General features: G+C 64.9%; 103 protein-coding genes and 2 pseudogenes (1 of these 105 running past the window's edge). 48 read left to right on the forward strand and 57 right to left on the reverse strand.

The annotated features are described in order from the left end of the window. Nucleotides 1–68 precede the first annotated feature (68 nt). Both WD006_RS18855 and WD006_RS18860 read left to right on the forward strand, forming a co-directional pair. Nucleotides 69–1,661 (forward strand): 3'-5' exonuclease family protein, encoded by a 1,593-nt coding sequence (locus WD006_RS18855; RefSeq protein WP_029308895.1) that lies wholly within the window; start codon nt 69–71, stop codon nt 1,659–1,661. A 112-nt stretch (nt 1,662–1,773) separates the two neighbouring features. Beyond that, entirely contained in the window at nt 1,774–2,202 is a 429-nt protein-coding gene (locus tag WD006_RS18860) for a hypothetical protein (RefSeq protein WP_011518436.1), read from the forward strand. A 53-nt stretch (nt 2,203–2,255) separates the two neighbouring features. Here WD006_RS18860 and WD006_RS18865 read toward each other — a convergent pair whose 3' ends face one another. The 6 genes from WD006_RS18865 to WD006_RS18890 form a co-directional block, all read right to left on the reverse strand. After that, nucleotides 2,256–3,233, reverse strand: coding sequence for a Bug family tripartite tricarboxylate transporter substrate binding protein (locus WD006_RS18865; protein ID WP_029308894.1), 978 nt, complete (start codon nt 3,231–3,233; stop codon nt 2,256–2,258). Beyond that, nucleotides 3,230–4,546, reverse strand: coding sequence for a DUF1254 domain-containing protein (locus tag WD006_RS18870; protein WP_029308893.1), 1,317 nt, complete (start codon nt 4,544–4,546; stop codon nt 3,230–3,232). Before WD006_RS18870 ends, WD006_RS18865 begins: the two co-directional genes overlap by 4 nt. 39 nt (nt 4,547–4,585) lie before the next feature. Continuing rightward, on the reverse strand, nt 4,586–5,899 hold the full coding sequence (locus WD006_RS18875; RefSeq protein WP_029308892.1) for a DUF1254 domain-containing protein: 1,314 nt from the start codon (nt 5,897–5,899) through the stop codon (nt 4,586–4,588). A gap of 27 nt (nt 5,900–5,926) precedes the next feature. Then, a complete protein-coding gene (locus WD006_RS18880) occupies nt 5,927–6,913 on the reverse strand; it encodes a Bug family tripartite tricarboxylate transporter substrate binding protein (protein ID WP_029308891.1) in 987 nt (328 codons plus the stop codon). A gap of 42 nt (nt 6,914–6,955) precedes the next feature. Next, complete coding sequence (locus WD006_RS18885; protein WP_375199013.1) at nt 6,956–9,067, reverse strand: acetate--CoA ligase family protein; 2,112 nt, start codon at nt 9,065–9,067, stop codon at nt 6,956–6,958. A gap of 82 nt (nt 9,068–9,149) precedes the next feature. After that, on the reverse strand, nt 9,150–9,956 hold the full coding sequence (locus tag WD006_RS18890) for an IclR family transcriptional regulator (protein WP_008647034.1): 807 nt from the start codon (nt 9,954–9,956) through the stop codon (nt 9,150–9,152). Between the two features lie 164 nt (nt 9,957–10,120). On the opposite strand from WD006_RS18890, the gene WD006_RS18895 reads away from it, so the two are divergent. The 3 genes from WD006_RS18895 to WD006_RS18905 all read left to right on the forward strand — a co-directional run bounded on the left by WD006_RS18895 (nt 10,121) and on the right by WD006_RS18905 (nt 12,782). Next, nucleotides 10,121–10,798, forward strand: coding sequence for a TetR/AcrR family transcriptional regulator (locus WD006_RS18895; protein WP_029308888.1), 678 nt, complete (start codon nt 10,121–10,123; stop codon nt 10,796–10,798). 114 nt (nt 10,799–10,912) lie between these two features. After that, the gene (locus tag WD006_RS18900; protein ID WP_029308887.1) at nt 10,913–11,911 is read left to right on the forward strand and encodes a Bug family tripartite tricarboxylate transporter substrate binding protein; all 999 of its coding nucleotides are present in this window, start codon (nt 10,913–10,915) and stop codon (nt 11,909–11,911) included. Between the two features lie 196 nt (nt 11,912–12,107). Beyond that, nucleotides 12,108–12,782, forward strand: coding sequence for a histidine phosphatase family protein (locus WD006_RS18905; protein ID WP_029308886.1), 675 nt, complete (start codon nt 12,108–12,110; stop codon nt 12,780–12,782). Nucleotides 12,783–12,809: 27 nt separating this feature from the next. Here WD006_RS18905 and WD006_RS18910 read toward each other — a convergent pair whose 3' ends face one another. The 3 genes from WD006_RS18910 to WD006_RS18920 form a co-directional block, all read right to left on the reverse strand. Next, nucleotides 12,810–13,436: a LysE family translocator gene (locus WD006_RS18910; protein WP_011518426.1), complete on the reverse strand. Its 627-nt coding sequence runs from the start codon at nt 13,434–13,436 to the stop codon at nt 12,810–12,812. Between the two features lie 39 nt (nt 13,437–13,475). Continuing rightward, nucleotides 13,476–13,757: a DUF7696 family protein gene (locus WD006_RS18915; RefSeq protein WP_051723276.1), complete on the reverse strand. Its 282-nt coding sequence runs from the start codon at nt 13,755–13,757 to the stop codon at nt 13,476–13,478. 275 nt (nt 13,758–14,032) lie between these two features. Next, nucleotides 14,033–14,353 (reverse strand): hypothetical protein, encoded by a 321-nt coding sequence (locus tag WD006_RS18920; protein WP_011518423.1) that lies wholly within the window; start codon nt 14,351–14,353, stop codon nt 14,033–14,035. A gap of 282 nt (nt 14,354–14,635) precedes the next feature. Between WD006_RS18920 and WD006_RS18925 the strand changes: the two genes are divergently transcribed. Both WD006_RS18925 and WD006_RS18930 read left to right on the forward strand, forming a co-directional pair. Then, a complete protein-coding gene (locus tag WD006_RS18925; RefSeq protein ID WP_029308884.1) occupies nt 14,636–16,951 on the forward strand; it encodes a mechanosensitive ion channel family protein in 2,316 nt (771 codons plus the stop codon). A 374-nt stretch (nt 16,952–17,325) separates the two neighbouring features. Further along, complete coding sequence (locus WD006_RS18930; RefSeq protein WP_011518421.1) at nt 17,326–18,504, forward strand: helix-turn-helix transcriptional regulator; 1,179 nt, start codon at nt 17,326–17,328, stop codon at nt 18,502–18,504. Between the two features lie 21 nt (nt 18,505–18,525). On the opposite strand, the gene WD006_RS18935 is transcribed toward WD006_RS18930, so the two are convergent. The 4 genes from WD006_RS18935 to WD006_RS18950 form a co-directional block, all read right to left on the reverse strand. Further along, nucleotides 18,526–20,064 carry a SpoVR family protein gene (locus WD006_RS18935; RefSeq protein WP_011518420.1) on the reverse strand — a complete coding sequence of 513 codons (1,539 nt, stop codon included), beginning with the start codon at nt 20,062–20,064 and terminating at the stop codon, nt 18,526–18,528. Nucleotides 20,065–20,101: 37 nt separating this feature from the next. After that, nucleotides 20,102–21,373 carry a YeaH/YhbH family protein gene (locus WD006_RS18940; RefSeq protein WP_011518419.1) on the reverse strand — a complete coding sequence of 424 codons (1,272 nt, stop codon included), beginning with the start codon at nt 21,371–21,373 and terminating at the stop codon, nt 20,102–20,104. Nucleotides 21,374–21,469: 96 nt separating this feature from the next. Then, nucleotides 21,470–23,392, reverse strand: coding sequence for a PrkA family serine protein kinase (locus WD006_RS18945; RefSeq protein WP_008647020.1), 1,923 nt, complete (start codon nt 23,390–23,392; stop codon nt 21,470–21,472). Between the two features lie 869 nt (nt 23,393–24,261). After that, nucleotides 24,262–25,176 (reverse strand): SDR family NAD(P)-dependent oxidoreductase, encoded by a 915-nt coding sequence (locus tag WD006_RS18950; RefSeq protein ID WP_029308883.1) that lies wholly within the window; start codon nt 25,174–25,176, stop codon nt 24,262–24,264. 136 nt (nt 25,177–25,312) lie between these two features. Between WD006_RS18950 and WD006_RS18955 the strand changes: the two genes are divergently transcribed. Continuing rightward, entirely contained in the window at nt 25,313–26,215 is a 903-nt protein-coding gene (locus WD006_RS18955) for a LysR substrate-binding domain-containing protein (protein WP_011518416.1), read from the forward strand. A 22-nt stretch (nt 26,216–26,237) separates the two neighbouring features. Here the strand turns inward: WD006_RS18955 and WD006_RS18960 are convergent, their stop codons facing one another. Then, a complete protein-coding gene (locus WD006_RS18960; protein WP_104669932.1) occupies nt 26,238–27,263 on the reverse strand; it encodes a tripartite tricarboxylate transporter substrate-binding protein in 1,026 nt (341 codons plus the stop codon). Nucleotides 27,264–27,545: 282 nt separating this feature from the next. Between WD006_RS18960 and WD006_RS18965 the strand changes: the two genes are divergently transcribed. Genes WD006_RS18965 through WD006_RS18975 form a run of 3 tightly spaced genes read left to right on the forward strand, consistent with a single transcriptional unit; the run spans nt 27,546 to nt 30,990 of the window. After that, on the forward strand, nt 27,546–28,715 hold the full coding sequence (locus WD006_RS18965; RefSeq protein WP_011518414.1) for an acyl-CoA dehydrogenase family protein: 1,170 nt from the start codon (nt 27,546–27,548) through the stop codon (nt 28,713–28,715). An 8-nt stretch (nt 28,716–28,723) separates the two neighbouring features. After that, entirely contained in the window at nt 28,724–30,103 is a 1,380-nt protein-coding gene (locus WD006_RS18970) for an MmgE/PrpD family protein (RefSeq protein ID WP_011518413.1), read from the forward strand. 26 nt (nt 30,104–30,129) lie between these two features. Next, complete coding sequence (locus WD006_RS18975; protein ID WP_011518412.1) at nt 30,130–30,990, forward strand: FAS1-like dehydratase domain-containing protein; 861 nt, start codon at nt 30,130–30,132, stop codon at nt 30,988–30,990. Nucleotides 30,991–31,056: 66 nt separating this feature from the next. On the opposite strand, the gene WD006_RS18980 is transcribed toward WD006_RS18975, so the two are convergent. The 4 genes from WD006_RS18980 to WD006_RS18995 form a co-directional block, all read right to left on the reverse strand. Further along, the gene (locus WD006_RS18980; protein WP_029308881.1) at nt 31,057–32,598 is read right to left on the reverse strand and encodes an acetolactate synthase large subunit; all 1,542 of its coding nucleotides are present in this window, start codon (nt 32,596–32,598) and stop codon (nt 31,057–31,059) included. A 45-nt stretch (nt 32,599–32,643) separates the two neighbouring features. Continuing rightward, nucleotides 32,644–33,393, reverse strand: a complete 750-nt coding sequence (locus WD006_RS18985) for a GntR family transcriptional regulator (RefSeq protein ID WP_011518410.1) — start codon at nt 33,391–33,393, stop codon at nt 32,644–32,646. A gap of 110 nt (nt 33,394–33,503) precedes the next feature. Then, nucleotides 33,504–34,529 (reverse strand): VirK/YbjX family protein, encoded by a 1,026-nt coding sequence (locus WD006_RS18990; protein ID WP_029308880.1) that lies wholly within the window; start codon nt 34,527–34,529, stop codon nt 33,504–33,506. A gap of 301 nt (nt 34,530–34,830) precedes the next feature. Continuing rightward, complete coding sequence (locus tag WD006_RS18995; RefSeq protein ID WP_029308879.1) at nt 34,831–35,784, reverse strand: LysR family transcriptional regulator; 954 nt, start codon at nt 35,782–35,784, stop codon at nt 34,831–34,833. A 137-nt stretch (nt 35,785–35,921) separates the two neighbouring features. On the opposite strand from WD006_RS18995, the gene WD006_RS19000 reads away from it, so the two are divergent. Further along, nucleotides 35,922–36,656 carry an SDR family NAD(P)-dependent oxidoreductase gene (locus WD006_RS19000; RefSeq protein ID WP_011518407.1) on the forward strand — a complete coding sequence of 245 codons (735 nt, stop codon included), beginning with the start codon at nt 35,922–35,924 and terminating at the stop codon, nt 36,654–36,656. 93 nt (nt 36,657–36,749) lie between these two features. Continuing rightward, on the forward strand, nt 36,750–37,238 hold the full coding sequence (locus WD006_RS19005) for a RidA family protein (protein WP_227874007.1): 489 nt from the start codon (nt 36,750–36,752) through the stop codon (nt 37,236–37,238). A gap of 52 nt (nt 37,239–37,290) precedes the next feature. Here WD006_RS19005 and WD006_RS19010 read toward each other — a convergent pair whose 3' ends face one another. Continuing rightward, nucleotides 37,291–38,061 (reverse strand): substrate-binding domain-containing protein, encoded by a 771-nt coding sequence (locus WD006_RS19010; protein ID WP_029308877.1) that lies wholly within the window; start codon nt 38,059–38,061, stop codon nt 37,291–37,293. Between the two features lie 170 nt (nt 38,062–38,231). Continuing rightward, nucleotides 38,232–38,951, reverse strand: coding sequence for a GntR family transcriptional regulator (locus WD006_RS19015; RefSeq protein WP_029308876.1), 720 nt, complete (start codon nt 38,949–38,951; stop codon nt 38,232–38,234). Nucleotides 38,952–39,138: 187 nt separating this feature from the next. On the opposite strand from WD006_RS19015, the gene WD006_RS19020 reads away from it, so the two are divergent. From WD006_RS19020 to WD006_RS19035, 4 genes are all read left to right on the forward strand, one after another. After that, a complete protein-coding gene (locus WD006_RS19020; RefSeq protein WP_011518403.1) occupies nt 39,139–40,440 on the forward strand; it encodes an MFS transporter in 1,302 nt (433 codons plus the stop codon). Nucleotides 40,441–40,535: 95 nt separating this feature from the next. Continuing rightward, complete coding sequence (locus WD006_RS19025; protein WP_029308875.1) at nt 40,536–41,264, forward strand: maleate cis-trans isomerase family protein; 729 nt, start codon at nt 40,536–40,538, stop codon at nt 41,262–41,264. Next, nucleotides 41,209–42,708 carry a dihydropyrimidinase gene (hydA, locus tag WD006_RS19030; RefSeq protein WP_227874008.1) on the forward strand — a complete coding sequence of 500 codons (1,500 nt, stop codon included), beginning with the start codon at nt 41,209–41,211 and terminating at the stop codon, nt 42,706–42,708. Before WD006_RS19025 ends, hydA begins: the two co-directional genes overlap by 56 nt. A 6-nt stretch (nt 42,709–42,714) precedes the next feature. Next, nucleotides 42,715–43,452: an aspartate/glutamate racemase family protein gene (locus WD006_RS19035; protein ID WP_011518400.1), complete on the forward strand. Its 738-nt coding sequence runs from the start codon at nt 42,715–42,717 to the stop codon at nt 43,450–43,452. Between the two features lie 64 nt (nt 43,453–43,516). Here WD006_RS19035 and WD006_RS19040 read toward each other — a convergent pair whose 3' ends face one another. The 6 genes from WD006_RS19040 to WD006_RS19065 all read right to left on the reverse strand — a co-directional run bounded on the left by WD006_RS19040 (nt 43,517) and on the right by WD006_RS19065 (nt 48,370). Further along, the gene (locus WD006_RS19040) at nt 43,517–43,957 is read right to left on the reverse strand and encodes a MarR family winged helix-turn-helix transcriptional regulator (protein ID WP_029308874.1); all 441 of its coding nucleotides are present in this window, start codon (nt 43,955–43,957) and stop codon (nt 43,517–43,519) included. Nucleotides 43,958–44,181: 224 nt separating this feature from the next. Next, nucleotides 44,182–44,937 carry a DUF4410 domain-containing protein gene (locus tag WD006_RS19045; RefSeq protein WP_029308873.1) on the reverse strand — a complete coding sequence of 252 codons (756 nt, stop codon included), beginning with the start codon at nt 44,935–44,937 and terminating at the stop codon, nt 44,182–44,184. A 123-nt stretch (nt 44,938–45,060) separates the two neighbouring features. Further along, the gene (locus WD006_RS19050; RefSeq protein ID WP_029308872.1) at nt 45,061–46,374 is read right to left on the reverse strand and encodes an ATP-binding protein; all 1,314 of its coding nucleotides are present in this window, start codon (nt 46,372–46,374) and stop codon (nt 45,061–45,063) included. Beyond that, nucleotides 46,374–47,087 (reverse strand): response regulator, encoded by a 714-nt coding sequence (locus tag WD006_RS19055; RefSeq protein WP_011518396.1) that lies wholly within the window; start codon nt 47,085–47,087, stop codon nt 46,374–46,376. The genes WD006_RS19050 and WD006_RS19055 overlap by 1 nt, the downstream gene beginning before the upstream one ends. Nucleotides 47,088–47,105: 18 nt before the next feature. After that, complete coding sequence (locus tag WD006_RS19060) at nt 47,106–47,435, reverse strand: hypothetical protein (RefSeq protein ID WP_029308871.1); 330 nt, start codon at nt 47,433–47,435, stop codon at nt 47,106–47,108. Nucleotides 47,436–47,506: 71 nt separating this feature from the next. Continuing rightward, nucleotides 47,507–48,370, reverse strand: a complete 864-nt coding sequence (locus WD006_RS19065) for a hypothetical protein (RefSeq protein ID WP_029308870.1) — start codon at nt 48,368–48,370, stop codon at nt 47,507–47,509. A 251-nt stretch (nt 48,371–48,621) separates the two neighbouring features. Between WD006_RS19065 and WD006_RS19070 the strand changes: the two genes are divergently transcribed. Both WD006_RS19070 and WD006_RS19075 read left to right on the forward strand, forming a co-directional pair. Then, nucleotides 48,622–49,545: a sterol desaturase family protein gene (locus WD006_RS19070; protein WP_011518393.1), complete on the forward strand. Its 924-nt coding sequence runs from the start codon at nt 48,622–48,624 to the stop codon at nt 49,543–49,545. Between the two features lie 105 nt (nt 49,546–49,650). Continuing rightward, nucleotides 49,651–50,439 (forward strand): annotated as a pseudogene (locus WD006_RS19075) (YoaK family protein); the annotation flags it as partial. Between the two features lie 42 nt (nt 50,440–50,481). Here WD006_RS19075 and WD006_RS19080 read toward each other — a convergent pair. Both WD006_RS19080 and WD006_RS19085 read right to left on the reverse strand, forming a co-directional pair. Next, on the reverse strand, nt 50,482–53,403 hold the full coding sequence (locus WD006_RS19080) for an HD domain-containing phosphohydrolase (protein ID WP_029308868.1): 2,922 nt from the start codon (nt 53,401–53,403) through the stop codon (nt 50,482–50,484). Between the two features lie 38 nt (nt 53,404–53,441). After that, entirely contained in the window at nt 53,442–54,365 is a 924-nt protein-coding gene (locus WD006_RS19085; RefSeq protein ID WP_011518390.1) for a LysR family transcriptional regulator, read from the reverse strand. 112 nt (nt 54,366–54,477) lie between these two features. On the opposite strand from WD006_RS19085, the gene WD006_RS19090 reads away from it, so the two are divergent. The 4 genes from WD006_RS19090 to WD006_RS19105 all read left to right on the forward strand — a co-directional run bounded on the left by WD006_RS19090 (nt 54,478) and on the right by WD006_RS19105 (nt 57,797). Then, on the forward strand, nt 54,478–55,248 hold the full coding sequence (locus tag WD006_RS19090) for an SDR family oxidoreductase (protein ID WP_029308867.1): 771 nt from the start codon (nt 54,478–54,480) through the stop codon (nt 55,246–55,248). A 233-nt stretch (nt 55,249–55,481) separates the two neighbouring features. Further along, complete coding sequence (locus WD006_RS19095; protein WP_051723274.1) at nt 55,482–56,051, forward strand: MarR family winged helix-turn-helix transcriptional regulator; 570 nt, start codon at nt 55,482–55,484, stop codon at nt 56,049–56,051. Nucleotides 56,052–56,239: 188 nt separating this feature from the next. Then, nucleotides 56,240–57,226: a YeiH family protein gene (locus WD006_RS19100; RefSeq protein ID WP_029308866.1), complete on the forward strand. Its 987-nt coding sequence runs from the start codon at nt 56,240–56,242 to the stop codon at nt 57,224–57,226. Between the two features lie 139 nt (nt 57,227–57,365). Beyond that, entirely contained in the window at nt 57,366–57,797 is a 432-nt protein-coding gene (locus WD006_RS19105) for a hypothetical protein (protein ID WP_011518386.1), read from the forward strand. Between the two features lie 151 nt (nt 57,798–57,948). On the opposite strand, the gene WD006_RS19110 is transcribed toward WD006_RS19105, so the two are convergent. Continuing rightward, the gene (locus tag WD006_RS19110; RefSeq protein WP_011518385.1) at nt 57,949–58,818 is read right to left on the reverse strand and encodes a LysR family transcriptional regulator; all 870 of its coding nucleotides are present in this window, start codon (nt 58,816–58,818) and stop codon (nt 57,949–57,951) included. Nucleotides 58,819–58,991: 173 nt separating this feature from the next. Here WD006_RS19110 and WD006_RS19115 point away from each other — a divergent pair, with 173 nt between their 5' ends. After that, nucleotides 58,992–60,071, forward strand: coding sequence for an alkene reductase (locus WD006_RS19115; protein ID WP_029308865.1), 1,080 nt, complete (start codon nt 58,992–58,994; stop codon nt 60,069–60,071). A gap of 77 nt (nt 60,072–60,148) precedes the next feature. On the opposite strand, the gene WD006_RS19120 is transcribed toward WD006_RS19115, so the two are convergent. After that, nucleotides 60,149–61,570: a cytochrome P450 gene (locus tag WD006_RS19120; protein WP_011518383.1), complete on the reverse strand. Its 1,422-nt coding sequence runs from the start codon at nt 61,568–61,570 to the stop codon at nt 60,149–60,151. Nucleotides 61,571–61,656: 86 nt separating this feature from the next. On the opposite strand from WD006_RS19120, the gene WD006_RS19125 reads away from it, so the two are divergent. From WD006_RS19125 to WD006_RS19140, 4 genes are all read left to right on the forward strand, one after another. Beyond that, complete coding sequence (locus tag WD006_RS19125; protein WP_029308863.1) at nt 61,657–62,595, forward strand: AraC family transcriptional regulator; 939 nt, start codon at nt 61,657–61,659, stop codon at nt 62,593–62,595. 99 nt (nt 62,596–62,694) lie between these two features. Continuing rightward, on the forward strand, nt 62,695–63,702 hold the full coding sequence (locus WD006_RS19130) for a chromate resistance protein ChrB domain-containing protein (protein ID WP_051723272.1): 1,008 nt from the start codon (nt 62,695–62,697) through the stop codon (nt 63,700–63,702). Nucleotides 63,703–63,721: 19 nt separating this feature from the next. Next, nucleotides 63,722–64,894 (forward strand): chromate transporter, encoded by a 1,173-nt coding sequence (locus tag WD006_RS19135; RefSeq protein WP_029308861.1) that lies wholly within the window; start codon nt 63,722–63,724, stop codon nt 64,892–64,894. Nucleotides 64,895–64,907: 13 nt separating this feature from the next. Continuing rightward, on the forward strand, nt 64,908–65,366 hold the full coding sequence (locus tag WD006_RS19140) for a chromate resistance protein ChrB domain-containing protein (protein WP_011518379.1): 459 nt from the start codon (nt 64,908–64,910) through the stop codon (nt 65,364–65,366). Between the two features lie 153 nt (nt 65,367–65,519). Here WD006_RS19140 and WD006_RS19145 read toward each other — a convergent pair whose 3' ends face one another. Continuing rightward, a complete protein-coding gene (locus WD006_RS19145) occupies nt 65,520–66,416 on the reverse strand; it encodes a LysR family transcriptional regulator ArgP (RefSeq protein ID WP_011518378.1) in 897 nt (298 codons plus the stop codon). 74 nt (nt 66,417–66,490) lie between these two features. Here WD006_RS19145 and WD006_RS19150 point away from each other — a divergent pair, with 74 nt between their 5' ends. From WD006_RS19150 to WD006_RS19170, 5 genes are all read left to right on the forward strand, one after another. Further along, the gene (locus WD006_RS19150; RefSeq protein ID WP_029308860.1) at nt 66,491–67,141 is read left to right on the forward strand and encodes a LysE/ArgO family amino acid transporter; all 651 of its coding nucleotides are present in this window, start codon (nt 66,491–66,493) and stop codon (nt 67,139–67,141) included. 183 nt (nt 67,142–67,324) lie between these two features. Beyond that, nucleotides 67,325–68,989 carry a rhomboid family intramembrane serine protease gene (locus WD006_RS19155; RefSeq protein ID WP_029308859.1) on the forward strand — a complete coding sequence of 555 codons (1,665 nt, stop codon included), beginning with the start codon at nt 67,325–67,327 and terminating at the stop codon, nt 68,987–68,989. Between the two features lie 119 nt (nt 68,990–69,108). Next, the gene (selD, locus tag WD006_RS19160) at nt 69,109–70,182 is read left to right on the forward strand and encodes a selenide, water dikinase SelD (protein ID WP_029308858.1); all 1,074 of its coding nucleotides are present in this window, start codon (nt 69,109–69,111) and stop codon (nt 70,180–70,182) included. Beyond that, the gene (gene mnmH / locus WD006_RS19165; protein WP_029308857.1) at nt 70,179–71,240 is read left to right on the forward strand and encodes a tRNA 2-selenouridine(34) synthase MnmH; all 1,062 of its coding nucleotides are present in this window, start codon (nt 70,179–70,181) and stop codon (nt 71,238–71,240) included. The genes selD and mnmH overlap by 4 nt, the downstream gene beginning before the upstream one ends. Before the next feature lie 131 nt (nt 71,241–71,371). Continuing rightward, entirely contained in the window at nt 71,372–72,637 is a 1,266-nt protein-coding gene (locus WD006_RS19170) for an acyl-CoA dehydrogenase family protein (protein WP_080711455.1), read from the forward strand. A 59-nt stretch (nt 72,638–72,696) separates the two neighbouring features. On the opposite strand, the gene WD006_RS19175 is transcribed toward WD006_RS19170, so the two are convergent. From WD006_RS19175 to WD006_RS19190, 4 genes and pseudogenes are all read right to left on the reverse strand, one after another. Further along, nucleotides 72,697–73,341: a methionine ABC transporter permease gene (locus tag WD006_RS19175; protein WP_029308855.1), complete on the reverse strand. Its 645-nt coding sequence runs from the start codon at nt 73,339–73,341 to the stop codon at nt 72,697–72,699. A 37-nt stretch (nt 73,342–73,378) separates the two neighbouring features. Continuing rightward, nucleotides 73,379–74,158: pseudogene (locus WD006_RS19180) on the reverse strand (methionine ABC transporter ATP-binding protein); the annotation flags it as partial. 15 nt (nt 74,159–74,173) lie between these two features. Further along, on the reverse strand, nt 74,174–74,995 hold the full coding sequence (locus WD006_RS19185; protein ID WP_029308853.1) for a MetQ/NlpA family ABC transporter substrate-binding protein: 822 nt from the start codon (nt 74,993–74,995) through the stop codon (nt 74,174–74,176). Between the two features lie 119 nt (nt 74,996–75,114). Further along, complete coding sequence (locus WD006_RS19190) at nt 75,115–76,455, reverse strand: LLM class flavin-dependent oxidoreductase (protein WP_029308852.1); 1,341 nt, start codon at nt 76,453–76,455, stop codon at nt 75,115–75,117. Between the two features lie 213 nt (nt 76,456–76,668). Between WD006_RS19190 and WD006_RS19195 the strand changes: the two genes are divergently transcribed. From WD006_RS19195 to WD006_RS19215, 5 genes are all read left to right on the forward strand, one after another. Further along, a complete protein-coding gene (locus WD006_RS19195; protein WP_029308851.1) occupies nt 76,669–77,196 on the forward strand; it encodes a GbsR/MarR family transcriptional regulator in 528 nt (175 codons plus the stop codon). A gap of 73 nt (nt 77,197–77,269) precedes the next feature. Continuing rightward, nucleotides 77,270–78,592: an SDR family oxidoreductase gene (locus tag WD006_RS19200; RefSeq protein ID WP_080711454.1), complete on the forward strand. Its 1,323-nt coding sequence runs from the start codon at nt 77,270–77,272 to the stop codon at nt 78,590–78,592. Beyond that, complete coding sequence (locus WD006_RS19205; RefSeq protein WP_104670220.1) at nt 78,565–79,032, forward strand: DUF2269 family protein; 468 nt, start codon at nt 78,565–78,567, stop codon at nt 79,030–79,032. Before WD006_RS19200 ends, WD006_RS19205 begins: the two co-directional genes overlap by 28 nt. 48 nt (nt 79,033–79,080) lie before the next feature. Then, nucleotides 79,081–79,962, forward strand: a complete 882-nt coding sequence (locus tag WD006_RS19210; protein ID WP_029308848.1) for a thiol-disulfide oxidoreductase DCC family protein — start codon at nt 79,081–79,083, stop codon at nt 79,960–79,962. Next, nucleotides 79,959–81,410, forward strand: a complete 1,452-nt coding sequence (locus WD006_RS19215; protein WP_029308847.1) for a TIGR01777 family oxidoreductase — start codon at nt 79,959–79,961, stop codon at nt 81,408–81,410. Before WD006_RS19210 ends, WD006_RS19215 begins: the two co-directional genes overlap by 4 nt. A gap of 26 nt (nt 81,411–81,436) precedes the next feature. On the opposite strand, the gene WD006_RS19220 is transcribed toward WD006_RS19215, so the two are convergent. Continuing rightward, entirely contained in the window at nt 81,437–81,922 is a 486-nt protein-coding gene (locus WD006_RS19220; RefSeq protein ID WP_011518363.1) for a VOC family protein, read from the reverse strand. Between the two features lie 205 nt (nt 81,923–82,127). Between WD006_RS19220 and WD006_RS19225 the strand changes: the two genes are divergently transcribed. The 3 genes from WD006_RS19225 (at nt 82,128) to WD006_RS19235 (ending at nt 83,604) form a co-directional block, all read left to right on the forward strand. Continuing rightward, complete coding sequence (locus tag WD006_RS19225) at nt 82,128–82,367, forward strand: DUF2789 domain-containing protein (protein ID WP_011518362.1); 240 nt, start codon at nt 82,128–82,130, stop codon at nt 82,365–82,367. A gap of 69 nt (nt 82,368–82,436) precedes the next feature. Next, complete coding sequence (locus tag WD006_RS19230; protein WP_011518361.1) at nt 82,437–83,255, forward strand: class I SAM-dependent methyltransferase; 819 nt, start codon at nt 82,437–82,439, stop codon at nt 83,253–83,255. 118 nt (nt 83,256–83,373) lie between these two features. After that, nucleotides 83,374–83,604: a hypothetical protein gene (locus WD006_RS19235; protein ID WP_011518359.1), complete on the forward strand. Its 231-nt coding sequence runs from the start codon at nt 83,374–83,376 to the stop codon at nt 83,602–83,604. 32 nt (nt 83,605–83,636) lie between these two features. On the opposite strand, the gene WD006_RS19240 is transcribed toward WD006_RS19235, so the two are convergent. Together WD006_RS19240 and WD006_RS19245 are read right to left on the reverse strand one after the other, a co-directional pair. Then, on the reverse strand, nt 83,637–84,497 hold the full coding sequence (locus tag WD006_RS19240) for a sigma-70 family RNA polymerase sigma factor (RefSeq protein ID WP_011518358.1): 861 nt from the start codon (nt 84,495–84,497) through the stop codon (nt 83,637–83,639). Continuing rightward, nucleotides 84,497–84,967, reverse strand: a complete 471-nt coding sequence (locus tag WD006_RS19245; RefSeq protein ID WP_029308846.1) for a carboxymuconolactone decarboxylase family protein — start codon at nt 84,965–84,967, stop codon at nt 84,497–84,499. Before WD006_RS19245 ends, WD006_RS19240 begins: the two co-directional genes overlap by 1 nt. A gap of 150 nt (nt 84,968–85,117) precedes the next feature. Here WD006_RS19245 and WD006_RS19250 point away from each other — a divergent pair, with 150 nt between their 5' ends. Further along, nucleotides 85,118–85,648, forward strand: coding sequence for an AAA family ATPase (locus tag WD006_RS19250; protein WP_029308845.1), 531 nt, complete (start codon nt 85,118–85,120; stop codon nt 85,646–85,648). A gap of 20 nt (nt 85,649–85,668) precedes the next feature. Here the strand turns inward: WD006_RS19250 and WD006_RS19255 are convergent, their stop codons facing one another. The 7 genes from WD006_RS19255 to WD006_RS19285 form a co-directional block, all read right to left on the reverse strand. Next, complete coding sequence (locus WD006_RS19255; protein WP_029308844.1) at nt 85,669–87,483, reverse strand: tannase/feruloyl esterase family alpha/beta hydrolase; 1,815 nt, start codon at nt 87,481–87,483, stop codon at nt 85,669–85,671. A gap of 296 nt (nt 87,484–87,779) precedes the next feature. Next, complete coding sequence (locus tag WD006_RS19260) at nt 87,780–88,796, reverse strand: sensor domain-containing diguanylate cyclase (RefSeq protein ID WP_029308843.1); 1,017 nt, start codon at nt 88,794–88,796, stop codon at nt 87,780–87,782. Nucleotides 88,797–89,013: 217 nt separating this feature from the next. Then, a complete protein-coding gene (locus WD006_RS19265) occupies nt 89,014–92,139 on the reverse strand; it encodes an efflux RND transporter permease subunit (RefSeq protein WP_029308842.1) in 3,126 nt (1,041 codons plus the stop codon). A 13-nt stretch (nt 92,140–92,152) separates the two neighbouring features. Next, on the reverse strand, nt 92,153–93,352 hold the full coding sequence (locus WD006_RS19270; RefSeq protein ID WP_051723271.1) for an efflux RND transporter periplasmic adaptor subunit: 1,200 nt from the start codon (nt 93,350–93,352) through the stop codon (nt 92,153–92,155). 1 nt (nt 93,353) lies between these two features. Next, nucleotides 93,354–94,691, reverse strand: coding sequence for a TolC family protein (locus WD006_RS19275; RefSeq protein WP_011518352.1), 1,338 nt, complete (start codon nt 94,689–94,691; stop codon nt 93,354–93,356). Nucleotides 94,692–95,021: 330 nt separating this feature from the next. Next, complete coding sequence (locus tag WD006_RS19280; protein ID WP_029308839.1) at nt 95,022–95,852, reverse strand: HpcH/HpaI aldolase/citrate lyase family protein; 831 nt, start codon at nt 95,850–95,852, stop codon at nt 95,022–95,024. Between the two features lie 12 nt (nt 95,853–95,864). Further along, nucleotides 95,865–97,037 (reverse strand): CaiB/BaiF CoA transferase family protein, encoded by a 1,173-nt coding sequence (locus tag WD006_RS19285; protein WP_011518350.1) that lies wholly within the window; start codon nt 97,035–97,037, stop codon nt 95,865–95,867. 143 nt (nt 97,038–97,180) lie between these two features. Between WD006_RS19285 and WD006_RS19290 the strand changes: the two genes are divergently transcribed. From WD006_RS19290 to WD006_RS19300, 3 genes are all read left to right on the forward strand, one after another. Then, nucleotides 97,181–98,119, forward strand: a complete 939-nt coding sequence (locus WD006_RS19290) for a LysR substrate-binding domain-containing protein (protein WP_011518349.1) — start codon at nt 97,181–97,183, stop codon at nt 98,117–98,119. Between the two features lie 184 nt (nt 98,120–98,303). Further along, nucleotides 98,304–99,272, forward strand: a complete 969-nt coding sequence (locus WD006_RS19295; RefSeq protein ID WP_029308838.1) for a Bug family tripartite tricarboxylate transporter substrate binding protein — start codon at nt 98,304–98,306, stop codon at nt 99,270–99,272. Between the two features lie 149 nt (nt 99,273–99,421). Continuing rightward, a complete protein-coding gene (locus WD006_RS19300; protein ID WP_017511504.1) occupies nt 99,422–100,186 on the forward strand; it encodes a sulfite exporter TauE/SafE family protein in 765 nt (254 codons plus the stop codon). 123 nt (nt 100,187–100,309) lie between these two features. On the opposite strand, the gene WD006_RS19305 is transcribed toward WD006_RS19300, so the two are convergent. The 5 genes from WD006_RS19305 to WD006_RS19325 form a co-directional block, all read right to left on the reverse strand. Further along, complete coding sequence (locus tag WD006_RS19305; RefSeq protein WP_227874009.1) at nt 100,310–100,996, reverse strand: RES domain-containing protein; 687 nt, start codon at nt 100,994–100,996, stop codon at nt 100,310–100,312. A gap of 20 nt (nt 100,997–101,016) precedes the next feature. Next, complete coding sequence (locus WD006_RS19310) at nt 101,017–101,574, reverse strand: hypothetical protein (RefSeq protein ID WP_029308836.1); 558 nt, start codon at nt 101,572–101,574, stop codon at nt 101,017–101,019. A 171-nt stretch (nt 101,575–101,745) separates the two neighbouring features. Then, nucleotides 101,746–102,336 carry an HD domain-containing protein gene (locus tag WD006_RS19315; protein WP_029308835.1) on the reverse strand — a complete coding sequence of 197 codons (591 nt, stop codon included), beginning with the start codon at nt 102,334–102,336 and terminating at the stop codon, nt 101,746–101,748. Between the two features lie 80 nt (nt 102,337–102,416). Continuing rightward, on the reverse strand, nt 102,417–103,031 hold the full coding sequence (locus WD006_RS19320; protein WP_029308834.1) for a DUF938 domain-containing protein: 615 nt from the start codon (nt 103,029–103,031) through the stop codon (nt 102,417–102,419). Nucleotides 103,032–103,111: 80 nt separating this feature from the next. Beyond that, a complete protein-coding gene (locus WD006_RS19325; protein WP_029308833.1) occupies nt 103,112–105,100 on the reverse strand; it encodes a PhoX family protein in 1,989 nt (662 codons plus the stop codon). Between the two features lie 198 nt (nt 105,101–105,298). Here WD006_RS19325 and WD006_RS19330 point away from each other — a divergent pair, with 198 nt between their 5' ends. Continuing rightward, complete coding sequence (locus WD006_RS19330; protein ID WP_029308832.1) at nt 105,299–105,910, forward strand: IMPACT family protein; 612 nt, start codon at nt 105,299–105,301, stop codon at nt 105,908–105,910. Next, the gene (locus tag WD006_RS19335) at nt 105,907–106,215 is read left to right on the forward strand and encodes a 2Fe-2S iron-sulfur cluster-binding protein (RefSeq protein ID WP_011518340.1); all 309 of its coding nucleotides are present in this window, start codon (nt 105,907–105,909) and stop codon (nt 106,213–106,215) included. The genes WD006_RS19330 and WD006_RS19335 overlap by 4 nt, the downstream gene beginning before the upstream one ends. 69 nt (nt 106,216–106,284) lie before the next feature. Here the strand turns inward: WD006_RS19335 and WD006_RS19340 are convergent, their stop codons facing one another. The 7 genes from WD006_RS19340 to WD006_RS19370 form a co-directional block, all read right to left on the reverse strand. Beyond that, a complete protein-coding gene (locus WD006_RS19340) occupies nt 106,285–107,409 on the reverse strand; it encodes an extracellular catalytic domain type 1 short-chain-length polyhydroxyalkanoate depolymerase (protein ID WP_029308831.1) in 1,125 nt (374 codons plus the stop codon). 103 nt (nt 107,410–107,512) lie between these two features. Further along, nucleotides 107,513–108,268 (reverse strand): sulfite exporter TauE/SafE family protein, encoded by a 756-nt coding sequence (locus tag WD006_RS19345; RefSeq protein ID WP_029308830.1) that lies wholly within the window; start codon nt 108,266–108,268, stop codon nt 107,513–107,515. Between the two features lie 18 nt (nt 108,269–108,286). Further along, nucleotides 108,287–108,643 carry an antibiotic biosynthesis monooxygenase family protein gene (locus WD006_RS19350; protein ID WP_029308829.1) on the reverse strand — a complete coding sequence of 119 codons (357 nt, stop codon included), beginning with the start codon at nt 108,641–108,643 and terminating at the stop codon, nt 108,287–108,289. 15 nt (nt 108,644–108,658) lie between these two features. Beyond that, nucleotides 108,659–109,810, reverse strand: a complete 1,152-nt coding sequence (locus WD006_RS19355) for a cytochrome P450 (RefSeq protein ID WP_029308828.1) — start codon at nt 109,808–109,810, stop codon at nt 108,659–108,661. 119 nt (nt 109,811–109,929) lie between these two features. Further along, nucleotides 109,930–110,904: a cysteine synthase A gene (locus WD006_RS19360; protein WP_011518335.1), complete on the reverse strand. Its 975-nt coding sequence runs from the start codon at nt 110,902–110,904 to the stop codon at nt 109,930–109,932. A 123-nt stretch (nt 110,905–111,027) separates the two neighbouring features. Next, nucleotides 111,028–112,533: a class I adenylate-forming enzyme family protein gene (locus WD006_RS19365; RefSeq protein ID WP_029308827.1), complete on the reverse strand. Its 1,506-nt coding sequence runs from the start codon at nt 112,531–112,533 to the stop codon at nt 111,028–111,030. A 116-nt stretch (nt 112,534–112,649) separates the two neighbouring features. After that, a complete protein-coding gene (locus WD006_RS19370) occupies nt 112,650–114,296 on the reverse strand; it encodes an acyl-CoA dehydrogenase family protein (protein WP_029308826.1) in 1,647 nt (548 codons plus the stop codon). A 97-nt stretch (nt 114,297–114,393) separates the two neighbouring features. Here WD006_RS19370 and WD006_RS19375 point away from each other — a divergent pair, with 97 nt between their 5' ends. After that, nucleotides 114,394–114,503: the start of a TetR/AcrR family transcriptional regulator gene (locus WD006_RS19375; RefSeq protein WP_011518332.1), read on the forward strand. It continues 586 nt past the right edge of the window; the window shows 110 of its 696 coding nt (coding positions 1–110); it begins with the start codon at nt 114,394–114,396; its stop codon lies off the right edge, out of view.

Below are 114,503 nucleotides of genomic sequence, written 5' to 3' on the forward strand. Positions count from 1 at the left end.
TTAGATGACCACACCGCGGAACGCAAGAGGTTTCGTAAAAGAATTTACCTATCTATTAGAATCGCCGCATGACCCTCCAAGAACCGCCCACCTACCTTCCAGAGAAGTTGACCAGCCGCGAGCCCGGCATGCTCGATGCACAGGCGCTTGCTGCCGCGCTTGCCCGGCCTATTGTATTTGTCGATCTGGAAACAACCGGGGCGGACGCGCAGCGAGACCGCATCACCGAAATCGGTGTGGTCGAAGTCGGCCCCGACGGCATTCAGGAATGGGACACGCTGGTCGATCCCCTGACCAGCATCCCACCGTTCGTACAGGGACTGACCGGCATCACCGACGAAATGGTCCGCGGCCAGCCCACCTTTGCATTGATTGCCGAAGCCCTGGCCGAGAAGCTGCAAGGCCGCCTGTTCGTCGCCCACAATGCGCGCTTCGACTATGGGTTTCTGAAGAACGAGTTCCGCCGCGCTGGCGTGACCTTCCGTGCGGACGTACTTTGCACGCTTCGTCTGTCCCGGTCGCTCTTTCCGTCCGTCGAGCGCCATGGCCTGGATGCCCTGATCGCCCGCTTCGGCCTGACGCCGAAGGGTCGGCACCGCGCGCTAGCCGATGCCGAGCTGCTCTGGCAGTTCTGGCAGAAGATTCACGAGATCTATTCGGTCGACCTGGTCGAATCCGCCGTGACGTCGCTGGTCAAGCACGCCAGCCTGCCAGCGGGTCTGGAAGAAACTGCATTGGACGATGTACCGGATCGCCCGGGCGTCTATCTCTTCTATGGCGACGACGACGTGCCGCTCTACGTTGGCAAGAGCATCCATCTGCGCCAGCGCATTCGCGCCCACTTCGCCGGGGATCACAGCAACGCCAGGGAGATGCGGCTGTCCCGCTCCGTGCGTCGCGTCGAGTGGCACGAGACCGGAGGAGAAATCGGCGCACTGCTGAGCGAGGCGCATCTGGTCAAGACACTGCGCCCGCTGCACAACCACCTGCTGCGCCAGAACACCGAGCTGTTCTCCTGGGAAATGCTCGACGGGCTGCCTGCGCCGCGCCTGCGTTCGGATCGTCACGTCGATTTCAGTCGACACGCCGCACTATATGGTGCATTTCCGAGCCGGGCCTCCGCGCAAGCGCGCCTGCGATCGCTGGCGGATGAACACCGGCTTTGCCTGGCGACGCTGATGCTCGAAGGCACCACCCGCCGGGGCAGCCCTTGTTTCGCGCGGCAGTTGCACCGATGCGCGGGCGCCTGCACCGGGGAGGAATCCCAGACGGCCCATCGGGAACGCACCGTGGAAGCAATGGCTTCCATGGCCATCCAGCGCTGGCCGTTTGCAGGAGCAATTGCCTGGCGTGAAGCTTCCGGCGATCGTTTCCCCTGGCACATCATCGAAGACTGGTGCTACCTGGGCTCGGCCCCCACGCTTGAGGACGCCGCCCGGCAATTGGTCGCGCCGGCCCGCTTCGACATCGATACCTACCAGATCCTGGCCCCGCGGATCGAGGAGTTGAAGGCCAGCGCCGTACCCCTGTTATCTACACGCGAGTTCGTGCTGACGCCGCCGGTCCTCCCGGAGCCCAGAGCGGCCCGCGTGCCTCGCACGGCGGGAAAGCATACGGCAAACGCCTCGGAGCACAGTCAGACGCCGGGGCTCTTCAGCTAAAACAGCCGAACGGGCTGGCGAACGGTGCGGCAGCACGCATAAATGCACTGGCAGCCGGCGCCTGGCTCGCCTAGTCTCCGAGGGGAGGACTGCCGCCCCTGATGGAGTCTCCATGCCTGCACCACCCCGACGCTCCCCTGGCCGCACCGGCATGATCGCCGCTGCCGCGATCGCGCTGACCACCGCCTGCGCCAATCTGGAGGCGGGCACCATGCAACGGATCTTCGAATCCTGGAAAGGGGCGCCGGTCGAGCAAGCCAAGGCGCAGTGGGGGCCGCCACAGACCGTACAGGCCGCTCCGGACGGCACGGCCTATGTCTGGACCGATGAAATGCCCACCGCCCACCCACCGGGCAGCGGTCCACGCGACGCGCAACTCGAGCCGCCTCCCACGGTCGCGTATTGCCAGCGCAAGCTCATCGCCGGCGCGGACGGCAAGATCAGCCGTGGCGAGTGGAGCGGGAGTGCCTGTTGTGCCCAGACTCTGATAGGTCAGTGCGCAGGACTGGCAAGGAAACCCTCCGCTACCAGCAACAGTTGACCCGCCGTCGGCGCATCAGCGCACGCTCTGGGCGCCAACAGGCACCACCCGCCTCACTCGAGCACGAGTCCCCGCGTGCGCACCAGCGTGCCCCACTTCTTCACCTCGCTATCGATAAATGCGGCGAAATCGGCGCTGCTACCAGGCTCGGGTTGCAGGCCGAGCGCGAGAAGCTTTTGCCGAACCTGCGCATCACTCAATGCCTGACTGGCATCCTGATTGAGTTGTCGCACGATGGGCGCAGGCGTACCTGCCGGCGCGACGATGCCGAACCAGCCATAGCCGACCACGCCCGGCACACCTTGTTCCGCGAAGGTGGGCGCATCCTGATAGACCGGCGTGCGCTGTTCCGCCGCCACGGCGATCACGCGCAGCTTGCCCGCCTGAATAAAAGGCAGCGCCGTGGTGATGGCGGTCAGCGTTGCGTCGACGCGCCCGGCCAGCAGTTCCGTGTAGGCCGTCGCATCGCCCCGGTAGTGCACGTTCACCACCTTGAACCCGGCCTGCGATGCGAACAGTTCCGCCGTCAGGTGCGGCCCCGAGCCGATACCCGGCGACGCGAAGTTCACCCCGTCTGGCTTCTGCTTCGCCAGCTTGACGAAATCCGCCACGGTCTTCACCGAAGAGTTCGCGTTGACGATCAGGAAAAGCGGCCCCAGCACGCGAGGGCCCACGGCGACGAAATCCTTGTGGATATCGAAACGTTGTGACAAGCCTGCGCCGGTATTGATTGCGAACGGTGCGGCCGCCCACAGCAGCGTGTAGCCATCCGCCGCCGCGTGGGCCACGGATTCGCTCGCCACGCGCGTGCCGGCGCCCGGCTTGTTCTCGACCACCACCTGCTGGCCATACTTGCGGCTCAACACCTCGGCCAGAATTCGCGCCGACGTATCGTTCGACCCGCCCGGCCCGTAGGGCGACACAAAGCGCACCGCCTTGCTCGGATACGCGTTCCCGAAGGCTGGCGGCACCAGGCCAGCCAGCGCCATCGCGCCGAGCAGGCGGCGGCGTGTCAATTGCGAAGGGTTCATGCTGGCACCTCCAACAGCTGGATGGCGGGGTAGCGATAGGTTCGGTTCAGGTGCGAGGGCTGCGGCACGTACAACCGCAGCGCGACGTAGAACGGTCCGGGCGGCGCGGGCAGCCAGTTGCCCCGCAGCGCTTCGTCACGCGGTGGCGTTGCGGAAAGGTAGAGGCTCAGGCTGCCGTCCGCGCCACGGGTCAGTGATGGCGAGCGATCGCCCAGTGAGTACCGCGAGATATCGTTCGGCACCAGCATGCAATCGCCTTTGTCGTACATCGTCAGTGACCAGAATGCGCCGACATCGGGCAGGTTGTCGGCGGCGAAATCGAGCCGGTACGCGTGCCGGCCGTCGAGCGGTTCGCCGTCGCCACCACGGTCGGCCATGACATACATGGCCTCCTGCACGCCCAACGCGCCGATGTAGTTCCTGGCCACCAGTGCCCGCTGCAGGTAATTGCTACCGAAGGACTCACGCACATCCACCGACATTGCCCAACCGCCGCCCATGTCCGACGGCTGCGGCTCGGCAAGATCCGCCAGCACGCCACGCAGGGCGGCGTCGAGCAGGTCGATCTGCTGTGGCGTCGGCACGATGCCATGGCCAATGCCAACCTCTGCAAAGGCTGCGATCTCGGCGGCCTCCGCACCCAGCGGCGGGTTTTCTCCCACCACGCGATTCACCACCTCGGCAAAGCGTCGCGCGTCGCCCAGATGCTCCTCGGGTTGCATCGCAACGTCGAATGCGAACGCCGCCAGCGAGCCGTCCAGTTGCCGCAGCGCGATGGCATCCTGCAGCGCGTGCACCACGGGCAGGTCGGCTTCGCCGTCTACGAGCAGACGGCCGATCATCCATACCGCATTCGTCGGACATGCCACAGCCCGCATCCCCGCAGGTACCGTGCCGTGCCAGTCCGGCCCGTGCAACAGGAAACGACCCGCACTCGTGCCGGTCGTGCGGCTGCCGATGTAGCCAAACGGATTTGTATAGAAATCGAGCAGCCCCAGCACGTAATAGCGCCCGTTGAAATCCGGCACTTCCAGCACCACCGGGCCGCGCGACAAATCGATCCATGCATTGGTGTAGAGCGTGTCGTTGTTCGGCGTCACCACTTGTCGGTGCTGCGGGCCAAGCAACTGGCGAGGGCGAATCACGTGGTTGACCCAGCGTAGCGTCGATTCGGGCCCGTCTCCGGCGAACCTTCCAGTGTGATCGCGTCGCGGGCAGGTGGCGGCGCGCATGCGTGCCATCTCGTAAAGCGGCAGCGTGTGGATCACGGCATCGCGCGCGCGTTGCTGTGCGGTGTTCTCTTGTTGCGTCATGTCTCGTTGTCTCCTGTCGTTCTCTAATGATGTGCTTGCTCAGCCGACGCGGCGCACGGCAGGAATCGTGTACTGCCCGGCCCGGAACGCTTCGGAAGGATGGTAGAGGCGCAGGATCAGATAGAAGTGGCTCGACGGCGCGGGCAGCCAGTTGGCGTCTTCCGCCGGTCGGGCATGGCCGATGGGGATCACCAGCGTGCCGTCCGGCTCCTTGCGCAGTCCGGGCGTGCGATCGCCCACGGCGTAGCGCCCCAGTTCGTTGGCCGTGAAAAAGCGGTCCTCGCCATAGAGCGAGACGGACCAGAATGCATCGGCCGGCGGCAGCATGGCAGGCGGAAAGCGCAGTTCGTATGCCTGGTTGCCGTGGAGCCGTTCGCCATCGGCATCGAAATCGGCCATGGCGTACACCGCTTCATCGGCGCGCAAGGCACCCAGCCCCTTCATCGCCGTGCAGGCGCGCAGCAGCCAGTCATCGCCATAGGTGCCCAGTCGCAGGCTGTAGCCCCACGCCTTGTGTCCCTGGCTGCGGGTATGCGCTTCGATCAGCACCATGGCTTGCGCGTAGGCGCTGCGCAGGCCGTTGACGATCGACGGGCGCATCGAGCCGATGTCCAGATCATCCTCGAGGCGCAGCCCGACCTTGCGCAGCAAGGTGAACAGCCCCAGTTCCTGCTGCGTGGGCGGGAAATCGCGCATGGCGCGATAGAGATTCTGGAAGAAGTCGACGGCTTCGTCGTCGCTTTCCTGCCACTGGGCCACGCTCGGCGGCTGCGCCGGGCCTGCGCTCTTCACCATCTGGAAGCCCTGTTCGAACGCATAGGCACGCGCGAGGTCATCGGCGCCGGTCACGAGGACCCGCCCGATGATCCAGACGAGCGATGTCGGCGACTCCACGGTCTGTCCGCCGCTGCCGCGCTGGCCGGGGCCGACGATCTCGATATCGGCGCCCTCCTTTGGTACGTTGCGCGGCCCTAGGTTGGCGAAGTTGTTCGTGTGCGCGTCCAGCAGTTCTATCACGTAGTAGCGGTCCGCATCCGGCAATGCGGGCACGCGAATCGTTGCCGGACCATCTGCCAGGTTCAGCCAGCCGCAGAAGTACAGAAGGTCATTGGCCGGTGTGACGATGTCCCTGTCTTCGTGGGTCCATTGCCGTGCGCTGGCGGACAGCATGTTCATCGGGGCGCGGCCATAGCGCGTGGGCGCATCGACAGAAGTCTGCAGGCGGCAGGTGCGCAGCGTTTCGATCAGCGGATAGCCATAAATCACCAGTGGAAGCGCCGCGGCGGCAACCATTGCCTCCTGCGGGCTGGTGTGGACGGGCGCGGGGAACATTGGGGAAGCAGGATGGTTCATGGGATTCTCACGGTTGAACGTTCTGGATCATTCGAGCGCGGCGCCACTCGACTTCACAAGTGCTGCCCAGGTGCGGGTGTCTTCACGCATCTGGTTGGTGAACTGCGCGCGGGAAACCGGCGCGTAGCGCATGCCCAGGCTGGCGATCTGCGCCTGCAGCCCGCTGTCCTGCATGGCTTCCTGCATTGCGCGGGCGAGCTGTTCGACGATCGGCGCCGGTGTGCGGGACGGCGCGAACAACGCGAACCAGCTGTCGAGCCGGAACCCGACGCCGCTCTCGGCAAACGTCGGCACATCGGGCAATGCCACCGAGCGCTCCGATCCAGACACGGCCAGCGCCCGCACCTTACCGCTGCGGATCAGCGGCAAGGTGCCCGCCAGGTCCGACATCGCCACGGGTAGCGTCCCGCCCATGACATCGGTCAGCATCGGCGCCACGCCCTTGTACGGGATATGACGCAGATGGATGCCAGTGGAGACGTTCAGGCTTTCACCAGCCAGATGGCCACCGGAACCCTGCCCCCAGGACCCGTAGGTCAGATCGGCATTAGGTTGCTTCGCCATGGCGATCAGCGCGCGCAGGTCATGGGCAGGGAAGCTCGGATTCGCCACCAGCACGTTGCCGCCAATGGCGATACGGCCGATCGGCACGAAATCGCGCAACGGGTCGTACGGCAGCTTGGGAAAGATAGACGGCGCAATGGCGTGCGTGGCGGAGATCCCGAGCACGAGCGTGTAACCATCCGGTGCGGCACGTGCCACTTGAGCCGTGCCGATCGTGCCCGTGGCGCCCACCACGTTGTCCACCACGACCGTGGTCTTGAGCGTGTTGGACAATCTCGCCGCCAGCATCCGACCGATCACATCAGTACCGCCACCCGCGGGGAATGGCACCACGAGCCGGATTGGCCTGTCTGGATAGACTCGCGCAGCATTGACGGCGCCCGTCGTCATGCACACGCCCGCCAGCACCAGCGTCATGCCGAGCAGCGCCCTGCGAAGCTTCGATCGCATAACCTGTCTCCTGTCTTTGTTATGAGTGGTTGTTCGTGTCGATCAGCGCAGCGTGATCACCGCATCGGCTGCAACCAGCCCGTCCGCGCTCACGATGAACGGGTTGATTTCCAGTGTGTCCAGCCGCTCGCCGATGGCATCCGCGGCACGCGACACGTTCACGATGACATCGGCCACCGCATCGAGATCGAGCGGGGGATGTCCCCGATGGCCGGCGCACAACGCGGCGGCGCGACTCTGCGTCAGCATGGCCCGCGCGCGTTCGCGTGAAACGGGTGCCAGTCCGAAGGACATCTGGCGGAAGATCTCGACGGCCGTGCCGCCGATACCGGCCAGCGCAACCAGCCCGAACACCGGGTCGCGCCGCACGCCAACCATGATTTCGCCCCAGCCGCGCACCATGCGAGCAACCAGCGCGCCATCGAACCTTGCGGTGCCGGCAGCACGACGCACACGCTCGAACGCGGCGCGCACCGCGTCGGCGTCAGACAGGTTGAGCACCACCCCACCCACATCGCTCTTGTGCAAGATGTCGGGCGAGCAAAGCTTCACGACTACCGGATAACCGATCGACTCCGCCACGCGTACCGCTTCGTCGGCATCGCGAGCCAGACCGTGCGGTGCCACGGGAACGCCAGCCTGCAACAGCAGTGCCATCGCGTCGGCTTCAGACAGCGCCTTTGCGTCGGCTGGCAGTTCGGGCACGGACAGCAGCTGCGCCGGGGCGACCGGGGATTGCGCGGATTCGGTCATCGCGGCAGCCTTGGCAAGCGCGGCCACCGCCTCGATGGTGTGCGCCGGCTCGCGGAACACCAGGCAGCCGCGCGCCTCGAGCCATGCGCGCTTTTCGTCGGAGATCACGCCGGCAATCGTCAGCGGCGCGGCTTGCGGATCGCTCGCCAGATCATCAACGGTTTGCTCCAGCAAGCTCCACACCCTCGGCGCGTTCCCGCCACCGGCCAGAAACGCCGCCACACTGCCATATGCGCCGCTGCGTGCCACACCTGCCAGCGCGTCAGCAAGCACTTTTGGCTGCGCGACGACCTGTCCGGTCACGTCGATCGGATTCGAGGTGCTGGCAAACGGCACAGCCTCGCGCAGCGCCGCGGCCGCGGCATCGGGCATCGGTGGCAGGGGCAGCCCTTGCGACTCGGCGCTATCGGCCATCATGATGCCAACGCCACCAGAAACGGTCACGATCGCCACCGGCGCCACGGCGTCCGCCGCCATGCCCGTGGGCGAATGCCAGCGTGCCGGTCGCCTGCCTCGCGCCAGCGTGTAGCCAAGACGGAAGAATGCTTCCAGGGTATGCGCGCGATGCACGCCGTATTCGTCAAACACGGCCTGGTACACGGCGTCCTCGCCGGCCAGGCTGGCCGTATGCGATTGCGCGGCGCTGGCGCCGGCGGCCGTGGTACCGACCTTGGCGATTACCACCGGCTTACCTGCCGCGCGGGCCGCCGCCAGCGCCTGGCGCAGGCGCATCCCGTCGCGCGCACCCTCGATATAGGCCAGGATCACCTGCGTCTGCGGGTCATGCGCGAGCCATTCGATGACATCGGCCACCTGCAGACCCGCCTCGTTGCCCGTGGTGACCCAGTGGCTCAAACCCAAACCCGCCTCGCGCGCCAACGCGAATGCGTAGGCACCGAATGCACCGCTCTGGCTGACAAGCCCCACGCCGCCAACTGGCGGCACGCCTGTCAGCGGAATCGGCGAGAACGTGGCGAACATGCGCTCGCCGAGGTTCATCGCGCCCAAGCAGTTCGGCCCGAGGAGCTGCACCCCATGCGTCTTTGCCTGCGTGGCCAGCGCGTGCTGCAACCCGCTGCCGTGGGCGACCTCGGCAAAGCCCGAGGTAAAGACTACCGCGGCACGCGTTCCCGCGCGGCCGAGCTGCGCCATCACGTCGGGCGCGGCCGGCGCCGGGACGGCGACGATCGCCAGGTCCACGGGCTCGCCAATGGCTTCGACCGTCGGAAACGCGCGCAGGCCCTGCACGGTGTCGGCCCCGGGGTTCACCGGGAACACGCGGCCGGCGTAGCCGAGTTCGCCCAACAGGCGAATCGGCATGCCGCCGACTTTCTCTGGTTGCGTCGACGCGCCGATCACCGCGATCGAACGCGGGCGCAGCAAGGGTTGCAGATCCTGCATGTTGTCTCCGTTGATGACGCGCGCGATACGTGCCGCGACGCGTTCAGCCTGGCGGGAAGGTCCGGTCCCGCCTACCGGCGGCCTAGCGCCCCACGCCAGCCATGTTTTCTATTGATCGCACCATCTCGCGCAGCAGCGGTGCCACACGCTTCTCCATCGAGCCCCGCTTGACGCGCATCCCGGGGATGGCGCAGTTGAACAGCAGCGGCCGATTCATGTACACCACGCGCGAATACACCCCCACGCCATGTACATCCGCTCCCGCATCACCTTCGTTGAGCGTGAATCCGCGCTTCGGATAGTGGGCAATGCAGTGGCACAAGGTGTCGTAACAGGCGGCGTACTCCTCGGGCCGCTCTGCGCGCGCCGTGGTCATCAGTTTCTCGAATTCGGTCTTCGACAGCGTGCACAGGTACGCGCGCCCCATCGCGGTCGTCAGCACCGACCGCACCGCGCCAATCGCCGGCCGCGCCGGCGTGCCTTCCATGTGCGTGCACGATTCCAGGTAAGTCACGTCGAGCTGGTAGGCCACGCCCATCGACACCGCGCCTTCGACCTGATTGGCCAGCGCCTGCATCAGCGGTCGCGCCAGGTGGCGGACCTGCAGGCCAGCCATGTAGGGATAGCCCAGCGCCAGCACCTGGGCGCTGACGAAGTACTTGTCCAGCTTCGGTTCCCAGTCGAGGTAGCCGAGTTCGAACAACGTGCGGCAGATGCGCGATACCGTGGCCCGCGGCAACTGCAGCCGCTGCGCCAGTTCTCCGTTGCCCAATGGGCGAGGGTCGTCGATGAAGCAGCGAAGCAGCGCGAAACCCTTGGCCAACAGCCCGCCGAACGAAGGATCTTCGCGGCGGCGCTCGGCAATGAATTGTTCGACTGGCGTGTTCATTTGCATCTTGTCTCCTGTTGTCCAGTGTGGTCGGCGACGTCGTCGTATGTCAAAAGGCGGAATGAATTTCCAAATATTGGAAATCGTAATCCCTATCTTGACGGTGCACGTTGGCGGCACATAAGGTTCAAAACCGAATGCGAATTCGAATACGGAAATCTGCCATGCAAAGCCCCATTACGAGTGCGCCATCCACCTCTTCCCCCTTCCCAAGGGTAGACACGACGTCGATCCTGCAACCGCCGCGACAGCGCCGCGCACGCGAGACCGAGCAGGCCTTGCTTGCCGCCGGCCGCAAGCTGCTGGCCGAACGTGACTTCGCAGCGGTATCGGTCGCGCAGATCTCGGCGGCCTGCCAGGTTTCCGTCGGGGCGTTCTACGGGCGCTTTCGCGACAAGATGGCGTTCTTCGACGCGCTGCGCACGCTGGTGATGGAAGAGTCAGACGCCTCGGTGGCCCGCTACATGGCCGAACATCGCTGGGGCGAAGTACCGGCGCGGCAGATCGTCGAGAAGACCATGCGCTTCCTGGTCAATGGCTGCCACAACAATCGCGGCGTGATTCGCGCGTCGCTCAAGCATTCGTCCACGCGCCCGGAGGAATGGCTGCCGCACCAGAAGAACGGCGAGGAAATCGTCGAACGGCTGGTGGCGCTGCTTACCCCCCGGCTGCCGGGCCCGGCCGAAGCCAACGAAGTCCGCGTGCGTTTCGCCATGCAGATGGTGTTCGGCCTGCTGGTCAATGCCGTGCTCAACAATCCGGGCCCGCTCCGGCTCGACGACGAGCGCCTGTCCGGCGAGATGACGCGCATGGTCGCCTGCTATCTCGGGCTGGAAAACTGACACGCCAGCCTCCAAAGGTTTTTCCCTCGCTTCACCCAATCCACCGCCCGCAGCAGCCGCAACCATAGCGGTATGTCCCGACAGGGACCGGGCATCAAAACGAGGAGACACACCATGAAGCAAACCATTCCGCCACGACGACGATGGGTCATGCGCGCCGCATGCGCCGCTGTGGCGCTGCTGCCGCTGGCTACGTTCGCGCAAGGGGACTATCCGTCCAAGCCGATCCGGATGATCGTGCCGTATCCGGCCGGCGGATTGACTGACACAGTGGCCCGGCAACTGGCCGAAGGCCTTGGCAAGCGCCTTGGGCAGCCGGTGGTGGTCGAAAACCGGGGTGGCGCGGGCGGCATCATCGGCACGGACTTTGTCGCCAAGTCGCCGGCTGACGGCTACACACTGCTGATGACGATTCCGGGTCCGATCACGGCCAATATCGCGCTGTACAAGAAGCTCCCATACGACCCCCGTACCGAACTGCGGCCCATCTCCGACGTGGCCATGGCCCGCACGGTGCTGACCGTCAATTCGGCCGTGCCGGTGAAGACCGTGACCGAGCTGATTGCCTACGCGAAGAAGGAACCGGGCAAGCTGCGCATGGGCTCCTGGGGTCCGGGCACGCAACCGCACACGATCCAGGCGTACATGGACAAGACCTACGGGGTCGATATCCTGCACGTTCCCTATCGCGGCGAAGGGCCGATGGTGACCGACTTGCTCGCCGGACAGGTCAACCTGACGATCGGATCCGTGACCACGCTGCGCCAGTACATTGCGGTCGGCAAGCTCCGACCGCTGGCCGTGGCGGGCACCACCCGCGCGAAGGCATTGCCGGATGTGCCGACGTTCACGGAGGCCGGCTACAGCGATGCCGCCTACAAGATCGTTGGCCCGACCACGCTGCTGGCGCCGGCAAAGACACCGGATGCGATCATCGAACGGCTGGGCCGCGAGGTCAGCGCGCTGGTGAAGTCACCAGAACTGAGCGCGAAGATCGACGAATTGGGCGCAGAACCGATCGGCAACACGCCGGCTGAAGCCGAGCGCGCGTACAAGGCCTATCTGCCAGTGGTGCTCAAACTGACGGCGGATACTGGTGTGACGCTCGACTGACCTGTTCTGACCTGAACGGGTCGGGTCGGGTCGGACCTGACTGCCGGCCCCGTTCTGGCAGCGCAGCGAAATCTGGCGAAATGCAGCAAAAAGATGGCCGACATGAATTTCGGCGAGGCTTGCTAGGCTCGCCAGTCGGCCCCATCTAGAATCGCTGCAACGCAGACTCTTTCGGGCGCGTCGCCGCCCGCACTTCATGGCAACGCTATTTCTGGTCCGCCACGGACAAGCCTCGTTCGGGGCCGCCAACTACGACTGCCTGTCCGATACGGGCCGCCAGCAGTCACGCTGGCTGGGCGAGTATTTTCGCGACCGCGGTGTGCAGTTTCGCCGCGTGGTGGCTGGCACACTCGTGCGCCAGCAGGACACGGCCAGCGAGATCCTGGCCGGCATGGGCATCAGTGACTTGCCTGTGGCATCGCACCCAGGCCTGAATGAATACGACGGCGAGTCGCTGTACCGCAGCTTCACCAACGGCGCGGATCATCGCGCCCATCAGAATGGGGACTACCAGGATTACTGGCGCACGTTCCGCGCCGCATTCGCGGCCTGGACGCAGGATCAGCTGACCGGCATGCCGGAAACCTGGGGCGAGTTTGGACAGCGAATGCAGGCCGCTCTCGCCCATGCGACCGAAGGCGCCTCGCGGGAGGACGCATTGCTGGTGGTCAGCTCGGGCGGCGCCATTGGCCGCGCGGTGGCCGACCTGCTCGGCGCGCCGACGCAGACCGCGATCGAACTGAACCTGCAGTTCCGCAACACCGGCTTCTGCGAGTTGATCGTCGGACGCGGCACGCAGCGCCTGCTGAGCTTCAACAACGTGCCGCACCTGGAACTGCCGGAGCGGCGTCCCGCGATCACCTTCGCGTGAACACCGGCCCCGGACGGGGCCGATCCCTTACCGCTGAGACAGCGCCAGCCTGCCGGCGAGCGCCAGGAACACACTTCCGGCGAACCAGTTCACCGCGCGTTGCATCCGCGCGGAGCGCATCAGCACGCGGCCGAACGCGCCCGAAAACCAGGCGATCGAGCCGAATACCAGCAGCGTGGCAAGGATGAACACGAAGCCAAGCACCATGATCTGAGGGGCCACCGGGCCCCGATCCGGGCTGACGAACTGCGGCAGGAATGCCAGGAAGAAGATCACGACCTTGGGGTTGGTCAGGTTCATGATCACCCCGCGCAGGTACATGTGCTTGCCGGTCTTCACCTGCATCTGGGAAGACGACAGCTCGCCCACGGGAGCGCGGAACGCCTGCCACGCCAGATAGACGAGATACAGCGCGCCAGCGATCTTCAACACGGTGAACGCCACCGTCGATGCCGCCAGCAACGCAGCCAGGCCCACGGCCACCACCGCCGTGTGAACCAGCAGTCCCGTGCAAAGCCCCAACACCACGGTCAGGCCGGCGCGCGTGCCATGCATCGCTGACAGCAACAACACGAAAATATTGTCAGGTCCCGGCGCGAGGCTGAGCAGGACTGCGATGCCGAGAAACGGCAGCAGCGTATCGAAGGGCGGCATGAACGGCTCCGAAGGATGGAGCGGTCATGGTAACGATGTTCAGACCAGCTCTGCAATTGCCGCCGCGCGGATCGCCTCGGCCTTGGTCTTCAGGCGCAGGGCGATGTCGGCGCCGCGCTCGCTGGCCACGCGGTTGATGAACGCCATGCGAAGCGGCTCGCAGAGCGTGGCGACATGCGACGCTTCGCAGAACACCTTCCATGCCATCGGCTGGCCCGCGTACTCGTCGCGGCGGCGCAGCATGGCAGCGTCGATGGCCTCGGCAATGGCGGCATCGTGCACGATCACGGCATCGGCTTGAGCAAAGGTGTTCTGGAACATGGCGATCTCCTGTTTGACGTCGGGACGCTGTGTTTGAAGCGCGTCTGCGCTCTCCTTTCCGCAAACCACGTGCCAATCTCCGGCCCGACCGGGTAGATGCGAACCCGCGTTTCAATCGCCCCGCCTGGACGCCGCGCGAAATGGACGTTCCGGGTTTCGCCACCCTACTTCAGTCGGGCGGTCGATGCCCCTCCCGTGATCCCCGTCTGGCCGCTGTTCCAACGAAAAAGGCGTTACGGGTTACGTAACGCCTTGTTCGGAACGCGTGACACCGGTCATGCGCGGGCGCCGTCCAGGTACGGGTCGAATGACCGGGCCGGCTCTGCCGACACACCGGCCTTATCCAGCCCTGCCACCTTGCGGGCGCCATCGGTGAATGCGTCGAACTTCCCAGCGCGGGCGCCATCGGTGAACGTGTCGTGCGTGCGGAATTCGTAGCCATACTTGTCTGCCGGCACCCGGGTCCCCGCGGACTCGCCGGTGCGGAATTCATAGCCATACTTGTCGGCAGGTACCGTGCCTGCCTGGGCCGCGCCAAGGGCTGCAAGCGAAAGCACGAGGGAGGAAGCGAGCTTGAGGGCGATGGTCCGGGTCATGATTCTCTCCAAATATGTGAATTTGTTTAGCTGTTTTGAATCCTGCCGAACGCTCGCTTTCTTGTTTGTCGCGCCGTCCATGTGCAGAACTATAGAATTCGACGCCAAGACGGATGCAGCCAGTTTCCGGACAAATTGATCAAATATTTTGAATAAAAAGCGGGCGCCACGCGATGCGCCCGACACCCCACTCGCACACGTGCATCGCGTGCCGATGCGCTACAGTGACGCGCATACAGGTGCTCCTATCGCGGCAATCCCCCTGCCACATCCCAACCGTCCATGCAGCGTTCACGACTACGCGTTCCAGTTTTCACCTGGCTTGTCGGCATCCTGATGGCGATGTTCCTGGCCGGCGCCGCGCAGAGCGCCGGACTGTCGCTCGCCGCGATGACCCAAAAGGCCAACGCCCAACCCGCTTCGGCACCCCCCGCCAGCGCGCCTCTGGCGCAATCGCTCGATCAGGTCATCAATACCTTGCAGAACGACGGCGAACGACAGGCTTTGGTGAAGCAACTGCAGGCGGTGCGTACTGGCCTCGACGCATCGGCGGCGGGCGCGGCAGGGGCGGCATCGGCCGCTGGCGCCAGCGCACCCTCCCCGGGCCTGATTGGCGCCGTTGCGCAGGCCATCCAGGAAATGGACAACGCGCCGCACAAAAATAGCGGCGCAATGCATTACTGGAAGTGGCGGATGGAGTTCGCCCGCGAAGAACTGCACGATGCCCTGACGATCAAGAACACCCGCAAGGCCATCGTCTCCTGGACCGAATTCGGCACCGTGTTTGCCGGGTGGGCCATTACCGGCTGGCTGTTGCGGGAACTGGCTCGGCGATTGCGCCAGAATCGGTTGCGGCGGCCCAGAGACCACCAACTCCCGAAAATACCTTCGTGGATCGATGTCAGCCTGTACTTCGTGCGTGGCATTGGACCGTGGATCGTCGCATTCGGCCTGACGGTACTGCTCGCCTATCAAGTGTTCGGTCGCACGCCGGCCAGTGTGGGCGCCGTTCTGGTGGCCTACGCGATCTTGGCCGGCGCCGTGATGTCGGCGGTCTGCCAGGTCATCTTCACGCTGTTCCAGTCCGCGCATCGCGCACACGCCGTGCGTGACCTGATTACCCATTCCCCGATCCTGCTGTTCATCACCGGCTCACTGGCCGCGCTGGGAGAGGTCAACAGCGATCCGCGCGTGATCGCCGCGCTTGGCCTCAACCTGACGGCGTTGATCAGCACGCTGTCCAATATCCTCGCGGCGATCCTGATTGGCGTGTTTGCCGTGCGATTCCGCCGCGCCATCGGCCAGTTGATCTCGTTCCGACCGTTTGCGATTCGGCAGGAATATCCCGCGATGATGGATCTGCTGCGCCTGGCGGGTGATGCGTGGTATCTGCCCGTGCTCGCCGTAGTCGTGGCATCGGTCATCGGCACGATCATGGCCACCGGCCATGCCGACGAGTTCCTGCGGCGCGCGGTCATCACGGTGGCATTGTTCGTGACCGCCACGCTGTTGACGCTCGTGGTGGGCCGATCGCCCAAGGCAACGGTGCGCGCCCCGCGCCTGCGCGATCGGCGGCGCTCCGCGTACGTGCAGCGCTTTGGCCGCTTTGGCGCGGCGCTGATCCGCGTGGTGATCTGGATCACATTCCTGGAACTCAACGCGCGTATCTGGCAGACCTCGCTGATACGAATTGCCCAATCGACCGCCGCCGGCCGTCACATCACCGAGTCGCTGCTCGGCGTGGTCGGCGTGGTGCTGCTGGCATGGCTGGCCTGGCTGCTGATCGACACGGCCATCACCCAGACGCTTTCCCCCACGCACGGCCGCGCCGCGCAGCCCAGCCTGCGTGCCAAGACCATCCTGCCCCTCGTGCGCAATGCGTCATTCGTGAGCGTGCTCGTGGTAGCGATGATCGCGGTGCTGGCCAACCTTGGCGTCAACGTCACGCCGCTGCTCGCCGGCGCAGGTGTGGTCGGGCTGGCCATCGGCTTCGGTGCGCAAACGCTGGTGCAGGATTTGATCACCGGTTTGTTCATCGTCGTCGAAGATACGATCGCCATCGGCGATTCGATCGAGTTGCCGGACCATGTTGGCGTAGTCGAGGCCATGACGATCCGGACCGTGCGACTGCGCGACGGCAAGGGCGCCGTGCACACGCTGCCATACAGCCAGATCAAGGCGGTCAAGAACCTGTCGCGCGGCTATGCCTTCGCCGTCTTCAACATCTCGATTGCCTATCAGAGCGACTTCGAGCGAGCATTGGAGCTGGTGCGCGAAACCGGCGCCGAGGTGGCGCGCGATCATCGCTACAGCCGCAACCTGCTGTCCGGTCTGGACATCCTGGGGCTCGACCGTTTCGATCCCACCGGTCAGGTCGTGCTGGCCCAGTTCAAGACACGGCCACTCACGCAGTACGAAATCACGCGGGCCTTCAACATCCGGCTCAAGCGCAACTTCGACGCCAATGGCATTCGACTGGCCGTACCGTTCGTGACGGTGCAGGTGGATGGCAGCGGCACTGAAGAAGAGATCGCGACAGCCGCCGCGGCTGGAGCAGGCGCCGATCTCGTCACCCGAAAAGCTGGCAAGCCGGCCTGACGACGCTGCCATTGTGAGCATAGGGGCGCGCCCGCATAGGGGTGTCTCATTTATGCAATGGCGCTCCAATACATTGGACCGGAAAATTTTGAAATACAGTGGTCACGGCATTACTATCTCGCGAGCTTCCATGATGCCTGCGTGAAGACTCGTGCACCTTGTGCAGACACCCTGAAACGCAGGCGCAGCGCGGGACTCCCCCCTCCCAAGGCGGGATGTTCCAGCCTCGCGGTTTTGCACGATCATGGTGAAATGGCAGTACGGCGATATGCATCAGGGTCATCGCCGGAAGTTGCATACAAAGACATAAAAGGACCGCGCCTCGACGCAGCGGACTTGAGGAAACAGGCGTTTGCCACCGGGGGAAAATCAATATGGGCGAACACCCGTCTACCGACGACGTATTCCATCGTCTGGTCGATTGCATCTATGAGTCCGCCATGGACGTGGCGGCCATGCCTGCCGCCCTGGATCTCTTTTCCCGCTACACCGGCACCGGCAGCCCAAGCTACCTGATATGGGACAAGCTCGCGGCGCGCGCGCGCCTCGGCGTGACCCCGCACGGCTGCTTCACGAGCGCAGGCAGCATGCCTGACAACATGCGTGCCCTGCCCCCGCACCTGACAACCACAGGCGCGACACGGGCATGTGCCACGATGTCCGTCGATGGCGCCACCGCCATGCTGGCCGAGCCAGAAGCAGCGGCAGCCACCTCCATTTATGACTGCAGCGGCCTCGCGCAAGGCATCCGACTGTTCGACACCAGCGACGTGTGCGTGCTGATGAGCGCCACTCCGGCATCGTGCGACGCATTCGCGCATTGCCAGCAACGCGTGGCCCAGGTCATGCCCCACTGGGCGCGGGCAGCCCGCATGCAGCACCGCAACTTCGAACTGAGTGGCCTGGCATCGCTGGGCCTGGCCAGCCTCGACACACTCGACTTCGGCGTCATGGTTCTGCAAGCCGACATGCGGGTGCGCTACGCCAATAGCTGGGCCGAAGCACTGGTCCAGGCCGACACCAATCTCGCCCTCGACAACGGCGTGCTGCGCGCCCGCGCGGAATCGATGCAATCAGTGCTGGCGGGGCTGCTTGAGTCCGCGGTGCATGGCGGGCGCAATGGCACCGTCGCTGGCTCGTGGATGCACATCACCTCGGGCGGGCAACCGGTGCCCATCATCGTCATGCCGCTGGTATCGCGCCAACCGGTGGAAGGCCCATGGCAACTGCCGATGGCGATGATGCTGCTGGGCAACTCTGAGTCCCGATCCGTGCTCGACGCGGGCGTGCTGACCTCGTTGTTCGGTCTGTCGCGCAAGGAAAGCATCATCGCCATTCGCCTGGCCGCGGGCGAAACGCTTACGGAGATCGCCGAACGCGAGTTCCTTTCGCCGCACACCGTGCGGGTGCATATTCGGGATACGCTGCGCAAGACCGGCACGCATCGCCAGTCGGAACTGGTGCGATTGCTGCACCTGCTGCCGGGTGTGGATCTGGAACGCGCAGGGGTGTCCTCGACGGCCCGGCCCCGCGATACGCGCCGGAGGCACTAAGCCTCCGGGCGCTTTCGTCTTTCAGGCAGCGCGACGCTGGGGTTGATGGCGGCGTTCAGGCTTGCACTCGTACTTGAGTTCACGCCGCCCATCCTCGTAGGCCACTTCGAGCCTCACCGTGAAGCCCCATAGCCGCGTCACGTGTCGCACCACCTCGTCGAAATTCTGCGCCAGCGGCCTGCGGTCGTTCTGCAGGTGACGCAGCGTGAGCGAGCGGTCTCCACCGATATCCACATTCGTCACCTGGATGTTCGGCTCCATGTTCGACAGATCGTACTGATTGGCCAGCAGATGGCGAATCTCGCGATAGCCTTCGTCGTCATGGATGGCCGTCACGCGCAACTTCCCTTCGCGGTCGTCATCAAGCACCGAGAACAGCTTGAGTTCGCGGATCACGCGCGGCGACAGGAACTGCAGCAGGAAGCTCTCGTCCTTGAAGTTACGCATGGCGAAGTCAAGCGTCTGGCGCCAGTCGCTGCCCGCGATCTCGGGCGCCCAGCGCCGGTCTTCCTCGGTCGGGTTCTCGCACATCCGACGAATATCCTGGAACATCAGGAAACCGAGGGTGTACGGGTTCAGGCCGCTGTAATACTGGCTGTGGTACGGCGGCTGATAGATGACGTTGGTATGCGCCTGCAACAGCTCGAGCATGAACGCGTCATTGACGAGCTTTTCCTCATAGAGCTGATGGATGATGGTGTAGTGCCAGAACGTGGCCCAGCCTTCGTTCATGACCTTGGTCTGGCGCTGAGGATAGAAATACTGCGCGATCTTGCGCACGATGCGCACAATTTCACGCTGCCACGGCTGCAGCTTTGGCGCGTTCTTCTCGATGAAGTAAAGCAGGTTCTCCTGCGGCTCCGGCGGGAAGATCGCTTCCAGCTCGAGTGCCTCTTCTTCCTGCCGCAGCGCGTGCGGCCTATGCTTGGGCAGCGTGCGCCACAAGTCATTGACCTGCATCTGCAGATAGCTCTCGCGTTCGGCCTGACGGGCCTGCTCCTCGGTGATCGACAGCTTTTTGGGCCGCTTGTAGCGGTCCACGCCGTAGTTCTGCAGCGCGTGGCAGGAATCCAGCAGCAACTCCACTTCCTGCTCGCCATAACGCTGCTCGCATTCCGCCACGTAGTTCTTGGCGAACAGCAGGTAGTCAATGATGGCGTCCGCGTTGGTCCAGGTGCGGAACAGGTAGTTGCCCTTGAAGAACGAATTATGGCCATAGCAGGCGTGCGCGATGGTCAGCGCCTGCATCGGCATCGTGTTCTCCTCCATCAAGTACGCGATGCATGGATTGGAGTTGATCACGATTTCGTAGGCCAGCCCCATGTACCCGCGCTGATATCCGCGTTCCGAGGCCAGGAAGTGCTTGCCGTACGACCAATGGTTGTAGCCGACCGGCAGACCCGACGATGCATAGGCATCCAGCATCTGCTCGGCGGTGATGATTTCGATCTGGTTCGGGTAAGTGTCGAGGCCGAAATCTCCGGCAATGCGGGCGATCTCGCGGTCGTAGCGCTGGATGAGCTCGAAAGTCCACTCCGAGCCCGTCGATAGATAGGCCATAGGCTTCCCCAGTATTCCCGGCGACGTTACCGGGCAGCTACCTGCCGGGCCACGCGGCCCGCTTCTGAAAGAGGTCGTGCAACACGGGATAGATCTCGTCAGCACCGATGATGCGCTGCATCGCGAAGTGCTCGAACTCGCCCTTCACCGTGAGGTACTCCTCCCAGAGATTCTGCGGTTCTTCCGAAGCCACCTCCACGTAGGCGTAATACTGCACAAGCGGCAGGATCGACTCGCGCAACAGGCGCCCGCAAAGCTCCGAATCGCCGGCCCAGTTGTCACCATCGGACGCCTGGGCGCAGTAGATGTTCCATTGGCTCGGCGGATACCGATCGTGAATCACCTCGACCATCAGCTTGAGCGCGCTCGAGACCACGGTACCACCGGACTCGCGCGAATGGAAGAAGTCCTCCTCGTCGACTTCCTTGGCCACCGTGTGATGGCGGATGAACACCACGTCGATGCGCTCGTAGTTCCGCTTCAGGAACAGGTAGAGCAGCATGAAGAAGCGCTTGGCCAGATCCTTGCGGCTTTCATCCATCGAGCCCGACACGTCCATCAGACAGAACATCACCGCCTGCGCCTGCGGACGCTTCTTGAGCACGCGATTGTTGTAGCGCAGATCCAGCTTCTCGATGAACGGCACCCGATCCACCTGGGCGCGCAGATGGCGCATCCTCTCCATCAGCGCCTCCGCCTTCTCGGAGTACGGATCCTTCTCGACTTCGTCGTTGTATTCGAGCTCGAGCTCGCGCAGGCGCTTGAGATAGGGGCTCGACAAGGCAATGCGCCGCCCGAGCGAACTGCGCATCGTGCGCAGGATCGAGAGATTCGATGGCGTGCCGTCGATCGAGAAGCCAGCGCGCACCTTGCGCACTTCGGCGATCTTGGCGAGGTGACGCTTGGCCAGGTCTGGCAGCGCCATGTCCTCGAAGAAGAAGTTCAGGAAATCCTCGCGCGACAGCGTGAAGACGAAGTCGTCCTCGCCCTCGCCACTATCGCTGGCGCGAGACCCGCCGCCGCCGCCACCCTGTTGCTGGCGGTCGAAGCTGTCGCCCCTGACGAACTTCTTGTTGCCCGGGTGAATCCACTCGCGCCGGCCACCCTGGCCGTGATGAAAAATCGGCTCGGAGATGTCCTTGACCGGAATGGACACCTGCCCGCTCTGCTCGATGTCCATGATCTTCCGACCGGACACCGCCTTCGCCACCGCTTGCCTGATCTGCTCGCGGTAGCGTTTGATGAAGCGTTGCTGATTGACGGCGCTCTTGTTGCCGCCGTTCTCCCGCCGATCGATGACCGTAGCCATAAGCCGCTCGCCCGTCTTGTTGAGACGCCAAACCAGAGCGTCAGGATCGGGAGCCGCCCAGGTGTCTCGGCGGCTCCGGGGACCGCGTCCGGTGGACTACGACGACTTCCTGACGCGCAGATACCACTCCACCAAAAGTCGAACCTGCTTGGGTGTGTATCCTTTCTCGACCATGCGGTTGATGAAGTTTTCGTGCTTGTCCTGATCTTCCCGCGACGATTTCGCATTGAACGAGATCACCGGCAGCAGATCCTCTGTCGTGGAGAACATGCGCTTTTCGATCACCATCCGCAGCTTTTCGTAGCTGGTCCAGACTGGGTTCTTGCCACCATTGTTGGCACGCGCCCGCAGCACGAAGTTGACGATCTCGTTACGGAAGTCCTTCGGGTTCGAGATACCCGCCGGTTTTTCCACCTTCTCAAGTTCGTCGTTCAGCGCGTTGCGGTCCAGGATCTCGCCGGTATTGGGGTCGCGATACTCCTGGTCCTGTATCCACAGATCGGCGAACACCACGTAGCGATCGAAGATGTTCTGCCCGTACTCGGAATACGACTCCAGGTAAGCGGTCTGGATCTCCTTGCCGATGAACTCCACGTACGGCGTGGTCAGATACTCCTTGATATACGACATCAACTTGGCTTCCTGCTCCGGCGGGAACTGCTCGCGCTCGATCTGCTGTTCGAGCACATAGAGCAGATGCACCGGATTGGCAGCCACTTCGGTGTTGTCGAAGTTGAACACCTTGGAAAGCACCTTGAACGCGAAACGCGTGGATAACCCGTTCATGCCTTCGTCGATGCCGGCATAGTCGCGATACTCCTGGTACGACTTGGCCTTTGGATCCACGTCCTTCAAGCTTTCGCCATCGTAGACGCGCATCTTCGAGAAGATGTTCGAATTCTCCGGCTCCTTGATCCGCGTGAGCACCGCGAACTGCGCCATCATCTTCAGCGTGTTCGGCGAGCACGGCGCGGCCGAGAGTGAACTGCTGCGCAGCAGCTTGTCGTAGATCTTTACCTCGTCGGAGACACGCAGGCAGTATGGCACCTTGACGATATAGATCCGGTCCAGGAAGGCCTCGTTGTTCTTGTCGGCCTTGAAGGTGGTCCATTCCGCTTCGTTCGAGTGCGCGAGGATGACGCCATCGAACGGAATCGCGCCGAAGCCCTCGGTACCCTTGTAGTTGCCTTCCTGCGTGGCGGTCAGCAACGGGTGCAGCACCTTGATCGGCGCCTTGAACATTTCCACGAACTCGAGCAGACCGCGGTTGGCCAGGCAAAGGCCACCGGAATACGAGTAGGCATCCGGGTCATCCTGCGGAAAATCCTCGAGCTTGCGGATATCGACCTTGCCCACCAGCGACGAGATGTCCTGGTTGTTTTCATCGCCCGGCTCGGTCTTGGAAATCGCGATCTGCGCCAGCACCGACGGGCGCAGCTTCACCACCCGGAACTTGGTGATGTCGCCATTGAATTCGTTTAGTCGTTTGACGGCCCACGGCGACGGAATGGTATTCAGGTAGCGGACCGGAATGCCATAGTCTTCCTCCATGATCTTGCCGTCCTCATCGGCCGAAAACAGCCCGAGTGGCGATTCATGGATCGGTGAGCCCTTGAGCGCGTAGATGGGGATCTCTTCCATCAGCGCCTTGAGTTTCTCGGCGAGAGACGACTTGCCGCCTCCGGGTGGCCCGAGCAGATACAGGATCTGCTTGCGCTCTTCCAGCCCCTGCGCTGCGTGCTTGAAGAACGAGACGATCTGTTCGATCGTGTCCTCCATGCCATAGAAGTCGCGGAACGCCGGGTAGACCCGTATGACCTTGTTGAAGAAAAGCCGGGACAGGCGCGGATCGTGGTGGGTGTCCACCAGCTCGGGCTGTCCGATTGCGGAGAGCATTCGCTCGGCAGCGGTCGCGTAGGCAGTAGGATCCTTCTTGCAGATCTCCAGGTACTCCTGGATGCTGTATTCCTCTTCCTTGCGTGCTTCGAAGCGTGTGGCGTAGTGGCCAAAAATGTCCATACCTCACTCCCGTCTGAGAAACACTCCGAGGCGAAGGCAGTGCTGCTCCCCCCGAAAGACTTCGCGGCAATCTTGCCTTCCACCACCCCGGCATGGCGGAGCTGCCATGTTGCGAAATCTTTACTTCATCATAGTCAAATAACGGCGAACGTGGACCGTGAGTTGACGATAGATATCGTCTGTCCGGTGATGGCGTTGCACGTCATCGTCATGCTCACTATTACCGGACACCTCGTCGTCCTATTCCGCAGCGACGGGCCATTGACCATGCTTGTGACACACCTTACACCTTTCCCGCACTATGTGCACGACGCGGTGTGTAACTCGCCCACCCAATATCGTTACGACAAATACCGTTGCGCAACGCGTTCGGCATCGACACAACAACGCCTTCACACGCCTTCGCGCAACGCGCCCATCGCGCGCGTCAGACACATCGCGAGCAATGATTGCGCGCACAGCAAGATCATGTCCACGCGGCCAGCAGGGTCACGATCATCGCCGCCTCACAACGCGTTGACGACTATCGCTGCGACATACCGTCGCGTCTTTCGTTCAACGTTTTCCGCATTAGCACTTTCGAATGACGAGTGCTAACCGGCGCCGGCAAGAGTCGTGTCGACATATCGACGTATCGCGCGTATGCACCTGTTCAGTGTTTTCGCTATCACCAGCAGCAATCGTCACGCACTTCCCAAGTGCGCGCGCCCTGACGCCGGTACTAACGATAAAGGAGTGAGCAGAATGCGTGCCACATCGGGCACGCATGTATGGACGCGTCGCGCTGCAATGCAGCATCAACGGAAAACGGAAGGCGGGCCGGCCTCTGGATCAGCCTGAATTCGATCCAGGCCGGCCTCGGGACTCGGTCAGATCGGGTCCCAGTTGATGACGTCGGGCGAGCGGTCGAGCTTGAAGAAGCTGCCACGCATTGCGGGCATGGCGATCTCCGCGACGGTTTCCGGCGTCCAGCCTTCGCCGATATGGACCGAGCGCACCGGGCGCGACTGGCTCATCAGCATGATCTCGTTGGCACGCACCGCGAAGATCTGGGCATTCACGTCCTTGGCCGCGTCGCTGGCCAGGAACACGGCCACCGGAGCGATCTTGCCGGCTTCCATCTTCTGCAGACGGGCCACGCGCTCCTTCTCCGCAGGCGTCTCGGCCGGGATCGAGCTGGTCATGCGGCTCCAGGCGAACGGCGCGATGCAGTTCGAGCGCACATTGAAACGGGCCATGTCCAGCGCGATCGATTTGGACAGCGCGGCGATGCCCAGCTTGGCCGCGGAGTAGTTAGCCTGACCCAGGTTGCCGATCAGCCCCGACGTCGACGTCATGTTGACGTAGGCGCCGCTCTCCTGATCCTTGAAATAGTTGGCTGCCGCACGGCTGACGAAGAAGGTGCCGTGCAGGTGCACGTCGATCACCGAGCGCCATTCTTCCTCGTTCATCTTGAAGAACATGCGATCGCGCAGGTTGCCGGCGTTGTTGACCACGGCGTCGATGCGACCGAAGGTGTCGAGCGCGCATTGCACGATGGCGTTGCCGCCAGCCCAGGTCGAAACGGAATCGGTATTGGCCACGGCCTGGCCGCCGGCCGCGCGGATTTCCTCGACCACGCGCTGCGCGGGGCCGGCATCGCCGCCTTCGCCGCTCATCGACACGCCCAGGTCATTGACCACCACACGAGCGCCAGCCGCCGCCATGCCCAGGGCAATGCCTCGTCCGATACCGCCACCGGCGCCCGTTACCACCACTACCTTGCCTTCCATCATTCCGCTCATCGTATCCTCCATTGGCTTGCTGTCTGCACGGACAGGGAAGCCTGCCCGTTTTATTGCAGAGCTGGATACGATAAATTGGCGGCCGAAACTTTGGAATTCATGAATCACAAAAGTGGGCTTCGTGCCCGCCGAAGCCATGCACTACGACCTGACCGACCTGCGGCTGTTTCTGAACGTGGGAGAAACAGAGAACATCACACGCGCGGCCGAGCGCAGCTTTCTCTCGCTGCCCGCGGCCAGCGCCCGCATCAAGCAGCTTGAAGAGGCGTTCCAGACCCAGTTGCTGATCCGCCAGGTGAAAGGCGTGCGCCTCACTCCGGCTGGCGACGCCCTGCTGCGCCACGCGCGCGAGGTGTTCCGGGAGCTCGAATGCCTGCACTCGGACCTGCGCCCCTATGCCAAGGGCGTCAAGGGCCGCGTGCGCCTCCTGGCCAACACCACGGCCACCAACTCGTTCCTGGCCCACGCGCTGTCGCGCTTCCTGTCGGAGAACCCGGACGTCGACATCGAGCTGGAGGAACACCTTTCGGCCGACATCGTCTCGGCCATCGGCACGGGGGCGGCGGACCTTGGCATCGTGGCGGGAGAAGTCGCCACCGCCGACCTGGACACAATGCAGCTTTGCAGCGACGAACTGATCGTGATCGCCCCTGTCAACCATCCGCTGCCCGCCTTCAAGACACTGCGGTTCGCCGAACTGCTCGATAGTTGCCGCTTTGTGGGGCTGAATCAGTCGTCGGCGATCCAGTCCTTCCTGGACCGCATCGCCAGCGGTATGGGCAAACGGATCAGCCTGCGCATCCAGGTGGGCAGCTTCGACGCGGTGTGCCGCATGGTGGAAGCCGGCGCCGGCATCGCCATCGTGCCGAACAGTTGCGCGCGGCGCTACGCCAGCCGCAAGGTACTGCGTTTCATCCGGCTGGAAGACGACTGGGCGCGACGCGAGTTGCAACTCGTGCGCCGGCCGGGACGGGAACTGCCCCAGTTCGCGGAAACGCTGATTCAGTATCTGGTGGATGCGGCCCGGGAGCCGGTGTAGGTGTTTCCCCCCTCAATCCGCCTTAGTCCGCCTTCACGCCAGCCGCCTTGATAATCGGCGACCACTTGTCGATCTCCGAGGCCAGCCACGTGCGCAGCCCTTCCGGCGTCTGCTTGTCCTCGGGCACGATCACCGCGCCCAGATCCTGCATACGCGCCGCAACGGCCGGGTCCTTCAGCGCCGCGCGCAACGCGCCGTTGAGCTTGTTGATCACGGCAGGCGGCGTGCCCTTGGGCGCGTAGATCCCGTGCCAGACCTTGACTTCGAAGCCCTTCAGGCCGCCTTCGCGCAGCGTCGGCGCGTTCGGTAGCGCGGGAATGCGCTCAGCCGTGGTCACGCCGTACAGCTTGACCTTATCAGCCTTGATATGGGTAAGCGTCTGCGTGGTCTGGTCGCACAGCACATCCACCTGACCACCCAGCAGCGCAGTCATCGCCGGCGCGGTGCCCTGGTATGGGATCGTCTGCACATCCACGCCGATCGCCTTCTGGAACAGCATCCCGCACAACTGCGACACCGCGCCCAGCCCCGCGTTGGCCAGGTTCACCTTGTTCTGGTTCTTCTGGATGTAGGTCACCAGCTCGGGCAGGTTGTTGGGCGGCAGATCGTGGCGTCCCAGCAGCGTCATCGGCACATCCGCCACCTGGCCCACGAAGCTGAAGTCGGTCAGCGGCTTGTACGGCAGCTTCGAGTAGAGCGCCGGCGCGGTGGCCATGCCGTTATGGTGAATCAGGATCGTGTAGCCGTCCGGCGCGGCCTTGGCCACGTACGCAGCGGACACCGTGCCGCCGGCACCCAGACGGTTCTCCACCACCACGCTCTGGCCCAGCGTCTTGGACATCGCCGCCGCCACCGAGCGCGCCACGACGTCCGTCGGGCCACCCGCCGCGAATGGCACGACCATCACGATGGGCTTGGAGGGGTAGGCATCATTCGCTCGGCCCTGGCCGGGAACAGCCACCGCCACGGCTGCTAGCGCGAGTGCCGCCCACGTCATGCCTCGCCACTTGCTGGTACCGATGGCTGGCAACTGCGGGAATGTGGTCATACGCTGTCTCCTGAATGCGCGCGTCATACGCGTCTGGTTTCTGGGATTCGAGTAGCGCGCAGCGTGAATCCACTGACCCGGCGGCACAATTCGGCTTTGCCGAAGGGGGGGCGAGGGCATGAAAAAGTCGCGGGATAACCCGCATCCACGCCAGTCCGCGCCCCCCGTCACACCCCTGGGACATCCCTAAGCCGGAACCGAAGTCGCGCTTCCGCAAATGCGAATGTCACTGCTCCGACCGGTCGGGAATAATGCGCCTACTCGATACTGACGGACATTGCCATGCATGCTGCACAGGACCAAGACCTGATTTACCCGGAAATCCGCGAGGCCGTACGTGACCTCTGCAAGCAATTCGATTCGGCCTATTGGCAACGCATCGAGGAACACAGCGCATTTCCGGAGGAGTTCGTCCAGGCGCTGACCCACGCCGGCTGGCTGTCCGCGCTGATTCCCGAGGCATACGGTGGCTCCGGCCTGCCGCTGACCGCAGCCTCCGTGATCATGGAAGAGATCAACCGCAACGGCGGCAACTCGGGGGCGTGCCACGGTCAGATGTACGTGATGGGCTGCCTGCTGCGCCACGGCTCAGAGGCGCAGAAGCAGCGCTGGCTGCCCGGCATCGCTTCGGGCGAGTTGCGCATGCAGTCGATGGCCGTGACCGAACCGACCACCGGTACCGATACCACCAAGCTCAAGACCACGGCAGTGCGGCGCGGCGACAAGTACGTGATCAACGGCCAGAAGGTCTGGATCTCGCGCGTCCAGCATTCCGACCTGATGCTGCTGCTGGCACGCACCACGCCGCTGGACCAGGTGAAGAAGAAGTCCGAAGGTCTGTCGGTGTTCGTCGTCGACTTGCGCGAAGCGATTGGCAACGGCCTGACGGTCCAGCCGATCCGCAACATGGTCAACCACGAAACCAATGAGCTGTTCTTCGATAACCTCGAAATCCCGGCCGAAAACCTGATTGGCGAGGAAGGCAAGGGACTCAAGTACATCCTCGACGGCCTGAATGCCGAACGTATCCTGATTGCCGCCGAGTGCATCGGCGATGGCTACTGGTTCGTCGAACGCGCCAGCAGCTACGCCCGCGAGCGGATCGTGTTCGATCGCCCGATCGGCCAGAACCAGGGCGTGCAGTTCCCGATCGCGCGTTCGTTCGTCAATGTGGAAGCCGCCAGTCTGATGCGTTACAAGGCCGCCCAGCTGTTCGACGCAGGCAAGCCCTGCGGCAAGGAAGCCAACATGGCGAAGCTGCTGGCCGCCGATGCTTCATGGGAAGCGGCCAACGTCTGCCTGCAGACGCACGGTGGATTCGGCTTTGCCGCCGAGTACGACATCGAACGCAAGTTCCGTGAAACGCGCCTGTACCAGGTGGCGCCGATCTCGACCAACCTGATCCTGTCGTTCGTCGCCGAACACGTTCTCGAACTGCCCCGCTCGTTCTGATACCTGCCATGTCCGACATCGATACCCGCTATCCGACCCGCCAGCTCTGCGAGTTTCTCGCGCGGTTCACGCTCGCCGATGTGCCGTCGCCCGTCGTCGAGCGCACCAAGGATCTGTTCCTCGACTGGATCGCATCAGCCATCGCCGGCAAGGACGCGCCCGCCGTGCGGCGCATCCAGGAGTTCGCCGCCGCGATGGGCCCGGCCACAGGCCAGGCCGAGGTCTTCGTCGACCGCCGTCGCACATCGCCCTATTTCGCTGCGCTGATCAACGGCGCCTCGTCACACGTGGTCGAGCAGGATGACGTCCACAACGGCTCGGTGCTTCACCCCGCCGCAGTCGTGTTCCCGGCCGTTGTTGCCGCCGCGCAGGCGGAAGGCAAAACTGGCGCGGAAGTGCTGCTAGCCTCGATCGCCGGCTACGAAGCAGGCATCCGCATCGGCGAGTTCATGGGCCGCTCGCACTACCGCGTGTTCCACACCACCGGCACCGTCGGCACGCTGGCCGCTGCTGCGGCAGTCGCCAAGCTGTACGGACTCGATGCCGAAGGTATCAACCAGGCACTGGGTTCCGCCGGCACGCAGGCCGCCGGCCTGTGGGAATTCCTGCGCGACGCCGCGGATTCGAAGCAACTGCACACGGCCAAGGCCGCCGCCGATGGCCTGCAGTCTGCCTGGCTGGCACGCGCGGGTTTCACCGGCGCGCGCCAGATCCTGGAAGGCGCGCAGGGCATGGCAGCGGGGATGTCCAGCGACGCCAATCCGGCGGCGCTGACCGATGGCCTCGGCACGCGCTGGGCCACGGCGGAAACCTCGTTCAAGTTCTTCGCGTCGTGCCGCCACACGCATCCGGCCGCGGACGCGCTGAAGGCGCTGATGCTGCGCGAAGGACTGCAAGCCGACCAGATCGCCGCCGTCACGGCGCACGTCCATCAGGGCGCAATCGACGTGCTTGGCCCGGTGGTCAACCCGGCAACGATCCATCAGGCCAAGTTCTCGATGGGCACGGTGCTCGGCCTGGTCGCCGTGCACGCCCATGCGGGCCTGGGCGAGTTCGAGCAGCATTCGTTGAAGGATGCGCAGGTCTCGGCGTTCCGCGACAAAGTTACGATGGAGCTCGACGAGGAGATCAACGCGGCCTATCCGCGCCAGTGGATCGGCCGCGTGACGGTGCGCACCACCGACGGCCGTACGCTCCAGGCGCGTGTCGACGTGCCCAAGGGTGACCCCGACAACACGCTGTCGCGTCCCGAACTCGAGGCAAAGGCCATCCAGCTTGGCGCGTTCCGCCACGGCGCGACCGAAGCCGAGATGCGCGCGATCATCGCGCGCGTCTGGCAGCTCGACCGCGAAGCCAACGTCAACGACTGGCTGCCCGCCGCCCGCTGATTACCACGAGAGCCTGCGAGATCGACATGACCACCCCTACCCTCGAACAACTGCGCGAGTGGATCGGCCGCACCGAATCCCGCACCGAAACGCTCGCCGCGGAACCGGTGCAAGGGCTGGCGGCCACCTTCGACCTGGATGGTGACGCGCTCGTCAGCCAGCCGCTGCCACCGCTGTGGCACTGGCTCTATTTCCTGCCGCGCGCGCCGCAGCACGAAATCGGCGTGGACGGACATCCCGCGCTTGGCGGCTTCCTCCCGCCGGTACCGTTGCCGCGCCGCATGTGGGCCGGTAGCGAAGTGACGTTCAAACGCGGCCTGCGCGTGGGCGAAACCGTGACGAAGACATCGACCATCACCGATGTCCAGCACAAGTCTGGCCGCACCGGCGAACTCTGGTTCGTGACCGTCGATCACGAGCTCAGCGTCAACGGCGAAACCGCGCTGAACGAGCGTCATGACATCGTCTATCGCGCCATGCCCGAGCGCGGCCAGCCGCAACCGCCGCGTCCGCGACTGGCGCACACCGCGCAGTTCGGCCGGTCACTCAAGGCCGATCCGGTGCTGCTGTTCCGCTATTCGGCGCTCACGTTCAACGGCCACCGCATTCACTACGATCTCGACTACGTGCGCGACGTGGAGGGCTACCCGGGCCTGATCGTGCATGGACCGATGCAGGCGATGCTGATGCTTGAACTGCTGCGGCACGAGCGCCCCGACGCGCGCGTGAAGCGCTTCGGCTTCCGCGGGCTTGCGCCGCTGTTCCATCTGGATACGGTCACCGTCGGTGGCATGGACGATGCGGAGACCCCCGGGAAGGTGATTCTGTGGACCGGCGACGATGCCGGCGGCCAGGCAATGGCGGGCTGGGCGGAAGTGGAAGGTTGACGGAAGGTTCGCTCCCCTCTCCCGCCAAGCGGGAGAGGGGCGCCGTCAATCTGCGAGGAATTCCCCTCAGATCACCAGCTCGATCAGGAACGGGCCCTTGCGCTGGTTGGCCATGCGGAACAGGTCGGCGAACGTCTCCATGTTCTCCGCACGCGCAGCTTCCACGCCCATACCGTTGGCCATCTTGACCCAGTCCAGATCCGGGTTGCCGAGGTCGAGCATATCCAGCGCGGTCTTGCCGGGATTGGCACCCACACCCGCCAGCTCGCCCAGCAGGATCGCGTACTTGCGATTGGCCAGCAGCACGATGGTCACATCAAGCTTTTCACGCGCCATGGTCCACAGCGACTGCAGCGTGTACATGCCCGATCCATCGGCCTGCAACGCCACCACGCGGCGGTCCGGTGCCGCGATTGCAGCGCCCGTGGCAAGCGGCAGGCCAGCGCCAATCGCGCCGCCGGTCAGTTGCAGCCAGTCGTGTGGCGCGGCATGGACCGTGCCGGGATAGAACGCGCGGCCGAAGCTCACACTCTCTTCCACCACTACGGCCTGATCGGGCAACAGCGCGGTCAGCGTCTGCGCCACCGCCTCGGATGTCACCGCACCCTTTGCCGGCTCCGCCGTGATGTGGGCCGAGGCCGGCAGCGGAGCATTACGCGCACCCAATTCGTCCGACAGGCGGGCCAATGCCTCGCCCAGATCTTCTTCGGGCCGGGCCAGCACGTGGATGACGGCATCCTCGGGGTACGGACGCGGCGACTTGCCCGGATAGGCGAAGAACGTCACCGGTGCGGCCGCGCCGACCAGGATCACATTGCGGATACCCGCCAGCTTCTGGCGTGCCACGTCACCGGAGTACGGAATACGGTCGACGGCCAGATGGCCGCGTCCACGCGTCACGCGCGAATTCGACATCGGCGTGATCAGCCGCGCATCGGTGGCGGCGGCAATCCGGTGCGCATCGGCCAGGGCGCCAGCGCGCAAGGCGTTGCCCGCCAGCACGATCAGCGTGGGCTGGCCGCTGCGCAGCACGCGCGCGGCGTTCTGCACGGCATCGGGCGACACCTTCGGCACGGCCAGCGCCGGCAGCGGCGCGGCCACCTTGCCACCCGCATCCCAGCAAACATCCGATGGCAAGATCAGGCTTGCCACGCCACCCGGCGCGGAAGTCGCGGCCTGCACCGCCGCGGCGGCATCGGCACCAACCGACGCCGCATGGGTAGCGGTACGCGTCCAGACCGAAACGGGGCGCGCCCAACCTTCGGTATCCGCGGTCAGCGGCGCGTCGAGCGGACGATGATAGGTGGCCTGATCACCGATGATGTTGATGATCGGTGTCTGCGCGCGGCGCGCGTTGTGCAGGTTGGCCAGGCCGTTGGCCAGTCCCGGGCCGCAGTGGAGCAGCGTGGCGGCCGGCTTGTCGGCCATGCGCGCGTAGCCATCGGCCGCGCCAGTGACCACGCCTTCGAACAAGCCCAGCACGCATTTCATGCCGGGAATCCGGTCCAGCGCCGCCACGAAATGCATTTCGCTGGTGCCGGGGTTGGCAAAGCAGGTATCGACGCCGCAAGCCAGCAGCGTCTTCACCAGGCTTTCCGCGCCGTTCATCGTGTCTTGAGTCTCCATTGCAGGTTCCGTATTTGGTGGGTGTTGTCAGGAATGGGGGGCGAGCAGATCGAAATCCAGGCAGACATACTCGGTCGGGAACTCGATCCGTGCGTAATAGACGATCACGTCGTCGACGCAGGCAAAACGCCGCAGTTCAGCCACGGGGGCGCCCACGGCCAGTTCGAGCGCGCTGGCGGATTCGGCACCGGCCGGAACGATCGATAGCCGCTGCCGCGCGGCATTGACCTTGAGGCCGGGAAATCGGTCGAGCACCGGCACCGACGCGCCGTGGCGGAAAGCCTCGGGGTCGCGCGCGAAGACATCGGCTGCGATATAGACCTCGCCCACGGCAAACGGTCTTCCATCGGTGCGATGAGCGCGGTGCAGGAAATGGTAGGCATCGGCGCGACGGCCGTCGCAGGGCATGCCCAGGTCATCAGGCAGCGGCACATCGGCGGTGGATTCGACGATGGCCTCCGTGGACAGCTTGTCGCCGACGGCCACGGCCTGGTTCCAGTTGATCGGCAACGCCATTCGCCGGCATTCACGGCCGCCCGCCTTGACGAACGTCCCCCGGCCGCGCGAGCGCTCGACCAGCCCTTCCTCGTCCAGACGGGAAAGGGCGTTGTGCATGGTCATGCGCGCCACGCCGTACTGACGGCAGAGCGCTTCGAGGGAAGGAATCTGTTCACCCGGCCGCCACGCGCCGCTTTCGATCTGTCGTCGAAAGATCGTGGCCAGCTGTAGATAGACGGGTTCGCGGCTGCGAGAGAGGAGGTCGTTGGCGTCCGGCATACGAAACGCGCCGGCATTCAGCCGGCGCGCCAAGTCAATATCGGACTCTATTAAAAGTCTAGCTAGCTAGACTACTAGGGTTTACCACGACCACGCTTTTCAATACGCGATCAGGCAGCGACGGCTGCGGCAACAGGAAGTTGGGGATCGTTGCCGGCGGGGACCGCGTCGGCACGGAGCCAGTCCGCCACCGTCGCGCGCACCGCTTCGGCAAATGCCTGCTTGCGGCGCCAGGCCGACCGCTTCTTGGAAGGAATCTCCGCAATATCGCGTTGTGGCTGGCAGATCGGCACATCGACGTTGCCATCCGCAAGCGACGCGCCGTGGTACTCCGCCCAGAAGCCTTCGTAGTCAGCCAGGATTTCACGCGGCGTGTTGCGCTGCCTGCTAACGTGATTGGCGCGGGACACCCCCACCACACGCCGGGCGCCAACGTGTGCGGCGAACGCCAGCAACGCCTCCATCACGACATCCTTGGGCCGCAGGCCTTCGCTGGCCTTGGTGGCAAGGCGAATCCATTCACGGCTCTGCTCGCCCATCGGCCCCTGCAGGCCGCCGACATAGATTTCCGGGCCGTGGTCGCCACGCCTGAGATAGAAGCTCAGCTGCGTCAGGCAAACCCCGGTCTCGATATCGGTCCAGTAGAAAGCCAGCTCGCCTTCCTTGGGATTCGGGCCGGAATCGGCCAGGCGAAGCTCGTAGCGCCCATCCTCGGACATCCACCGGAGTCCGCCGGACAGATAGATTCGATCGCAGACGCAAACGGGCAGTGCGGATTCGGCCAGCACGTAGTGGTCCACCACCAACCTCGCCCGGTCACCAAAGCCCAGACCCAGCGCGCCAAGCGGCCGGAATGGCTTCTCCAGCATCAACGGCCGCGCCACCACCACCCGCTGCAGCAGCGGCGAGGAAGCTGCGGCGCGCAGCCACGACCGCGCCGAACCGGCCCGCACGGCCGACAGCGCAATCAGCTTGGCACGCCGCGTCAACCACTTGCGGCTGCCCGCCGGATAACAGAAAGCGGATATCGACGCTACGGAAGCGAGATATCGCAGGTAGTACGCCGGATAAAGGTCAACAAGCCCCCCCGCACGGGCGTGGACGAGCCCCTGCAAGTACGACACTGGTTCATGCACGACTGACTGCTCCCCTTGTATGGCACACACCGCCCTGGCTCGGGCTTGGCGCGCGCGGATTCAACCCTGGCCCCATGCGATACGCGCGCTGAGGCTTGCGAGCCGGCCCGTCTCATTAAAATGTGATGTGGGGAACGCAGGCCTGATCTCGTAATATTTCGTAACGCCTTGAAATATTATCGGTTGACGCCGTTACAAGATAGAGACGATTTCCCTAAGAAAGGAGGGTGACAAGGTTCGGCCGACGCCTTTTTTCACGGCCACTTGCGCAACAGCCGCCGCCCGGCCATTCGCTCATTCGCTAGCCCCGGGCAGGCTCCCCCGCCCCCCGCGCGCTTGCCAGGGCCGCGGCCTGCTCCATCAGAAAATCCACGAACACCCGGACCCTCGACGGCAGCAGGCGCCCGTGCGGGTACATCAGACTGACTGGCCGTGACCGGCCAGCAAATGGCTGCAGGACCTCGACCAGCGTGCCGTCGGCCAAGTCCCGTTCGACGATAAATCGGTAGGTTTGGAACAGACCGGCACCAGACCTGGCCAGGGTGACGCCGGCAAGCACGTCCTCGGCGCACAGATAATGGCTTTCCGTGGCCAGCACCTCCCGTTCACGGCCGCCATCCATAAACAGCCACGCGATCGGCCGGCCACTGCTGGGCAGATCGAACTGAATGCACTCGTGCTGCTGCAAATCCTCCAGGGCCTGCGGCCGTCCGGCCCGCTTCAGATACCCAGGGCTTGCCACCACCACCAGTTCCGCATCCTCCAGATGGCGCGAGACCATCGTCGAATCCGGCTGCGCGCGGAACCGGATCGCCACATCGAAGTTCTCCTCGTGGAAATCGATATTGCGGTTGCCGATCTGGACCTCGAACCTGAGGAGAGGAAACCGCTCGCGCAAGGCGGGCAGCAAGGGCAGCAGCCGGTAGTGCCCGTAGGTCGTCGGCGCGCTGATACGCAGGGTGCCCGAAGGCTGGACCTGCTCGCCCGTGACCTTGCGCTCGGCCTCGATCAACTGGTTGAGCGCGCCACGGCATTGCTCGAAGTAGCTCCTGCCGCCCTCGGTCAGCCGGATGCTGCGCGTGGACCGCACAAAGAGGCGCACGCCCAGGCGCTTCTCCAGCCGTGAGATCGAGCGGCTTACGGCCGCCGGCGTGACCCCGGCGGTGTTGGCAGCGGCGGTGAAGCTACCGGCTTCGGCCGCGAGGCAAAACAGCTCGATGCTGCCGAGCAGGACGTCGTCGAAGTGCCTGTGCATATTTATTACTCCATGTAACAGGACAAGTGTACATAACCCCGTTTTTTGCTTTTTGATGCCGGAATAGAGTGTGTTCAACCGGAGGCGGCACTGCAAACGCTACGCCGGCCCCGTCACCCATCTCTCTGGAGAACATCATGAGCAACACGCATCCCACCGTCATCATCACTGGCGCCACCAGCGGCATCGGCCTGGGTCTGGCCAAGGCCTTTCTGAAGGAGGGGTACAACGTGGTCGGCACCGGCCGCTCGCAGGAACGCCTGCAAGCCACGGCCGCGCAGTTGGACGCCGGCGAACGCTTCGTTGGCGTGGCTGGCGACGTCGCGCTCCCGGACACCGCGCGCGAAGTCTTCGCGCAGGCCATTGCGCGCTTCGGTCATGTCGACGTGCTGGTCAACAACGCCGGCATCTTCTCCGCCAAGCCTTTCGTGCAGTTCACGCCCGAGGAAATCGAGCTACAGATCGCGACAAACCTGAAGGGCACGCTGTATCCCTCCCAGGAAGCCGCGCGGCATATGAGCGAGCGCCGGCAAGGCAAGATCATCAACATCACCGCATCGATCGCGCTGCAGCCGCACGCCGGCGTGCCGGCTCTGCTGGCCGTGGCACTCAAGGGCGGCCTCAATCAGGCCACCCGAGCCCTGGCGCTGGAACTGGCGCCGTTCGGCGTCACCGTGAATGCAGTCGCGCCCGGCGTGACGGACACCCCGATGCACGCAGCGGAAACTCACGACGCCCTGGGTCGCCTGCATCCACTGGGCCGCATTGCCCGCATCGACGAGATCAACGCCGCCGTGCTCTACCTCGCCAAGGCGGACTTCGTATCCGGCACCGTGCTGGCAGTAGACGGCGGCTACAGCGCCGGCCGCTGAATGGTCTTGTGCCGCCGTCGCCGCGCCCCTTGCGAGCCACGGCGGCCCCTGCCCCAACCGTCACCGTCCCGTGATCATCACCGGAGCCACCTCGTGATCCATGCCAACTCGTTCGATACCTTCGTGCTGCAACGGCTCGCGGCGCGCGGCCTGATGCTGCCCGATCCGCCCCGGCCCTTGGGCAACTACACCGCCGTCAGCCAGGCAGGCGACCTGCTCTTTGTTTCCGGACAATTGCCGCTGGCCAACGGCAAGGTCGTCTGGCAGGGGCAGGTCGGCAGGGACCTGACCCTGGAAGAAGGCCAGCGCGCCGCCGTGCTGGCCGCGCTCAACGTACTGGCCCAGATCCACGCGTACCTGGGTGGCTTCGACCGACTGGATCACATCGTGCGGGTGGAAGGCCATATCGCCAGCGCGGAAGGATGGCTGCAGCAGCCGGCGGTCATCGATGGCGCCTCCGATCTGCTCGTGGATGTGCTGGGCGCAAGGGCTGGCCATGCGCGGACCATCTCCTCGCATTTCCAGCAGCCCGGCAATGCGGCGGTCATCCTCGTGGTGATCGCCCAGATCGGCGCCCAATGAAAAAGGGCCGGCAAACGCCGGCCCCGGGGTAGTACTGCAGTCTCCGAAAAACCTAGTGGGGGACGGAATCGAGGCCCGTCTCCTTCACAACCGTCTGGGCGGCCGGCGCAGCCATGTAGTCGAGCAACGCCTTTGCCAGCGCGGGGTGTGCAGCGTTGACAGGAATCCCGCCGGCGAAACGCGTGATCGACTGCACGTCCTCGGGGATGCGTCCGGCGAAACTCACACCAGGCACCGGCAACAGCTCGCTCACCTGCTGGAAACCGATCTCGTACTCGCCATTGGCGACGACCGAGGCCACCGGGGTCTTCTCGATCTTCTTCGCCTTGGCGCCCAGTACCTCCGGCTCACCAAGCCGCTTGAACAGTTCACGCTGAACGTAAACGCCGCTGGCGCTATCGGAATAGGCAATCGACTTCGCCTGCATCAGCGCGCGACGCAGCGCGTCCACGGTACGGATATCGGGCACCACCTCGCCCTGCCGCACCACCATGCCGATGCGCGAATCAGCCAGTTCGACGCGCGACTTCGGATCGACTACACCCTTCTTGATCAGATCGTCTAGCGCGTAGCCGACCATGATCACCACGTCGGCCTGCTCGCCGCGCGCCAGCCGGTTCGGAATGGCTTCCGGTGATTGCCCCATCGACGGCCCAAGCGTCGTCTCCAGCGTGTTGCCGCTCTCCCCGGCGAATTGCGGACCCAGGATCTTGTAGGCGGCCGTGAATCCGCCCGATGTCATCACGCGAATGTCCTCGGCCTGGGCGGTCGAGGCGAATAGCGTCGCAACCGCGGCGCACGCGCCGACCCATGTCCTGATCATGTTTTATGTCTCCATTGTCGTCGCGGTAGGGGAAAGTCGCGCTGGCGTGGACTATAGGTATCGTCAGGCGGCGCAGCCAGCCACAATTAGTGAAGCCGTCTTCAGTATTCCTGAAGAGCGATGCTGATCCATCGGAAAAACGGCAGGACGCTCAGTTTGGAGAGAAATCATCAGCGCCTGTCAGCGCCTGTCAGCGCCGCGGGCTCGGCCAGCGTCTGCTCGACCACGCGCAACACCTCCTTCGCCGTGTTCTCCGAATGCCGTCGCAGCACGTCGGCCAGGCGCGGACGCCCCGGCTCGCGCAGCGCCGCGATGATCTCCTCGTGCTCGGTATGCGATTCCTGCCAGCGCAGCATGTCCGCGTTGGCCGCGCCACGGGCGCGGTGGACCTTGCTCATCAGCATTGCATAGATGCCGGCCAGCACGGCGTTGCCGGCACCGTCGATGATGAGCTGGTGGATTTCCTGGTTGATGCGGAAGTAGTCAGTGCGGCGTCCGGCGTCGTGCGCGTCGATCATGGCCTGATGGCGACGTTCGATCTTGGTCACGGCTGCATCGCTGAGCCGCCGCGCCGCCAGTTCCCCGGCATGTGCCTCCAGCCCGTGCAACGTCTCGAATGTGGCGCGCAGTTCGTCGAGATCGAGCGGCGCCACGCGATAGCCGATGTACTGGCGATGCAGGACCAGCCCCTCGGCCACCAGCACCTTCAGCGCTTCGCGCAACGGCGTCTTCGACACATCGAAGGCCTCGCAGAAGGCCTTCTCGTCGATCCGCACGCCCGGCGGCAGCTCGCCTTCCTGAATCATCGTGCGCAACCGCGCCGCGATCTCGGCGGACATGCCCAGCGTGCGGAGCCGGGCGGTTTTGGGAAGCGCTTGTGTCACAGACATCACCAGGTTGGGGAATTTGCACCATCAGGAGGCTACCACACACCTAATATGTTCATTCGTCATTTATATAAATCAATGACTTACAGATGTTGTAATTACAGATTACGTATCCTATACTGCGTCCAGTTGCGCGACACGCTAAACCAAACGCCTCACCGAAGGCATCAAGGACAAGGAGACACCCGTCATGCAATCCACAAGCCCCGCCGCGGCCTCGCTCGCGGTTCCCCGCAGCAGCGTGCGATGGAAGATCTTCCTGATGATGCTGCTCCTCGTGGCGATCAACTACATCGACCGCGCATCGCTCTCGGTGGCCATGCCCCTGATCGCGAAGGAATTCGACCTGAGTCCCGCCATGCAGGGGCTGATCCTGAGTTCGTTCTTCTGGACCTATGCCGTCATGCAGGTGCCGGGCGGCATGCTGGCCGACAAGTACAAGCCGCGCATCGTGATCGCTACGGCTACCGTGTTCTGGGGTGCATTCCAGGCGCTGGCGGCGGTCTGCACCAATGCCACCTCGCTGCTGCTGACGCGGCTGGGGCTCGGCGCTGCGGAAGCGCCGATCTACCCGGCCGGCGGCAAGCTCAATGCCATCTGGATGACGAAGAACGAACGTGGCCGTGGCGCCACGCTGCTCGACGGCGGCGCGCCGCTGGGCGCGGCACTTGGCTCGCTCATCATTGCCGGGCTGATCAGCGAACTGGGCTCGTGGCGCCTGTCGTTCGTGGTGGCCGGCGTTGGCACGGTGCTGGCCGGCTTCGTGGCATGGTGGTACATCCGCAACTCGCCGCGCGAACACCTGGGCGTGAATGAACAGGAAGCCCGTCATATCGAGGACGCGCTTGCCCTGGAGCACAGCGAGGAGCCGACCAACCTGAGCGGCCGTTCACTGGACTTCTTCAAGTACCGCTCGGTATGGTGCATGGCCATCAGCTGGATGTGCTTCAACGCCGTGTTCTACGGCTTGCTAACCTGGATGCCCACCTACCTGAGCAAGGCCCGCGGCTTCGACCTGAAGCAGATGGGCGGCGCGAGCTTCATCATCTTCTTCGCCGGATTCGTCGGCGAGTTGATCGGCGGCTGGATCGCCGACAAGTGGAAGGAAGCCGGCGGACGACCGAACGTGGTGATGCGCACACTGTTCGGCATCGCCGCGGTGGTGGCTACGGTGTCGATCTTCTCGGTCGCCTACGTCACCGACCCCGTAGCGGTCGTGGTACTGCTGTCCTCCACCCTGTTCTTCCTGCGCTGGTGCGGCCTGTTCTGGTCCGTGCCGTCGATGCTGGGCACCCGCAACAAGGTGGGCTTCCTCGGCGGCGTGATGAACCTGGGCGGCAACATCGCCGGCATCAGCGTGCCGATCATCGTCGGCCTGATCGTCCAGGCCACTGGCTCGTACTTCCTGGCGCTGATGTTCTTTGCCGCCTGCGGCATCGGCCTGCTGCTGGCGTCGACCAACATCGACTACGAAAAGAAGATTCCGGTCTGACGGTACCGCCGCAGCGCTGGAACCCCGCATTCCCACACACACAGAGGCGCCGCCCTGCGGACGGCGCCCGTTTGAACTCCTGAGTAATACCCATCATGACCAGACAGATTCGCCTCGGCATGCTCACGCCGTCCTCCAACACCGCGCTCGAACCCATCACCAGCGCGATGGTCAGCGGCCTGCCCAAAGTCAGCGCGCATTTCTCGCGCTTCACCGTGACCGAGATTTCGCTGCGCGATCAGGCGCTCGGCCAGTTCGATCTGGAGAAGATCCTTGCTGCCGCTCGCCTGCTGGCCGATGCCCGTGTGGACGTCATCGCGTGGAACGGCACGTCGTCGGGCTGGCTCGGCTTTGACAAGGATGAAGCGCTGTGCCGCCAGATCACCGAGGCCACGGGCATCCCCGCCACCACATCCGTACTGGCCCTGAACGAAATCCTGGAAAAGACCGGCGCACGCCGCTTCGGCCTGGCCACGCCGTACCTGCACGATGTGCAGGAGCGCATCGTCGCCAACTACCAGCGCAGCGGTTTCGACTGCTCCGCGGAGCGCCACCTGGGATTGCATGTGAACTACAGCTTCGCCGAAGTGGACGAGGACACCGTCCGCAAGATGGTGCGCGAGCTGGCCGCCGAAAAGCCTCAGGCCATCACCACGTTCTGCACCAACCTGCATGCCGCGCATCTGGTGGAAGCGCTCGAGGCCGAGACCGGCATCCCGGTCTACGACACGATCGCCACCGTGGTGTGGAAGTCGCTGCGTCTGGCCGGTGTCGATACCCGCGCGCTGCAGGGTTGGGGCCGCCTGTTCCGCGAAGTCGAATGACCGGCAATCCATCGGAGTGACGACCATGCCCGCAGACAACAATCTCGACCTGGTAATCCGCAACGCCGACGTGGTCACCGCCTCCGACCGCTTCCGTTGCGACATTGGCGTGCGCGGCGGCCGCATCGTGGCACTTGGCCACGACCTGCCGCCGGCTGCCAGCGAAATCGACGCCACCGGCCTGCTGGCCTTGCCCGGCGGCGTGGACGGCCACTGCCATCTGGACCAGCCGATGCCCGACGGCATGCGCATGGCCGATGACTTCTTCACCGGCACGCGCGCGGCTGCGTGCGGCGGCACGACCACCGTGATCCCGTTCGCCGCGCAGGAGAAAGGCGCGTCGCTCAAGGCAGCCGTGGACGACTATCACCGCCGCGCCGATGGCCGCGCCGTGATCGACTACGCGTTCCACCTGATCGTGGCGGACCCCACCCCCGCCGTGCTGCAGGACGAACTGCCGTCACTGATTCGCCAGGGCTATAGCTCCTTCAAGGTCTACATGACCTATGACGACCTCAAGCTGTCGGACCGCGAAATGCTGTCCGTGCTCGACGTGGCGCGGCAGAACAATGCGCTGGTCATGGTGCACGCCGAGAATGCCGACTGCATCTCGTGGCTGACCGACAAGCTCGTGGGGCAAGGCCGCATCGCGCCGCGCTTCCACGCGCTGGCGCGCCCCGATGCCGTCGAACGCGAGGCCACGCATCGCGCCATCACGTTCGCGGAACTGGTGGACGTGCCGATCCTGATCGTGCACGTCTCCGGCAAGGAAGCCATCGAGCAAATCCGCTGGGCGCAGGGTCGTGGCATGAAGATACTGGCGGAGACCTGCCCGCAGTACCTGTACCTGACCGCCGAGGACATGGGCATGGGCGGCGACGACGGCTACGAAGGCGCGAAGTGCGTTTGCAGCCCGCCGCCACGCGACCCGGAGAACCAGGCCGCCGTCTGGCGTGCGCTGACCAATGGCGTATTCAGCGTATTCTCGTCGGACCATGCGCCGTTCAACTACGACGATCCGGAAGGCAAGAAGCTGGGCGGCACGGCGCAGCCGTTCGACCACATCCCCAATGGCGTGCCGGGCATCGAAACCCGCCTGCCGCTGCTGTTCGACGGCGTGGCGCGCGGCAAGCTCTCGCTGCACCAGTTCGTGGAACTCACGTCGTACCGCCCCGCCAAGATCTACGGACTCTACCCGCGCAAGGGCACGATTGCTGTCGGCGCCGATGCGGACATCGTGCTCTGGGACCCCACGCGCAAGGTGCGCATCGCCAACGCCAACCTGCACCACGCGGTGGACTACACGCCGTATGAAGGTATCGAGGTCACCGGCTGGCCGATGACCACCTTCTCGCGCGGCGAACTGATCGTGCGCAATGGCGAGTACCTGGAGCCTGCGGCCGGCCGTGGCAAGTTCCTCGAAGCTGGACAACCCGAGATCTGATTCGCCATGAACCTGCTCATCGTCAATCCGAATATCAGTGAGTCGGTCACCGACCTGATTCACGCCGAGGCCCAGCGCACTGTGTCGCCGGACACCCGCATCACGATGGCAACCGCCCCGTTCGGCGTGGCCTATATCGAAACGCGCTTCGAAGCACTGGTGGGTGGCTATGCCACCGCCTGCGCCGCCGCCGAGCACGCGGGCCAGTTCGACGGCCTGATCGTCGCCGCGTTTGGCGACCCCGGCCTGGCCGGTCTGAAGGAGTTGTTCGACGTACCCGTGGTAGGCATGACGGAAGCCGCGCTGGCCAGCGCCTGCCTGTTGGGGCAGCGTTTCTCCATCATCGCGATTTCACACCGCATTCAGGCGTGGTATCGCGAATGCGTGGCGGCCAATGGCTTGGGCGACCGGCTGGCCAGCATCCGCTCATTGCAGGAACCGCTGCGCGATATTGGCAGCGTGCAGGAAGACCACTCGGCACGTCTGGAAGAACTCGCGCTGCAAGCTGTGCGCGAGGACGGCGCCGACGTGATCATCGTGGCCGGCGCGCCGCTGGCCGGACTGGCCCGCTCGCTCAAGGGCCGTATTCCGGTACCGGTGGTGGACGGCGTCAGCAGCGCCGTGCGGCATTGCGAATCGCTGGTGGCGCTGCAAGCCGGCAGCGCGCGAGAGGGCAGCTTTGCGCGCCCACCGCGCAAGCCCAACGCGGGGCTGCCGCCTGCGTTGTCGCGCCTGCTCGATTAAGCCGCCGCTCGCGGGAAGGGGGAAGCGGCATCCGCCGCGCACCCCAGCGATTCGCGGGTCCGGCCTAGTCGGAATCGGTGAATTTGCGCAGCAGCCGCAGGAACTCGCAGAATTCCTCCGTGGAGAAATCGCGCAGCCGATGGTTGAGCACTTCGGGCGCGATCTCGGGAATGCGGGTCGCCACTTCCCTGCCCTTGTCCGTCAGGAGCAGATGAATCACCCGCCGGTCCTCGATGCTACGCTGGCGCTGTAGCAATCCGCGGCTCTCGAGCTTGTCGAGCATCCGCGTCATCAGGCCGGTATCGATCCCAAGCACCTTGCTGATCTCGAACGGCGTGGTGGCCACGCCGCGCGTCAGCGACAGCAGGATGCCCATCTGCTGGCCCGTGATGTCGAGTGGCCGCAGTGCGGCATCCATCTCCATCAACAGGATGTTGCGTGCCCGGTTGAGATGGAATCCGATGCTTTGCGTGAGGTGGAAGTTTTCGGAGGAGTAGTGTTTCACGGCTTCGCGGCACCCTGACCCGTTCGTGAAACGCCAATGTATCTGATGCGCCAGGTCGAGAAAAGCCTTTTGGCGGGTACCGGCCTCATCCATTGCGTGAAAGCAGAAATCGGGCAGAGCTGGCGGGATTGCCCTGGCAGCCCTGTCTCCCCCTGTCTCCCCTCCTGCTTCCCAAGAGTCACCGCACTATCCGGCGAGCCTGCGCCCGGCAGGCCCACCGACGCTCAAACCGTCTTCGACAGCTTCTCCACCACGCCCGCCACTTGCTTCGCGACAGCATCGCCCACGCGCCTGGCTTCCGCCGAGATGCTGTCACGCTTCATCTCCGTCACCCCATGCACGCCCGCACCAGCCGCAGCGGCGGTCGTCAGCGCGCCAGCGGCGGCTCCGATCCCTGCGGTCTCCGCGATTCCCGGCATATGCCCACTGTTGGCGCTGGTCTGGAACAGTTCGACCGGGACCGGCGTGCCGTGCGCGGGTTGATAGAACACCTGCACCGACGTCGACACATCGCTCTTGCCCGCGCCAAGGCCAATCAGCATCCGGCGGCGGGACTTGCCTTCGTCGATCTTGTCAAAGCGGCCCTCGACAATCAGCGCGTTGACATCGGTCGGCACCGGGCCGTCGATGCGCTCGGCATGCAAACCCTTGGCCCGCAGATCGCCCACGATTTCGTCGGCTACCGCATTGCGTGCATCGACCGCGGTCTGGTCCTCCGAGAGCGCGCCGGCATCGCCAGTCGCCATGGCCTTGACACGGTGCATCACGTTGTCATCAACACGCACCTGGCTCGCGCTCACGTCGAAGCCGCGCACGTAGATCACGTCGGCCGACACGTGGGCCAGCGTGGCCGGCACGGATGCGTCGGAAATCATCGTGGTCGCGGAAGCGCAACCGGCCATCAGCATCGACGTGGCCGCGAAGGCGGCGAGGGTCAGGCGGCTGGCGTTACGCTGAATGGATTGAAATACGGTCTGCATGTCGAAGTCCTGCTAGTGGGTCTGCTAATGGATCTATTTGGGGGCGGCGTGGTTTCGGCGCCAGCAGACCCAGTATCGGATGCGGCCATGCAACAGGCCAGGCAAGAACTATTTCATTCAATGTCATACGGGCAACGACACCACCACTTCCAGTCCACCGCCCTCGCGCGGACGGAACGCGAGTGATCCGCCGTGCAGTCGCGCGATCCGCTCGACGATGGCCAGCCCGAGCCCCGTGCCGCCCGAGTGCCCGCGCGCATTGTCGCCGCGGCTGAACGGGGCGCGCAGCTGTTCGAGCTCGGCCACGCTGATACCGATGCCACGATCGCAAACGGCAACATGCGCGGCGCCGCCTTCCTTCCATGTGCGCACCATCAGTCCCGTACGACCATAGTTAATGGCGTTCTGCATCAGGTTCATCAACAGGCGCAACATGCTCGTCGGGCGATACGAAACCGGCGGCAGATCGCCGAGATCGAGTTCGAATTCATGGCCGAGCCCGGCGAAGTCGGACGCAAGCTGGCGCACCAGCGCATTGAGGTCACCCGGCTGCGGGGCCTCGCGTTCGCCACTGCCCGCGTAGTCCATGAACTGCTGGAGGATCGTGTCGATGCGATCGAGGTAGCCTTCCACCGAGCCCACGAACGCATCGTCCGTCCCGCGCGGCAACGCCATCGCCATCGCCAGACGCAACTTGGTCAGCGGCGTGCGGATATCGTGCGAAATACCGGCCAGCATCAGCGCGCGCGTCTTCTCGGTCTGCTGCAGGGCTTCAGTCATGCGATTGAACGCACTGCTGACCTGCGATATCTCGGTCGGCCCATCGGTGGGCAGCGGCGCGGGCGTCTCTCCGGCGCTGACGTGCAACGCCGCGCGCGCCAGGTCCTGCAACGGCCGATTGATATGGCGCTGGATCAGGTATCCGGTCAGCGCTGCCAGCAGCCCGAGCGCCGCGGAAAGCGCAATGGCAGCCGTGATGCCGCTGGCCTGCGCATCGGCGGTCATCGGCAAGGCCACCCACGTTGGCACCCCGGCTGCGCGAATGCGGATCCAGAGCCGCTCGTTGTCGCCCGCATCCTGCCACTGCACCGGCATATCGGGTGGCAGGGCCTTGTGCAGCTCGTCCATGAACACGTCGCGCTGCCAGGTGCGGAACGGATGCAGCGCCCGCGCTTCCATCACATCGTCCACTGCCGGCGCGTCCGTCTGACCACCCAGGCGCGCCACGGCCACTCTGGCTTCTTCGGCCGGCATGGCCGCCATCACGCCATCGAGCATTGACACGTAGTGCGCGAACACCGTCGCGGCGCGCTCCACGCGCGGGCGTTGCGCGAAGTGCAGCAGCACCATCAGCGAACACACCTGCGTGAACGCCACCAGCGCCACCAGCAGCGCGATGTTGCGAGCCAGCAGCGAGCGCGGCAGTCCGATTCGCATCACGCCTCCACGCCGGCCACCAGCATGTATCCCACCCCCCAAACCGTCTTGATGAAGCGTGGTTTGGACGGATCTTCCTCGACGATCTGGCGCAGCCTCAGAATCTGCACGTCGATACTGCGATCGAGCGCGTCATGATCGCGGCCGCGCGCGCGGGCCAGCAGGTTCTCACGGCTGACCGGCCGGTTTGGCGAAGCGCCCAGCGCCTGGAGCAGCAGCATCTGGGCAGAGTGCACTTCCACCGGCACGCCCGCGCGCGTCAGCGTCTGCTTGCCGACATCGAAGCGGAACTCGCCAAAGCTCAGCGTCTGGGAAGCCACGGTGGGATCGCCGGCGGCGATCTTCTGGCGGCGCAGCAACGCACGGATGCGGGCCACCAGTTCGTCGGGCAGGAACGGCTTGGCCAGATAGTCGTCCGCGCCGGTATCGAGCCCGATCACGCGATCGGCCGGATCGCCCTTGGCGGTCAGCATCAGGATGGGCAGCGTCTGGCCCTCGGCACGAAGCCTGCGGCAGACCGAGAGGCCATCCTCTGGCTCCATCATCAGATCGAGCACGAGCAGGTCGTACGGTTCGCGCTGCAGGTAGCGATTGAGTTGCTTGCCGTCCGCCACCGCACGCACGTGAAAGCCATGCCCGGTCAGGAAGCGCTGCAGCATATTGCGCAGCTCCGCCTCGTCATCGAGCACGATTATCCGGTTCACCTGCTCCATGCCGCGTCTCCCATGCGTTCAGCGAGCCGACATCCGTTGGGCCATGAAAATCTCGATCTGCCGCAGCGTCACATAGCCGCTGCGCTGCGTGTCGATCTCGTCGAAATGCTTCGCCACCATCGGCATACCGGCAGCCGCCTGGGCGCGGGTCAGTTTGCCGTCATGCGTGGTGTTCGCGTTCGCGAAGCGGGCCTGCAATTGCTGTGCCGCCGCTTCGGCATGCTCGATACGGTCGCCGCCCGCGGCACCGCCCATCGCCCCCATCGCCCCCATTGCCATCAACCGGCTCTGTGCATGCGCGCCTGCCGAAACAATACACAAGATAAGTACTGCCATCATCTTCTTCACGATCTACTCCGTGGATGCAAAAGTTGGGAAATCAATCTGGACTGGCGCGCACCGGTGCGCACCGGTGCAAGTCAGGCCCAGTGCGCGGGCACGTAGACGCGGCCGACCCAATGCGCCGGCACCCAGACAGCCACACGCGGCGGCGCCACATAGACCGGCGGCGGTGCCTTGGCCGTGACCACGACGGCCGGAAGCGGCGGCGCGACATAAACGGGCCCGGCCAGCGGCGGGGGAGGCGGCGCCACCGGCACCGTTGCCACGACTGCCACCGGAGGCGGCGGCACATACGCCACTGGCGCGGCACCGACCACGACCGTGCCCCCGGTCGACACCGCGCTGCCATGCACGACCGTCGCGCCACCGCCGGTGGTCACCACGCCGGACGACACGCGCGTGGCGCTGCCGGCGTGGGTGACGGTGCCGCCATAGCTGCCACTTACCGCTCCGGAGCGATCGCAGGTGCCGCCTGCGCAGGCCGTCGATGCCGCGTGGTTGTACGTGTTGCCGTTGCCGGCCGTCACGGTGCCGGACGAGCTGTATTGGCCCGGCGCCTCGCGGGTGACGCTGCCGCTGGTGGTAGCGCTACGGCCGTTGGCGCCAGTCATGTCACCGCTGTGCGAGCAGGTACCGCTCGCGCAACTAGTGCTGCCATCGTGCTGCACCGAACGGCCGTTCGGTCCCACCGCCGTGCCGGCGTTCGAGAACTGGCCGGGCGCGGTGCGGGTAACCGTTCCGGTGTTGGTGGCCAGGCCACCGTAGGGGCCAACCACGCCGCCGGCGTGCGAGCAGCTTCCACCGCCGCACGATCCGAAGTGAGCGCCGTTGTAGGTGCCGCGTGGCGTATAGGTCGTGCCGTGGCCGGTCCAGGCGGATGCGGACGTGCTGGCCAGCAGGAGCAGTACGCCGGTGGCGGCGATCCGGGTGCGTGAAATCATCTTGAAGTCCTTTCGATTCGGTGCGCTGCAACACGACCTGGCGTGTCGACGGGCCGAACTATAGGACGACGATCCACGGGCGTCGCCCCGGAAATCATGTCGGGAAATGTCAAGGCCAGCCGCGTGACATTGGGCGAAATAATTCCCTAGTGGATTCCCGGATCGCCCGCCGCTAGAGTTGCCTCACCGACGCGGCACAACCGCGCCCCGCACCGAATCCACCGAATACACAGATTTCACCGAGGTTCACCATGGTCATCACTGGCAAGTTTGCGATGTACGTCACCGCGTTCGTCGTCACCGTCTCGCTGATCGAGGCATTCGTCCTGTGGCGCAAGCGTCGCGACGGCGTCAAACCGTTCTCGTGGAACGAGGTCTGGCTGTCCTTGGCCGACCTGGCCGGACGCAAGCTGTCGGTGCTGCTGCCGCTCTCGCTGGCCGCGCCGGTTTTCTCGTTCGCCTGGGATCACCGCCTGTTCACGATCACGCTGAACAGCGCGCTGGCTGTCTTCCTGCTCTTCGTCGGCCAGGAGTTCTGCTACTACTGGTACCACCGTGCCGCGCACCGCATCCGCTTCTTCTGGGCCACGCACGCCGTGCATCACTCCCCCAACCAGCTCACGCTCACGTCCGCGTACCGGCTGGGCTGGACCGGCAAGCTCACCGGCAGCGCCGTGTTCTTCGCGCCGCTGGTCCTGCTCGGCGTGCGCCCCGAAGTGGTGCTGGCCACGCTTTCGCTCAACCTGCTCTACCAGTTCTGGCTGCATAACGACTGGATGCCCAAGCTCGGCTGGTTTGAGTACGTGTTCAACACGCCGTCGGCCCACCGCGTCCATCACGCGTCGAACATCGACTACCTCGACGCCAACTACGGTGGCGTGCTGATCATCTTCGACCGCCTGTTCGGCACCTATGTGGAAGAGCGCGCCGATGAGCCATGCCGCTACGGACTGGTCCATCCGACCACCACGCAGAACCCGATCGTCAACCAGTTCGAGCACTGGGTCAGCCTGGGTCGGGACATGGCCTCCGCCTCGAAGCTCTGGCACGCCGCCGCGTACCTGATCATGCCGCCGGGCTGGGCGCCCAATGGCAAGGGCACCACCACCGAGATCCTGCGCCGCCAGCAAGAGGAACTGCGGCAGGCCGGATGGCAGCGGCCGGGCGTTGTCTAGATGCTGAAAACGCCGGGCCAGAGCGCCAAACCCCTCGGAGGGCTCACGGCCCGGTGGGCAGTGATCGTATGATTAGTGTTTTCGCCATACCCTGCCTCTACGACCATGCCGATCGGGTTCCTGCGCAGTCTGACCGCCCGTCACCGTAACCCGGTCTCCAATCGCCGCCTGGCGCGCGTGTTGTGTTTCGTGGCAGGCGCGGCCAACGCGGGCGGCTTTCTTGCGGTGCAGCAATACACATCCCACATGTCCGGCGTCGTCTCCGCCATCGCGGACGACCTGGTGCTGCAGCGATACGGGCTGGTGGTACACGGCATCGGCGCACTGGCGTCGTTCCTGGCCGGGGCGGGCACCACGGCGATCCTGGTCAACTGGGCGAGAAGAGCCCGCCTGCGCAGCGAATACGCGATTCCGTTACTGGTCGAAGCCACCCTGCTGCTCTGCTTCGGGCTGCTGGGCAGCCATCTCAACGATATGGACTGGCTGTTCGTGCCGGCCACCGTGATGCTGCTGTGCTTCATGATGGGCCTGCAGAACGCCCTGATCACCAAACTCTCCAACGCCGAGATCCGTACCACGCACGTGACAGGCATGGTGACCGACATCGGCATCGAACTGGGCAAGCTGTTCTACTGGAACGCCGCGGTGCGCCCCAATAGCCGGCCGGTCATGGCCGACCGCCACAAGCTGCGTCTGCTCACGGTGCTGGTCGGCATGTTCCTGGTGGGTGGCATCGTCGGCGCGCAGGCGTTCAGCACGCTCGGCTATGCCGCCACGCTGCCGCTGGCCGCACTGCTGCTCATCGTGGCCATCATCCCGGTTGCCGACGATCTGCTGACACGATTGCTGCTGCGCGTCCACCGCGCCGATTCCGCGCGCCGCGCGCGGCGCTGGGGCGCGCGGGGCAGGTAACGCCATGGGCTGGCGGTGCCCCGTTCAGGCGGCATCGACGTAGTCTTCGGTATCCACCTCGTCGATCTGCGCGGGGTCCAGATAGCGCTGCGCGTACTCGCGATAGACGCCGGACGTCAGAAACAGGTCAAACAACTCGCCGTCGATGTGCTGCTGCGCTTTGAGCCGGGCCATGATGCCGATCGACTCCGAGAGCGTCTTGGCCTTCTTGTAGGGCCGATCCGCGGCGGTCAGCGCCTCGAAGATATCGGCAATCGCCATCATCCTGGCCAGCGGGCTCATCTGATTGCGCGTCAGCCCGCGCGGATAGCCGGTACCGTCCATCTTTTCGTGATGCCCGCCGGCAATCTCCGGCACATTGCGTAGATGCTTCGGGAACGGCAGGCGTGACAGCATGATCTGCGTCTGCACGATGTGGTCTTCCACCTTGTAGCGTTCTTCCTCGCTCAGCGTGCCGCGCCCGATCGTCAGATTGTGTATTTCGCCGTGGTCGTAGAGATAGCGCGGCACATTGCGCTTGAAGCCCCACGGATTGTCCGGCGGCATGACATCGCGCGCCCCGCGCTCGATGCGATGATCGTCGCGATCGGCCAGCAGTCGCTCTTGCGTTGGCAATGCGTGGGCGGGCGAACGGCACTTGCGCGCGAACTCCTCGTGCGAGACGCCGAGCCGATCGTCTAGCGTCCGCGTCCAGGTGCGGGCGGCGATCTGCCGCAGTCGGTCCTTGTCTTCCTGCGACATGGACTCGCCGCCCTGATTGCATGCGGCAACGAAAGCAAAGTCGTTGTCGAGCCGCACGATCTCTGCATCGCGCCGCGCCTGCGCGATCGGCAACGGCTCGCCCGCGGCAATGGATTGCAGGCACTGAATCTCGGCATCGCGTTTGAGTACCTCGAAGCGCATGCGCACTTCGTGAATCCGGTCGTACAGTGTTTCCAGCTTGGTCGCCTTGTCGATCACGAATTCTGGCGTCGTCACCTTGCCGCAGTCATGCAGCCACGCGGCCACGTGCAGTTCCTCCCACTGCTGTTCGCTGAGCTGGAAGGACTGATAGGGGCCCTGGGTGACCTCGCACGCCGCCCGCGCCAGCATCTTGGTCAGTTCCGGCACGCGCGCGCAGTGACCACCCGTATGCGGGCTCTTGGCGTCGATCGCATCCGCCAGCAGCCGAATGAATGCATCGAACAGGTCGCGCTGGGCAGCGCTCAGTTCACGGACTTCCAGCGCGCCAGCGGACAGGCCGGCGATCGTATCGACGAAGGCAAGTTGCGCGGTCTGAAGCGGGGTGTCGCGCATCACCAGCACGACGCCCGGGCATTCGTGTCGATGATTGATCAGCGGAATCGCGGCCACGAAACAAGGCATGACCGATGCCAGCGGGCCAAGCTTTGCCTGAGCAGCCTCGGCAGCCGTCACATAGCCCGTGCGAGACACACCGTCACGCACCGCCGCCCCGATCAACGACAGTGCCTCCGGCAATGGCGTGGCCCCGATCTCCTGAACGATGTCACGCCCCTGCGCATCGAACGCGGCGGCGGGACGAGTGGTGTCGCCATCGATCAGGTACAGCACGCCCGCCTGCCCCGCTGCGGCGTCCTGCATCTTGTGCAACAGCAGGGGCAGCAACTTCTCGAGCTGTGATTCGGCGGTGACGGCCCGCATGATGATGAGCAACTGCTGGATGGTGTTGCGCATCTTGTCCATCGTTTCGCCCAGCCGATGGACCTCGCGCACCGGCGACCAGAAACGGAACGGCTGGTCGAAATCGAAGCGGCGGATGGCCTCGGCCTCATCGGTCAACTGACACAGCGGGCGGGCCACCGCGCGCGCGACCAGCCACATCAGCGGCAAGGACAGCAGGACGACCAGTGCGGTGGCAAATATTCCGACGCTCGCCTGCCGGGTCGCGTCCCTCAGCAATTCATCCTGCGGCGTGGCCATCACCAGGTAAAGCGTGCCGACGCCGCCGCTCATACGGCCGATACTGGTGTACCAGCCCTTGCCGCCCAGCGTCGTCAGTTCGTTGCGGACGGCGGCCTCGCTGCCGCTCCCCACCTGTGCCGCAAGGCTGGACAGCACCGGCAGTCCGTAATCTTCCGGCTTGCCCAGCAGGCCCGTGCGCATGGCGTCTGGCGCCGACATCCATTCCGGGGGACTCCGGTCGATGGCGACCAGTTGTCCCTGCGCATTCAGGACGGCCAGTACCGATCCGGGTGTGGTTCTGTCTCGCGCGAGCGCCTGCCCCAGCGTGTCGAGCCGGAAGTCGCCACCGGCAACGGCACTACCGGCGCGCGTTGGCACGGCAATCGTCTCCCCGGCCTGGTAGTCGGAAAAGAACATGTACGGTTCGGTCCGAACCAGCTTGCCCGCCGCGATGGCCTCCATATACCAGGGACGTTTCCTTGGGTCGTATCGCTTCACGAAATCTGGCGTCGGGCGCCTGGCAAGCTCGTTCAGGTCCGTGTCGAGGAAAATCAATTGGCCAAATGCTGCCCCTGCGTCATGGTCGATGCTCTGGATCACGTAGGCCGAGCCTGCGGGTGCCTGGTATGGCCCGCGCTCGGCGTCATCGCGCACGCGGCGTACGTAGAAGAAACTGCCATCGGCATAACCCAGGAACAGGGACTGCAGAACCGGCGATGTGCCGAGCGCATCGCGGACCAGCGCAACACGTGCCATGCGCTGCGCGAGGGTGGTGGCGTCGCCCAGTGAGCTGTGGCTGACGAGGGTGACCGCGGCCTGGGTAGGCAGCACCATGTCCTCGACTTTCTCCAGCATCTCGCGACTGATGCGCTCGTTGGCGTCGGCCATCGCATGTTCCAGCGCCGACTTCGTCATCAGGTAGTTGACGCCGCAAGCCACCGCGCCAACCAGCAGCACCAGAACGGCGAACGGCGCCCAGATGTAAGCGTGGAGCGGAAAACCTCTTCGTGTTGCCGGTGGCATACAGCCCTCCGAGGGTGAGGTGCTACACGTGGTTTCGCTCAGCGCCCGTCGAATCGGTGCGCGAGCGCATTCTTCTGGAACGATTCCGCAATGAAGTCGATGAATACGCGCGTTTTCGGCGGCAGTAGCTTGCGGTTCGGATAGTAGAGCACGATCGGCCCATTGTCGGCATACCACCCTGGCAGGAGGCGCACCAGCGCACCGCTCTCGAGCCAGGGCGCGGCATGTGGCATCGGCAGCAGCGCAATGCCGAGGCCGCTCATGGCGGCATGGGCCATGGCCTCGGGGTCGTCGAGAATCACGCGCGTGCGCATCTCCGCCAGCGCCTGCTCGCCTATCTGATTGCGCAGATTCCAATGCCGCAGACGTCCCGTCGAAGCCGACCGGCGCACGATGCCGTCGAAGCCGGCCAGATCCGACGGGTGGCGGGGCATCGCCCGGTCTTTCATATACGCCGGCGACGCTGCCACCACCACGTAGGTCCGCGCCAGTTCCCGCGCCACCACCCCTTCTGTCAGTTCGATACCGCCGCCGATGGCCGCATCGAAACCACCGGCGATCAGATCGACGGTGCGGTTCTCGAAATGCCAGTCCGGCACGATGCCCGGATAACGCGCCAGGAATTCGCCAAGCAACGGCACCAGGTACTCGCGGCCGAACGCCACGCCCATGCTCACGCGCAGCACCCCGGCGGGCTTGCCGTCCTCCTGCGCGGCGCTGGCAAACGCGTCGCGCAGCGTTGAGAACGGATCGGATACCTGCTGCAGGAACTGCTCGCCGCCCATCGTCAGCGTCAGCCGGCGCGTGCTGCGCTGAAACAGCCGAAGCCCGAGATGGTTCTCCAGCCGCGCCACGTTCTTGCTGATTGCGGCCGGCGTCAGCCCGAGGCGACGCGCGGCAGCCGAAAAGCTGCCGGTTTCGGCACTCTGGATAAATGACTCGAGCAGGTTCAGCGCTTCCATGCGTCGAAGCTTATATCAACGGTTGAAAAAGTTGATACGGAATCATGACTACCGGTTGCAGATCGCCAAAACCATACTGCTTTCACCGTCCCAACCACACAGGAACACGATCATGAACTCCACCCCCACCCTCACCTCTACCTCTGCCACCCTCTCGGACAAGGTAGCTTTCGTCACCGGCGGATCACGCGGCATCGGCGCTGCGATAGTGCGCCGCCTGGCGCGCGAAGGCGCCGCCGTGGCCTTCACCTACCAGAGCTCCGGCGCGGTTGCGCAAGCGCTGGCTGAATCGATCCAGGCCGCAGGCGGCCGTGCCCGTGCCTATCACGCCGACGCGGCCGATGCCGCGGCCGTCACACGTGCGATCGACGCGGCCGCCGCTGACTTCGGCAAGATCGACATCCTCGTGAACAACGCCGGCGTGCTATTCCTCGGTCCGGTCGACACGTTCCCGCTGGAAGACTTCGACAAGACGCTGGCCGTGAATGTACGCGCGGTATTTGTCGCCGCGAAGGCAGCGCTGGCGCACATGGGCCAGGGCGGCCGCATCATCAACATCGGCAGCACCAATGCGGACCGGATGCCGTTCCCGGGCGGCGCCGCCTACGCGATGAGCAAGTCCGCCCTGAAAGGGCTTGTGCAAGGCATGGCACGCGACCTGGGACCGAAGGGCATCACGGTCAATAACGTGCAGCCTGGCCCGGTCAACACCGACATGAACCCCGAGGACAGCGAATTCGCCGCATCGCTGCACGGCCTGATGGCGCTGCAACGTCATGCCCACCCCGACGAGATCGCCAGCATGGTGGCGTATCTGGCCGGCCCTGAGGCTGGATTCGTGACGGGTGCCAGCCTCAACGTGGATGGCGGATTCGCGGCTTGATTCCGCACGGAAACGCCGCGTCTTGATGCGCGGCGGCCGGATGACACAACTTGCGCGCGCCGGTGACGCGCCCCGATGTCGGGCGCGTGGCCGGCGCGCGTAACGTTTGTGAGGCGGGCGTCCAACGCGCAAACCCGCGAAGTTGCCGGCAACCCTGCATGTGAGACAATCGCGATCGGCTTCCAGCCGCGCTTTGCGGCGATTTTCCAGCACGTCTCCACAGCTCCCCCTTCATGTCCAGCACAACCCGTTCCGCCTCCGTCGACACCGGAACTACCGACCCGTGGTCGAACCTCGACGAAGCCGGCACCGATCTCAACGTCAACGACTTCCTGACGACGATGCTGAGCCAGCTCGTCACGGCGCTGCGCAGCAACGTGACGGAGCCGTACGCGTCCCGCTTCGAGCTGACCGTGCCGGAGTGGCGCATTCTGGCGCTGCTGGCGCACGGCGAGACGATGTCATTCGCGGAACTGGTCAGGCAGTCCACCTCTGACAAGGCGCTGGTCAGCCGGACGCTGCGGCTGCTGGAGGATCGTGGGCTGGTGACGCTGGAGTCAGAAGGCGGAACGCGCCGGCGCCTGACATGCCGGATTACGCCCGAAGGAGCCGCGCTCCATGCGCAGGTCATTCCGTTGGCGCGTCGCGGGCAGGCATCGGTCATCCGGATGCTGAGTCCAGAGGAAAGGCGCGGGCTTTACTCAGGGTTGCGCAAGCTGCATGGGCTCTGCACCACCCCGAACAAGCCGCAGGAAGATCGCGGCCACGCCAGACAGGCCCGAGCCGATAGAACGAGCCGATAAAACCAAACCGCCGCCGCGAGCACATCGTCGCGGCGGTTTGCTTTTGTGGGGGATCTCGGTTGCCGCGGCAGGCCCGATAGCCGTCCTTATCGACATTTTCGATAGATACAACCCGAAAATACCGTTGGCGCCCATATGCGCTGAGGAAATATCGTTATGCAAAATTCATCTAAGAAGGTGTTCGCAGCATGGCGTCCCGACTCCTCTCCGCAAGGTCCACACTCCCCGGGCTACTCCTCGTTCTCGCCCTGACCGTGCCCGCCACGCTGCTTGGCAAGGCTGTGCCGCTGCTGGGAGGTGCCGTATTCGGCATGTTGCTTGGCCTGCTCTGCCGAGCCTTCCTCAAGCCATCCGAGTCGTGCAAGCCCGGCATCCAGTTCGCTTCCAAGCAGCTACTGCAGTATTCGATCGTCGGCCTGGGGTTCAGCCTGCCACTGCATGAGGTCGTCCATACCGGATTGACGTCCCTGCCTATCTCGCTCGTCACACTGACGGTTGCCTTCACCGTGGCCCTCGTGGCCGGGCACCTGCTGCGCATCCCTGAGAAGCTCAAGGTCCTGATCGGTGCCGGCACGGCCATTTGCGGCGGCTCGGCAATCGCCGCGATCACGCCCGTGCTGCAACCGGACGATCACGACATGACCTATGCGTTGTCCACGATCTTCATGTTCAACGTCGTGGCCGTGGTGATCTTCCCGATCCTGGGCAAGATGCTCGGCATGTCCGATGCGGGCTTCGGCCTGTGGGCCGGCACGGCGATCAACGACACCTCGTCGGTGGTGGCAGCCGGCTATGCCTGGAGTTCGGCCGCCGGCGAGTACGCGACGATCGTCAAGCTGACACGCGCGATGATGATCGTGCCCGTCACGCTGGTCATCGCCATGCTCTTCCAGCGCAGCCAGCCCGGCGGCTCGATGCGTCGCGTGATCCCCTGGTTCATCGTGCTCTTCGTGCTGGCTTCGGCAATCAACGAATTCCTCCCGGCTGGCGTGACGCACGTCATCCAGCAACTGGCCCCGTTCCTCGTCATCGGCGCACTGACCGGCGTTGGCCTGAGCACCGACTTCGACCGCCTGAAGCGCGCTGGCGCCCGCCCGCTGCTGCTGGGCCTGATCGTGTGGGTCAGCGTGGCGCTGAGCAGCCTGGTCATGCAGCACATGACCGGGATGCTGTGAGCCCAAGGCCACAGCGGCCGGCGTCGTTGTAATCCGCCGATACACCCGCAATACGCTGAAACGGGAAAGAACTAACAGATTGCGTGCTCATGTGGGGAAATGCTCCCCACAATCATCAACCGGAGCCGAGACACGCAACATGAATCATCCCGCCCCCAACAAGCCGCGCCACACCTTCCGCCGCCAGCCGCGTATTGCCACCTGGCTGGCAGCTGCCGCCGTGCTGGCCCTGCCAGGCGTCGCCTTCAGCCAGCAGACGGCCTCGCCCCCGGATGGCGGTGATAACGACGCGGCCATGCGCAATATCCAGAGTAACTTCGCGCGCATGACGCCGGCGCCACGCACGATCGACACCATCAATCAGGAATTGAAGCAGACCGCGACAAAATCCCATGGCGGCGGTGGTGGAGGCTTAGGTCAGCGCGGTGGCGGCAGGCATGGGCGGCAGGCGCAGCAGCAGGACAAATCTGACTCGGGGAACGGAAACACGTCAGGCACGGCGGGTACGCCGGGTGGTGGCACGGCGCCCTCTGAGTCGACCGGTTTGTCCAGCGGGCCGTCGGCCCAGTAACAGTCTCGCTCCCCGGAACGCCACCCGGTCAACTGGCTTGCGTCAGGCGCGCCTTCGTCGGCGTGGGCACAAGACGTGGGATAAGACGTGGCATTAGAAGCTCTCTCGATTGTTGGCTTTTCAAATCGTTGAGCGCGCGGCTACGCGCCTGTTACTCGAATCGTTCACGCAGGAATTCTATGAATCGCTGCGTCTTGGCCGGAAGCAGGCGCGTCTCGGTCATGGCGTAGACCGGTACCGGCGTTCCCTGCCATTCGGGCATCAGCCGGCGTAGCTGTCCCGTGGCGAGATCATCCGCCACGATCGCTTCGGCCATCAGCACGATGCCCATGTCGAGCGCGGCCAAGCGGCGCGCCATCCCGACGCTGTTCAACGTAAAGCGGCTGCCCACCGGGATCGTGGTGGTGTCTTCGCCGCGATGCAGTGTCCACGCACCGCCCCGCTGTATGCCCAGACATTCGTGATGATTCAGATCGGCGGGAGCGCGCGGTTCTCCCGCGCGTTTGATATATCCGGGCGAGGCATAGAGATAGGTCCGGAACGACGCCAGCTGACGCGCGATCAGTTGCGAGACTTCGGGCTCCCCCGCGCGGATGGCGACATCGAACGGCTCGCTCACCAGATCCACACGCCGGGGCGTGAGATCGAAGTCGAAGCTCAGTCCCGGGTAGCGGCCAGCAAACTCGGCAATCAGTGGCGCCAGATAGGTCACCGCGAAATCAACTGGAAATGACGCGCGGAGCACGCCCACTGGCTCCGCCAGCATGGTACCGAGCTGTTCGTGAGCCAGCCTGGCATCGCCCACGATGCGCTTGCATCGCTCGAAGTAGATCCGGCCGGCCTCGGTCAGCTCGATCTTGCGCGTCGTGCGGTGCAGCAGGCGCAACCCGATCGCCTTTTCCAGAGCGCTGATCCGCCGGGACAGCGTCGAACTCGGCATATCCAGAACATCCGCAGCACTGCGAAACCCCTTCGCCTTGACGACCTCCACGAACAAGGCCATGTCATTCAGTAGTTCCACGCCGATTGCTCCATCAGTGGATCAATGCATTGCAAATTAGCAGATTTATCTCGAACAGGAAGCCACCGATGATGGCGCCATGGAAGCCTGATCCGCGCGATGGCGCGCGTCAGCGCCTGACCGGCATCACGAACTGATGCCGGCAACCTGCACTTTCGAAAGAGGTCATGCACATGAGCGCACTGTTCACCCCGGTCCGCGTCGGCCGATACACCCTGAAGAATCATCTGGTCATGGCGCCGATGACCCGTAGCCGCGCCAGCCTTGATGGCACGCCGGGCGAACTGGCAGCCGAGTACTACGCGCAGCGCGCGAGAGTCGGCCTGATCGTGACCGAAGGGACCCAGCCTTCGGACGACGGGCAGGGGTACCTCGCCACGCCCGGTATCTACACCGAAGCCCATGTCGATGGATGGAAGAACGTCACCGCCGCAGTGCACGAGCGAGGCGGTCGGATCTTCATCCAGCTCATGCACGCGGGACGCATGTCCCACCCGGACAACACGCCGCATCACCGGCAAGGTGTGGCGCCGTCGGCCATTGCCCCCGGTGTGCCGATGTTCACGCTGAAGGGTATGCAGGACATTCCGGCACCGCGCGCGCTGACCACTGCCGAGGTACGCCAGACCGTGGACGACTTCCGCTTCGCCGCCCGGCAAGCGATCGCCGCAGGCGCGGACGGCGTCGAGATCCACGGGGCCAATGGTTATCTGGTCCAGCAGTTCTTCGCGCCCAACGCCAATACCCGCACCGACAAATACGGCGGCTCGATCGACAACCGCGCCCGCTTCGCCATCGAGGTGGCCACCGCAATCGCCGGGGAAATCGGCGCGGACCGGACGGCCATCAGACTATCGCCAGGCACGCCGCTGTGGGGCATCGACGAAGGCGCCGAAGGTCCGGCGCTCTATCGCCACCTGGTAACGGAACTGGACAAGCTCGGCCTGGCGTACCTGCACGTCAGCCTCCAGGGCAACGAGCCACAGCTGGCCGACATCCGCGAACGCTGGCGCAGCACGCTGATCCTGAACCGGCCGGGCCGCACCCGTGAAGCTGTGGGTGCCGACGTGGCATCCGGGCTTGCCGATCTGGAAGCCTATGGACAAATGGTGCTGGCCAACCCGGACTTCGTCACCCGCCTGAAGCTCGGCGCGCCGATGAACGATGCCATTCCCAATGCGTTCTTTGGTGGCGACGGGCGTGGGTATATCGACTACCCGGCCCTGGCCCTGACCGATACCGTGACGTCCTGAGGCGCTGGCACTTGCCGCCGCGCCGTCGCTGAGACTGGCGAGGCGGCAATCCCGGCCAATTCGCTATCAACTCGCCCTCAAATCGGCGTCACGGCAAGCCAAAGCGGCTGATCCGGCCGTAACGTCACGTTCAACAGCGGCCGCGGATGTGCCGCGCCTTCCGGCACCGACAGCTTGTACCGCTGCAGCAGCATCGCCGCGATGACCGTCATCTCAGCCGTTGCCAGATGCTGCCCCAGACAAACCCGCGGGCCGGTGCCAAATGGCATGTAGGCGCCGCGCGGGGCCTGCGGCGAACCTGTCGAGAAGCGATCGGGCTGAAAGCGCTCCGGCTCCGGGAACAAGCGCGGATCGTGGTGCATCAACTGCAAGGGCAGCATGAACAGCGTGCGCGCCGGTAGCCGCCACGGGCCCAAGGTGATGGGGCGGACCGCGCGACGGCTGATGAGCACCGGGGCCACCGGGTAGAGGCGCATCGACTCCGTGATCGTCTGCACCACCTGACGCAGCGCCTGGCGACTATCCGCCGTCGGCGCCTGGCCGCGCAGTACATGCGTGACCTCGGCGCGTGCGGCGTCCTGCGCGGACGGATTCGATGCCATGCACCAGGCCCACCAAGTCAGCGTCGCCGCGGTGGTCTCGTGTCCGGCCAAAAACGTCGTCATGCATTCGTCGCGCACCGCCTGTAGCGGCCATGCCGTCGCGTCATCCCGATGCAGGCACAGCAGGCGCGAAAGCAGGTCGTCCGGCCAGGTATCCGTGCGCATCCGCAGACGCGCCTGCAGATGTCGCTCGATCAGGTCCCGCAACGTGTGGAGTGCCCGCCGTCTTGCGCGCTTCCATGGCACCCAGTCGGGCAGGCTCGCCGGCCAGTAGAAATCGGCGTTGGCCGCCTCGCTGATCGCGCGCACGGCGCATTCGGCAACGCGCGCGTCCTCACCGATCTCATCCGAGAACATCATCCGGACGATCACATCCATGGTCAGCGACGTCAGCGCGCTTTCCACGGGCCAGTCCGCCACTCGCGTGGGCCATGTGGCGAGCCCCTTGTCGACGATCTCCACGATGCCCGGAACGAAACCATGCACGGCCTTCGGCATGAAGCCCGGCTGCAACGCCTGCCGCTTGCGCGACCATGCGTCACCCTCTGCGGTCAGCACGCTATGCCCATGCACGCGGGAGAACACGCGCGTGCCACGTTCCCAGCGGATCAACGAGTCGTGATGGGTCACCAGAAGTTCGCGGACGAGCTGCGGGTCGGTGACGACGACCGCATGTTCCGGCCACATCCGCAGATGCACGACGTCGCCGTACGTCTGCTGCCATTCGCCGAGCGTGCCGAGCAGATCGCGCGACATTCTCCGCAGCAGGTGCCAGCCAGTCAGGCCGGCCGCAGGCCCGGGCGGCCAGGTACCGTATGGATGCGGCAGTGGCGAGCCGGCAGGCGGCGGCGACTTGGCCGTCTGGAACGGGCATTGGGCTTGGGATTCGGTGGTCATGTGCAGATTCCACACGCTCCCACGCGGACTGTCTTGAATCGAAACGACATCGACAGTCACGCCGCGCCTGCCTATACTCGCCGCTCATGTCCTCCGGGCCCCTTTCGACGCCGATCCAATGCCCAGACCCGGCCGCGCGTGCACCACTTGCATCGCACGGCGGGCGGACCCCTCATGCGCGGCTCTATCCGGCCCCGCCATCTCTGCATGGCGCCATTGCGGCAATCGTGTGCCGGGACACGCGCGGCTTTCCGCTGACCGACGCACAGCGCCTGACCCACGTTCCCGCATCGCCGCTCGTTTGCCTGTCCTGGTTTCCCGATCCGGGCACCGGCCTGGTGGAACGGTCATCAAACGGCCCCCTGTGGCGCCCCTTCGGGGCCACGGTTACCGTTTCCGGCAGCCAGTCGTCACCACTCACGAGCTGGGCGCCGACCACCGGACGCGGTGGCATGGTGTGCTTTACCGCGGATGTGGCCAAGGCATTGTTCGATCTGGATCTGACGGCAATTCACGACCGTTTTCGATGCGCGCGCGAAGTGCTTGGCGATGGCTGGCGGCCACTCATCGAATCCCTGAGCGATGCCGAGAGCGACGCGGAAACACTGGCGGCGCTCGAGCAACGTCTCGCTCCGCGATGGCATGCGCTTCGGCATCGGTCGTCCCCACTCGCGTCTCTGCGCCAGACCGGGCGGCGCTGGGTGGAGAGCCTGGCCTGGCAGGCCCGCGAATGGCAGCGGACAAGCAGCCCGCGTCAGGTGGAACGTCGCATCAAGGCCTATAGCGGCCGGTCCTTGCGCGAGTGGCAAGCGATCGTCCGAACCGAGGGCGCATTCTTCACGGCCCGCGATCGTTACGAAGCCGGCCAACCCTTCGACTGGCCCGGGCTGGCGCTGGAGGAAGGCTTCGCGGACCAGGCCCATCTGGTCCGCACGACGAAACGCATTACCGGCTTTTCTCCAACCGAGTTCACGCAGCGCTTCGTCGAGGATGAGTCGTTCTGGCTGTACCGGTTGTGGGTCTGAACGGACCGCACATAAAAAGTACGCGTAGCGACACTCGAACCGGGCTGCTGGCGACGCTCACCCGCCTGCTGTAGAGGTCTCTACAGCATTGCAACGGTCATGACAGCTACCTATGCTGCCTTCATGACACCCACTCTCAATGCACCCAACTCCGCACCCAACGCCTGGCTTCTGCTGATAGTCAGCCTTCCCACGTCCAGCGCGACGGCACGCATGCGCATCTGGCGCGCCGTCAGGACGCTGGGGTGCGCCGCATTGCGCGACGGCGCCTATCTGTTGCCGGCACACGCCGAGCAGGCCATGCAGTTGCGCATCCTCGCCGACGACGCCTTGCAGGAAGAAGGCCAGGCCTGGCTGCTTCGCGTTCTGGCTGGCGATGCGGCTGAAGACAGCGCCTACCGGGCGCTGTTCGATCGCACGCCCGACTACACCCGCTGGCTCGCCGAGTTGTCCGAGGCGCGCAAGACGTTGCCCGATCTCGTCGCTGCGGAACGGAGTCGCCTGCAGCGTCGTCACGCCCGCGCATACGACACCATCCGCAAGATCGACTTCTTTCCGAATGAAGCCACCGTTCGCGCGGACGCGCAATGGCGCGACTTTGCCGCGGCGATCGAAGCCACGCAATCTCCCGGCGAACCTCACGCCGCAGCCGGCGGCATTCCACGCCGAGATCCGTCCCAGTATCAAGGCCGGCTGTGGGCGACGCGCCGGAATCTGTGGGTCGATCGCGTCGCCAGTGCCTGGCTGATCCGGCGCTTCATCGATCCGCACGCGGGGTTCCTCTGGCTCGCCAATCCGGCTGACTGCCCGGTCGATGCACTGGGGTTCGACTTCGACGGCGCTACCTTTACCCACGTCGGCACGCGCGTGTCGTTCGAAGTGCTGCTGGCCAGCTTCGGGCTCGACGACAACCCCGGACTGGTCCGGCTCGGCGCAATGGTCCATGCGCTGGACGTGGGTGGATCGACCGTCCCCGAGGCCAGCGGCTTCGAAGCCATCCTGGCTGGCGCGCGCAAGAGACTGGCCGATGACGATGCGCTGTTGACGGAGGTCGGCACGGTGCTCGATTCCCTCTATGCCCATTTCTCCGGCAACCGGAAACCATAAGACTCCCCAGGTGCCCCAGATGAACGCTCCCCACGACCACCCCGCCTATACGCTGCGGCAACTGGTGATGTATTTCGTGCGGCTCGGCACGCTTGGATTTGGCGGCCCCGTCGCACTGGCCGGCCATATGCGGCGCGATCTCGTGGAGGCCCGCCAGTGGATCACGGACGGTGACTACAAAGAGGGGCTGGCGCTCGCGCAACTGGCGCCAGGACCCTTGGCGGCGCAGCTGGCGATCTACCTCGGCTACGTGCACTACCGTATCCTGGGTGCCACACTGGTCGGCATCGCCTTCGTGCTGCCGTCGTTCCTGATGGTGGTAGCACTCGGCTGGGCCTACGTCCGCTTTGGCGGGCTGACGTGGATGCAATCCGTGTTCTACGGCGTGGGCGCTGCTGTCATCGGCATCATCGCGATCAGCGCATACAAGCTCACAACCCGAAGCGTCGGCAAGGACAAGCTGCTCTGGGCCATCTACCTGTTGCTGTGCGCCGTGACGGTGATCACCGAGTCGGAGGTCGCGTGGTTGTTCCTCGCGTCGGGCGTGCTCGTCTGGCTCTGGCGCGCGCCGCCAAAGTGGCTGGGCCATGGCCGGGCCAATGCGATCGCCGCGATCCCGGCGCCTGCCGCCAGCGCCCTGCTGGGCACGATCGACTGGCCGCTGTTGTCGCAGATTGGCCTGTTTTTCGCCAAGGCCGGCGCGTTCGTATTCGGCTCGGGGCTCGCCATCGTCCCGTTCCTCTATGGCGGTGTGGTCACCGAGTACCACTGGCTCAACGAGAAGCAATTCGTCGATGCGGTGGCCGTGGCCATGATCACGCCGGGCCCGGTCGTCATCACCGTCGGCTTCATCGGCTATCTGGTGGCGGGCCTGCCCGGCGCCTGCGTGGCGGCGGCAGGCACCTTTCTACCGTGCTACCTCTTCACCATCCTGCCTGCGCCTTACTTCAAGAAGTACGGCAAGCTGCCTGCGATCCTCGCATTTGTGGACGGCGTCACGGCCGCCGCCGTGGGCGCGATATCCGGCGCGGTCATCGTATTGGCCAGGCGCTCGATCGTCGATGTACCGACGGTGCTGCTGGCAGTGGTCACCGTCGCGCTGCTCCTCAGGTTCAGGAAGCTGCCGGAACCGGCCATCGTGGCGGGTGCGGCGGCCCTTGGCCTGTTGATCTACCCGTTGCTGCATCACTGACAAGGAGACCGCCATGCAATGGATCACGCGCGAACACCCCAAGATCGACCGGATCGCTTGTCCCTGGCTGATTGCCCGCTTTATCGACGAGACGCCGGAGTTTCTCTACGTGCCACCCGACGATGTCACGCGCATCGCCAATGAATCGGGTGCCATCCCGTACGACGTTCCCGGCGTGGAACTCACACACGTCGGCGAGCGCTGCAGCTTCGATGCGTTCCTGGACAAGTACCACCTAGGCGGCGACGCGGCCTTGCAGCAACTGGCCGGCATCGTACGTGGCGCGGACACGTCGCGGCTGGACCTCACACCGCAATCCAGCGGGCTCTACGCCATCTCGCTGGGACTGTCGCGCATGTTCAATGACGACCTCGAGATGCTTGAACACGGCATGGTGATGTACGACGCGCTCTACGCCTGGTGCGGCCACTGCCAGACAGAGACGCACAATTGGCCGCCGAAGATGGGTTGAAGGACACGACCGACGGAGGCCGCCAGATCTCTTTCCACGGACAAGCACCCGCTTGCTTCACCACGTCGATATCCCCGGCTTCCATGTCTTGTCGAAGCATGGCTGCCGCAGGCCATACGGGAACCCGCCGCCCCCAGCCAACACCAGCCAAGATCAGGGCGCCAGTAGCGCAACCCGCGCGGCAGCCAGCACCTCGCGGCTCAGCCCGTCGAGCAAGCCTGACGCCGCGCGTGCGTATTGCCAGTGAAGGGGGACATCGAGCGGCGCCCCTGGCACCAGTTCGACCAGCGTGCCATTCGCCAGATACGGCGCGACGAGCGCCTGTGGATGCAAGCCCCAGCCCATGCCAGCCAAGGCCGCCGTCACGAACGCCTGCGACGACGGCAACGTATGCCGGGGCAGTTCCACATGCCGATGGCACAAGCGCCGCGCCCACCGCACCTGCAGCTCATCCTTGGTGTTGAACACGAGGCTCGGCGCCTCGGCCAGAGTGCCTGCGCCAACGCCATCGACAAAGTAGCGTTGCATGAACGCCGGACTGGCCGCCGCCAGATAGCGCATCGCGCCAAGCGGGCGGCTGTTGCATCCTGCCGCGGGCCGGCCGGTGCCCGTCACGGCAGCCAGCACTGCGCCGCTGCGTAGCCACTCGGTGGTGTGGTCCTGATCGTCCACGGCCACTTCCATCAATACGGGATGCGCCGCGGCGAACGTGGCAATGGCGGGCGCGGCCCAGGTGGCCAGGCTATCGGCATTCACCGCCACCGGTAACGCCACCCGTGTCACACCCTCGGGCGCCAGCGCCGGCAGCGCCCCCTGAAGTTCCTGCTCAAGCAAACGCACCCGGTCCACGTGCTGGCACAACCGCCGTCCGGTCTCGGTCGCCCGGCAAGGCTGGGCACGCACCACCAGCGCGCAGCCCACGCGCTCTTCCAGCAAGCGGATGCGCTGCGAAATCGCCGACGGCGTCACGTTGAGCGCGCGAGCCGCACGCTCGAAGCTGCCCTCGCGAATCACAGCAGCCAGTGCGGAAAGCGCGGCGTAGTCCAGCATCGGTTTAGCTCAACTTAATTAGATGAAGGAAAGATAGTTTGTCTTCATCCAGAAAGACAGGCAAGCTCCCTCGGATGATCACCGCCCTCCCCGCCCCATCTCCCGCTTTTTCCGTTTCGCTGCAAGGCATGGCCTTGAGCTTCGGACTGATCGTCGCCATCGGCGCGCAGAATGCCTTCGTCCTGCGCCAAGGGTTGCGACGCGAGCACGTGGGCAGCGTGGTGCTGTTCTGCGCAGTGGCAGACGCCTTGTTGATCACGGCGGGCGTCATGGGCATGGCCCAGGCCCTTGGCGAAAGCCCCGGCCTTGCCCGCGCGTTAGCGGCAGTCGGCGCCATCTTCCTGGCGATATATGGGTGGCGGGCTCTGCGGCGCGCCCGGGAATCGCACCAGCTAAGCACCCGCACCAGCGGCGAAGGCCTCGGCCGAAGCGCCGCGCTGGCTCAGGCGGCAGCCTTCACGCTGCTCAACCCGCACGTCTATCTGGATACGGTGCTGCTGGTTGGCAGCATCGGCGCCCAGCAACCGGCGGCACTACGCGGCTGGTTCGTGGCGGGCGCAAGCTCCGCCAGCGTGCTCTGGTTCGGACTGCTGGGATTCGGCGCCCGCTGGCTGGCGCCGTGGTTCGCCCGCCCCAAAGCCTGGCAGGCGCTGGATGCCCTGATTGGGATAACGATGTTGGCGTTGTCGTTGATGCTGGTGTGGCGAGTGGTTGGCAGTTTCTGACTTTGCAGTCAATGTAAGGCTGGCTGTCCAACAGGGGGCTACCCCACACAACGCAACCCCGCCAACGGGGGAGCTTGCGCCGCACAGGCAGTGCCTCTATCGTCGCGTCACGCGCGCCGTGGCTCCGTCACCGGAAATGCCGCTCGAGATGACGCGAAACTTGAATCCGTTTCGGGAAGAACGATGGAGCAATCGCAACGCTGGCGGCAAAGGGCCACCCCTGCCCGCCCGATAGGCGCCTTCTACGTGCGCCAGTTTGGCGCCGCGCTGTTCATGCGGCTGATCTTGTGGGCGATCTTTGGTGGCCTGGCTGCGCTGCTGCTGGTCAGCATGCGCGGCAACGCCGGCTCCGTTTTGATGAGCCTAGTGCTGCTAGGCATCCTGATCCTCTTTGAATGGGGATGGGGACGCCATGCGCCGCTCGGCAAACCATTGCTGACCATCGATGCCAGCGGCATCGGTTCCACGGCATTCCCGCGCAAACGCCGCCATCTGCGCTGGCGAGACATCGCTGGTGCGGCGATACGCGACGTGCGGGGCGCCGGCGAGACCCTTGTCATCGAAACGGTCGAAACGAAGCCCGGCGGCCGTCGGAAGGCGCGTCGCGCCTATCAGGTGCGACTGGCCATGCTGCGCAAGCCGGATCAGCAACTCGTTCAGGCACTGGTGGCGCACCACATGCGCGTGGCTGGCATCACGCCGTCCGCCGACGTTGTTGCCGAGCGGGCCTTCGTGGCGCAAATGCAGGCGCTGCCCCGCACCTGGGGCCTGTACAGCGTGATCGCCGTGAACGTGCTCATCTGGCTCATCATGCTTTCGCGCGGCGCCGCGCTGGATGGCGCCGCGCCAAAGATGCTCATTGACTGGGGCGGCAATCTTGGCGCGCTGACGCAGGACGGTCAGTGGTGGCGGCTGCTGACGGCCACCTTCCTTCACGGCAGTCTCAAGCATCTGGCCGCCAATATGGTGGTGCTCTACCTGCTCGGCAAGCACGTAGAGCGATTCTTCGGCACGCGCAGCTTCCTGCTGATCTACGTTGGCGCCGGCCTGCTCGGCAGCGCATTGAGCCTCTATTTCGCGGCGCAGACCTCGGTGTCCGTCGGCGCCTCGGGGGCGGTGTTCGGCATCGGCGGCGCGTTGCTTGTCGCGGCACTGCTGCACCGCGGCGAACTGCCGCAGAGCATTCGCAAGCAACTCGTCAGCGATGCCGTGATCATGATCGGCTACTCGCTCGCACAGGGCTTCCTGTCGACGCGTGTGGATAACGCCGCGCATGTGGGTGGCTTGATTGGCGGCGCGCTGCTGGCGTTGTGCCTGCCGGTCCGGCTGTCGCCGGAGACTTACCGCAAGAAGCTGCGCCGTGGCACGTTGATGGCCACCGTGACGGCCATCGTCGCGGTGGTCGGTGTGGCCGCGTTTGCGCCGCCCGCACCGCTGACCCTGCGCGCCCAGCTGGCCGGTTCCCGACAGTTCGAAGTGGCCGCCGATCGCTTCATGACCGCGCTTCGGGCGACGCAAGCCGATATCGAGGCCATGAAGGCCGGCAAAATGCCCGAGCGCGAGGTCGACGCGCGTACCCGAACCATCCACGCGCCCGCCTTCGAGCAAGCGCTGTCCGGTCTGGTGCGCGTCACGCTGCCGCCCGGCGATTCGCGCACGCCCTTGCTGCAGGACATGACCCTGCTGGCAGATGCCATGCACGAGTACCTGCGCATGGATTCCGTCTGGGACGCCAGCGCCAACAGACACGTCCCAGCCGATGCCGCGCGTGGCGACGCATTGAATGCCGATATCGAGCGGCTGACGCAACGGATCAACGCGCGCCTGGCGGAGAAGCGCAAGAAATAGGCATTCACTAGGCAGTCGTTGGGCAGTCATTGGGTAGTCATCGCACGACGCCGGGCGGGCCGGACTCGTACTGTAAAGTACGGCCTATCTCCGATCCGCCTGGGCCCACGCCACTCCCTATGAACACCAACACCCCTCAAGTGGAGGCCACGCCTCCGCTGCGTCTCACCAGTTTTTCCCACGGGGGCGGTTGCGGCTGCAAGATCGCGCCCGGCGTCCTGTCCCAGATCCTGCGCTCGAGCGCCGCGTTGCCGGTCCCCAAGGAACTGCTGGTCGGGATCGAAACGTCCGACGATGCCGCGGTCTATCAGCTCAACGAAACGCAGGCGCTGATCGCCACCACCGATTTTTTCATGCCGATCGTCGACGATCCGTTCGACTTCGGGCGCATTGCCGCCACCAACGCCATCAGCGACATCTATGCGATGGGCGGACGTCCGATCATGGCGCTCGCCCTGGTCGCGATGCCGGTCAACCAGTTGCCGCTCGAAGTGATCGGCCGGGTGATAGAAGGCGGTCAGAGCGTCTGCCAGGCGGCTGGCATCCCCATTGCCGGTGGCCATACGATCGACTCGGTCGAGCCCATCTATGGCCTGGTGGTGATGGGGCTGGCGCATCCGAAGAAGATCCGACGCAACCGCGACGCACGCGCCGGTGACGTGCTGGTGCTCGGCAAGCCGCTCGGCGTAGGCGTGATGTCCGCCGCGCTGAAGAAGGAAAAGCTCGATGATGCCGGATACGCACGGCTGATCGACACCACCACAAAGTTGAATACGCCCGGCATCGCCCTGGCCGAACTCGACGATGTCCATGCGATCACCGATGTCACCGGCTTCGGCATCGCGGGCCATACGCTGGAGCTTGCGCGCGGCGCCGGCTTGCGCGCGGTACTGGAATGGCCTCGCATTCCCTTGCTGCCGAATGTGATGTCACTGGCGGAACAGGGCTTCATCACCGGTGCATCGCGCCGCAACTGGGAAGGCTATGGCAGCGAAGTCGAACTCGCCGCCGGCCTGCCCGAGCTTGCCCAACCGCTGGTCACCGACCCTCAGACAAGTGGTGGCCTGCTGGTCAGTTGCGCGCCAGACGCCGTGGACAAGGTACTGGCCGTCTTCCGCGAGCAGGGCTTCACGGAAGCCACCGTGGTGGGCCGCATGGAAGCCGGCGAACCCGGGCTGACGGTCACCCCATGAAACCAGTCGTAAGAGTCGAAGACCGCCACGCGTTCGACACGATCATCGACGCCCGCTCACCGGCGGAGTTCGAGATCGACCATATTCCCGGCGCCATCAACTGCCCGGTTCTCGATAACGAGGAGCGCCGCATCGTCGGCACGCTGTACAAGCAGGTCGGCGCATTCGAGGCGCGACGTGTCGGCGGTGCCATGGTGGCAGCCAACCTCGCCCGCCATTTGCGCGAGCAGTTCGCCGATCGCCCGTCTGGCTGGCGGCCGCTGGTGTATTGCTGGCGCGGCGGGCTGCGCAGCGGCTCGATGACGACGTGGATGCGCATGGTGGGCTGGGATGCCCAGCAGCTTGCCGGCGGCTACAAGGCCTGGCGCCGCCACGTCATCGACGTGCTCGACACGCAGGCCGCGCGCGCGCCGCTGGTCGTGATCTGCGGCGCCACAGGCAGTGGCAAGACACGCGTGCTCCATGCGCTGGCTGCGCAAGGCGAACAGGTGCTCGATCTCGAAGGGCTGGCCCGGCACAAGGGATCGCTGCTCGGCGCATTGCCCGATGTCGCCCAGCCTTCGCAGACCGCATTCGAGACCGCGCTGGCGGATGTGATCGAGCGCGTCGATCTGGCCCGGCCGCTTTATGTGGAAGGTGAAGGCGCGCGCATTGGCAAGCTCAATCTGCCAGTACCGCTGGTGGCCCACATGCGCGACAGCGCCTGCGTGGAGATCGACGCATCGCCAGAAACACGACTCGCGTTCCTGCTGCATGACTATGCATATCTTGGCGATCGGCCAGCCTGGCTTGCCGATCAGCTTGGGCGGCTGAAGGAACTGCACGGCAAGACCACCATCGCCGCGTGGCAGGAGATGGCGACCACAGGAAACCTGCGCCAACTGTTCGGCGAACTGGCGACCGAGCACTACGACCCTTCCTACGCGCGCTCGCAACGCAAGCACTTCCACAAATGGGACGCACGGCGCGTGGTGCACGCGGACAGCCTCTCCGCGCAGGGCATCGAGTCGTTGGCCACGTCGATTGTGCAAACGGTCGCGGAGCAGCAACCCGCCTGAGTCCGGTCGCTACGCGTCTCATACGGACGGGTAGCGTCGACATGCGGAATTCGCGCTTAGTGACGCGGGCGGGATTGGTTACTCTGAACGGCCCAGAGCAACCCTCGCCGATAGGCGCAGAAGCCCGTACCGTGACTACAGAAGCTGCACTTCAAATCGTCGCACCTGCAGGTGCGACAAAATCGACCGCCCCGCATCCCGCGCCGCCCGGCAATGCACTACCGCCGGCCGCGGATGTCGCCATCCTGCGTCAGCGCGCGCAAGCGCTACTGCCCCGGATTGCCGAAGGCGCGGCAAGCCGCGAGCTCCAGCGCGATCTGCCCTACGCTTTCGCGCGGGAGGTCGCCAACGCCGGCCTGCTGACGTTCCGCATTCCCAAGGTCTACGGCGGGCCGGGTGGTACGTTGCGCGATGCCATCCGCTTCGTGATCGAACTCGCGACCGTGGACTCCAATCTCGCACAGGCGCTGCGTCCCAACTTCGGCCTGGTGGAAGGTCTGCTGGCCGCGCACGACAACGAAGCCGATCGCAAGCGCTGGTTCGGCCGTTTGCTGGCCGGGCATATCATCGGCAACGGCGGCGTGGAGCGCGGCGGCAAGCAGGGCGCCATTCAGGCCACCATCGTGCGCCATGGCGACCACTACCTCGTCAATGGCACCAAGTACTACAGCACCGGTGGGCTCTATGCGGACTGGGTCAGCTCGATCGCGCTGGACGAAGCCGGCAAGGAAACGCACTTCACCGTGCCGCGCGAACGCGCGGGCATGGAACTGGTGGACGACTTCGATACGATCGGTCAGCGGCTGACAGCCAGCGGTACCACGCGCTTCACAAACATGCGCGTGGAGACGGACGAGGTACGCGGCAGCTTTCTGCCGCGTGATCGCCGCAACCCGGTTTCGCCGGTATTCCAGCTATTCCTTGCCGCCACCGAGGCGGGCATCGCACGCAATGCGCTCAACGATGCGGTCTGGTTCGCGCGCAACAAGGCCCGTCCGATCAAGCACAGTTCGGCCGAGCGCTCGGTGGATGATCCCTACGTGCAGGAGACCATTGGCCAGATCTCTGCCGAGGCCTTTGCCGCCGAAGCCGCGACGCTACGTGCCGCCGATACCATCGACGCTGCCTGGGCCGACAACCTGAGCAATGCATCGCTGACGCAGGCATCGATCGACGTTGCCCAGGCGCAGGTCTTCACCGTTGCAGCCGCGCTCAAGGCTTCGGAGCTGGCCCTTGATGTTGGCGGGGCTTCCTCGTGCGACCGCCAGTACAACCTGGACCGTCACTGGCGCAACGCCAGGACCGTGGCGAATCACAATCCCCGCCAATGGAAGGCAGCGGCGGTGGGCGCCTGGCTGCTCAAGGATGAGCCGCCGCCCACGACCGGCCTGTTCTGATCTTTTCCGATCGCGAATGGAAGCCCCCACGTTTTCACGTGGGGGCTTCGCGTTACCTGCTACCTGCGATGGTCGAACTGACGTGCCAGCCGCTCTCCGCTGAACTGCACCAGCGTGACCAGCGCCACCAGGATCACGATCACATTGAACATCACCGCTGTTTCATACCGTTCGTAGCCATAGCGGATAGCAAGGTCGCCCAGCCCGCCCGCACCGACTGCGCCCGCCATCGCGGATGCGCCGATCATCGCGATCACGGTCACAGTGGCGCCGCCGATCAATGCAGGAAGCGCCTCGGGCAGCAACACGTGGCGCACGATATGCCAGCGGCGGCACCCCATGGCCCGCGCGGCCTCGACCAGCCCGGAATCAGTCTCATTGAGCGCCACTTGTGAAACGCGGGCGAAGAACGGAATCAGGTGGGCGCTCAATGGCACCACGGCGGCCCAGATGCCCATCGTGGTACCGACGATCATCCGCGTGACCGGAAGCATCGCCACCAGCAGGATGATGAACGGCACGGACCGGAACATGTTCACCAGCACCGACAGCGTGCGATGCACGCGTGGTCGTGGCGCCAGACCCGCGGGAGCGGTGATCGTCAGAACGAGCGCCAGCGCGAGGCCGGTGACGAACACCACCGCGCAAGCGCTGGTCGTCATGATCAGGGTCTCGCCCAGCGCCTTCAGGTACTTCTCAGCCATTGGCAACACGATCGACAATCTCCGGAGAATGAGCCTGCGCTTGCAGGCGTTTGCGCAGCGGACGCAGCAGCGCGATAGTGGCGTCGGCCTTCGGTTCGTTGAAGACGCGCCAGACCGGGCCATGCTCCATCGCATGGCCGTGATCGAGTACCAGCACGCGATCGCACGCTTCGTCGATCACCGCCATATCGTGCGTGATCAGCACAATGGTCAGCGCAAATTGCCGGTTGATGTCACGCAGCAGCGCCAGGATCTGTTCCGTGGTTTCGGGGTCCAGCGCCGACGTGGCCTCGTCGCACAGCAGGATTTCCGGCCGGTGCACCAGCGCGCGGGCAATGCCAACGCGTTGCTTCTGTCCACCGGATAGCATCGCCGGGTAGGCATTCGCCTTGTCCGCCAGCCCTACCAGCGCCAGCAGCTCGTTGACGCGCGACGCTGTCTCCGCTCGTCCCACTCCCGCCACACGCAGCGGCAACGCGACATTCTCGAAGACGGTCTTGGCCGACATCAGATTGAAATGCTGGAAGATCATGCCGATGCGCCGGCGCAATGCGACCAGTCCTTTCTCGTCTAGCGTGCCGATATCGACGCCGTCGACGCGAACATGTCCCTCGTCAGGGCGCTCGAGCATATTTATCGTGCGCAGCAGCGTCGACTTGCCCGCGCCGCTGCGCCCAATGATGCCAAAGCGCTCGCCACGCCCGATCGAGAATGACACGTCGGCCAGCGCGGGCGTCGCCGCGCCGGAATAGGTCTTGCCAACCTGCTCGAACACGATATGGGAATCGCGCGCGTGCAACTGGGATACGGTGTGCATTGCTAGTCTTCCTCGTCAGAATGCCGGGATGATCGATCCCTGATACTTGGTCAGGATGAACTTGCGCACGGCGTCGGACTGATATGACTTCACGAGCGTTGCGACCCACGGCGCGTTCCTGTCCTTCTCGCGCACCGCGATCACATTGACGTAGGGATTGTTCTCCCGCTTTTCGACGGCAATGCCGTCGCGCGAGGAGATCAGCCCGGCCTGGTACGCGAACGTGTTGATGATGGCTGCGGCATCGAGATCGGGCAGCGCGCGCGGCAGCACCACCGACGCGCTTTCAACGAGATCGAGCTTGCGCGGGTTGGCTGTGATATCCGCCAGCGATGCCGTGCCCGTGGACGGATCGAAGCCGTCCTTGAGCTTGATGAGACCGTGATCGCGCAGGATGACCAGCGCGCGGGTCTGATTGCTCGGGTCGTTCGGAATGCCGATGCGCGCGCCGTTCGGCAGCGCTTCCAGCGACTTGACCTTGCGCGAGTAGAAGGCGATCGGCGAGATCAGCGTGGTGCCGACGTTGACGATCTTGTAGCCGCGCTGCCGGATCTGGTCACGCAGGAACGGGATGTGCTGGAACGAGTTGGCATCGAGGTCACCATTGTTCAGCGCCTCGTTCGGGCTGGCGGTGCCCGTGATGATCACGGGCTCCACCTTCAGGCCATTCTTCGCGGCCTCGCGCGTGACAACTTCCCAGATTTCTTCATCGACTCCGCCGCGCACGCCCACCTTGAGGGGCTTGCCCGTCGTCTGGGCGTGGACGGAGCCGATGGAAAATGCGGACAGCGCGATGGCCAGGGCTGCCAGGGAAGCAAGTGCGGAGCGTCGTTTCATGGAGCAAGGTGCGGAAGTATTGGGAAGCACCAGTCTATGAAGGCCGCTGCCGCGGGTCCAAGAAGGAATACGAGGTAGCAAATGCAAAGTACGGCGACGATGTACCGTGGGCGGTGCCGCTACGCCGCGGCCTGCTCGCGCGTGCGTCCAGCGGGTCGTGCCAGTCCCATGTGGTCGCGCAGGGTGCGTCCCGTGTATTCCGTGCGGAACAGCCCGCGCCGTTGAAGAATCGGCACCACACCGTCGACGAAATCCTCGACGCCACCGGGCAGCACGTCGGGCATCAGGTTGAACCCGTCGGCGGCCCCATGACGGAACCAGTGCTCGATATCGTCAGCGATCTGCTCCGGCGTGCCGACGATGACGCGATGACCACCACCACCCGCCAGTTCGCGTATCAGCGCACGCACGGTCAATCCCTCGCGCTGGGCCAGCGCGAGGGTGGCGCGGAAGAATGTGTGATTGCCGTTTGCAGGCAATTGCAGATCGTCCGGCAATGGCGCATCGAGCGATAGACGATCCACCGCAATGCCCAGCGTGCCCGCCAGCCGGTTCAGGCTGTAGTCCCACGGGATCAGGTCGATCAGATCATCGCGCCGGCGGCGTGCCTGGGCCTCGGTAGCGCCAATGATCGTGGTCAGCCCCGGCAGGATCTTGACCGCGCCGGGCCCGCGCCCCAGTGCCTCGGCACGCTGATTGATGTCTCGACGATAGGCCAGCGATTCCTCGAAGGACTGCGAGGCGGAGAACACCGCCTCGGCATGGCGCGCGGCCAGTTCGCGCCCGTCCGACGATCCACCGGCCTGGAACAGCACCGGATACCCTTGCGGCGTGCGCGGCAGGTTCAGCGGCCCATGGACGCTGAAGTACTGGCCGTGGTGCGCAATGGGCTGCAGCTTGTCCGTATCGACGAAGCGCCCCGTCGCCCGGTCACCAACGAAAGCGTCGTCCTCCCAGCTATCCCAGAGCGCCTTGACGACGTTCGTGAACTCGTCGGCGCGACCATAGCGCTGCGCATGATCCGGCGGCGCGGCGCGTCCAAAGTTGCGGGCGGAACCGGCATCGGCAGTGGTCACCACATTCCAGCCCGCGCGCCCGCCGCTGACATGGTCGAGCGTGGCAAAGCGGCGGGCGATGTTGTAGGGCTCGTTGTAGCTCGTGGATGCGGTCGCCACCAGCCCGATATGCGTGGTGGCCGCCGCAACGCAAGCCAACAGCACGGTCGGCTCCAGCGCGGTGATTGGGCGAAAGTTGATCTGGTCTGCGATCGACGCGTTATCAGCCAGGAAGATCGCGTCGAACTTGCCGGCCTCGGCCACCTGGGCAAGACGGATGTAGTGCTGGACATCGACGAATGCACGCGGATCGCTTTCCGGCAGGCGCCACGCGGACGGCACAAAGCCGGCGTGCAGCGCGTTGAGATTCAGGTGGAGTTGGCGGGGTGCCTCGGGAGTGGTCATGGTAGCGGTCTGCTGGCGGGCATTTCGGCGCCTCGCGCCAGCCCGGTGGGTGGATACCTTGGCGTGACAGCATAGGGATGCGTGCGGGAGGAAGGAACGAACGAAAGCCAATATCGTTATGCCCCCGGCCCGGAACATCCCCGCGGCACCTTCCCACCTCATCCCCGCTATTTCTCTCTTGACAGAAATAACTGAATGAATAGAATGCAACGCATGGAACTGAAACCGATCGCCGAACGCTTCGTGCTGCACTGGGGGGAAATGGGCTCGCGCTGGGGCGTCAATCGCACCGTCGCGCAGGTTCACGCCCTGCTCTATCTGGCCGCGCGCCCCATGGACGCCGAGGAAATCACGGATACCCTGGGCGTGGCCCGCTCCAACGTGAGCAACAGCCTCAAGGAGCTGCAGTCCTGGCACCTCGTCAAGGTGGTGCATATCAAGGGCGAGCGTCGCGACTTCTTCGAGACGTCGACCGACATCTGGGAACTGTTCAAGCTCATCGTGGCCGGCCGCCGGCAGCGTGAGATCGATCCGACGGCCGTTGCGCTGCGGGAATGCCTCGACAACGCGGCAATCGGTGAAGAAGACGCCGGAACGCGCGAGCGTATCGAGGAAACCCTGAAGTTCATCGAAACCATGAGCACGCTGGCCGATGAAATGCTGCGGCTGAAGCCGGAGACGCTGATGAAGACACTGGGCTTGACGGCGAAAATCAGCAACGCGGTACGCAAACGTAGCTAAGGCTCCCACGGGAAACGGGCATCGACCCGTTTCTTTTTTACCCGATTATTTCTGTCTTTACTGAAATAACTGTATGAACAGCGAAGAGAAGGGAACGGCGGGGATGACGGATCACAGGCGGCTCAGGGTCCTGGTATGCGGCGCATCGGGCCTGATCGGCGCCGTGCTGTGCAAGCGTCTGGAAGCGCAAGGGCATGAGGTGATTCGCGGTGTGCGCAGGCCGACGTCGGCTCGTGACGTCGCCATGGATTTCGGGACCGATACCACCATCGAGCAATGGCTTCCGCGCGTGCAAGGCATGCACGTCGTCATCAATGCCGTCGGCATCATCGTCGAAACCGGCACGAATCGCTTCGAAGCCGTCCATCACCTGGCGCCGGCGGCGTTGTTCCGCGCCTGCGCGAAGGCCGGAGTGGGCCGCGTCATCCAGATCTCGGCGCTTGGCGCCGATCGCGGCGACACGCCCTACTTTCGCAGCAAGCGCGCGGCAGACGACGTGCTGCGTGCTTTGCCCGTGCAGTGGCAGGTCCTCTATCCATCGCTCGTGTATGCCCAGGACGGCGACTCCGCTGCGATGTTTCGTACCCTGGCGAGTCTTCCGGTGATACCGGTACCCGAACTTGGCGATGCCAGGTTTCAACCGGTTCATATCGACGATCTCGTGGATACCGTCGTCACTGTCATCGCTCCGGCTATTCCCCCGGGCCAGTGCGTTGAGGTCGTCGGCGCAAGCCGCATGTCATATCGGGCGATGCTGGACACCTATCGTCAGGGAATGCAGCTGCCAGCGCCGATGTGGGCGACCATTCCCGCTCCGTGCATGACGATGGCCGCGTATGTGGCGTGTTGCGTGCCGAGATCGAAGCTGACCCCCGACACGTGGCGAATGCTCCGGCGCGGTTGTCATGGCGATGCCGCGCCGCTGACGCGCCTGCTCGGGCATCGGCCACGCGCCATTGGCACTTTCATCGCACCCGGTGAAGCCGAATGCCTGCGCCATCGCGCCGTTGGCGCATGGCGTATGCCGATGCTGCGGATCGTGATGGCCCTTGTCTGGCTGGCCACGGCACTGGTCACGCTGTTCGCCTACCCGCTTGCCGACAGCCTGGCACTGCTCGGCGCAGTCGGATTGCATGGCACGCCCGCCATCGTGACGCTATACGCCGCGGTCTTCGTAGATGCGGCGATGGCCGTCGGATGCCTGCGCTATCCGTCACGCCGGCTATGGGCGCTTCAGGCTGCGCTTGTCGCCGGCTACTCGCTGATCATCGCTGTCGCGTTGCCGCAGTTCCTCTGGCACCCGTTCGGGCCGGTGCTCAAGAACCTGCCGATTCTCGCCATTCTCTTCATCCTCTACGCGGAGCAGGAATCATGGAATACCTCGCCATCAAGGTGATTCACATCATCTCGTCCGTCGTGCTGGTCGGCACCGGTTTTGGGACGGCCTTCTACCTGTTCTTCGCCAACCGCTCGGGCTCGACCGAAGCCATCGCCGTGGTCTCGCGTCTCGTGGTGCGGGCGGACTGGTGGTTCACCACGCCTGCGGTCATCGTCCAGCCCTTGTCCGGCGCCTACATGCTCCATCTGGCCGGGTATCCGCTGAGCTCGCTATGGATCGTGGCATCCGCCGCGCTCTATCTGTTCGCGGGCGCCTGCTGGCTTCCGGTGGTGTGGTACCAGATCCGCATGTCCCGGACGGCAATGGCCGCGCACGAACGTGGCACGCCACTGCCGGCGTCCTATTGGCGCGATGCGCGCCGCTGGGAATACCTCGGCTATCCGGCATTCGCCGCGATGGTGGCCGTGTTCGCGCTGATGGTGTTCAAGCCGATGTGAGCGGTTGGTATGAGCGGATGCGTTGAACGACAAATGGAGGGCGACCAGATGAACGCGCTGGTTCTTTACTTCGATGGCAAATGCCCGTTCTGCACCGCCGAGATGCGGCGCCTGAGCGAATGGGACACACAACACCGGCTGGCTTTCGTCGACATCGCGCAAGAGGGTTTCGATTGCGCGCCGCTGAACGTGGATCTCGCCGCACTGAACCGCGAGCTGCATGGCCGCACGTCCGATGGCCGCCTGCTCGTCGGCATCGACTGCATGATCGCGGCCTACACGCTGGCGGGGCATGGCTGGCTGGTGTTGCCGTTGCGGGTACCTGGGCTGCGTCGTGTACTGGCGAGCCTGTACCGCGCCTTCGCGGGCAATCGCTACACGCTTTCACGCTGGCTGGGCTACGGCACCGCAACGGCCTGTGACGGCGATGCCTGTGGCACTGGCAATCCGTTCCTCAGCGGCAAGGGACCAACCGATGCGGCTGAGGACCGTCCCTCTCGGCGAGATACCCGCCAATTGGCGGTTCGCTGGATGTACGCGGCTGCCATCGCGCATCTGCTTGTCGGCGCCGCCATGCCGTGGGCGGCAGACGCAACGCTCTTTGATACTTACCACCGCATCGTCGAGCAATCGTTCTGGTCGGGCGCGGCGCCCGCGCAGGCCAGAGCGCAGCAGGTCTGGTGGATCGCGCTGTTTGGCGCCACCCTGCAATGCTCGGCGATATGGATGCTGGCGCTGGTGCATCTGGGCAACAGAACGCGACACCGGATGGCATGGGGGTGGTTGCTGGTCGGCCTGCTGGTCTGGGCGCCGCAAGACTTGTTGATCTCGCTGCAGGCGCACGTCTGGCCGCATGTAGTGGTCGACGCGGTGGCGCTGTTCGCGATGATTCCACCATTGCTCTATCTGTGGCGAAAGGACGCAGCATGAACAACACCTTGCCGGTCCTGGACTGGACCATCAATCTCCTGATCGTGCAGGCGCTGATGGGCGCCTTCGACACGCTCTACCACCACGAGCTGACACAAGGCCTGCCACACAGCCCCCGCGCGCGGCGAGAGCTGTCCATCCACGCCATACGCGCCGTGCTGTACGGCGTGCTGTTTGCGTCGATGGCTAATCTCAAGTTCTTTGGCATCTGGACATTCGCCATCGCCGGCCTCGTGGTGGTGGAAATATGGCTGACGCTCTGGGATTTCGTCGTGGAGGATCGAAGCCGCAAGCTCCCGGCCACCGAGCGAGTGCTTCACACGCTGCTGGCCATCAATGGCGGCGCGCTGTTTGGCTTGTACGCGGTTCAGCTTGTCGAGTGGTTCCAGGCACCCACGGGACTGGCAATCGCCAGCTTCGGCTGGCGCGGCTGGCTGTTAAGCCTCGCCGCCGCAGGGGTGACGGTGTCTGGCATTCGCGATGGACTCGCCGCGAGACGCATGAGTCGTCGCGGCGCAGCCATCAATCCCTTCGCCGGGCAATCACACCTGAGCGTTCTGGTGACGGGCGGCACCGGATTCATCGGTGAGGCGCTCGTCACCCAACTGCTCGATGCCGGCCATACCGTCACGCTGCTGGCACGCGACCCATTGCGCGCTGCATATCAGTTCGCTGGCCGCGCCCGCAGCGTGACGTCCCTCGATCAATTGCACGCACAGGAACGGTTCGACGCGGTAATCAATCTGGCCGGCGCCCCAGTACTGGGGCCGCGCTGGAGCCAGCGGCGGCGGGCGCAGTTGCTGGCCAGCCGCGTCGGTGTCACGCAAGCGCTGACACGCTGGGCCAGTCATGCCACGCACAAGCCTGCCATCTGGATCCAGGCATCCGCCATCGGCTTCTACGGCGCACGCGATGCCGATCAACTGCTGGACGAGCACAGCGCGCCCGGGGGCGGCTTTATGTCCGAGCTATGCCAGCGATGGGAAGAATCCGCCGAGCCACTGCGTGACTACGGCCTCCGCATGGTCGTGCTACGGCTCGGCGTGGTTTTCGGACCCGGTGGCGCCCTCCCACCCATGATGCTGCCTCACTACTTCGGCCTGGGTGGGCGACTGGGAGACGGCAGGCAGGTGATGAGCTGGATTCATCGCGAGGATCTGCTGCGTATCCTCGCGCGGGCGTTGTCGGACCCGGGCATGAGCGGCGTCTACAACGCGACGGCGCCGGGCTGCCTGACACAAGCAGAGTTCGCTCATACCGTCGGCAAGGTGCTTCGCCGGCCTGTGTGGTTCCATCTGCCCGCGGCGCCACTCCGGTGGGCAGCGGGCGAGATGAGTGAATTGCTACTTGCAGGTCAGCGGGTGATCCCGGCACGGCTGCAACGGGAGGGCTTCGCGTTTCGCTTTCCTGCCGCCGAATCGGCACTGCGCGATCTGACCGGGGATTGAGCTTCGCTCCGGCATTAGCTCCGGAATTAGCTTCGGCCCGCCCGTGCCGCCTCGATCGCGGCGATGTCGATCTTGCCCATGGTCATCATGGCATCGAACGCCCGTTTGGCCGCCGCGCGATCGGGGTCCGTGATTGCAGCCAGGAGCGCGCGCGGCGTGATCTGCCAGCACAATCCCCACCGGTCCTTGCACCAGCCACACGCGCTTTCCTGGCCGCCGTGGCTGACGATTGCATTCCAAAGTCGGTCGGTCTCAGCCTGATCGTCAGTGGCGATCTGAAACGAGAACGCCTCGCTGTGCTTGAAATGCGGGCCGCCATTGAGACCAACACAGGGAATGCCCGCCACGGTGAACTCCACCGTCAGGACATCGCCCTGCTTGCCATCGGGATAGTCGCCAGGTGCGCGGAAGACGGCACCGACGGCGCTGTCGGGGAAGGTCTTGGCATAGAAAGTCGCGGCGTCGAGCGCATCGCCGTCGTACCACAGACAGATCGTGTTCTTGCTGGCCATCTCGTACCTCCTGAAGCGTCAGGCACCAGCGTCCACAAGCCCGGTGCCGTTCTCGGGAAACGCCAATGTCTCACAGTATGAGGGCCGACGCAGGTATTGATGCCACCACCGCGCGCGAAAGCAGAAGTCAGCCAGTTCGCTGCATTGGCTGCTATCTTGTAGGAAGTGCCTTGCACAGATCCAACTGATCAACCGGAGATTCCCCATGGATGCCCCGTTTCACCAGTTCTCCGAACTCTTCGCCCAGCTCGGATTGCCATCGGACGAGAGCGATATCCGCGCATTCATTGCGAAGCATTCGCCGCTTCCGCAGAACGTCGAACTTTGGGACGCTGCGTTCTGGACTCCCGCCCAGGCATCGCTGCTGCGCGACGAGATCGCCGAGGATGCGGACTGGGCGGAAGCGGTGGACCAGTTGAACCTGGCGCTACGCGCCCCGGCTTAGTTCGCTTCAGAAAGCTGGATCGACCATCCCCCGGCACGCAACACCGGGGGCAGGGACAAGAGGCGAGCCATGACATCGCATGGAACAGACACGGTCTTCGCAGGCTCCGTTCCGGAGTTGTACGACACGCTGATGGTCCCGTTGATCTTCGAACCATACGCGGCGGACCTCGCCGCGCGTGCCGCAGCACTCGCGCCAACACACGTGCTCGAGGTTGCTGCGGGAACTGGCGCGCTGACACGGCGGCTGGCGAGTGACCTGCCCGACGGCACGTCGATCGTGGCCACCGACCTCAATCGACCGATGCTGGATCGCGCCGCCGCCATCGGCACCTCGCGGCCGCTGACGTGGCGGCAGGCCGACGCCATGCAGCTACCCTTCCCCGACGCAAGTTTCGATCTGGTGATCTGCCAGTTCGGGGCGATGTTCTTTCCCGAGAAGCACAAGGCTTTCGCCGAAGCGCGCCGTGTGCTGAAGCCCGGGGGCGTGCTGCTTTTCAACGTGTGGGATCGCATCGAGGAAAACGCGTTCGCGCATACGGTAACGCAAACGCTGACCGGCATGTTTCCGCACAAGCCGCCTGTGTTTCTCGCACGCACGCCTCATGGTTATCACGACCCGGCGGTCGTGGCGGCCGATCTGAGGCTCGGAGGCTTTTCCGAAGCCTCCACATGCGCAACCGTCGCCGCCGAAAGCCGTGCCGTGGACGCCAACACGCCTGCCATCGCCTTCTGCCAGGGAACGCCGCTACGCGGCGAACTGGAGGCATTCGGCCCCGATGCGCTGGTGAATGCCACGCTCGCCTGTGCGAAGGCGCTGACGAGGGAGTTCGGCCCCGGTCCGGTTAGCGGGAAGATTCAGGCGCACGTGTTCAGCGCCAGGGCTTGATCGGCGCGCAATTCAGCCCCCCTGCCACGCCGCCCCACCCATCGACCCACCCGGCAACACGCTCGATCCGACGCACTGCGCTTGATATGCTGACACGGACATTCAGCATTTCAGGCACATGACCGTGGTCGCTCGCATCGTCATCAGTGGTCCGCTCAATGGCGGCTGGTTCGTCACGCCCCTGCACCACGACGGGACGGCCGGCGAAACGCGGCGGTTCGCCGCGCCGGAGGAAGCACGCGCGTTCGCTGCCGCGACGTACCCCGGCAAACCCATCAGGCAAGCGAACTTGCATCCACCACCGATGCCCAAGGGTTCACGCGTTCGCTTTCCCGTGTTTCCGAAGTGAACAGCCGATAACAGACGGTACTGCGCGGGCCGTTAATGCAGATGCCGCAGCTTGTCCGGGTTGCGCACCACATAAATTGCCGCGATCTTGCCGCCCTCGATCTCTAGCGCCGTCGTCTGCAGTTCGCCGTCGGATTCGCGCGTGACGATGCCCGGCAACCCGTTGATGAAAGCCGCGCGGACAAAGGTCGAGCCATTCTTCTGGAAGTATTTCGACAGTTGTTCATGCACACGCATTACCTCGTCGAAGCCGAACACCGGATGGCCAATCGCCGGGCGCTGGCCGCCGCCGTCCGCATGCAGGCTCACATCGGCCGCCAGCATCGTGCTGAGCGTGCCCATGTCTCCGCTGCGTGAGGCGTCGAAGAATGCCTTTGCGAGTGCCAGGCCCCGCTCCTTCTCGACCTGAAAACGCGGGCGCGATTCCCTCACATTGGCACGCGCCCGCGCCGCAAGCTGCCGGCACGCGGCCGGCTCGCGCTGGATCGTCGCCGCCACCTCATCGAACGCGAGGCCGAACACGTCGTGCAGCAGGAACGCCGCGCGCTCGAGAGGCGACAGGCGTTCGAGCGCCAGCATCAGCGGCAGCGTGACGTCGTCCTGCTCCTCTTCCTCGATGACCGGGTCGGGAAGCCAGGGACCGATGTAGGTTTCGCGCTGGTGACGCGCCGATTTCAGCTCGTCGAGGCACATCCGCATCACCATGCGCCGCAGGAACGCCTCGGGCACACGCACCTCGGCGCGCTCGGCGTTCATCCAACGGATGAACGCTTCCTGCACCACGTCCTCCGCATCCGCGACCGAACCGAGCATCCGGTACGCGACGCGGATCAGCTTGGGCCGCAGCGGCTCGAAGCTCGCCGCGGCTTCCGAAAGGCCGGCGTCCGCCACCATCACGCGGCTGCCTTGGCCGCGGCCTTGGCAGCCGCCGGATCGACCCAGAGACCGAATCCGACCGCGAGCCGGTTCCAGCCGTTGATCACGTTGATCATGAGCGTAAGCTTCACCTGCTCCTCCTCGGTAAAGTGTTCCCTGAGCGTCGCGCTGGCACGGTCGAGCGCGTGCCCTTCGGACAACCGGGTCATGGCTTCGGTCCAGCCCAGTGCCGCGCGCTCGCGATCGGTGTAGCAAGGCGCTTCTCGCCAGGCGGACAGCAGATAGAGGCGCTGTTCCGTCTCCCCGCGTTCGCGTGCCTGGGTCGTGTGCATGTTAATGCAGTTTGCGCATCCGTTGATCTGCGACGCGCGGACTTCAACCAGCGACACCAGGCTCGGCTCGAGACTCCCGGCTATGGCAATGGATGTGCCCATCCAGGACTTCATCTGAACGGGAGCGGCGGCGAACGGGTCAAGTCTTGCAGTCATGGTTTCATCTCCTTGTGTGGGTGACGATGACATGACGAACGAGCCCCCCTTGCTTGTGACATCGAAGCGAAAAATATTTGCGAGCGAGGCCGGAAAGTGCGCCTTGCTACAATCGAACGCCCACCTCCCCCCCCCCACAATACGACCGGCATGAAGATCCTGATTACCGGCGCAGCAGGCTCCGGCACGTCGACGCTGGCCAACGCCATCGCCGAAGCGACCCAGACGCACGCCCTCGAAACGGATGACTACTTCTGGCGCCCCACCAACCCGCCGTATCAGGTGAAATTCGAGCCCGAGGAACGTTGTGCCCGGCTGCTGAAGGATCTGCGCGCGCGCCCCGAAACCGTTGTGGCGGGGGCGGTGATGGAGTGGGGTGAAGCGCTGGAGCACGCCTTCGACCTGGTGGTCTTTCTGTACGTACCGACGCCGATCCGCCTGGCCCGGCTCAAGCTGCGCGAGGAGCACCGCTTCGGCAAGGCCGATCCGGAGTTTCTCGAGTGGGCCGCCCAATACGATGCAGGCACCGCCGAAGGCCGTAGCCTGGAGAAGCATCGGCAGTGGCTGCAGAATCTGCGTTGTCCGGTACTGTATCTGGAGGGGGATGGGACCGTCGAAGCCAGGCTGCAGAGCGTGCTGGCGGCCCGGAATGCGATCATCGAGGGCGCCGGACCCAAATAGGTCCGGCGCCCTCCGCACGCTCAAGGCGCCGCCACCCCCTGAACCTTCGCCGTATAAGGCGTATAGAAGCTCGATCCCGCCCACGCCGCCGTCGCGACGTTGTACAGCGGACCGCCGCTGACGTAGTTCGCGCCGTCATGCCAGTCGCCGGAACCCTTGTACATGGCCACTGCCGGGTACGGATAGACCGGGCGCGATGCCGTGACATTGCTGGACGTGTCGGTCTGGTACGTCATGACACTGCTGGGCCCCGTGCCCTGCTCCACCCAGGCCGTGATCCGCGATACCAGGTCGATGTTCGGATTGCCCTCCCCACCGCCGCAATGGCCCACGCCAGGCACCAGGTACAGCCGCGCGAATGCATCCACGGCCGACGTACCCATCGTGTTCTGCATGGCTTCGTAGTATGCGATCGTGAACAGCGGCGAGATGTGCTGGTCCGCCCAGCCATGCCACAGGATCAGCTTGCCGCCCGCATTCTGGAATGCCGACAGATCAGGATTGGTGGCATCGTTGAGTGGATGATTGGCGGCCAGGTAGTCGGTATAGAAGTTGCCATCGTGATAGCCGAACGTATTGATGTTCGGCATGGTCGGCGAGCCCGTGAAGATCAGGTTATAGGCGCCCGTCACGATCATGTTGCTGAACAGGCTGGTTACCGGCGCCGGCGCATCGGTCGAGTTCGAGTTCGGCACTTCCACGCCGATCCAGTTTGCCTCGGACCCAAGTTGCGGCGAGCCCGCAAGCATCCGCTTGCCGGTGGTGGTGTCCGTCGGACCGCTGTAGATCCGGCTTGCCGTGGTGACTTCGGCTGCTGTCAGGCAATTGCTGGTGTCCGTCGCGCCAGCCGCGCACTGGATCGAAACCGGATTGAAGTTGCACGCACGCGGATCCGCGAGCAGGCCGTCTGGCGCGCCGCTGGTTCCACCACAGGCGGCGACCACGGCCTTGTGCAGTACCTTTGCCTTGTCCGCATACAGCACGACGTTGCCGGTGTTATCGCCGGTCGTGCTGTTCGACACCACGCTCCAGCCGTGATACAGCGAGTTCTGCGTCTGGAAATGGGCTGCCGGGGCGCCAGCGACGATCCCGTTGTAGTCGTTGGGATAACGCTGCGCGGCCATCAGCGCTTCGCGTCCACCATCCGAGCAACCCACGAAGTACGAGTACTTCTGCGCCTGCCCATAGTAGGACTTGATCAGCTTCTTCGCCGCAAGCGTCGTGATGTGCTGGCCGCGATAAGCAAAGTCAGCCTGCTTCTGCGTATCCGATGACCACGTCGCATCCGAACCGGTATGCCCCATATCGGTCGCCGCCGTGACGAACCCGCCCTGCTGCACCAGCGGGCAGTTGTAGCTGAAGCTGAACGAGCTTTGCTTGGTTGGATCGCTCACGTTGCCGCACAAGCCGCCGCATCCGAGTTCGGCGAACCGTTGCGTCCAGGTACTGACCGGAAGCGCCACTGCGAATGTGTTCGACGGCGCCAGCGTTCCCTTCACCGTGCAAAGCTGCACGGTGGCACCGTTGATGGTTGTGGTGGTGATCGTCGCCGAAGCGATCTTGCTGCCGGCGCCGCCAATGTCCGTGATGTCGACCGAGGCCAATTGCGAGCAGTCGATGACCGGCGCGACAACCTGCAACGTGGTGGCCGTGGTGGTGGAGCCGGTGCTCGTCGAGGTGGACCCCGATGACGTGCCGGTGGTGGCACTGGAACTGCCATCGCCACCACAACCGGCGAGACTGACAGCCGCCACGCAGATGGTGAACGACGTGAGGAATGAAATAGCGCCCGAATAGGCGTGCGCGAACAGCCCGGAACGATGCCGAGAGCTCATGGATATCTCCTGGAACGGTCTTCTCTAGTGGATTGGAATGGAAGAGCCTTTGCGCCTCCTCGACGTCAGAGGGGGAGCAGGTTCGCTGGCAGGCGCAGCGTGCTTCATCGCTCCATACACGCGGCGATGTTGTGGGGCGCAACTACATGCCAACGGCACGAAGCTTGCGCCGACGACGCGCGCGCGGGGTTCCAAACTGGCTGGCAGCCCGTTGCTGTCTGCTTATTGGTTGCTCCGGGCGTTGCGCCCGAAGCATCGGGCCGGACGCGTGTCAGCGCCGGTCATTGCTGAAGCGGTCACCCACCGTTTGGGCCAGATTGCTTGCGTTGCCGCTTCTCGCGATACATGGCGGCGTCCGCCAGTTCCAGCGCCTGTTCGACGGAGACGGGCCTGACGGCCACGACACCTGCGCTCACACCAGCGTAATCGATCGTGACGTCGGCAAGCGTGTAGACACCGCGAGTCGCCGCCAACGCACGCTTCTGCAATTGGTCGGCCAGGCTATGCGCCTGCGTTGCAGACGCCGGACAGGGCGCCACCAGCGCAAACTCGTCGCCACCCACGCGGGCCAGCATGTCGGTGTCTCGCACAATGCCGGATAGGCGCTTTGAACATTCGCTCAGGAACTGGTCTCCGACCACATGTCCGTATGAGTCGTTGATGCGTTTGAAGTCATCGAGATCGATGATGCCGACGACGACGTGGGATTCGTCCCTGGTTGCGCGCGCCAGCAGTCTGCCAAGCTCTCCGTGGAGCGCCCGTCTGTTGGGCAGGCCCGTCAGGGCGTCGGTCAACGCGAAGTTCGCGAGGTACTCGTTCGACCGCCTCAGTTCCTCAAGCAATCGTTCTCGCTCGATATGGTGTCCAATCAGCTTCGAGAAGATGTTCAAGGCGCTGAACGCCTGCGGCCCCGGCGGTTGGCTGCGCTTGCTCGCCCCGCACAACGTACCAATGATCTCCCCATCGCTCGCGCGAATGGGGGCACTGGCGTATGTCTCGATGCCGAGCGCCGTCGCGGCCTGTGAATCTCCCCAGATCTCGCTCGCGTTCGACGTGTAGCGGCGGCCTTCCTCCAGGCAACGCTTGCAGAGGGTGTCGGACCATGGAACGGACAGCCCCTCGGGAATCACAAGTTCGCCTGCGTTCCTGACAAAGTCAACGGACTGCAAACCCGCCTCTTCATCGATCGACGTCAGGTACAGGGACTCAAGGCCGGTGATCAGTTCCAGCATCTCCAGCAGCGGTCTCGTGAGTTGCTCCAGATTCTCCGCCGTGGCAACGGACTCCGAAAGCCGCTCAAGGATCAACTCCATGGGTTTTGTCTCCTCTTCCATGCTGTGTTTTCGCTCTAGAACATACCGCAACAGGCGCCTGCCGGCCAACTCGGCTGAGTGAGAAATCATATCGCTTTGCTGAACGATTTCCTCGTTGCCATCGACAGGCGGAAACCAAATCGTCCTTCCACCGAGTCCAGCAATGGTTCATAAAAAAACCGGGGCCAGAGCCCCGGTTTCTTCTACGTACCGACTGTCAGCTTGCCACATGCTCAGGCAACCGGCCGTCATCCCTACCGCTTGTGTCCGGCTCGTCCGGCCATGAGCGGCCAACCATCCATTCGTAGAGCGTGGGCAGCACGATCAGCGTCAGCAGCGTGGCCGTAATCAGGCCACCGATGATCACGATCGCCAGCGGCCGCTGCGTTTCCGACCCGATGGCGCGCGAGATCGCCATCGGGAACAGGCCCAGCATAGCCAGCATCGCGGTCATCAGCACGGTGCGCAGACGATCCATCGAGCCGGTCAGCACGGCCTGGCGCACCGGCATGCCTTCCTCGCGCAACTGGTTGAAGTAGGTCACCATCACCACGCCGTTCAGCACGGCCTGCCCGAACAGCGCGATGAAGCCGATTGCCGCCGAGACCGACAGCGGAATGCCGGTCAGGAACAGCGCAAACACACCACCGATCAGCGCGAACGGAATGTTCGAGATGATCAGCGCCGCGCTCTTGAACGACTGGAACGCGTTGAACAGCAGCAGGAAGATCAGCAGCACCGACAGCGGCACCACGATCGACAGGCGCGCCATCGCGCGTTCCTGGTTCTCGAACTCGCCCGACCAACTGATCTTGACGTCCTCGGCATTGACGTTCTTCTTCACCAGCTCCTGCATGTCCTTCACCACGCTACCCATGTCGCGGTCGTGGATGAAGATACCGATCGACGTGGTGCGCTGGCCGTTCTCGCGGCTGATGTTCATCGCGCCCGACGCGGCCCGGAACGTCACCAGCTGCGACAGCGGCACCTGCGCGCCATCGGCGGTCTGCATGAAGATGTTCGGCAGGTTCGGTAGTTCGCGCTCGCCCGGCTTCAGGCGTACTACCACGCTGAAGTGCTTCTCGCCTTCCCACAACTCCGTCGCGGCCTTGCCGCCGAGCGCGCTTTCCATCAGGTCCTGCACGTCGGCCACGTTGATGCCGTAGCGGGCAGCCTGGGCGCGATCGAAATCAAGCACGTACTGCGGCAGCTCGCCGTCACGGTCGATGAACGCGCGCATCACGCCGCGTACCGACTGCACGTTGGCCAGGATCTGATCCGCCACCTTCTTGTTGTGCTCGAGGCTGTCGCTCTGCACCTTGATCACGATCTGGCCCTTGATCTGCGAGATGCTTTCCAAGATGTTGTCGCGCACCGGCTGCGAGAAGTTAGGCTCGATGCCCGGCATCTTGCGCAGGTTGTGGTTGATTTCCTCGATGATCTTGCGCTTGTCGAAGCCAGCGCGCCATGCCTTGTCGCTCTTCAGGTCGACCAGGATTTCCACGGTGTTGATCAACTTCGGATCGGTGCCGTCGTCGGGACGGCCCACCTTGGAGATCGTCGTGTTGACCTCGGGCGTGGTGCGAATCACGTTGCGCAGCAGACGCGCCTGATCGCGTGCCTCGTCCAGCGACACCGAGGCCGGCAAGTCGAAGCTGACCCACATCGAGCCTTCGTCGAGTTCGGGCAGGAATTCGCTGCCCAGGAACTTGCCCACGCCGACGGTGGCCACCAGCAGGCCCACGGCGATGGCCACGACCTTCTTCTTGTTCTCGAGCGCCCACGCCAGCATCGGCTCATAGAGGCGCTTGCACTGGCGCACCACGAAGTTGTCCTCGTGCGCGATGTTCTTCTTGAGCAGCAGGTGGCACAGCAGCGGCACCACGGTCAGCGAGACAATCAGCGAGCCGACCAGCGCGCCCGTCACGGTGTACGCCATCGGCGCGAAGATCTTTCCTTCGTGGCGCTGCAGCGTGAAGATCGGGATGTGCGCGGCGATGATGATGATCATCGAGAACACGGTCGGACGCCCCACCTCTGTGGTGGCCTGAAGGATCGCGTGCATCCGCGCCTTGTTGTCCTTGATCTGCTGTTCCTTGAGTTCGCCCAGCCGCTTGAAGATGTTCTCGACGACGATCACCGCGCCGTCGACGATGATGCCGAAGTCCATCGCCCCCAGCGACAGCAGGTTGGCCGGAATGCCCACCCAGGTCAGGCCGATGAACGTCGACAGCAACGCCAGCGGGATCACCAGCGCCACGATCGCCGCCGCGCGCACGTTGGCCAGGAACAGGTACAGCACGGCCATCACCAGCAGCGCGCCCTCCACCAGGTTGCCAAACACCGTGTGCAGCGTCTTGTCGATCAACGTCGAGCGGTCGTAGTACGGCACCAGCTTCACGCCCTTCGGCAGAATCTGGTCGTCGAGCAGTTCGATCTTCTTCTTCAGCGCCTCGAGCACGATCGACGGGTTCTCGCCCTTGCGCATCACCACGATGCCCGAGACGATGTCGTCCTCGTCGTCCTGGCCCATCAGGCCCTGCGGCGGCGCGGCGCCTATCTTGACCTCGGCGATGTCCTTGACCAGGATCGGCGTGCCGTTGTTCTCGGCCACCACCACGTTGGCGATGTCGGCCGAGCTACGGAAGCTGCCCAGCGAACGCAGCAGGTACTGCTGGCGTCCATGCGCCACCGAGCCACCGCCGGCGTTCGAGTTGCCGCGCTGAAGCGCCGTGAACAGTTGCGACAGCGAGATCTTGCTGTCGCGCATGCGGCCCAGATTCGGGTTTACCTCGTACTGCTTGATCGAGCCGCCGATCGTAACCACGTCGGCCACGCCCGGCACCTGACGCAGATTCTTCTCCACCACCCAGTCCTGCAGCGTGCGCAGTTCCTGCGGCGTGTAGCCCTTGCCGCTCAGGCGGAAGCGATAGATCTCACCGATGGCGGTGGAAAGCGGCGCCAGTTCCGGCTGCACGCCGTCGGGCAGGTCAACGCTGCGCAGCCGTTCGATGATCTGCTGGCGCGCGACGATGTCGGTGGCCTTGTCGTTGAAGGTCACCATCATGAACGACAGGCCGAACTGCGTATGCGAGAACACACGCACCGAATTCGGCGTGCCCGCCAGCGCGGTTTCGATCGGAATCGTGACCTGGCGCTCCACTTCCTCGGCGGCCCGGCCCGGGTACAGCGTGATCACGTTGACCTGGATGTCCGAGACGTCCGGGAACGCTTCGATCGGCAGGTTTTTGAAAGCGGCCAGGCCGCCCGCAACGAAGATGATCAGGCCAAGCCAGACGAACAGCTTCTGGTGCAGCGCGAAATTGACGATACGTGAAATCATGTGGCTGCCGTCCTTAATGCTTGGCAGCCGCGCGCGCGGCATTCACCGCGGTGGCGTCGCGCAGGATGTCCTGCAGATAGAGATTGCCGTCGGTGATCACCACGTCGCCCTCTTTCAGGCCTTCCACCACCTCGGTCGTGCCCGGAATCGTCACGCCGAGCTTGACCTCGCGGCGCTCGAACCTGTTGGGCGTAGTGCGCACGAACACATAGTTCTTGTTGTCGGCCAGGAACACGGCCTTCGACGGCACCGAGATCCCCTGGAACGACGCGGCCTGCATCTTCGCCGTAACGAACATCTCGGCCTTCAGGCGGCGGTCGGCGTTCGGCACGGACAGACGCACCTTGACGCTGCGCGACGACGGATCAACGTAATCCGCGATCTTGACCACGGTGCCCGTGAACGTCTCGCCGGGGTAAGCGGCGCTGGCAAGCTGCACGGTCACGCCGGGCCTGAAGTGGCCAAGGTCCGCCTCGGCGGCATCGAGCTGTGCCCACAGCGTCGTGGGATCGGTGATCAGGTACAGCGGCGCGGTGGGCGGCTGGTCGGGACGCAGTTCCATCCCCGGATTGATATTGCGCTCGACCACCAGGCCGTCGATCGGGCTGCGCAGCGCAAAACGCTGGTTCACACCGTCGCTGCCGGAAGCGCCGTACATGCGCAGCGCTGCCTGCGTGCGCTGCTGGTCAGCCGCGGCGCGCGCGTTGTCCGCCTGCGCCTGCTCCAGATCCTTCTGGGCGATGACCCCGGCCTCATACAGCTCGCGCTGGCGCGCCAGCGCCTTCGACGCCACGGCGCTATCCGCGGACGCCTTGCGTGCATCAGCCTGTGCCGAGCCAAAATCGGGCGACGTCAGCATCGCCAGCGGCTGGCCTGCCTTCACGGTGGCGCCGGGCTGCACCAGAATCTCCATCACGCGGCCGGCGAACGGCGAAGCCACGCGCACCGTCTTGTCCTCGTTCCAGACCAGACGGCCGGGCATGCTCAGCATCCGATCGCCGCCGCTCTTGACCGGCTGGCCGACGACGCCGGGCAGCGACCTGACGCTCGCCGGATACTCGATGACCTGACCAGCCACCTTCGGCTCGTCGTCGTTCTCGGGCGCTTCCTTCTTGCCGCAGGCGCCCAGCGTAAGGACGCACAGTGACAGCACGGCCGCCAGACGCGCGGCGCCGGCACGGGTGAAGCGGGAATCGCGGGAGATGAGCGGCATATCAGGGATGCGATGCATCGGTTCGAACCTGGGGAAGCTTGTTGATATCGGAAGTGGTGGCCTGCAGGGCGGCGCGGTAGGCGGCCATGGCCTTGGCGAAGTTGCCCTGCACGTCGACGGCGTCCAGGCGCGTCTGACGCAGCGCGCGGCGCGCGTCGAGCAGGTCGAGCACGCCGGTGGCACCCTTCGTATAGGCGAATTCGGCGCTCTGCGCGACGGTCTCCGCCGCCGGCAGCACGGCGGTCTGCATCTGTTGCAGCGACGCGCGCGCCGATTCGAGCTGGCTGCGCAGCCGTTCGATGTCGTTCTGCGCGGCCAGCAGGATACGATTGCGGTCGTCGAGCGCCGCGTAGTAGTCCACCTCGGCGCGGCGCGCTTCACCGCCGAAGCTGTGGCGCACGAACAGCGGAATCGAGATGAACACGCCGTAGCTGTTGCCGCTGCCGGTGGTATTGGCCTCGGAAACCGGATAGTGCTCGTACTGGGCGCCGACGGTCACGTCGGGCACACGGCCGGCACGCGCCAGGTCACGCGCGGAGGCCGCGGCGGCCAGCCGGGCTTCGGCAGCCGTCACATCCGGGCGGCGCTGCAGCACTTCGGGATCGACTGACGGCACCGGGGCATCGAGCGCAGGCCAGTCCGGCACGAGCCGGTTGTCCAACAGCGTGCCCGGAAGACCGATCGTGGCGGCCAGTGCTGCCTTGCTGGTGGCATAGTCCGACTGGGCGGAGCGCAGGTCACTCTGGGCCCGCAGCGTTTCGAGCTGGAGCTTGGTCACATCGGCGCGTGCCACGTCGCCAGCCTTGAGCCGGGCCTCGTTCGCTTGCTGAGTCTTGCCATAGAGACCGACGGTTTCTGTCAGCACCTCTACCCGGCTCTGGCTGGCTACCGCGTCATACCACGCCTGCTCCACGGCGCCGACCTGCTGGGCCACCACGGCCTGCGTCTGCTCGCCGGCGGCGGCGCTGGCCTTGCGGGCCGCGTCGGTGCGAAGGTTGCCCTTGTTCGCGGTCTCGATCACCTGGTCAACGCGTACCGTCGAGTCCACGGTCTTGCTGCGCCAGTTGCCGGCGCCCACGCCAAGATGCGGGTTGATATTGGCCACACCCAGGCTCAGGACCGGGTTCGGGCGTTGGGAGGCAATCTGGATGTCGGCCTGGCTGGCTTCCTCGCCGCGACGGGCCGAGATGATGTCGCGGTTGCAGCGCAGCGCGTCAAGGCGTGCCTGCGCCAGGGTCAGCGCGGCCTTTGCCGGAGGCGGCATGCAGGGGCCATCTGGAGGCATGGGTCCGCTGGCGGCTTGCCCGGCCGAGGCGGCAATGGAGCCCACGGAGGCCATGGCCAGCAACGTCGCCACGGCGACTCGGGAAACATAAGAATGCACGGTCAGTCTGGCTCGTTTCGACTTGATCGGAAGTTAACGATCATGTCCGCCAAACGGTGCACCGGGAAGACAGCTTTATTGTCTTAGGCCCAGGACATTCATCTTCGTATTCTCCCGCAAAGCGTGCATGATCTCGCGCGCCTATTCAGCCTGAACTTCATTACAAATACCTTTCACACCGATGGCGAACCGGCAGGTTTTGCAGTAATCCCACGCTCAGGGAAAACACGCATTGGCGCTCCATTGGCGCCCCATCAGCGCCAATTCGGAGGGCCGGAAGCGTCGTCAGGCGGCACCCGCCGCGACGATACGTTGTGCGCGTTCAAGCACTGGGCGATCAACCATCTTCCCGTCGACGGCAATCGCGGCACCCTGCGCGGCGGCGGCCTGCTCGACCACGCGACGCGCCCAGGCCAGTTCGTCGGCCGATGGCGCCAGGGCGGCATGGACACCCCCCACCTGATTCGGATGAATCAGCAATTTGGCCCCAAACCCGAAACGCCGTGCCCGCGCGGTGTCGGCGGCCAGCGCGTCGGCATCGCCGATGGCCGTGCAGACACCGTCGACCGGCGCCGGCAGTCCGGCCGCCCGGGAATGCATGACCAGTTCGCTACGGAAATGGTGGAGCGGCGCGTCGTCGTCACCCACGTCGAGATCGAACATCAGGTCGATGCTGCCGAACAGCAGTCGCGATACGCCTGGCGCGCGCGCCACATGGGCCAGATCGGCAAACCCGGCCGCGCTCTCCAGCAAGGCGCAGCACGGCGTCTCGGGCAGTTCGGCACGCAGCGCGGCCAGCGCCGCCTTGTCGGCCTTGGGCAGCACGATCTCGCGAACGCCGCCCGCGCGGCAAAAGCCCACGTCTTCGGCAAAGTACGAGTTGTCAGCGCCATTGATGCGGAGCAGCAATGCTACGCCGGCGGCATCCGCCTGGGCCTGCAAGTCGCGCCAGGGCTCGGCCAGGCCCGCGCGCGCAGCCGCCTTGGCATCGGGCGCCACCGCATCCTCAAGATCGACGATCACGGCGTCGGCGCCAGCCGCGATCGCCTTGCCAATACGCTCCGGACGCGATGCCGGAACGAACAGATAACTGCGCGGCACTCGGGTGGTTGTCATCGCCCGCCTCCGTCAGACCACGCCGTCGGCATGAAGCCGGGCGATCTGTTCGGCAGTGCAACCGGCCTCGGCAAGGATGGCGTCCGTGTGCTCGCCCACCGCCGGAACCGGGTCCATGCGCGCGTCGGTCATGCCGGGCGGCAGCAGGGCCGGGATCTGCCCCGCCGGGGTATCGACGGTGCGCCAGCGCTTGCGGGCCGCCAGTTGCGGGTGCGCCCAGACGTCGGCCATCGTGTTGACGTTGGCGTTGGCGATCTTTGCTTCCTCCAGCCGCTCCACCACCTGCGCGGCGGTCAGCCGCCCGAACGCCTCGACAATGCGGGCACGCAGTTGCGCGCGATTGGCGCTTCGCAGGCTGTTGGTGGCAAACGCAGCGTGGGTGGCCAGATCCGGCTCATGGAGCACCACCTTGCAGAACGCCGCCCATTCGCGTTCGTTCTGCAAACCAAGCATCACGGTCTTGCCGTCGCCGGTCGGGAACGGTCCGTACGGGTAGATCGTGGCATGCGACGCCCCGGCGCGCGGCGGCGGTTCGGCGCCATCGAACGCGTAGTACATCGGGAAATTCATCCATTCGACCATCGATTCGAGCATCGACACGTCGATATGCTTGCCACGGCCGGTCTGGCCCCGCTCGATCAGGGCGGCCAACACGTTGCTGTATGCGTACATGCCGGCGGCAATGTCCGCCACCGAGGCGCCGGCCTTCACGCCCTCTTCCGGCGTGCCGGTGACCGACACGAAGCCTGATTCACTCTGCACCAGCAGGTCATAGGCTTTCTTGTCGCGATAGGGACCATCGCCGCCGTAGCCGGAGATATCGCAGACGATCAGGCGCGGAAAGCGCTTCGACAACGTCTCGTAGTCCAGCCCGAGGCGGGTCGACGCGCCCGGCGCCAGGTTCTGGATCAACACATCGGTCTTGGCCAGCAGGGAATCCAGCACCGGGGCCGCGGCAGGCGCCTTGACGTCGAGCGTCAGGCTTTCCTTCGAACGGTTGGTCCAGACGAAGTGGGACGACAGCCCGCGCACGCGGCCGTCATAGGCACGCGCGAAATCGCCCGGGCCAGGCCGCTCGATCTTGATGACGCGCGCGCCGAGATCGGCCAGTTGACGGGTACAGAACGGCGCGGCGATGGCCTGCTCGAGCGAAACGACGGTGATGCCTTCAAGGGGTCGGGACATGACAGTGTCTTGGGTAGGTAGCGCAATGCCGCCAATCTACCCGCCCGCCTTCGACCTGTGAAATAGGGATTGCAGAAGGCTCCATAAGTAGAATCAATAGCCTGCACCCCCGGTGCGTCCCCCATGCACCCTCTGGAGAACCCATGGACATCCGTGCCATGCGCTATTTTGTGGCCATCGTCGACCAAGGCAGCCTGACCCGCGCCGCCGAGGTCGTCTGCGTGGCGCAGCCCGCGCTGTCGCAGCAGCTTGCCACGCTGGAAGACGAATTCGGCGTGCCATTGGTGCACCGCAGCGCGAAAGGCGTGCGGCCCACCGAAGCCGGAAAGACGCTTTATCGTCACGTGCGCAACATCCTTCGACAGGTGGAAATCGCGGGCGCCGACGTGCGCGTGGCCGGAGCCGAGGTTTCGGGCACCGTGGCCATCGGCCTGCCCACCACGGCGGCAGCGGCCTTCGGCATGGCGCTGATACGCACCGTGCGCCAGCGCTACCCGCAGGTCCGGCTGCAGCTCTTTGAAAGCATGAGCGGATATATCTCCGAACTGCTGAACCAGAACCGGCTCGACTTCGCCATCCTGTTTCGCGACACGCCATCACGCGCGGTGGAGCCAGAGCCGCTGGCCAGCGAACCGCTCTACCTGATCGGCACGCCACCCGTGACCGCGCCGCGCCCGGGCAAACGGGGCAGCGCCACGGCGGATACGGTCCCGCTCAAGGCGCTCGACGGCATCCCGCTGGTACTGCCAAGCGGCTCGCAGGGGTTGCGCGAGGTGGTCGAGCGCACGTTTGCCAAGGCCGGCATGAATCTGAATGTGGTGGCCGATCTCGACTCCCTGCCTTTCCTGCTGGCGTCCGCCCGGGAAGGATTGGCCTGCACGATACTGCCAGCGTCGTCGCTTGGCGATGGCGATGCGACCGTGCCTCGGCGGCTGATCGTTCCGGAACTCCGACGCACGCTGTCACTGTGCTGGCCGCGCGCGCTGCCGCGCTCGAATGCGGCCGAGGCGGTGGCCGATGTGTTGCGAGAGATAGTCGGAGAACGGATTGCGCTGGGCGGGTCGCTGGCGCCAGCGGGTTGATCGGAGCGGCGACTCCCGGTGTCGGTGTCTGGATGGCCGGCCCGCCGCGCCCGGTCCGATAAGAAAACCTTATGCCCATAGTCACCGATTGAATTTCTCCTTAGCGGGTGGCTCCGCTAGAGTGGGCGCCACATCAGCGGGCCTCCAAGTGCATGGGCCCGCCAGAAGCCACCGAGGAGACATCATGCTTCGTACAATCCGCGCCATCGCCGGTATCGCCATGGCCCTGTCCGTTGTCGGCCACGCTCAAGCCGACACCTATCCGTCCAAGCCGATCCAGATGATCGTGCCGCAGGCGCCGGGCGGCACCAACGACATCGTCGCCCGACTGGTGGCGGCCGACCTGTCGCAACGCCTTGGCCAGCAGGTAGTGGTGGAAAACCGCCCGGGCGCTGGCGGCAACATCGGCACCCAGACGGCGGCCCGCTCCGCGCCAGATGGCTACACGCTGCTGATGACCATCAGCAGCACACAGGCCATCAACCCGTCGCTCTACCGCTCGATTCCGTTCGACCCAATCAAGGACTTCGAGCCGATCGCCCCGGTAGCTACCGTGCCGAACGTGCTGGTGGTCAACCCCGCCTTCCCGGCCAAGTCGATGTCCGAACTGATCGCGATGGCCAAGGCCAAGCCCGACTACTACCGCTTTGCCTCTGCCGGCAACGGCACGCTGAACCATCTGCTGGGTGAGATGCTGAACAGCATGGCGGCCATCAAGCTCGAGCACGTGCCGTACAAGGGCGTCGCCCCGGCGCTCAATGATGTGCTCGGCAACCAGGTGCCGATGGCCTTTGCCAGCCTGCCCTCCGTGCTGGCGCATATCAAGGCCGGCAAGGTCCGCGCCCTGGGCGTGAGCTCGGCCAAGCGCTCGCCGTTCGCCCCGGACATCCCCGCCATCAGCGAGACCGTGCCCGGCTATAGCGGCGACCTCTGGGTCGGCCTGTTCGCAGTGCGCGGCACGCCGAAGGATGTCACCCAGAAGCTTGCCGCCACGATGCAGACCGCGCTGGGCGACAAGACGCTCCGCGACAAGCTTGCTGCCCAGGGCGCCGAAGTGCTGACGGGCACGCCGCAACAGTTCTCCACCATGCTGCGCGGCGACATCGACAAGTGGGCGAAGATCGTCAAGCAGTCTGGCGCGCAGATCGACTGACCGCTTCAGTCGGGAGTCGGCACCTGCGGGTGCCGGACTTCCGCCCGATCCGCCCGACGCACCACAGCAATGTATTACCCATGTCCGCGTATGATCGCGGACTTGCCTTTTCTGAAGGCCGTTTCTCGCAACCCCGCCCCCGATTCACCATGCCCGACCATTCGCTGCTGTCCGCCCTGCTCATCTTTGGACTCGGGGGACTCCTCGGCGGCGTGGGCGGCCTGTTTGGCATCGGCGGCGGCCTGATCGCGATCCCGGCCCTTGGCCTGCTCTATGGCATGGACCAGCAGCTCGCACAGGGCACCTCGCTGGTGATGATCGCGCCGAACGTGCTGATCGGATTCTGGCAATACCGCAAGCGCGCCGATATCGAGCTGAAGACAGCTATCGTGCTTGGCTTGTCCGCGGTGCTTGCCACTTACGCTTCGGCAAAGTTCGCCACGTCGATCGACGCGGCACTGCTACGCCGCATCTTCGCCGTTTTCATGATTGGCCTGGCGCTGTACTTCCTGTGGCGACTCCTGCCGGGCCGCGCCACCACACAACCGCAGGCACGCCTGTCTCCCTCGTGGATTCCCGCCGTGGGCGTGGTCGGCGGCGCGTTCTCCGGATTCTTCAGCGTCGGCGGTGGCGTGGTAGCCGCCCCCGCGCTTGTGGGGCTGTTCGGAATGCGCCAGGCCGCCGCGCAGGGCCTGGCACTGGCACTGGTCACCCCTGGCGCGGTTGTCGCGCTGTTCACCTATGCCAACGCCGGCCACGTTGACTGGTACAGCGGCATCCCGCTCTCGCTGGGCGGCATGCTGACGATCTCGTGGGGCGTGGCCCTTGCCCACCGTATGCCAGAACGCAAACTGCGCGCGGCGTTCGCGCTGTGCTTGATTGCGACGGCGGTGGTGATGCTAGTGCGGGGGTGAGTCGCACTGGTGCAGCCTAGCGCGCCTTAGAGGCGCCATCAAAATGATTCTGGCGTCGTTGCGCGGCCTTGCCATACTACTTGTACTGTCTGCGGCCGCGCGTCTAGCCAGCACCGCTTCGCTTCATTTTGATAGCGCCTCAGTCAGTCGACACGGATCGTCGAGAAGCTCACCGTATATGGGCAAGTCGCCGAAACGTGCCGCATCGATCGTTACCGATTCTCTCCACCTGCCAAGATGACGGGAATGAACTGCGGGTGCGGCATGGTTGCGAAGGCGCCTTGATGGATAGCGAATGCCAATCGCACCTGTCCGATTGAAAAGCGCTTCGAGAACATGGTGCATCTCCAGACCGAAATGCCTGCACCATTGGTAGTCTGAGTCTGACAACCGATCATAGATCCCGAGTCTGGCGGCTGTCGTCCCACCAATCTCGAGGAAATTCAGATCCGACTTCAGCCGCATGGTAACCAGGAGGCCGTCACTGGCAGCCTCGTTGAGTCTGAACGCGCCCGGATATCTCTCGACCTTCTCGCAAAATCGGCCCTCCCATATCGCGGTGTAGGCATCTTCCGCGACATACAGCCAATGGAAAGGAAAGCGGCCTGCTGCCTGCCTGCAACTGACCGGCGGCCCCCATCGGTGGGTATGCGTCACGAAGTCAGGCAGCGCCGTCGCCGCGTTCCAGGCGGCTCTGGTCAGCAACGTCCCACGGCTCAGCGTGCAAACGCTCGAGGCCATCGCATCCATGACCAACCCACGCGGCGGCATCTGTGCCGCGACGTCTGCCGGCATATCGGTAGCGCCCAAGGACAACTCCAGATCGCACCTCACGGGCCGGCTCGCAGCAACCGGGAAGGGAGCAGCTCTAGTGCCGCCATGACCGTTGCCTGCCGTTCGGCATCGGACCGTCGCAAATGATGCACCTGCCCGATCGACACCGACCCTCGGGTACAAAGCAGCCTTCCGCATAGCACTTCAGCCGGAGTGAGATCATTCAACTCTTCGTAGGCGATCATCCAGAAAAAGGGATCTTCACCTGACGGCTCGTTGCGGAGCGCCATGATGATCGGCATGATCAGGCTCGGCGCGGGCGGCACGAACTGCCAGGCCGGAAGTATTGTGGGCATTCCGGCGGGATCGTAGCCCTCGGCGTAGAAGTGGCCCGCCTCGATGGCGCGATGCAGTTCGCAAGGCGTCAGGTTCACGAGGCCCTGCGCCGAAACCTCCGCAACCGTCAGATGACCAATCGGCAGCCGGCTGGACCCGAGCACAGCACACGGGGAATCCAAAAATGGCAGATGGCCGGGACGGCTGCCTTGGCGCAACCCGCTGGGTGTATAGGCTGTTGGCAGCGGCTGCAAGCCTGCCATGGGATCGAGATACATGCTGAACCTCCGGTGCAGTGACGTGACGAGGACAGCTTATGGAATGGCTCGACACGGCTCAATCACTGCAACGGCGAAAGCGCAATCCGACACGAATTCACAGCATTGTGTGGCTACCGCCCCTCACCCTGCGTAGGTACACCTGGCACCCGCGGTGTACACCCACCCACGTCACCCTTCCCGAGGCTTCTGAAAATGCTCGCGGACAAGCCTCGACGCTTCTTCCCAAAGCGCTGGCGAGCCGCGCTCGATCGGCGGGCCGTAACGTGCCATGGCCTGTTCTTCCGTGACGTCGCACTCCACCCAGCTACCACCTCCGGTCGCTGCGTTGTGGAGTAACGGCTGCAGACGGTCCAGCGATTTCGCAAACCGTGCGTCGTCGCTTTCTCCCGCTTCGAACTCGGACCACAGGCTCCGGAACTCCGCTGCCTGCGCGGCCGGCAGCAGCGAGAAGATCCGTTCTGCCGCCTGTTCCTCCAGCGCCGCCTGACCGGCTCTTGCCGCCGGGTCGTGAAACGGCACATCGCCTGCGTCGATTTCCACGATGTCGTGGATAAGCAGCATCTTCACCACGCGCAGGGCGTCGACAGGTGCCGCCGCATGTTCCGACAGGACGAGGGCATACATGGCCAGGTGCCACGAATGCTCCGCGCTGTTCTCACGGCGTGACTGATTGATAAGCGGCGTCATCCGGACGACGCTCTTCAACAGGTCGATTTCCCGGAGGAAGGAAAGCTGGCGTTCCAGGTTGGACAGGTTCACGTTGAATGCAGATGGACAGTGTTTCGCGGTGAAGTTTAGCAGCCCGCCCCGGCCGCGCGGGGCAGTGCGCCGGCCGTCGCTCACGCCTGCTTGCGAAACACCAGGCTGAAGTTGTTGGCCGGCATCTGAATCGGGGCATCGCACGTCAGGCCGTGCGCCGTGCCGAGTGCGATCACGGCTTCCATGTCGCGCACGCCCCAGTCCGGATCGGCCGAGTGCAACTGACGGTCGAACGCCTCGTTGCTTGGTGCCGTATGCGCGCCTTCGCGGCGGTAGGGGCCATAGAGGTACAGCACGCCGCCCGGTGCCAGTCGTCTGCCCGCGCCCTCGAACAGCGCCTCGGCCGCGGCCCAGGGCGCGATGTGGATCATGTTGATGCAGACGATGGCGTCCACGGCATCGATGCCCCACGGCTCCTGGCGGACGTCAATGGCAAGGGGTGGGAGAACGTTCTGGACCTGCGTATGTTCGGTCCAGGCGGCAATCGACTCGCGGTGCGTCGCATCCAGATCGCTCGGCTGCCACGTCAAACCCGGAAGCGCCGCCGCAAAATGCACGGCGTGCTGCCCGGTGCCGCTGGCGATTTCCAGTACCGTGCCCGATCGCGGCAGTACGTTGCGCAGCACGGCCAGGATCGGCTCGCGGTTGCGGTCGGTGGCGGGCGCCATGCGGCGCGCGGTCGGATCAGCGGTCATGGGGTTCCTCGTGGGGCTGCCACCCGGTCGGATGCCGGGCGCGCAGCCCACAGGGTAGCAGGACCGGGCGGAACGCGGCGTCAGGCCCGCTTGCCGAGGCGGATCGCTGCCGGCGTGGCCGTCAGGTAGCCCACCGCCGCGCCAAACCGGTCCTTGTAGTTGGCGCGGATCAGCGGGTCGAGCTGTGCCTTGACCTTGTCATGCAGCCCCGCTTCCCAGTCGCCAGGATGCTGGAAGTTGCTCATGATGTACGTCCAGCCATTGATCTCGTCCACCGCGTGCAGTCCGGTCGATTCCGCGCCGGCCGGGCACGACAGCAAGCGCGACAGCTGCTTCGTGTCGACGTTGTACGCCCACAGGAAGTTGTTGACGTGCGTGTTGCTGTCTTCGCCAACGAACAGCGTGCGCAGCGACTCCGAGAACTTGAGGTTGTCCGGCGTGGCCACCTTGTCGGGGTTGGCGAAGTTGCCGAGCGCATCCTGCGCCTTCCTGGGTCCGCCGCCGAAGTCTTCGGACACCAGTGCCGGCACCGGTGCCATGTCGACGGGCACCCATTCGCTGTCGATGCGCGCGCCGGCATGGTCAGTCTGGGCGCCACGCAGGTTCAGTTCGTACACAGCGCCCGAGTAGGGACCTTCCACGCGGATATCGCCCGCATTCGCCGCGTTGCCGGCCAACATGCTCGATTCGATACGCGAGATCGCCGAGTACGCCTTGCGGTCCGCGATATTGACCGTGGTGCCTTCCATCTTGGTGAAGCCCAGGCTGCCACCCACGAGCGCCGCGTAACGATGAGTCTCCAGGAACGCCGCCGCCTTCTCCTGGCCCGGCGCGACCTTCACCCAGTTCGGCTTGCCATCGATCAGGATGCGCGTGTAAGCGCTATCAGCCGGGTCCTTGGTCTTGACGTCCATGATGTCGGAGACCTTGATGCCACTGTCCACCAGCTTGCGGATCTCCTCGCTCGTCGCGCTGCCCAGCGCGATCCACGACAGCGTGGCCGCGCCCGGCCCCGTGCCGGAAGTCTGGTGCCACTTGGCCACATAGAGCTTGCCCGACGACAGATCGCGCGGACGATCGGCGATGAACATGAACAGGCCGCCATTGGTGGCGTCGTCGCCCATCAGTACGGTGCGTTCGTCCGGCATCACCTGCACGAGTTCGTGCGAGATGCGGCCCAGGCAGTAATGCTTGCGGATCGAACCCGTGCCGTCGGCGTGCACGGTGACTTCGGGGAGATGGCCGTAGTGGTAGGGGTTGGCGCGGTCTGCGTCGCCATACAGGTTCTGGCTGAAGCCACGCAGACGCTTGTCGGTGGCGGCCTTGACCGCGTCCGGCTCGTACTCCTCGCTCGACAGGTGCGTGTTCCACGGCGACAGGCTCGCGCCGCAGGTGATCCACAGACCGTTCACCGCCGACGTATCCACGTTGTGATAGCGCACCGGGGTGAGCTTGCCGGTCTTCGGGTCCTGGTCGAGCGTGATGACGGCGATCGGCGACGGCAGCATGCCGTACATGTCACCGTTGGCCTGGTCGCGCGTGGTGTATTCGAACTGCACCACGGCGAACACCGTATTGCCCTTCACGCCGGGCACGCGCGCACCGCGCACGGTCAGCAGCGAGCTGCCGTCCGGGCAATCCGAGAAGAACTGGCGCGTCTTGCCGGGCACCGAGGTGTCCATGATCGCGCGGTTATGGATATCGTAGTAACCGCCCGCCAGCACCTTGCCGCCCTTGCCATCGGGCAGCATGTCGCCGGTGACGAAGAAGGGCTGGTATGCCAGCGCATATTCCTGCGTGCTGTCATCGCTGTAAGACACCTTGATCGACGAGCCAACCGTCGTCGTGGCCATCGTCGCCGGATTGTCGAGCGACGGCGCGGCCATGCCCGTGAACGTTGCCGAGGTAAAGGCCGCGCCAGCTTTGCGCCGGGGCGCGGCGGCGAACGCGGCCTCCATCGCGGTCATCCCACCCGCAAGACTCGCGGCGGCCGCGCCGATCGGGAGCATCGGGGCTCCACCAAGGATTTTCAGGGCACGGCGGCGGGCAGCGAGGGGTTGGTCGGACATGATGGTTCTATGTGGGTGGATAGGTATGCGAATCGGGCGCCGGGGCAATGTGGACGGAACGCCCCGTGGCGGATGATAAGCACCCAGCATGACAGTTTTTTGACGGTCAGCAAGCTGTCACGCGACCCGGTTTCCGTGGCCGCCGGTCGGCCTGCGCTACACTCGCCTCCTGCCCAGCGACCACTGCATTTCCCCGTCTTGCCTACCTACACGCTTGCCGCCCCAGTTCACGCCGACATCGAGATCCGCAAGAGCCGCTTTATCGCACTGGCCGTGCCGGTGGCTGACCGTGATGCGGCGATGGCCGTGATTCAGGATCTGCGGGCGCAGCATCCCACCGCCACCCATGTGTGCTGGGCGCTGCTGGCGGGCGGACAATCTGGCATGTCAGACGATGGCGAGCCTTCTGGCACGGCAGGCCGGCCGATCCTCGAAGTTCTTCGCCATCACGACCTCGATGGCGTGCTGGCGGCCGTGGTGCGGTACTACGGCGGCGTCAAGCTGGGCGCGGGCGGCCTCGTGCGGGCCTATACCGACGCCATCGCCGGCGCGCTCAAGGACGCCGAGCGTATCGAACGCATTGCGTACACCACGTTTGCCATCGAGGTCGACTATGCCGACGAATCGCGCGTGCGACGCTGGCTGGAGTTGTCGGCCGCCGAAGGCTGCACGCTGGTCGACACCCGATATGACGCGTTGGCGACGCTGCTGATCCGCCTGCCCGCCACGCTGCGCGATGGCGCGATTGCCACGCTGCGCGACGCCACGCACGGCCGAGCCCGATTCCCGGATACCGAAGAGCAGGCATGACTGGCGACGGGAACACATTCGACGACACCGAATACACGGCGTGCGTCCTGCCCGCAAATACACGGTTTGCCGCGCCGGCTTCGCTGAGTCTGCTCGAGGCGGCGCTGCTCGAAGGCGTGTCGCTGCCCAGTTCGTGTCGCAATGGCACTTGCCGCGCCTGCATCAGCAAACTCCACGCGGGCAGCGTGCGTTACCGCGTGGAATGGCCAGGCCTGAGCCTCGACGAAAAGGAGGATGGCTACATCCTGCCCTGCGTGGCGTGTCCGACCAGCGACGTCGTGTTCGAACCCGTTGGCGCGGCCTGATCGCGCCATCATCTACGGGCCAAGCCCTGCCCACGCTCTATCTGCACTCGATCCGCGCGCTACCCACACTCAATCGTGACGACCGTTCACCGAAAAGAACCGTAGCGCGATCTTGAGTGCATCGGGGCCGGCGGGGTCGGCGAACGCCTGCCCCGGCGCGCCACCGCTCCAGGCGTGACGCAGACCCTCCACCTTCACCAGCCGCAGGTACGGGCGCGCCCCGCTCTGCCAGTCGAGCACGTCCATCTCCCTGCGCGTGCCGCGGCGCACGCGCTTTGGCGGCAACGGGGCAGGTGCATGCACGCCATGTGGGACGAGGTCGAGCCACATGGCAGCCGTAGCCGTGGCGTTGTCGTAGGACACTACCGCATCCTCGTCGCCATGCATCAGCAGCAGCGGCGGAGGCCGACGTCCGGCCAGCAGCAACCGCGCCGCATCGATGTCAGGCGCCCGCTCCCCGCGCATCGCGCGTGACGCCTGCGACGCGTTGCTGGCACTGAGCGGCGCGGCACCGGAATGCGAACCCACGGCGGCAAAGCGATCGGGATAGCGCAGACCCAGCATCAGCGCCATGGCGCCGCCAGCAGACAAACCGAACGCGCAAACCCGGTCGGCCAGAACCGCGTAGCGCCGGCACGCATGATCGACCATCGACATCAGCAGCGCCGCCTCCGATGCCCCGCGCTCAGCGGGCCGGAACCAGTTCCAGCAGCGCTGGGCGTTGCCTTGCAGCGATTGCTCCGGCATCAGCACCACCCAGCGCGCGTCGCGCGCCACGGTGGCCACGCGGGCGCAGGCCGCAAAGCTGGCGGCATCCTGGCCGCAGCCGTGCAGCAACACCAGCAGCGGCGCCGGCCGCGCCGCGCTGACACCGGGCGGCACAAACACGCGATAGCGGCGCTGCGCCATGCTGCCGATACCGAGGCTGAAGCCCCACAGCCCCTCCTCCCAGATACCGCCGCCCTTGCTGACCGGGGTTGGGGCCGGAGTCACTACCCCTGTGAAGGCCTGACGCGCGGCCTTGCCAACGGCACGCCCCATGGCCTTGCTGACCGCCTGGCCCTGCTGCCTGGCCACGCGCAGCACCGGATTCGTCACTGCCTGCGCCACGGTGCGCTGCAGCCGGCGCGCGCTCCGCGCCGCCTGCTTGCCCAACGTTGCCAACAGCCTGGTACCGCCCGCGCGCCGCTTCATACCGCATCGCCCTTTCGTGTCCGGTGCGGCAAGGCCATGCTAGCGCCGCGATCTGGGGGCTAGTATGGCAGGCGAATATGTCAGGAATCCTCGGCGGATGGGGTCAGAATGCCCCGCGTAGCGCCAGATCGACGCCAAGCAACAACAGACCGCAGAAAAACAGGCGACGGAAGCGCTCCGCGCTAATCCGGTGGCGCAGCCACTGCCCGAAGAACATGCCGCCGAGCGCGGGAGCCAGCGCCAGCGCCGAGGCCCCCAGTACCGGCGTGTGCAACAGCGCGCCGTCCAGCGCCAGGCTGACAGCCAGCGCAATGGTAGACACGGTGAACGACAGCCCCAGCGCCTGGACCATGCTTTCCTTGTCCAGCCCAAGCCCCTGCAGGTAAGGCACGGCCGGAATCACGAATACACCCGTCACCGCCGTGATGGCGCCGGTCACCAGTCCGATCAGCGGCGCCAGCCAGCCTTCCGCGCGCGGCGGAACGTGCAGCCTCACGGCGGCCAGCCCGACGATCGCGTAGAGCACCAGCGCCACGCCCAATGCGTTGGTGGCATGCCCGAGAACCCGGGCCGGCACCAGCGCCGCGCAGATCCACGTGCCCGCGCAGATCGCCACGAGCATCGGCCAGAGGCGCTGCAGTAACAGGCCGAATCGCGGTCCGCTGAATAACTGGACCACATTGGTCACCATCGAAGGCGCCACCAGTAGCGCGGCGGCCTGGGCAGGCGGCATGACCAGCCCCAGCAGGCCCACCGCCACTGTCGGCAAGCCCAGCCCGACCACCCCCTTCACGAAGCCGGCCAACAGGAATGTCAGGCCGATGAATGCAATCTCCTGCCCGATATCGAACGACGTCATTCGCATTGGCTCCGGGGATCAGGGTTGCGCTGCGTCGTGCACCGCGCGGCTGTCGGCCGGCGCTTCGTCGCGTTCGTTCATGCCGTAGTCGCGTATCACCTGCGCCACGCGCAACCGATAGTTGGCAAACACGCCGCCGCGCCCGGCCGCCTGTGCCTTGCGGTGGTCGAGCGTGTTGCGCCAGGCGATCACGGCTGCCTCGTCCCGGAAGAACGACAGCGAGAGCAGCTTGCCCGGTGTGGTCAGGCTCTGGAACCGCTCCACCGAGATGAATCCATCAATGGTTTCCAGCGTCGATTTCAGATGCGCGGCGATGTCGAGGTAGGCGTCCTGGCGCCCTGGCGCGGGCTCGACTTCAAAGATGATGGCGATCATGGTTGGGGGCTCCATTTAGTTGTTGGATGAAAAGCTGGGAATGCGCGCATTGACGGATGGCCGGTAGCGCACGCCGGCAGCAAGCCGGTCCGGGTGTATGTCGCGCGCGAGCAGCGCATCGACCGTGCACGTGGCCAGCACGCGAGCCAGCGCATCGCCTGGGCAACCGTGCCGCCCCGCACCAAAGGTCCACGCGCGCTCCTCCGCGGCGGAGGAAGGATCATGCGCCGCCGCGGCCAGCAATACCAGCACCGCATCGCCCTCCTTGACCTGCTGGCCGCACAACATCGCATCCGCTGCCATGAAACGGCGCGTGTTCTGCACGGGTGGATCGATCCTTGCCACCCGATCTACGCTCGCTGCGATATCGGCCCCTTGCCAGTCAGATCTGCCGAGATAAACGAGCGTGTTGCCGATCAGCCCGGCAGTCGCTTCGCACGACTGGATCATCAGGCCGATCGCGTTTGCCGTCAGCGTGGCCGGATCCATCTTGCTGTCACCCCCCGCCTGCGCCAGCGCGGCCAGCACGCCGATGTCTGCCGTTTCGCGAGCTTCGGCGGTTTGCGCCAGGCGCGTCAGCCATTGCGCGGCAGCAACGCCAGCCTCGACATCCGCCGGGGATGCCAGCGGTGACATGGCCGCGGCAAAGGTGGCAACAAAGCCGGCCACCCGCGTCGAGACGTGACCGTCCGTGTCGCGCTCAAGCGGAAGGCCCAGCAGATCGGCGATGGCGAGCACCGGCAACGTGAACATCCAGCGATTGGCTTCGTGTGCGTCGTCGTGGTCCACGCGGGGCAATGCCGCTGCCAGCGCGCGGGCCCGACTGCGTGCATCGGACAGATCCAGCGCCGCCATCTGCCGCGCCACGATTGCCTTCAGCGGGGCATGGGCCACGCCGTCATTCATACGGATCAGCCGCCCGAACAGGTCACCTGCGGCAGATCCGGCGAGCGACGGCGGAACGGGCTGTGCGGCTGGCCGCACGCGGCCATCGGCATGGTCCAGCACTTCCGCGACGGCCGCCGCGCTGGCGGCGACCCACAGCTTCAGTGCTGGATCGAAGTAGAACGGGCGAGTGCTCGCGAGGTCACGATAGTAAGGATAAGGATCGGCGTGCGTGACGGCTGCAATCGGATCGGCGGGGGCAAGGGAAGCGTTGGGGGGCATGACCTGCTCGCATCTGGTAGATGCCACCCAGTATGGTTCGCCATCGCACTGGATGTTTCACGACAACGCGAAATGTCGATTGCACCACTAAGGCACCACCGAGGCACCACCAAGCGCGGCTAGCCAGCCACCAGCCCCTTTTGCGCCAGCCATTCGGCGTTGAACAGCCGCGCCGAATACAAGCTGCCACGATCGCACAGTAGCGTCACGATGGTGTGACCCGGCCCCAGATCCTGCGCGATCTGCACCGCGGCCGCCACATTGATGCCCGTCGACCCACCCACGTACAGCCCTTCCTCGCGCAGCAGCCGGTAGACCATCGTCACGCAACGCTGGTCATCGATGCGCACCGCATCGTCGATTGGTGTGTCCGCGAGATTCGCAGTGATGCGGCTTGACCCGATCCCCTCGGTAATCGAATTACCTTCGGCCCGGATCTGCCCGGTCTTCACGAAGCTGTACAGACCACTGCCATGTGGATCGGCCAGCACCGTTCGCACCGCCGGGTTCTGCGCCTTGAGAAAGCGGGCAACGCCCGCGAGCGTCCCGCCTGTGCCAGTGGCGCAGACGAAAGCATCGATCTTGCCGTCGGTATCTCGCCAGATCTCCGGCCCCGTGGTCTCGTAGTGGGCCTGCCGGTTGACCGTGTTGTCGAACTGGTTCGCCCAGATCGCGTTGTCGAGTTCCTGCGCCAGGCGCCCTGCCACCTTCTGATAGTTATTGGGGTCGGCGTAGGGTACCGCCGGCACGGTGCGTACTTCGGCACCGAGCACGCGCAGCAAGTCCATCTTCTCTTTCGACTGGGTCTCCGGAATCACGATCACGCAGCGATAGCCACGCGCGGCGCAGATATGCGCCAGGCCGATGCCGGTGTTGCCGGCCGTGCCTTCCACCACGGTGCCGCCAGGCTTCAGCGTGCCGCGCCGCTCGGCGTCAGCAATGATGTACAAGGCGGCGCGGTCCTTGACCGAGCCACCCGGGTTCAGGAACTCGGCCTTGCCGAGGATCTCGCAGCCCGTTTCCGCGCTGAGCTTGCCGAGCCTGATCAACGGCGTGTTGCCGACTGCGCCGATAAAACCGTTCCGCGTTGCCATCGCACCTCCCGCATGCCCGAACTGTGCCGCTCATTCCTACAGCTACAGCTTAGTCCGGGCATACGGATGGCGCGGATTGCGGGCCGGAAGCATCGTCCGGCGCACAATCGTCGGCCAGCGCCGCTACGTGAAGTCCGCGCGCAGCACGTGCTTCATCAGCTTGCCCGTGGGGGTACGTGGCAGTGTGTCGCGAATCAGGAACTCGCGCGGCACCTTGTAGCGCGCCAGCCGCTCGGCGGCGAAGGCCTTGATGCCCTCCGGGTCCGGCTGCGTGCCGGGCCTGGGCACCAGCACAGCTACCACGGTCTCGCCCCACTGGTCGTGTGGCCGGCCGATCACCGCAACGTCCTGGACATCGGGGTGCGCCCCCAGTACGTCCTCGACTTCCTTCGAGTAGACGTTCTCGCCACCGGTAATGATCATGTCCTTGGTGCGATCCACCACGAACAGGAAGCCGTCGGCGTCCAGGCGGGCCAGATCGCCGCTGCGATACCAACCGTCGCGCATGACTTCACGCGTGGCGGCTTCGTTATCGAGGTAGCCCAGCATATTGGAGTCGGCCTTGATCCAGATTTCGCCAATCTCGCCGGGGCCAGCATCGGCACCGCCCGTGCGCACCACACGCATGTCCAGACCCGGCGTGGCCACGCGGCCAATCGAGCCAGCCTTGGCGACCTGTTCCTCCGGGTACAGCACGGTGCCGGACGGTCCGGTCTCGGTCATGCCGAAGACCTGATAGAAGCGATCGCTGCGATAAAGCTGCGCAAGCTGGCGGGCGGTGTCCGCGCCGATCGGGCCGCCACCATAGATCCATGCGCGGACCGACCCCAGATCGAACGCGGTGACGTCGATCTTCATCTGCAGCGGCAGCAGGTACGACACTGGCGCGCCGAAGTACAGCGTGGCGCGCTCGTCCTGCGCGGTCTGCAGGAAATGCAGCGGGTGGTACTCGCGCAGCAGGATGACGGTGCCGCCGACGTACAGCGTGCCAAGCATCCAGTTGTTAAGCGGCGACGAGTGCCAGAGCGGCATCGCCATCAACGTGCGCTCGTCGCGCTGCATCGACAACGCCAGCGCGGCGGTCATTCCTGCCATGCACACGGCCCGATGGGTCAGCACGCAGCCCTTGGGCCGGCCCGTGGTGCCGGACGTGTAGAGAATCTGGGCGATGGCGTCGTCGGCCGGCGGCAGCGCATTGTAGGTGCCGGCCGCCGGCAATTGCGCGTCGAACGAATCGAACCCGGCCGCATCGGTGCTGGTGGCCAACAGCTTCACTGGCGTCTGCAGGCGAGAGACCACGGAAGCCAGGCTGCCGTCGAACACACACACCTTCACGCCTGCATGTTCGAGGATGTAGTCGACCTCCGGTGTCTGCAGTTTGTGGTTGACCGGCACCGCCACCGCGCCAAGCCGCCACGCCCCGAACATCGCCGCCACCATACCCGGCGTGTTGAAGCACAGCACGGCCACGCGGTCGCCCGCGCCAACGCCGTGGTCGGCAAGCACGATGGCCGCGCCGCGCGACAACGCATCGAATTCCGCATAGGTGATCGACTGTCCGGCATACCGCAGGAACGGCTTGTCCGGATGCTTGCGTACGTTGCTATCCAGCAAGGCAACGATGTTCATTGGGGCGTCTCCACTTTCTCTTTTGTATGTTCTGCCGGCCTTGTGCTGGCCTTGTGCTGGCCTTGCGCTGGCCTTGTGCTGGCCTTGTGCTGGCCTTGCGCTGGCCTTGCGGCGTCTTACTGCGTCCAGGCGCGATCCAGGATCGCGGCGTGCGCTACGCCATCCGGCAGCATGCCGAACACGCGGCCCCATTGCGCGTCGAACCGGCTGGCGATGAACGCATCGGCCACCGCCGCCGGCGCATGTTCGCCGAGCAGACGGGCCTGCACCAGCAGCACCAGAAGCTGCGCATGGCGGCGCGCAAGCCATTCCGTCGCCTCTCCCTGGGTCCGCAGCCCCGCGACCAGCATCGTGGCCGCATCGCTCAGACGCGCGTCCTGGCGGCAGAATGGCGCCAGGTCTTCCAGCAACGCCTGCATGGCCTGCGGTTCCCGGCTGATGGCACGCATCATGTCCAGCGCCATCACATTGCCCGATCCTTCCCAGATCGAAATCACCGGTGTTTCGCGATACAGGCGGCCCATCGGGCCTTCATCCATATAGCCGTTGCCGCCAAAGACCTCCATGGCCTCGCCAGACAGTTCCACGCTGCGCTTGGCCAGCCAGAACTTGGCCGCCGGCGTGACGATGCGCTTGTAGGCACGCTGCAGCGGATCCTCATCGGCCAGCGCGAAGGCCTCGGTCAGCCGCATCATCATCAGCGTGGCCGCTTCAGACTCGAGCGCCATGTCGGCCAGCACGTTGCGCATCAGCGGCTGGTCGATCAGCGTCTTGCCGAACGCGCTACGGTGGCGGGTATGGTGCAACGCCTGGACCAGGCACTGGCGAATCAGGCCGGTACTGCCCATCACGCAGTTCAGGCGCGTGAAAGTGGCCATTTCGATGATGGTCGGAATACCACGGCCTTCCTCGCCGATCATGCGCCCCCAGGCACCTCGGAATTCCACCTCGCTGCTGGAGTTGGAACGATTGCCCACCTTGTCCTTCAGCCGCTGGATCTGCACTGCGTTCTTGGTGCCATCGGGCCGGTAGCGCGGCACGTAGAAGCAGGCCGGGCCGCTTTCCGTGCGGGCCACCACGAGGTGCGCGTCGCACATCGGCGCCGAGAAGAACCACTTGTGGCCTGTGATCAGATACTCGCCGCCGCGCCCCTCGCCACGCAGCGGTTCAGCGCGCGTGGTGTTGGCCCGCACGTCGGAGCCACCCTGCTTCTCCGTCATGCCCATGCCGACCAGGATCGAATCCTTCTGTTCCAGCGGGATGTCCCGCGCATCGTACGTACGCGAATAGAGCTTCGGCGCGAGCGCTGCGAACAATTCGGGTTCGCGTTGCAATACTGGAATGCACGCAAAAGTCATCGAGTTCGGGCACTGCGAGCCCGCCTCGATCTGCCCGTGCATCGAGAATCCGGCCGCATAGGCAGCCCATGCGCCGGGACGCGGATCGGCGAACGGCTGTGCCACGAGGTTCTGCTCGCGCGCCATGCGCATGACGCCGTGCCAGCTCGGGTGAAACTCCACACGGTCGATACGGCGGCCCTGGCGGTCGAACGTATGCAACTCGGGCTTGAAGTGGTTGGCCTCCTCGGCCATGCGGATCGTCTCGGCGCTGCCAAGCCGCGCGCCGTAGGCGGTCAGCTCGGCTTCGTGGGCGCCCGCCCCCGCGCGGCGCACCGCCTCCTGCAAGGGAAGATCGGTGGTGTAGACGTTATAATCCTGCAGTTCCGTCACCACGTTGGTGACCTCGTGCGTGCTCCATTCCATGGGCATGTCTCCGTTGCGCCGGCTCGTCAGTCAAGCCGGTCTTGTCGACAACCAGTATAAGAATCCGTCCACCGCAAGGTGTTCGGGTTTCTCAGACATGAAAGCAGCGCGCCCCAAAGCTCCCACCGCCCCAAATCCGCCGAGCCCGTCCGGCGCCCGACGCCGCAAGCCAGCGCAATCGCGAGCCCGCGCCACGGCCGACGCCAT

The sequence above is a fragment of the Cupriavidus sp. Met-2 genome (assembly GCF_049843575.1).
Lineage (GTDB): Bacteria > Pseudomonadota > Gammaproteobacteria > Burkholderiales > Burkholderiaceae > Cupriavidus > Cupriavidus metallidurans.

Excerpts from the sequence above, each read along its gene's own strand:
- WD006_RS19265 (WP_029308842.1), bottom strand. The coding sequence starts at position 92,139 with ATGATTTCACGTATCGTCAATTTCGCGCTGCACCAGAAGCTGTTCGTC.
- WD006_RS19240 (WP_011518358.1), bottom strand. The coding sequence starts at position 84,497 with ATGGTGGCGGACGCCGGCCTTTCGGAAGCCGCGGCGAGCTTCGAGCCG.
- WD006_RS18950 (WP_029308883.1), bottom strand. The coding sequence starts at position 25,176 with ATGAGCGGAATGATGGAAGGCAAGGTAGTGGTGGTAACGGGCGCCGGT.
- WD006_RS19175 (WP_029308855.1), bottom strand. The coding sequence starts at position 73,341 with ATGGCTGAGAAGTACCTGAAGGCGCTGGGCGAGACCCTGATCATGACG.
- WD006_RS19210 (WP_029308848.1), top strand. The coding sequence starts at position 79,081 with ATGAACGCGCTGGTTCTTTACTTCGATGGCAAATGCCCGTTCTGCACC.
- WD006_RS18960 (WP_104669932.1), bottom strand. The coding sequence starts at position 27,263 with ATGACCACATTCCCGCAGTTGCCAGCCATCGGTACCAGCAAGTGGCGA.
- mnmH (WP_029308857.1), top strand. The coding sequence starts at position 70,179 with ATGAAACCAGTCGTAAGAGTCGAAGACCGCCACGCGTTCGACACGATC.
- WD006_RS19185 (WP_029308853.1), bottom strand. The coding sequence starts at position 74,995 with ATGAAACGACGCTCCGCACTTGCTTCCCTGGCAGCCCTGGCCATCGCG.
- WD006_RS18915 (WP_051723276.1), bottom strand. The coding sequence starts at position 13,757 with ATGTTCCAGAACACCTTTGCTCAAGCCGATGCCGTGATCGTGCACGAT.
- WD006_RS18890 (WP_008647034.1), bottom strand. The coding sequence starts at position 9,956 with ATGAACACGCCAGTCGAACAATTCATTGCCGAGCGCCGCCGCGAAGAT.
- WD006_RS19140 (WP_011518379.1), top strand. The coding sequence starts at position 64,908 with ATGCAATGGATCACGCGCGAACACCCCAAGATCGACCGGATCGCTTGT.
- WD006_RS18895 (WP_029308888.1), top strand. The coding sequence starts at position 10,121 with ATGCAAAGCCCCATTACGAGTGCGCCATCCACCTCTTCCCCCTTCCCA.
- WD006_RS19245 (WP_029308846.1), bottom strand. The coding sequence starts at position 84,967 with ATGACTGCAAGACTTGACCCGTTCGCCGCCGCTCCCGTTCAGATGAAG.
- WD006_RS19260 (WP_029308843.1), bottom strand. The coding sequence starts at position 88,796 with ATGGAGTTGATCCTTGAGCGGCTTTCGGAGTCCGTTGCCACGGCGGAG.
- WD006_RS19045 (WP_029308873.1), bottom strand. The coding sequence starts at position 44,937 with ATGCAGACCGTATTTCAATCCATTCAGCGTAACGCCAGCCGCCTGACC.
- WD006_RS19150 (WP_029308860.1), top strand. The coding sequence starts at position 66,491 with ATGATCACCGCCCTCCCCGCCCCATCTCCCGCTTTTTCCGTTTCGCTG.
- WD006_RS19070 (WP_011518393.1), top strand. The coding sequence starts at position 48,622 with ATGGTCATCACTGGCAAGTTTGCGATGTACGTCACCGCGTTCGTCGTC.
- WD006_RS18855 (WP_029308895.1), top strand. The coding sequence starts at position 69 with ATGACCCTCCAAGAACCGCCCACCTACCTTCCAGAGAAGTTGACCAGC.
- WD006_RS18865 (WP_029308894.1), bottom strand. The coding sequence starts at position 3,233 with ATGAACCCTTCGCAATTGACACGCCGCCGCCTGCTCGGCGCGATGGCG.
- WD006_RS19280 (WP_029308839.1), bottom strand. The coding sequence starts at position 95,852 with ATGACAACCACCCGAGTGCCGCGCAGTTATCTGTTCGTTCCGGCATCG.
- WD006_RS18905 (WP_029308886.1), top strand. The coding sequence starts at position 12,108 with ATGGCAACGCTATTTCTGGTCCGCCACGGACAAGCCTCGTTCGGGGCC.
- WD006_RS18945 (WP_008647020.1), bottom strand. The coding sequence starts at position 23,392 with ATGGACATTTTTGGCCACTACGCCACACGCTTCGAAGCACGCAAGGAA.
- WD006_RS19300 (WP_017511504.1), top strand. The coding sequence starts at position 99,422 with ATGCCCGACCATTCGCTGCTGTCCGCCCTGCTCATCTTTGGACTCGGG.
- WD006_RS19065 (WP_029308870.1), bottom strand. The coding sequence starts at position 48,370 with ATGATTTCACGCACCCGGATCGCCGCCACCGGCGTACTGCTCCTGCTG.
- WD006_RS19105 (WP_011518386.1), top strand. The coding sequence starts at position 57,366 with ATGAATCATCCCGCCCCCAACAAGCCGCGCCACACCTTCCGCCGCCAG.
- WD006_RS19255 (WP_029308844.1), bottom strand. The coding sequence starts at position 87,483 with ATGAGCTCTCGGCATCGTTCCGGGCTGTTCGCGCACGCCTATTCGGGC.
- WD006_RS18970 (WP_011518413.1), top strand. The coding sequence starts at position 28,724 with ATGTCCGACATCGATACCCGCTATCCGACCCGCCAGCTCTGCGAGTTT.
- WD006_RS19295 (WP_029308838.1), top strand. The coding sequence starts at position 98,304 with ATGCTTCGTACAATCCGCGCCATCGCCGGTATCGCCATGGCCCTGTCC.
- WD006_RS19310 (WP_029308836.1), bottom strand. The coding sequence starts at position 101,574 with ATGTATCTCGATCCCATGGCAGGCTTGCAGCCGCTGCCAACAGCCTAT.
- WD006_RS19025 (WP_029308875.1), top strand. The coding sequence starts at position 40,536 with ATGACCAGACAGATTCGCCTCGGCATGCTCACGCCGTCCTCCAACACC.
- WD006_RS18900 (WP_029308887.1), top strand. The coding sequence starts at position 10,913 with ATGAAGCAAACCATTCCGCCACGACGACGATGGGTCATGCGCGCCGCA.
- WD006_RS18925 (WP_029308884.1), top strand. The coding sequence starts at position 14,636 with ATGCAGCGTTCACGACTACGCGTTCCAGTTTTCACCTGGCTTGTCGGC.
- WD006_RS18920 (WP_011518423.1), bottom strand. The coding sequence starts at position 14,353 with ATGACCCGGACCATCGCCCTCAAGCTCGCTTCCTCCCTCGTGCTTTCG.
- WD006_RS19340 (WP_029308831.1), bottom strand. The coding sequence starts at position 107,409 with ATGAAGCGGCGCGCGGGCGGTACCAGGCTGTTGGCAACGTTGGGCAAG.
- WD006_RS18870 (WP_029308893.1), bottom strand. The coding sequence starts at position 4,546 with ATGACGCAACAAGAGAACACCGCACAGCAACGCGCGCGCGATGCCGTG.
- WD006_RS19015 (WP_029308876.1), bottom strand. The coding sequence starts at position 38,951 with ATGTCTGTGACACAAGCGCTTCCCAAAACCGCCCGGCTCCGCACGCTG.
- WD006_RS18885 (WP_375199013.1), bottom strand. The coding sequence starts at position 9,067 with ATGCAGGATCTGCAACCCTTGCTGCGCCCGCGTTCGATCGCGGTGATC.
- WD006_RS19020 (WP_011518403.1), top strand. The coding sequence starts at position 39,139 with ATGCAATCCACAAGCCCCGCCGCGGCCTCGCTCGCGGTTCCCCGCAGC.
- WD006_RS19220 (WP_011518363.1), bottom strand. The coding sequence starts at position 81,922 with ATGGCCAGCAAGAACACGATCTGTCTGTGGTACGACGGCGATGCGCTC.
- WD006_RS19100 (WP_029308866.1), top strand. The coding sequence starts at position 56,240 with ATGGCGTCCCGACTCCTCTCCGCAAGGTCCACACTCCCCGGGCTACTC.
- WD006_RS19215 (WP_029308847.1), top strand. The coding sequence starts at position 79,959 with ATGAACAACACCTTGCCGGTCCTGGACTGGACCATCAATCTCCTGATC.
- WD006_RS19345 (WP_029308830.1), bottom strand. The coding sequence starts at position 108,268 with ATGACGTCGTTCGATATCGGGCAGGAGATTGCATTCATCGGCCTGACA.
- WD006_RS19095 (WP_051723274.1), top strand. The coding sequence starts at position 55,482 with ATGTCCAGCACAACCCGTTCCGCCTCCGTCGACACCGGAACTACCGAC.
- WD006_RS19120 (WP_011518383.1), bottom strand. The coding sequence starts at position 61,570 with ATGACCACCGAATCCCAAGCCCAATGCCCGTTCCAGACGGCCAAGTCG.
- WD006_RS19360 (WP_011518335.1), bottom strand. The coding sequence starts at position 110,904 with ATGGCAACGCGGAACGGTTTTATCGGCGCAGTCGGCAACACGCCGTTG.
- WD006_RS18985 (WP_011518410.1), bottom strand. The coding sequence starts at position 33,393 with ATGCCGGACGCCAACGACCTCCTCTCTCGCAGCCGCGAACCCGTCTAT.
- WD006_RS19350 (WP_029308829.1), bottom strand. The coding sequence starts at position 108,643 with ATGATCGCCATCATCTTTGAAGTCGAGCCCGCGCCAGGGCGCCAGGAC.
- WD006_RS19355 (WP_029308828.1), bottom strand. The coding sequence starts at position 109,810 with ATGCCCCCCAACGCTTCCCTTGCCCCCGCCGATCCGATTGCAGCCGTC.
- WD006_RS18880 (WP_029308891.1), bottom strand. The coding sequence starts at position 6,913 with ATGCGATCGAAGCTTCGCAGGGCGCTGCTCGGCATGACGCTGGTGCTG.
- WD006_RS18955 (WP_011518416.1), top strand. The coding sequence starts at position 25,313 with ATGCACTACGACCTGACCGACCTGCGGCTGTTTCTGAACGTGGGAGAA.
- WD006_RS18980 (WP_029308881.1), bottom strand. The coding sequence starts at position 32,598 with ATGAACGGCGCGGAAAGCCTGGTGAAGACGCTGCTGGCTTGCGGCGTC.
- WD006_RS19010 (WP_029308877.1), bottom strand. The coding sequence starts at position 38,061 with ATGATCAGGACATGGGTCGGCGCGTGCGCCGCGGTTGCGACGCTATTC.
- WD006_RS19285 (WP_011518350.1), bottom strand. The coding sequence starts at position 97,037 with ATGTCCCGACCCCTTGAAGGCATCACCGTCGTTTCGCTCGAGCAGGCC.
- WD006_RS19085 (WP_011518390.1), bottom strand. The coding sequence starts at position 54,365 with ATGGAAGCGCTGAACCTGCTCGAGTCATTTATCCAGAGTGCCGAAACC.
- WD006_RS19080 (WP_029308868.1), bottom strand. The coding sequence starts at position 53,403 with ATGCCACCGGCAACACGAAGAGGTTTTCCGCTCCACGCTTACATCTGG.
- WD006_RS19250 (WP_029308845.1), top strand. The coding sequence starts at position 85,118 with ATGAAGATCCTGATTACCGGCGCAGCAGGCTCCGGCACGTCGACGCTG.
- WD006_RS19200 (WP_080711454.1), top strand. The coding sequence starts at position 77,270 with ATGAACAGCGAAGAGAAGGGAACGGCGGGGATGACGGATCACAGGCGG.
- WD006_RS18940 (WP_011518419.1), bottom strand. The coding sequence starts at position 21,373 with ATGGCTACGGTCATCGATCGGCGGGAGAACGGCGGCAACAAGAGCGCC.
- WD006_RS18965 (WP_011518414.1), top strand. The coding sequence starts at position 27,546 with ATGCATGCTGCACAGGACCAAGACCTGATTTACCCGGAAATCCGCGAG.
- WD006_RS18975 (WP_011518412.1), top strand. The coding sequence starts at position 30,130 with ATGACCACCCCTACCCTCGAACAACTGCGCGAGTGGATCGGCCGCACC.
- WD006_RS19225 (WP_011518362.1), top strand. The coding sequence starts at position 82,128 with ATGGATGCCCCGTTTCACCAGTTCTCCGAACTCTTCGCCCAGCTCGGA.
- WD006_RS19145 (WP_011518378.1), bottom strand. The coding sequence starts at position 66,416 with ATGCTGGACTACGCCGCGCTTTCCGCACTGGCTGCTGTGATTCGCGAG.
- WD006_RS19115 (WP_029308865.1), top strand. The coding sequence starts at position 58,992 with ATGAGCGCACTGTTCACCCCGGTCCGCGTCGGCCGATACACCCTGAAG.
- WD006_RS19290 (WP_011518349.1), top strand. The coding sequence starts at position 97,181 with ATGGACATCCGTGCCATGCGCTATTTTGTGGCCATCGTCGACCAAGGC.
- WD006_RS19000 (WP_011518407.1), top strand. The coding sequence starts at position 35,922 with ATGAGCAACACGCATCCCACCGTCATCATCACTGGCGCCACCAGCGGC.
- WD006_RS18930 (WP_011518421.1), top strand. The coding sequence starts at position 17,326 with ATGGGCGAACACCCGTCTACCGACGACGTATTCCATCGTCTGGTCGAT.
- WD006_RS19275 (WP_011518352.1), bottom strand. The coding sequence starts at position 94,691 with ATGGCCTCCGTGGGCTCCATTGCCGCCTCGGCCGGGCAAGCCGCCAGC.
- WD006_RS19270 (WP_051723271.1), bottom strand. The coding sequence starts at position 93,352 with ATGCCGCTCATCTCCCGCGATTCCCGCTTCACCCGTGCCGGCGCCGCG.
- WD006_RS19190 (WP_029308852.1), bottom strand. The coding sequence starts at position 76,455 with ATGACCACTCCCGAGGCACCCCGCCAACTCCACCTGAATCTCAACGCG.
- WD006_RS19335 (WP_011518340.1), top strand. The coding sequence starts at position 105,907 with ATGACTGGCGACGGGAACACATTCGACGACACCGAATACACGGCGTGC.
- WD006_RS18995 (WP_029308879.1), bottom strand. The coding sequence starts at position 35,784 with ATGCACAGGCACTTCGACGACGTCCTGCTCGGCAGCATCGAGCTGTTT.
- WD006_RS18910 (WP_011518426.1), bottom strand. The coding sequence starts at position 13,436 with ATGCCGCCCTTCGATACGCTGCTGCCGTTTCTCGGCATCGCAGTCCTG.
- WD006_RS19130 (WP_051723272.1), top strand. The coding sequence starts at position 62,695 with ATGACAGCTACCTATGCTGCCTTCATGACACCCACTCTCAATGCACCC.
- WD006_RS19155 (WP_029308859.1), top strand. The coding sequence starts at position 67,325 with ATGGAGCAATCGCAACGCTGGCGGCAAAGGGCCACCCCTGCCCGCCCG.
- WD006_RS19055 (WP_011518396.1), bottom strand. The coding sequence starts at position 47,087 with ATGGAGCAGGTGAACCGGATAATCGTGCTCGATGACGAGGCGGAGCTG.
- WD006_RS19090 (WP_029308867.1), top strand. The coding sequence starts at position 54,478 with ATGAACTCCACCCCCACCCTCACCTCTACCTCTGCCACCCTCTCGGAC.
- WD006_RS19320 (WP_029308834.1), bottom strand. The coding sequence starts at position 103,031 with ATGACCGCTGATCCGACCGCGCGCCGCATGGCGCCCGCCACCGACCGC.
- WD006_RS18860 (WP_011518436.1), top strand. The coding sequence starts at position 1,774 with ATGCCTGCACCACCCCGACGCTCCCCTGGCCGCACCGGCATGATCGCC.
- WD006_RS19195 (WP_029308851.1), top strand. The coding sequence starts at position 76,669 with ATGGAACTGAAACCGATCGCCGAACGCTTCGTGCTGCACTGGGGGGAA.
- WD006_RS19135 (WP_029308861.1), top strand. The coding sequence starts at position 63,722 with ATGAACGCTCCCCACGACCACCCCGCCTATACGCTGCGGCAACTGGTG.
- WD006_RS18935 (WP_011518420.1), bottom strand. The coding sequence starts at position 20,064 with ATGGCCTATCTATCGACGGGCTCGGAGTGGACTTTCGAGCTCATCCAG.
- WD006_RS19235 (WP_011518359.1), top strand. The coding sequence starts at position 83,374 with ATGACCGTGGTCGCTCGCATCGTCATCAGTGGTCCGCTCAATGGCGGC.
- WD006_RS19365 (WP_029308827.1), bottom strand. The coding sequence starts at position 112,533 with ATGAACATCGTTGCCTTGCTGGATAGCAACGTACGCAAGCATCCGGAC.
- WD006_RS19370 (WP_029308826.1), bottom strand. The coding sequence starts at position 114,296 with ATGGAATGGAGCACGCACGAGGTCACCAACGTGGTGACGGAACTGCAG.
- selD (WP_029308858.1), top strand. The coding sequence starts at position 69,109 with ATGAACACCAACACCCCTCAAGTGGAGGCCACGCCTCCGCTGCGTCTC.
- WD006_RS19125 (WP_029308863.1), top strand. The coding sequence starts at position 61,657 with ATGTCCTCCGGGCCCCTTTCGACGCCGATCCAATGCCCAGACCCGGCC.
- WD006_RS19325 (WP_029308833.1), bottom strand. The coding sequence starts at position 105,100 with ATGTCCGACCAACCCCTCGCTGCCCGCCGCCGTGCCCTGAAAATCCTT.
- WD006_RS19035 (WP_011518400.1), top strand. The coding sequence starts at position 42,715 with ATGAACCTGCTCATCGTCAATCCGAATATCAGTGAGTCGGTCACCGAC.
- WD006_RS19230 (WP_011518361.1), top strand. The coding sequence starts at position 82,437 with ATGACATCGCATGGAACAGACACGGTCTTCGCAGGCTCCGTTCCGGAG.
- WD006_RS18875 (WP_029308892.1), bottom strand. The coding sequence starts at position 5,899 with ATGAACCATCCTGCTTCCCCAATGTTCCCCGCGCCCGTCCACACCAGC.
- WD006_RS19050 (WP_029308872.1), bottom strand. The coding sequence starts at position 46,374 with ATGCGAATCGGACTGCCGCGCTCGCTGCTGGCTCGCAACATCGCGCTG.